At 37.8% G+C, this 115343-nt stretch carries 103 protein-coding genes and 3 other annotated features (2 of these 106 cut by a window edge); of the genes, 76 read left to right on the plus strand and 27 right to left on the minus strand.

From position 1 onward, the window contains the following. On the plus strand, window positions 1-859 hold the end of the coding sequence (gene acsA, locus ASU02_RS04265) for an acetate--CoA ligase (RefSeq protein WP_057761346.1). It extends 860 nt beyond the left edge of the window; only the last 859 of its 1719 coding nucleotides appear in the window; its start codon lies off the left edge, out of view; the stop codon is at window positions 857-859. A 71-nt stretch (window positions 860-930) separates the two neighbouring features. Here acsA and ASU02_RS04270 read toward each other — a convergent pair whose 3' ends face one another. Continuing rightward, a complete protein-coding gene (locus ASU02_RS04270; protein ID WP_057761348.1) occupies window positions 931-3858 on the minus strand; it encodes a transglycosylase domain-containing protein in 2928 nt (975 codons plus the stop codon). Between the two features lie 210 nt (window positions 3859-4068). Then, window positions 4069-4294: a binding site (T-box leader), on the plus strand. Between the two features lie 153 nt (window positions 4295-4447). Between ASU02_RS04270 and tyrS the strand changes: the two genes are divergently transcribed. Beyond that, a complete protein-coding gene (gene tyrS, locus ASU02_RS04275) occupies window positions 4448-5701 on the plus strand; it encodes a tyrosine--tRNA ligase (protein WP_057761350.1) in 1254 nt (417 codons plus the stop codon). Between the two features lie 368 nt (window positions 5702-6069). Here the strand turns inward: tyrS and rpsD are convergent, their stop codons facing one another. Then, the gene (gene rpsD, locus ASU02_RS04280) at window positions 6070-6672 is read right to left on the minus strand and encodes a 30S ribosomal protein S4 (protein ID WP_056686020.1); all 603 of its coding nucleotides are present in this window, start codon (window positions 6670-6672) and stop codon (window positions 6070-6072) included. Between the two features lie 335 nt (window positions 6673-7007). Between rpsD and ASU02_RS04285 the strand changes: the two genes are divergently transcribed. From ASU02_RS04285 to megL, 3 genes are all read left to right on the plus strand, one after another. Beyond that, window positions 7008-7613, plus strand: coding sequence for a hypothetical protein (locus ASU02_RS04285; RefSeq protein ID WP_057761352.1), 606 nt, complete (start codon window positions 7008-7010; stop codon window positions 7611-7613). A 114-nt stretch (window positions 7614-7727) separates the two neighbouring features. After that, window positions 7728-9584 (plus strand): sensor domain-containing diguanylate cyclase, encoded by a 1857-nt coding sequence (locus tag ASU02_RS04290; protein WP_057761359.1) that lies wholly within the window; start codon window positions 7728-7730, stop codon window positions 9582-9584. A gap of 397 nt (window positions 9585-9981) precedes the next feature. Next, window positions 9982-11169, plus strand: a complete 1188-nt coding sequence (gene megL, locus ASU02_RS04295; protein WP_057761361.1) for a methionine gamma-lyase — start codon at window positions 9982-9984, stop codon at window positions 11167-11169. Between the two features lie 137 nt (window positions 11170-11306). Here megL and ASU02_RS04300 read toward each other — a convergent pair whose 3' ends face one another. Beyond that, complete coding sequence (locus ASU02_RS04300; RefSeq protein WP_057761363.1) at window positions 11307-11786, minus strand: GAF domain-containing protein; 480 nt, start codon at window positions 11784-11786, stop codon at window positions 11307-11309. Between the two features lie 206 nt (window positions 11787-11992). Here ASU02_RS04300 and refZ point away from each other — a divergent pair, with 206 nt between their 5' ends. After that, window positions 11993-12625: a forespore capture DNA-binding protein RefZ gene (refZ, locus tag ASU02_RS04305; RefSeq protein WP_057761365.1), complete on the plus strand. Its 633-nt coding sequence runs from the start codon at window positions 11993-11995 to the stop codon at window positions 12623-12625. Between the two features lie 18 nt (window positions 12626-12643). Here the strand turns inward: refZ and hisJ are convergent, their stop codons facing one another. Then, window positions 12644-13450: a histidinol-phosphatase HisJ gene (gene hisJ / locus ASU02_RS04310; protein WP_057761368.1), complete on the minus strand. Its 807-nt coding sequence runs from the start codon at window positions 13448-13450 to the stop codon at window positions 12644-12646. A gap of 245 nt (window positions 13451-13695) precedes the next feature. On the opposite strand from hisJ, the gene ezrA reads away from it, so the two are divergent. Beyond that, window positions 13696-15384 carry a septation ring formation regulator EzrA gene (ezrA, locus tag ASU02_RS04315; RefSeq protein WP_057761371.1) on the plus strand — a complete coding sequence of 563 codons (1689 nt, stop codon included), beginning with the start codon at window positions 13696-13698 and terminating at the stop codon, window positions 15382-15384. Window positions 15385-15622: 238 nt separating this feature from the next. Here ezrA and brnQ (ASU02_RS04320) read toward each other — a convergent pair whose 3' ends face one another. Continuing rightward, entirely contained in the window at window positions 15623-16963 is a 1341-nt protein-coding gene (gene brnQ / locus ASU02_RS04320; RefSeq protein ID WP_057761373.1) for a branched-chain amino acid transport system II carrier protein, read from the minus strand. A 310-nt stretch (window positions 16964-17273) separates the two neighbouring features. Beyond that, window positions 17274-18611, minus strand: a complete 1338-nt coding sequence (brnQ, locus tag ASU02_RS04325) for a branched-chain amino acid transport system II carrier protein (protein WP_057761375.1) — start codon at window positions 18609-18611, stop codon at window positions 17274-17276. A 357-nt stretch (window positions 18612-18968) separates the two neighbouring features. Between brnQ (ASU02_RS04325) and ASU02_RS04330 the strand changes: the two genes are divergently transcribed. The 7 genes from ASU02_RS04330 (at window position 18969) to ASU02_RS04360 (ending at window position 27940) form a co-directional block, all read left to right on the plus strand. Beyond that, the gene (locus ASU02_RS04330) at window positions 18969-20111 is read left to right on the plus strand and encodes a cysteine desulfurase family protein (protein WP_057761377.1); all 1143 of its coding nucleotides are present in this window, start codon (window positions 18969-18971) and stop codon (window positions 20109-20111) included. 1 nt (window position 20112) lies between these two features. Continuing rightward, window positions 20113-21318 (plus strand): tRNA uracil 4-sulfurtransferase ThiI, encoded by a 1206-nt coding sequence (thiI, locus tag ASU02_RS04335; RefSeq protein ID WP_057761379.1) that lies wholly within the window; start codon window positions 20113-20115, stop codon window positions 21316-21318. A gap of 110 nt (window positions 21319-21428) precedes the next feature. Beyond that, complete coding sequence (locus ASU02_RS04340) at window positions 21429-21635, plus strand: alpha/beta-type small acid-soluble spore protein (RefSeq protein ID WP_057761381.1); 207 nt, start codon at window positions 21429-21431, stop codon at window positions 21633-21635. Window positions 21636-21964: 329 nt separating this feature from the next. Further along, a complete protein-coding gene (mbcS, locus tag ASU02_RS04345) occupies window positions 21965-23551 on the plus strand; it encodes an acyl-CoA synthetase MbcS (protein ID WP_057761383.1) in 1587 nt (528 codons plus the stop codon). 80 nt (window positions 23552-23631) lie between these two features. Then, window positions 23632-25257 carry an amidohydrolase gene (locus tag ASU02_RS04350; RefSeq protein ID WP_057761384.1) on the plus strand — a complete coding sequence of 542 codons (1626 nt, stop codon included), beginning with the start codon at window positions 23632-23634 and terminating at the stop codon, window positions 25255-25257. An 86-nt stretch (window positions 25258-25343) separates the two neighbouring features. After that, window positions 25344-26276, plus strand: coding sequence for an EamA family transporter RarD (rarD, locus tag ASU02_RS04355; RefSeq protein WP_057761387.1), 933 nt, complete (start codon window positions 25344-25346; stop codon window positions 26274-26276). A 50-nt stretch (window positions 26277-26326) separates the two neighbouring features. Continuing rightward, window positions 26327-27940, plus strand: coding sequence for a M20/M25/M40 family metallo-hydrolase (locus ASU02_RS04360; protein WP_057761389.1), 1614 nt, complete (start codon window positions 26327-26329; stop codon window positions 27938-27940). Between the two features lie 770 nt (window positions 27941-28710). On the opposite strand, the gene ASU02_RS04370 is transcribed toward ASU02_RS04360, so the two are convergent. Next, complete coding sequence (locus ASU02_RS04370; protein ID WP_057761393.1) at window positions 28711-29511, minus strand: NAD kinase; 801 nt, start codon at window positions 29509-29511, stop codon at window positions 28711-28713. A 155-nt stretch (window positions 29512-29666) separates the two neighbouring features. Here ASU02_RS04370 and sppA point away from each other — a divergent pair, with 155 nt between their 5' ends. The 9 genes from sppA (at window position 29667) to ASU02_RS04415 (ending at window position 37533) form a co-directional block, all read left to right on the plus strand. After that, on the plus strand, window positions 29667-30677 hold the full coding sequence (gene sppA / locus ASU02_RS04375; protein WP_057761395.1) for a signal peptide peptidase SppA: 1011 nt from the start codon (window positions 29667-29669) through the stop codon (window positions 30675-30677). Between the two features lie 11 nt (window positions 30678-30688). Continuing rightward, on the plus strand, window positions 30689-31258 hold the full coding sequence (locus ASU02_RS04380) for an RDD family protein (protein ID WP_057761398.1): 570 nt from the start codon (window positions 30689-30691) through the stop codon (window positions 31256-31258). A 66-nt stretch (window positions 31259-31324) separates the two neighbouring features. Continuing rightward, window positions 31325-32029 carry a DUF2953 domain-containing protein gene (locus tag ASU02_RS04385; protein ID WP_332307622.1) on the plus strand — a complete coding sequence of 235 codons (705 nt, stop codon included), beginning with the start codon at window positions 31325-31327 and terminating at the stop codon, window positions 32027-32029. A 17-nt stretch (window positions 32030-32046) separates the two neighbouring features. Further along, window positions 32047-32526, plus strand: coding sequence for a GerW family sporulation protein (gene ytfJ / locus ASU02_RS04390; RefSeq protein WP_057761401.1), 480 nt, complete (start codon window positions 32047-32049; stop codon window positions 32524-32526). A gap of 133 nt (window positions 32527-32659) precedes the next feature. Continuing rightward, complete coding sequence (gene tpx / locus ASU02_RS04395; RefSeq protein WP_057761403.1) at window positions 32660-33160, plus strand: thiol peroxidase; 501 nt, start codon at window positions 32660-32662, stop codon at window positions 33158-33160. A 240-nt stretch (window positions 33161-33400) separates the two neighbouring features. Further along, complete coding sequence (locus ASU02_RS04400; RefSeq protein WP_057761406.1) at window positions 33401-34387, plus strand: class I SAM-dependent methyltransferase; 987 nt, start codon at window positions 33401-33403, stop codon at window positions 34385-34387. A 378-nt stretch (window positions 34388-34765) separates the two neighbouring features. Then, a complete protein-coding gene (locus tag ASU02_RS04405) occupies window positions 34766-35953 on the plus strand; it encodes an acetate kinase (RefSeq protein WP_057761743.1) in 1188 nt (395 codons plus the stop codon). A gap of 228 nt (window positions 35954-36181) precedes the next feature. Continuing rightward, the gene (locus ASU02_RS04410) at window positions 36182-37024 is read left to right on the plus strand and encodes an EcsC family protein (protein ID WP_057761408.1); all 843 of its coding nucleotides are present in this window, start codon (window positions 36182-36184) and stop codon (window positions 37022-37024) included. Further along, window positions 37021-37533, plus strand: a complete 513-nt coding sequence (locus ASU02_RS04415; protein WP_057761410.1) for a MogA/MoaB family molybdenum cofactor biosynthesis protein — start codon at window positions 37021-37023, stop codon at window positions 37531-37533. The genes ASU02_RS04410 and ASU02_RS04415 overlap by 4 nt, the downstream gene beginning before the upstream one ends. 246 nt (window positions 37534-37779) lie before the next feature. Here the strand turns inward: ASU02_RS04415 and ASU02_RS04420 are convergent, their stop codons facing one another. Further along, complete coding sequence (locus ASU02_RS04420; protein WP_057761745.1) at window positions 37780-38094, minus strand: hypothetical protein; 315 nt, start codon at window positions 38092-38094, stop codon at window positions 37780-37782. Window positions 38095-38308: 214 nt separating this feature from the next. On the opposite strand from ASU02_RS04420, the gene ASU02_RS04425 reads away from it, so the two are divergent. From ASU02_RS04425 to ASU02_RS04435, 3 genes are all read left to right on the plus strand, one after another. Further along, entirely contained in the window at window positions 38309-39517 is a 1209-nt protein-coding gene (locus ASU02_RS04425) for an argininosuccinate synthase (protein WP_057761412.1), read from the plus strand. Further along, window positions 39514-40902, plus strand: a complete 1389-nt coding sequence (gene argH, locus ASU02_RS04430; RefSeq protein WP_057761414.1) for an argininosuccinate lyase — start codon at window positions 39514-39516, stop codon at window positions 40900-40902. The genes ASU02_RS04425 and argH overlap by 4 nt, the downstream gene beginning before the upstream one ends. 202 nt (window positions 40903-41104) lie before the next feature. Next, window positions 41105-41413, plus strand: a complete 309-nt coding sequence (locus tag ASU02_RS04435; protein ID WP_057761416.1) for a DUF2087 domain-containing protein — start codon at window positions 41105-41107, stop codon at window positions 41411-41413. Between the two features lie 97 nt (window positions 41414-41510). Here ASU02_RS04435 and ASU02_RS04440 read toward each other — a convergent pair whose 3' ends face one another. Then, window positions 41511-41960, minus strand: a complete 450-nt coding sequence (locus ASU02_RS04440; protein WP_057761418.1) for a universal stress protein — start codon at window positions 41958-41960, stop codon at window positions 41511-41513. A gap of 112 nt (window positions 41961-42072) precedes the next feature. Here ASU02_RS04440 and ASU02_RS26615 point away from each other — a divergent pair, with 112 nt between their 5' ends. After that, window positions 42073-42240, plus strand: coding sequence for a hypothetical protein (locus tag ASU02_RS26615; protein WP_165571525.1), 168 nt, complete (start codon window positions 42073-42075; stop codon window positions 42238-42240). Between the two features lie 47 nt (window positions 42241-42287). On the opposite strand, the gene ASU02_RS04445 is transcribed toward ASU02_RS26615, so the two are convergent. Further along, window positions 42288-43385: a M24 family metallopeptidase gene (locus tag ASU02_RS04445; protein ID WP_057761420.1), complete on the minus strand. Its 1098-nt coding sequence runs from the start codon at window positions 43383-43385 to the stop codon at window positions 42288-42290. A gap of 410 nt (window positions 43386-43795) precedes the next feature. On the opposite strand from ASU02_RS04445, the gene ASU02_RS04450 reads away from it, so the two are divergent. From ASU02_RS04450 to ASU02_RS04460, 3 genes are all read left to right on the plus strand, one after another. Next, window positions 43796-44476 carry a metal-dependent hydrolase gene (locus tag ASU02_RS04450; protein WP_057761423.1) on the plus strand — a complete coding sequence of 227 codons (681 nt, stop codon included), beginning with the start codon at window positions 43796-43798 and terminating at the stop codon, window positions 44474-44476. A gap of 98 nt (window positions 44477-44574) precedes the next feature. Beyond that, window positions 44575-44817, plus strand: coding sequence for a hypothetical protein (locus ASU02_RS04455; protein WP_057761425.1), 243 nt, complete (start codon window positions 44575-44577; stop codon window positions 44815-44817). A 103-nt stretch (window positions 44818-44920) separates the two neighbouring features. Continuing rightward, entirely contained in the window at window positions 44921-46237 is a 1317-nt protein-coding gene (locus ASU02_RS04460) for a CBS domain-containing protein (protein ID WP_057761427.1), read from the plus strand. Between the two features lie 72 nt (window positions 46238-46309). On the opposite strand, the gene ASU02_RS04465 is transcribed toward ASU02_RS04460, so the two are convergent. Beyond that, window positions 46310-46606 carry a YtpI family protein gene (locus ASU02_RS04465; RefSeq protein ID WP_057761429.1) on the minus strand — a complete coding sequence of 99 codons (297 nt, stop codon included), beginning with the start codon at window positions 46604-46606 and terminating at the stop codon, window positions 46310-46312. Window positions 46607-46752: 146 nt separating this feature from the next. Here ASU02_RS04465 and ASU02_RS04470 point away from each other — a divergent pair, with 146 nt between their 5' ends. Beyond that, a complete protein-coding gene (locus ASU02_RS04470; RefSeq protein WP_057761431.1) occupies window positions 46753-47688 on the plus strand; it encodes a DHH family phosphoesterase in 936 nt (311 codons plus the stop codon). Window positions 47689-47742: 54 nt separating this feature from the next. Here ASU02_RS04470 and ytrI read toward each other — a convergent pair whose 3' ends face one another. Both ytrI and ASU02_RS04480 read right to left on the minus strand, forming a co-directional pair. Continuing rightward, complete coding sequence (gene ytrI, locus ASU02_RS04475; protein WP_057761434.1) at window positions 47743-48243, minus strand: sporulation membrane protein YtrI; 501 nt, start codon at window positions 48241-48243, stop codon at window positions 47743-47745. Next, window positions 48240-48575 (minus strand): YtrH family sporulation protein, encoded by a 336-nt coding sequence (locus ASU02_RS04480; RefSeq protein WP_057761436.1) that lies wholly within the window; start codon window positions 48573-48575, stop codon window positions 48240-48242. The genes ytrI and ASU02_RS04480 overlap by 4 nt, the downstream gene beginning before the upstream one ends. 191 nt (window positions 48576-48766) lie before the next feature. Between ASU02_RS04480 and dnaE the strand changes: the two genes are divergently transcribed. The 8 genes from dnaE to ASU02_RS04520 all read left to right on the plus strand — a co-directional run bounded on the left by dnaE (window position 48767) and on the right by ASU02_RS04520 (window position 59669). Continuing rightward, complete coding sequence (gene dnaE, locus ASU02_RS04485; RefSeq protein WP_057761438.1) at window positions 48767-52129, plus strand: DNA polymerase III subunit alpha; 3363 nt, start codon at window positions 48767-48769, stop codon at window positions 52127-52129. Between the two features lie 160 nt (window positions 52130-52289). Continuing rightward, window positions 52290-53528 carry an NAD(P)-dependent malic enzyme gene (locus ASU02_RS04490; protein ID WP_057761440.1) on the plus strand — a complete coding sequence of 413 codons (1239 nt, stop codon included), beginning with the start codon at window positions 52290-52292 and terminating at the stop codon, window positions 53526-53528. 9 nt (window positions 53529-53537) lie between these two features. Continuing rightward, window positions 53538-54161 (plus strand): FadR/GntR family transcriptional regulator, encoded by a 624-nt coding sequence (locus tag ASU02_RS04495; RefSeq protein ID WP_082631695.1) that lies wholly within the window; start codon window positions 53538-53540, stop codon window positions 54159-54161. Window positions 54162-54376: 215 nt separating this feature from the next. Beyond that, window positions 54377-55186 carry an acetyl-CoA carboxylase, carboxyltransferase subunit beta gene (accD, locus tag ASU02_RS04500; RefSeq protein WP_057761750.1) on the plus strand — a complete coding sequence of 270 codons (810 nt, stop codon included), beginning with the start codon at window positions 54377-54379 and terminating at the stop codon, window positions 55184-55186. Continuing rightward, on the plus strand, window positions 55180-56157 hold the full coding sequence (accA, locus tag ASU02_RS04505; RefSeq protein ID WP_057761443.1) for an acetyl-CoA carboxylase carboxyl transferase subunit alpha: 978 nt from the start codon (window positions 55180-55182) through the stop codon (window positions 56155-56157). The genes accD and accA overlap by 7 nt, the downstream gene beginning before the upstream one ends. Before the next feature lie 310 nt (window positions 56158-56467). Further along, entirely contained in the window at window positions 56468-57427 is a 960-nt protein-coding gene (gene pfkA, locus ASU02_RS04510; RefSeq protein WP_057761445.1) for a 6-phosphofructokinase, read from the plus strand. A 78-nt stretch (window positions 57428-57505) separates the two neighbouring features. Next, window positions 57506-59266 (plus strand): pyruvate kinase, encoded by a 1761-nt coding sequence (gene pyk, locus ASU02_RS04515; protein WP_057761446.1) that lies wholly within the window; start codon window positions 57506-57508, stop codon window positions 59264-59266. 79 nt (window positions 59267-59345) lie between these two features. Beyond that, window positions 59346-59669 (plus strand): FxsA family protein, encoded by a 324-nt coding sequence (locus tag ASU02_RS04520; protein ID WP_198317403.1) that lies wholly within the window; start codon window positions 59346-59348, stop codon window positions 59667-59669. 256 nt (window positions 59670-59925) lie between these two features. On the opposite strand, the gene ytvI is transcribed toward ASU02_RS04520, so the two are convergent. Further along, entirely contained in the window at window positions 59926-61050 is a 1125-nt protein-coding gene (gene ytvI, locus ASU02_RS04525) for a sporulation integral membrane protein YtvI (protein ID WP_057761448.1), read from the minus strand. Between the two features lie 656 nt (window positions 61051-61706). Between ytvI and citZ the strand changes: the two genes are divergently transcribed. From citZ to ASU02_RS04645, 24 genes are all read left to right on the plus strand, one after another. Then, window positions 61707-62825, plus strand: coding sequence for a citrate synthase (gene citZ, locus ASU02_RS04530; RefSeq protein ID WP_057761449.1), 1119 nt, complete (start codon window positions 61707-61709; stop codon window positions 62823-62825). A gap of 327 nt (window positions 62826-63152) precedes the next feature. Further along, a complete protein-coding gene (gene icd / locus ASU02_RS04535) occupies window positions 63153-64421 on the plus strand; it encodes an NADP-dependent isocitrate dehydrogenase (RefSeq protein WP_057761451.1) in 1269 nt (422 codons plus the stop codon). A gap of 220 nt (window positions 64422-64641) precedes the next feature. Next, window positions 64642-65580, plus strand: coding sequence for a malate dehydrogenase (gene mdh, locus ASU02_RS04540; RefSeq protein WP_057761453.1), 939 nt, complete (start codon window positions 64642-64644; stop codon window positions 65578-65580). A gap of 183 nt (window positions 65581-65763) precedes the next feature. Then, complete coding sequence (locus ASU02_RS04545) at window positions 65764-66240, plus strand: MaoC/PaaZ C-terminal domain-containing protein (RefSeq protein WP_057761455.1); 477 nt, start codon at window positions 65764-65766, stop codon at window positions 66238-66240. Between the two features lie 174 nt (window positions 66241-66414). Beyond that, window positions 66415-67131, plus strand: coding sequence for a response regulator transcription factor (locus ASU02_RS04550; RefSeq protein WP_057761457.1), 717 nt, complete (start codon window positions 66415-66417; stop codon window positions 67129-67131). Further along, window positions 67128-68900, plus strand: a complete 1773-nt coding sequence (gene pnpS, locus ASU02_RS04555) for a two-component system histidine kinase PnpS (protein WP_057761459.1) — start codon at window positions 67128-67130, stop codon at window positions 68898-68900. The genes ASU02_RS04550 and pnpS overlap by 4 nt, the downstream gene beginning before the upstream one ends. Window positions 68901-69133: 233 nt before the next feature. Continuing rightward, entirely contained in the window at window positions 69134-70099 is a 966-nt protein-coding gene (gene hflK, locus ASU02_RS04560; RefSeq protein WP_057761461.1) for an FtsH protease activity modulator HflK, read from the plus strand. Then, window positions 70092-71027: a protease modulator HflC gene (hflC, locus tag ASU02_RS04565; RefSeq protein WP_057761463.1), complete on the plus strand. Its 936-nt coding sequence runs from the start codon at window positions 70092-70094 to the stop codon at window positions 71025-71027. Before hflK ends, hflC begins: the two co-directional genes overlap by 8 nt. A gap of 97 nt (window positions 71028-71124) precedes the next feature. Further along, window positions 71125-73755, plus strand: a complete 2631-nt coding sequence (polA, locus tag ASU02_RS04570) for a DNA polymerase I (protein WP_057761465.1) — start codon at window positions 71125-71127, stop codon at window positions 73753-73755. 291 nt (window positions 73756-74046) lie between these two features. Continuing rightward, entirely contained in the window at window positions 74047-74874 is an 828-nt protein-coding gene (gene mutM, locus ASU02_RS04575; protein ID WP_057761466.1) for a DNA-formamidopyrimidine glycosylase, read from the plus strand. Window positions 74875-75351: 477 nt separating this feature from the next. After that, window positions 75352-75987, plus strand: coding sequence for a sporulation membrane protein YtaF (gene ytaF / locus ASU02_RS04580; protein WP_057761468.1), 636 nt, complete (start codon window positions 75352-75354; stop codon window positions 75985-75987). Between the two features lie 22 nt (window positions 75988-76009). Further along, entirely contained in the window at window positions 76010-76609 is a 600-nt protein-coding gene (coaE, locus tag ASU02_RS04585) for a dephospho-CoA kinase (protein WP_057761469.1), read from the plus strand. A gap of 164 nt (window positions 76610-76773) precedes the next feature. After that, window positions 76774-77808, plus strand: a complete 1035-nt coding sequence (locus ASU02_RS04590; protein ID WP_057761471.1) for a glyceraldehyde-3-phosphate dehydrogenase — start codon at window positions 76774-76776, stop codon at window positions 77806-77808. Window positions 77809-78225: 417 nt separating this feature from the next. Then, a complete protein-coding gene (gene speD, locus ASU02_RS04595; RefSeq protein WP_053477268.1) occupies window positions 78226-78600 on the plus strand; it encodes an adenosylmethionine decarboxylase in 375 nt (124 codons plus the stop codon). Between the two features lie 288 nt (window positions 78601-78888). Further along, window positions 78889-79347: a transcriptional regulator NrdR gene (gene nrdR / locus ASU02_RS04600; protein WP_057761472.1), complete on the plus strand. Its 459-nt coding sequence runs from the start codon at window positions 78889-78891 to the stop codon at window positions 79345-79347. 75 nt (window positions 79348-79422) lie between these two features. Further along, the gene (locus tag ASU02_RS04605; protein ID WP_057761474.1) at window positions 79423-80844 is read left to right on the plus strand and encodes a replication initiation and membrane attachment family protein; all 1422 of its coding nucleotides are present in this window, start codon (window positions 79423-79425) and stop codon (window positions 80842-80844) included. Then, window positions 80844-81773, plus strand: coding sequence for a primosomal protein DnaI (gene dnaI / locus ASU02_RS04610; RefSeq protein ID WP_057761476.1), 930 nt, complete (start codon window positions 80844-80846; stop codon window positions 81771-81773). Before ASU02_RS04605 ends, dnaI begins: the two co-directional genes overlap by 1 nt. A gap of 388 nt (window positions 81774-82161) precedes the next feature. Further along, window positions 82162-83034, plus strand: coding sequence for a putative sporulation protein YtxC (ytxC, locus tag ASU02_RS04615; RefSeq protein WP_057761478.1), 873 nt, complete (start codon window positions 82162-82164; stop codon window positions 83032-83034). Window positions 83035-83524: 490 nt separating this feature from the next. Beyond that, window positions 83525-85456 carry a threonine--tRNA ligase gene (thrS, locus tag ASU02_RS04620; RefSeq protein WP_057761480.1) on the plus strand — a complete coding sequence of 644 codons (1932 nt, stop codon included), beginning with the start codon at window positions 83525-83527 and terminating at the stop codon, window positions 85454-85456. A 194-nt stretch (window positions 85457-85650) separates the two neighbouring features. After that, window positions 85651-85784 (plus strand) — a sequence feature (ribosomal protein L20 leader region). Between the two features lie 178 nt (window positions 85785-85962). Continuing rightward, on the plus strand, window positions 85963-86469 hold the full coding sequence (gene infC, locus ASU02_RS04625; protein WP_056685954.1) for a translation initiation factor IF-3: 507 nt from the start codon (window positions 85963-85965) through the stop codon (window positions 86467-86469). Window positions 86470-86484: 15 nt separating this feature from the next. Next, window positions 86485-86685 carry a 50S ribosomal protein L35 gene (rpmI, locus tag ASU02_RS04630; RefSeq protein ID WP_009333215.1) on the plus strand — a complete coding sequence of 67 codons (201 nt, stop codon included), beginning with the start codon at window positions 86485-86487 and terminating at the stop codon, window positions 86683-86685. A 26-nt stretch (window positions 86686-86711) separates the two neighbouring features. Continuing rightward, entirely contained in the window at window positions 86712-87071 is a 360-nt protein-coding gene (gene rplT, locus ASU02_RS04635; protein ID WP_053477261.1) for a 50S ribosomal protein L20, read from the plus strand. Between the two features lie 201 nt (window positions 87072-87272). Further along, window positions 87273-87545 carry a DUF1294 domain-containing protein gene (locus ASU02_RS04640; RefSeq protein ID WP_057761482.1) on the plus strand — a complete coding sequence of 91 codons (273 nt, stop codon included), beginning with the start codon at window positions 87273-87275 and terminating at the stop codon, window positions 87543-87545. Between the two features lie 63 nt (window positions 87546-87608). Beyond that, entirely contained in the window at window positions 87609-88178 is a 570-nt protein-coding gene (locus tag ASU02_RS04645; protein ID WP_057761484.1) for a TVP38/TMEM64 family protein, read from the plus strand. A gap of 34 nt (window positions 88179-88212) precedes the next feature. Here the strand turns inward: ASU02_RS04645 and ASU02_RS04650 are convergent, their stop codons facing one another. Continuing rightward, a complete protein-coding gene (locus ASU02_RS04650; RefSeq protein WP_057761486.1) occupies window positions 88213-88629 on the minus strand; it encodes a hypothetical protein in 417 nt (138 codons plus the stop codon). 139 nt (window positions 88630-88768) lie between these two features. Between ASU02_RS04650 and ASU02_RS04655 the strand changes: the two genes are divergently transcribed. Both ASU02_RS04655 and ASU02_RS04660 read left to right on the plus strand, forming a co-directional pair. Beyond that, on the plus strand, window positions 88769-89260 hold the full coding sequence (locus ASU02_RS04655) for a dUTP diphosphatase (RefSeq protein WP_057761489.1): 492 nt from the start codon (window positions 88769-88771) through the stop codon (window positions 89258-89260). Between the two features lie 161 nt (window positions 89261-89421). Beyond that, entirely contained in the window at window positions 89422-90258 is an 837-nt protein-coding gene (locus ASU02_RS04660; protein ID WP_198317404.1) for a CsxC family protein, read from the plus strand. A gap of 58 nt (window positions 90259-90316) precedes the next feature. Here the strand turns inward: ASU02_RS04660 and ASU02_RS04665 are convergent, their stop codons facing one another. From ASU02_RS04665 to ASU02_RS04675, 3 genes are all read right to left on the minus strand, one after another. Next, window positions 90317-91669: a hypothetical protein gene (locus ASU02_RS04665; protein WP_157684478.1), complete on the minus strand. Its 1353-nt coding sequence runs from the start codon at window positions 91667-91669 to the stop codon at window positions 90317-90319. A 71-nt stretch (window positions 91670-91740) separates the two neighbouring features. After that, window positions 91741-92496, minus strand: coding sequence for a CsxC family protein (locus ASU02_RS04670; RefSeq protein ID WP_057761492.1), 756 nt, complete (start codon window positions 92494-92496; stop codon window positions 91741-91743). Between the two features lie 140 nt (window positions 92497-92636). Next, complete coding sequence (locus tag ASU02_RS04675; RefSeq protein ID WP_057761494.1) at window positions 92637-93206, minus strand: CotY/CotZ family spore coat protein; 570 nt, start codon at window positions 93204-93206, stop codon at window positions 92637-92639. A 199-nt stretch (window positions 93207-93405) separates the two neighbouring features. Between ASU02_RS04675 and ASU02_RS04680 the strand changes: the two genes are divergently transcribed. Beyond that, window positions 93406-94491: a M42 family metallopeptidase gene (locus ASU02_RS04680; protein ID WP_057761497.1), complete on the plus strand. Its 1086-nt coding sequence runs from the start codon at window positions 93406-93408 to the stop codon at window positions 94489-94491. Between the two features lie 221 nt (window positions 94492-94712). Here the strand turns inward: ASU02_RS04680 and sspI are convergent, their stop codons facing one another. Then, on the minus strand, window positions 94713-94919 hold the full coding sequence (sspI, locus tag ASU02_RS04685) for a small acid-soluble spore protein SspI (protein WP_057761499.1): 207 nt from the start codon (window positions 94917-94919) through the stop codon (window positions 94713-94715). A 207-nt stretch (window positions 94920-95126) separates the two neighbouring features. On the opposite strand from sspI, the gene ASU02_RS04690 reads away from it, so the two are divergent. From ASU02_RS04690 to pheT, 3 genes are all read left to right on the plus strand, one after another. Further along, window positions 95127-95885 carry a TrmH family RNA methyltransferase gene (locus ASU02_RS04690; protein ID WP_057761501.1) on the plus strand — a complete coding sequence of 253 codons (759 nt, stop codon included), beginning with the start codon at window positions 95127-95129 and terminating at the stop codon, window positions 95883-95885. Between the two features lie 68 nt (window positions 95886-95953). Next, window positions 95954-96254: a binding site (T-box leader), on the plus strand. 55 nt (window positions 96255-96309) lie between these two features. Next, complete coding sequence (gene pheS, locus ASU02_RS04695) at window positions 96310-97347, plus strand: phenylalanine--tRNA ligase subunit alpha (RefSeq protein WP_057761503.1); 1038 nt, start codon at window positions 96310-96312, stop codon at window positions 97345-97347. Window positions 97348-97370: 23 nt separating this feature from the next. Beyond that, the gene (pheT, locus tag ASU02_RS04700; protein WP_057761506.1) at window positions 97371-99785 is read left to right on the plus strand and encodes a phenylalanine--tRNA ligase subunit beta; all 2415 of its coding nucleotides are present in this window, start codon (window positions 97371-97373) and stop codon (window positions 99783-99785) included. A gap of 45 nt (window positions 99786-99830) precedes the next feature. Here the strand turns inward: pheT and ASU02_RS04705 are convergent, their stop codons facing one another. The 7 genes from ASU02_RS04705 to ASU02_RS04735 form a co-directional block, all read right to left on the minus strand. Next, on the minus strand, window positions 99831-100022 hold the full coding sequence (locus tag ASU02_RS04705) for a twin-arginine translocase TatA/TatE family subunit (protein WP_057761507.1): 192 nt from the start codon (window positions 100020-100022) through the stop codon (window positions 99831-99833). Window positions 100023-100039: 17 nt separating this feature from the next. After that, window positions 100040-100951, minus strand: a complete 912-nt coding sequence (locus ASU02_RS04710) for a 4Fe-4S binding protein (RefSeq protein ID WP_057761509.1) — start codon at window positions 100949-100951, stop codon at window positions 100040-100042. A 55-nt stretch (window positions 100952-101006) separates the two neighbouring features. Further along, the gene (locus tag ASU02_RS04715) at window positions 101007-101855 is read right to left on the minus strand and encodes a dimethyl sulfoxide reductase anchor subunit family protein (protein ID WP_057761511.1); all 849 of its coding nucleotides are present in this window, start codon (window positions 101853-101855) and stop codon (window positions 101007-101009) included. Window positions 101856-101930: 75 nt separating this feature from the next. Further along, the gene (locus tag ASU02_RS04720) at window positions 101931-102464 is read right to left on the minus strand and encodes a DMSO/selenate family reductase complex B subunit (protein WP_057761513.1); all 534 of its coding nucleotides are present in this window, start codon (window positions 102462-102464) and stop codon (window positions 101931-101933) included. 20 nt (window positions 102465-102484) lie between these two features. Then, complete coding sequence (locus ASU02_RS04725; protein ID WP_057761515.1) at window positions 102485-105061, minus strand: molybdopterin-dependent oxidoreductase; 2577 nt, start codon at window positions 105059-105061, stop codon at window positions 102485-102487. A 15-nt stretch (window positions 105062-105076) separates the two neighbouring features. Then, the gene (locus ASU02_RS04730) at window positions 105077-105775 is read right to left on the minus strand and encodes a TorD/DmsD family molecular chaperone (protein ID WP_057761517.1); all 699 of its coding nucleotides are present in this window, start codon (window positions 105773-105775) and stop codon (window positions 105077-105079) included. A 21-nt stretch (window positions 105776-105796) separates the two neighbouring features. Then, on the minus strand, window positions 105797-107119 hold the full coding sequence (locus ASU02_RS04735) for a radical SAM protein (RefSeq protein WP_057761520.1): 1323 nt from the start codon (window positions 107117-107119) through the stop codon (window positions 105797-105799). A gap of 222 nt (window positions 107120-107341) precedes the next feature. Here ASU02_RS04735 and ASU02_RS04740 point away from each other — a divergent pair, with 222 nt between their 5' ends. Genes ASU02_RS04740 through ASU02_RS04750 form a run of 3 tightly spaced genes read left to right on the plus strand, consistent with a single transcriptional unit; the run spans window position 107342 to window position 111163 of the window. Continuing rightward, window positions 107342-108565, plus strand: a complete 1224-nt coding sequence (locus ASU02_RS04740; RefSeq protein ID WP_157684479.1) for a PucR family transcriptional regulator — start codon at window positions 107342-107344, stop codon at window positions 108563-108565. A gap of 29 nt (window positions 108566-108594) precedes the next feature. Then, window positions 108595-110619, plus strand: coding sequence for a molybdopterin-dependent oxidoreductase (locus ASU02_RS04745; RefSeq protein WP_057761523.1), 2025 nt, complete (start codon window positions 108595-108597; stop codon window positions 110617-110619). Then, window positions 110612-111163, plus strand: coding sequence for a 4Fe-4S dicluster domain-containing protein (locus ASU02_RS04750; protein WP_057761525.1), 552 nt, complete (start codon window positions 110612-110614; stop codon window positions 111161-111163). Before ASU02_RS04745 ends, ASU02_RS04750 begins: the two co-directional genes overlap by 8 nt. Before the next feature lie 124 nt (window positions 111164-111287). Here ASU02_RS04750 and rnhC read toward each other — a convergent pair whose 3' ends face one another. Continuing rightward, window positions 111288-112226: a ribonuclease HIII gene (gene rnhC, locus ASU02_RS04755; RefSeq protein WP_057761527.1), complete on the minus strand. Its 939-nt coding sequence runs from the start codon at window positions 112224-112226 to the stop codon at window positions 111288-111290. Between the two features lie 131 nt (window positions 112227-112357). Between rnhC and zapA the strand changes: the two genes are divergently transcribed. From zapA to ASU02_RS04775, 4 genes are all read left to right on the plus strand, one after another. Beyond that, a complete protein-coding gene (gene zapA / locus ASU02_RS04760) occupies window positions 112358-112618 on the plus strand; it encodes a cell division protein ZapA (RefSeq protein ID WP_057761751.1) in 261 nt (86 codons plus the stop codon). Window positions 112619-112625: 7 nt separating this feature from the next. After that, window positions 112626-113165, plus strand: a complete 540-nt coding sequence (locus tag ASU02_RS04765) for a CvpA family protein (protein WP_057761529.1) — start codon at window positions 112626-112628, stop codon at window positions 113163-113165. 430 nt (window positions 113166-113595) lie between these two features. Then, window positions 113596-115317 (plus strand): DNA polymerase/3'-5' exonuclease PolX, encoded by a 1722-nt coding sequence (polX, locus tag ASU02_RS04770; RefSeq protein WP_057761531.1) that lies wholly within the window; start codon window positions 113596-113598, stop codon window positions 115315-115317. Between the two features lie 23 nt (window positions 115318-115340). Further along, a protein-coding gene (locus tag ASU02_RS04775) for an endonuclease MutS2 (RefSeq protein WP_057761533.1) crosses the window boundary here: on the plus strand, window positions 115341-115343 show its 5' portion. 2352 nt of this gene lie beyond the right edge of the window; 3 of the gene's 2355 nt are visible here — the first part of the coding sequence; the start codon lies at window positions 115341-115343; the stop codon falls past the right edge of the window.

Below are 115343 nucleotides of genomic sequence, written 5' to 3' on the forward strand. Positions count from 1 at the left end.
ATGGTATAAAATGATTGAAGAATATGGCGTTTCTGTATGGTATAGTGCACCAACTGCATTTAGAATGCTAATGGGTGCTGGAGATGAGATTGTTAAGAGATTCGACCTGAGCACTCTTCGTCATGTTGTGAGTGTCGGGGAGCCACTGAACCCAGAGGTTATTAAATGGGGGATGAAGGTTTTCCAATTAAGAATTCATGATACATGGTGGATGACAGAAACGGGAGGGCTGTTAATCTGTAATTATCCTTGCTTGGAAGTTAAACCTGGGTCGATGGGGAAACCAATTCCTGGAGTAGCTGCTGCAATTGTGGATGATCAAGGAAATGTGCTGCCTCCATATCGCATGGGGAACTTAGCCATTAAAAAGGGCTGGCCAGCGATGATGCATACGATCTGGAATAATAAACAGAAGTATGAATCTTACTTCATGCCGGATGATTGGTATGTCTCTGGTGATTCTGCCTATATGGATGAAGCAGGCTATTTCTGGTTCCAGGGACGGGTAGATGACGTTATTATGACTTCAGGTGAGCGGGTTGGCCCATTTGAAGTAGAAAGCAAGCTGCTCGAGCATCCAGCTGTTGCAGAGGCCGGTGTTATCGGCAAGCCTGACCCTGTAAGAGGAGAAATTATAAAAGCATTTATTGCGCTGCTGGACGGTCATGAACCATCGGAGGAATTAATTGAGGATATTCGCCAATTTGTGAAAAAAGGACTTGCTGCACATGCTGCACCACGCGAAATTGAATTTCGTGATAAACTGCCAAAAACAAGAAGTGGAAAGATTATGCGCCGGGTATTAAAGGCATGGGAGCTAGATCTTCCGACTGGCGACCTATCGACAATGGAAGACTAATCAAAAGTAAATAAATGAAAAGAACCGCGACCAATATGGTGCGGTTCTTTTCATTTATTTATCTTTACCGATTACTCGTTACTCGGAGGAGGAGGTTCTGTGCCTTCCTCATGATCTCCATTTCCATCTCCATCACCATCACCAGGTGCAGTACCAGATCCATCAGAATTTTTATTCCCGCTTTCACCAGGAGGATCCTTTGGTTTTTCCTCTACTGGAGGTGTAGTTACATCTTGTTCTTTTTCTGGTGGTTTTCCAAGCTGGATGATATTGGATGGCGGAGATTCTTTTCCTGCAATATCTACTGCAGTTACATAATATTCGCCATTTGATGCACTAAATGATAACGGATGCCCAGCGGAAATACTGCTTACTTTCTTTGCTCCGCCCTCTGTCTTTTGGTAGACACGGTATCCGATTACATCTCCTTCAGGATGTTTGCTCCAGGTAATAAGGGAATCTTTTCCGCTGATGCTTGGTGCACCAGGATTTTTTCCATTTTCCGAAAGCTTTGATTCTGCAACAAGGAGATTTCCCCATCTGTCTAACTTAGGTATTAATTTTGTCGTATCCTTAATTGGAATTCCATATTTATCCTCAAAGTACTTTGGACTTAATAAAACGCCAGAGGATGTAAACTCTTCAGGAGTACTCGCCAATGCCATATAGCGATTTTCCCCAATTTGAACATATCTTCCATCTGCAAAGCTGTTATCAGAGCCGGAAGGAACAAATTTTGAGTTATACCAATCTGATTCAACAAGGCCTGCTTTTGAACAAGCCTCTGAAGGAAGAAGACCAGATGCTGCACAATAGGATCTGCGCACGATCCCGCCAGGCATTTTGAATTGTTCTTCAGGATCGACAATTCCTGGAGCTACATCGTAAGCTGCGTTCATTAAGTGTGCCCATAAATAGATGGTCCGCGGGCTATGATGAATTCCTTTGTAACGAAGCTCTAACGCTTTTGGTGTATCATATCCAGTCCAGACACCGAAGCTTACATTAGGGTTTACAGCTACGAACCAAGTATCCTTTAAATCCTGACCTGTTCCAGTCTTTCCAGCCCAATCTGAGCTGAACTTCAATCGGCTTTTTAACGAATTAGCCGTCCCGCTTTTTACAACATCTCTCATCATATCAATCGTTAACCAAGCGGTTTGAGGACTAAATACTTCTACTGGCTTTACCTCATGCTGATAAATGATATTTCCTGAATTATCAACGATCTTTTCAATAATATAACTATCAATGAACTTTCCGTTATTAGCAAATGTTCCGAAAGCGTTGACGTTTTCTTCAACAGTGACACCATTTGTGATCCCTCCAAGAGCGAGAGAAGGATTATGATAATCACTTTCAATCACTGATGAGAATCCCATTTTTTCTAAATATTGGGCTGGGCGCTGATCCATAATTGTTTTGTAGGTCAGCATGGCCGGCACATTATAAGACATCTTCAATGCATGGCGAGCAGATACTAATCCACTGTAACGCTTATCATAGTTTGTTGGATAAGGAACACCAGGCTTTGAAGGATTTAAGTATACTGGGACGTCAGGAATGACTGTTCCAGGTGCGACTGCACCAAGCTCCATCGCGGGAGCGTAAACTACTAAGGGTTTCATTGTTGAACCGTTTGGTCTTTCTGTATCTGTAGCATGGTTAAGCTGCTTTGCTTCATAATCTCTTCCGCCAACAAAAGAAAGGATTTTCCCAGTGCTGTTTTCAATTAGAACTGCACCAAGCTGAACAGGTTCAATTACTTCTTTGCTTTCTCCAGTTTCAGGATCTTTGATAATTTCTACTTTATCGCTGCCATAATATTGATAGCTATCCTTTGCAGCTTGCATGGCATCATATATTTCTTTATTTATCGTCGTATGAATTTGATAGCCGTTCTGCCTTAAATTTCGGTCAGCGAGAATTTTGTACTCATTTTTAAGCTCGCTATCCTCTTTTAAATCCACTTCATCATAGCCATCTTTTTCCGCTAAAATAAGTGACATTACTTCTGCTGCACGTTTTTCGATTTCCATTGTTAAATATGGATATTTTTCAACTGAACTTTCAACACGTGGGATGAAATCCTTCTTAATATCATAGGCAACTGCCTCATTATATTGTTTCTGATCTATTCTTCCATTATCAAACATTCTTTGCAGAACGGTTTTCATCCTTGTTAATCCTGGCTCCATCCCTTCGGGGGACTTTAGCTCTCCACCTTGTGTATAAGGGGTATAACCGAATGGGCTTTGAGGAAGACCTGCAATAAACGCAGCTTGTGGAAGATTTAATTCCTTTGCATTCACACCAAATAACCCTTTTGCTGCTGACTGAACACCAGCAATGTTTCTGCCAGAGGAGTTTCTTCCGAATGTTGAAACATTTAAGTAGGCTTCTAAAATTTCTTTCTTATCAAAGAATTTTTCAAGACGAAGAGCAAGCAATATTTCTTTTGCCTTTCGTTCAAAAGAAACTTCATTTGTCAGCAATTGGTTTTTAATTAACTGCTGTGTCAGTGTACTTCCGCCAGATTGGACGGATGAATTGGTTACTTCCTGGAAAATAGCACGCATAATCGCTTTAGGAACAACACCGTCATGCTCATAAAAATATTCATCTTCTGTTGCAATAACAGCATCTATGACGTGCTGGGAAACATCTTCTAGTTTGACTTCTTCACGCTCTAAATCGGTTCGAAGCTTACCGAGGTATACATTTTCAGAAAAATATAATTCGGATGTTTCTTCATAGTTATAAATATCCTTTTTCATGTTTTCATATGGCCGTATTTGCTCATCTTTCACTAGAGAAGCAAAATAGCCAGCACCAACGCCGCCAGCAAACGATCCCCCAAGAACGATTAAAATAATAAATAACAAGACAAGATTCCATGTTACTTGGAAGGTAATGCTTGCACCCTTTGTTGTTTTTTTATTTGTAAAAATAGAAAGCCATGATTTCAATTTATCCAAAAGGTTCCGGTTTTCTTTCATTCAATCATCCCCCTAAAATCACATACATTATAGCATAAACTGGCATACTATTATGACAAGGTTCGCTTTTTTTCAGAAATTCCCTTCTTTTTGTTTGTCGATTGAAATGTGTATTAAGTTTCAATATTTAAAGAAATATTTCATAATTTCACTTGTTGACATTTGTTTGCTATATATGATAAAAATGATGCTATATCCTAAAAAAATATTTTATAAGCATTGACGGGATCCCAAGTAGTGCTTCTATCTCTGTTTCAGAAAGCTGACGGCTGCTGCGAGTCAGTACATGTAGAAGGATGAATTACCTCCCTGAGCTTTCACTGTCAATTTGCATTGTAATAGTAGCAGTGAACGGTTATCCGTTATCGTGTAAGAGTGGAGGATTTATTTGTCCTCAATTTGGGTGGTACCGCGCAAATAAATATGCGTCCCTGCATTTATGCAGGGGCGTTTTTTTGTTTTTAGGAAAGCTCCTTTTTAAGGAAATTTTTGCTTTAGCAGACGATACTGTTTTGCAAAAAAATCAGCTTCTACCTATTATGTTTTAATTCACAGCAATGTTAGGAAAATATTAGAGGAGGTACATGACATGAATTTACTTGAAGATTTGCAGTGGAGAGGCATTGTCTACCAGCAAACAGATGCAGAAGGAATGAAAGAAACGCTTGAAAAGGAGAAAATTTCATTATATTGCGGAATGGATCCAACTGGTGATAGTATGCATATTGGCCACTTGCTGCCATTCCTTACATTAAGAAGATTTCAAAACCATGGCCATCGCCCAATTGTTCTTGTTGGCGGTGCAACAGGATTAATTGGTGACCCAAAAGCAACAGAAGAAAGAACTTTGCAAACGGTTGAAACTGTTCAGCATAATGTTGAATGTCTAACTAAACAGTTGAAAACAATCTTTGACTTTGACGGTGAAAATGGAGCGATCATGGTAAATAACTATGATTGGACATCAGAGATGAATATGATTACATTCCTAAGGGATTACGGGAAGCATATTGGAATTAATTATATGCTGGCAAAGGACACGATAGCGAGCCGTTTAGAAACGGGAATCTCTTTTACAGAATTTGCTTACACGATTATGCAAGGAATGGACTTCAAGCATCTATATGAGAATCATCAGTGTAAATTGCAAATTGGCGGCAGTGATCAATGGGGGAATATTACAACTGGATTAGAACTTATCCGTAAAATGGTTGGTGAGGGCTCGAAGGCATATGGAATGACAATCCCGCTGGTTACAAAAGCGGATGGAACGAAATTTGGCAAGACGGAAAGTGGGGCAGTTTGGCTGGATCCGGAGAAAACAACGCCATACGAATTCTACCAATTCTGGATCAACGCTGCTGATGCCGATGTAATTAAATACTTAAAATACTTCACATTCCTATCAAGAGAGGAAATTGAAGCACTTGAACGATCTGTTCAAGAAGAGGCACATCTCCGTAAAGCTCAAAAGGCACTTGCAGAGGAAATGACTCGTTTAATTCATGGGGAAGATGCATTAAATCAAGCGATTAAAATTTCTGAGGCACTTTTCAGCGGAGACATTAAAAATCTTACAGCAGCAGAAATTAAACAAGGCTTTAAAGATGTTCCGTCTTATGAACATACGACAGGCGATGTAAATATTGTTGATCTGCTCGTTGAAGCTAAAATTTCGCCTTCTAAACGCCAAGCGCGTGAAGATGTTGGAAATGGTGCTGTGTATGTAAATGGCGAGCGTGTTACAGAAGTAGAATATAATCTTTCTGAAAAGGATCGGATTGAGGGGCAATTTACTGTTATTCGACGCGGGAAGAAGAAATACTTCTTAATTAGATACTAATTAGAAAAGTCCTCCTTTTATGGAGGGCTTTTTTATTATTGAGGTTCTGTTAAAACTGAGTGTTGATTGCACTGTGTTAGAAATATAAACGGAAAATTTCCGCTTATATTTGGAAATAACGATATTTCCTTAAAAATAAAGGGAGTTTTTCCGTTTATAGTATCCAAATCGTTGGATTTTGACTTATTTAGAGCAGTTAATCGGAATATTTCCGCTTATATCTGCTTTTTAAGCTTCCTCTTTATATATTAGCCGGAAATTCTCCGTCTATGGATACTCATTCATTCACGAAAATCAACAATGAATAATAACAGTGCCAATAACAAAAAAAGAACCCACCGATAATGGCAGGTCCTTTAGAAAGTCTATTAACGAGAATAGAATTCTACGATTAGTGATTCGTTAATTTCAGCAGGAAGTTCAGAACGCTCAGGTAAGCGAGTGAAAGTTCCTTCTAATTTATCAGCATCGAAAGTTACGAAGTCAGGAACGAAGTTGTTAACTTCGATTGCTTCTTTAACGATGTCAAGGTTGCGAGACTTTTCACGAAGTGTAATAGTTTGACCAGGTGCTACACGGTATGATGGGATATCAACACGACGTCCATCAACCATAATGTGTCCGTGGTTAACAATTTGACGAGCTTGGCGGCGAGTACGAGCAAGACCTAAACGATAAACAACGTTGTCAAGACGTGATTCTAAAAGAATCATGAAGTTTTCACCGTGTTTACCAGCCATTTTGCCAGCTTTATCAAATAAGTTACGGAATTGGCGCTCATTTACACCATACATATGACGAAGCTTTTGCTTCTCTTGTAATTGTAAACCGTACTCAGATAATTTTTTACGTTGGTTTGGACCATGTTGTCCAGGAGCGTAAGGACGCTTTTCTAATTCTTTACCAGTACCACTTAGTGAAATACCAAGACGACGTGATAATTTCCAGCTTGGGCCAGTATAACGAGCCATGAATGACTCCTCCTTTAATGTTTTTATTTTGTAAAATAAAAACAGATGCACGCAACAATCATGTCCATTTTGTTTTCATGTACCTTCGCTCCAGCAGCAGGGAGTTACGCAGTACCCCATCCTCGGATAACCGATTGAGGAACAAAATGAGAGCATCAAGGCGCTCACATAGGCTGCAATATTTTACACAAAGAGTATTATATAATTATTTATGGATAAAAGTCAAGGTGAATTTCCTCATGTATAAAAGTGAATATCAAACTTTTTTACTATTCCCTTCTTTAAATATGATATAATAACAATAGATTTGAACTGATAATAAAGAGTGGATTTATATGAAAGAATCGTTGAAAGAAAAACGTATCCGGTTGGTATTAATCGGTTTTTTTATTTTTTTAGTTATTTGCGGGTTTTTATATCGCTTTGAAATAGGGGAAAATCAAGATCTAGTAAAAGATAAAGATCATTCACCTTTAGCTCTTGTTCTAAAGAAGAGTGAGGATATGAATGATAATCCAGTTATTGTCCTTTACGAATATCGAAACAGCAAACATATTTTAGCTGCCTATGAAATTGAAAGAACGAATAGGTATAAATTTAATACGCTGCATGTAATTGAATTAGAAGAGGCTCCTGAACAAATCTCGCCTGATAGAACTAATGAAGGAATCTGGGTTAAAGCAAATAAGAAATGGACGTATTATTCACAAAGTTTACATGAAGAAGAAAGAACGCCTAAATACAGAATAACTAATTCTTCTTCTGACTCTCCTTACAGTTTTGATGATAAAACAGCCATTTTAACTATAAATAGCGACCAATCTATTGTTTTAGAGAAAGGTGAGAAGCCAACAGGATTATTTTCTTTATCCTATGATGGATCAGTATGGCTTGTCGTTACAAAGAGAAATATAAAAATAGCTGCGATTGATCCGAAATAGACAAAAAACATGCGAGAAATTTCTGATAAATAAATATATAATGAATATGTAAGAATATGCAATTTAGTTTCGTAGAAATAGGGAATAGTTATTACTAATAGGTGATGATTAAAGATGGAACAGCTTGAACAAAAATTGATAATGAAATTAAAAAGTCATTTTTTAGATATCATGGATATAGAAAATGGCTTATTACATTTTGATGAAATTTTAAATTCCATGCTTCATTTGATTAAGGAGTTAACAGGAGCAGCGGATGTTACTTTTTTCAGCATGAATGAGTGGAACAAGCAATTGTTAATGGAAGCATCAACAATTATAGATAAAAAGCCATCTGTTATTCCACCTTCCTTATCTGATTTAAATTGCCAAAAAACAGTCATAAGACAGGTGCTTCCTGGATTTGAAGATTATAATCTCATTCTGCTATTAAAAATGAATCAGGGCTGTATTGCGCTAAAAGGTGATAAAGAAACATTCAGCCAATTTTCTGATGGAGTCCTTGAAATAATAAGTGAAGAGTGTACGCGATTTTTGAATACTGCACGATATTTTGTAAAAACAATTTTAGAAGAAAAAAGATATAAACAGCTGTATCGAGTAACAGAGAAATTCCATTCCTCCATGAATATGGATGACGTATTGGGAGAGATTATTTCCACGTTACAGGAAATGTACCCAACCTTTACTTATTATCTGCTCCTATCGCATGATAATAATAAGCTAGAAGATTTGCCGATTAAAGATTTAGAATATGATAGTGAAAACATTGCTGCCATGCAGGCATATGTAACAGGTGTCCCTCAATTTGAAGATTCCCTCCAAGAAAAAAGGTCGGTGCTGTATGCACCTCTAAAAGGAAAGCAGGGAGTATATGGAGTGCTGCAAGTGATTGCACCGAATACGATTGTCTTTCCGACAAATGAGATTGAGTTCATCACCTTATTAGCAAATACAGCAGGAACAGCACTCGAAAATGCGCAGCTTTACCAGCAGTCTAAGCGATTAATTAAGGATCTTCAGTTAATTAATGAAACCTCCCATCGGCTAAACTCTAATTTACGTTTAACTGAGACCATGGCATATATTACTGAACAGATTATTCAATCATTCAATGCGGAAGAAGTCGGATTTATATTGTTTTCGAAGAATGATAAAGAAGTAAAAGTATTGCAAGGAAGTACTGAATTTTTTCAGCAGACAGAAGCGAGACCTTATATTGATTTTATAAAAGGCAAAGTAGAAGTTGATGAAGAAGCTCTTTTTATAGGGGATTTCAATCTAGAAGGCGAAGGTATATCTGCATGCTACAAGTCAATTATGGCGGTCCCAATGACTCAGTCAGGCGTGCTGAAGGGGATAGCGCTAGTAATGCATCATTCATCATATCATTTCTCGTTTGAAACGTTTAAATTGCTGCAATCACTTGTACATCATTCTACACTTGCATTCACTAATTCAATACTAAGAGAAGAACTTGAAAAAATGGTTGTCACTGACCACTTAACAAAATTATATTCTCGAAGCTATTTAGATGATAAAATTCACCAATCCATGAATGAAGACCATGAAGGAACATTTATGATGATTGATATTGACAATTTCAAATTAATAAATGATACATTTGGCCATCAAGTGGGTGATGATGTAATTATTCAGGTTGCTGACCTCATCAATGCAAACATAAGAGGTTCTGATATCGGTGCAAGGTGGGGAGGCGAAGAGCTGGCAATTTATTTGCCTGGTGTATCTTTGACTGCTGGCCTAGTCATAGCAGAAAGGCTTGTAAAAAGAGTATCTGAACGAACGGAGCCACAAGTGACGATTTCATGTGGCGTTTCACATTGGAATAGAGGACGCCATGATTCGTATCCAACATTATTCAAGCGTGCAGATAAAGCGCTCTATATAGCAAAGCAAACTGGGAAAAACAAGGTTGTTGTTCAAGAATATGAAGAACGCAGTAAATAAGACTGGGTCAATCGCTCTAAAAGCGGTTGGCCTTTTTTATTGTATAAAAAAATAATTGGACGATGTGGTTACTGTGTAACGTTAAATCTATCCCCATAAGGCATGCTTGGGCAGATTTACAAGGCTTCTCTTATAAGCAGCAACTTTTTGGGGGGAGCAACTTATCCCAATGAGTCACCAGCTTGTCAAATTGATGCTCCGCAAATTGATCAGACCTTTCGAAAGGTAATGGACAACTTTTCCGAGAGGGTGGCTTGTGACTGATAGGGGGGATTTATATACTTGCTCATTTGTTCTAATAAATAACTTTCCGAATAGTTGAAATTATCATATGATAGATATGTAAATATTTTTTTATAAATAATTGAAAGCGTTTACAAAGAGGAGGATGGAAATCATGCCAGAAAGGAATCCTATAAAAATTGAAACAAAAGTTATTCATGAAGGATATAATTCGGAAAAATATAGTGGAAGCTTAGCACCGCCCATTTTTCAAACATCAACCTTTACATTCGAAACAGCAGAGCAAGGAGAAAGACGTTTTGCTGGAGATGAGGAAGGCTATATTTATTCTAGACTTGGTAATCCAACCGTGACCATGCTTGAGGAAAGAATGGCTTCTTTGGAAAATGGGGAAGCAGCTCTAGCGTTTAGTTCTGGGATGGCAGCTGCCTCAGCCATCCTGCTTGGATTAACGAAAACAGGCGATCATATTTTATGCTCCCAAGGGGTATATGGATGCACTTTTGGCCTATTAGAGCTTATGAATGAAAAATATAAAATTAGCCATGATTTTTCAGCTATGGAGTCAAGAGAACAATTACTACAAGCGATTCGTTCAGAAACTGTTTGCATTTATGTTGAAACCCCCATTAACCCTACAATGAGACTAGTAGATTTACAAATGATTGCGGAAGTTGGAAAAGAAAAAGGGATTCCGGTTGTAGTGGATAATACCTTCTGTTCCCCATACCTGCAAAACCCGATTACCCTTGGATGTGATGTTGTAATCCATAGTGCGACAAAATATATATGCGGCCATGGCGATGTGATCGCAGGCATTGCTGTTGGAAAAAATGAATTCATTAGGAAAATAGCATTGACGACACAGAAGGATATCGGTGGTGTCATTTCTCCGTTCGATGCCTGGCTTTTATTGCGTGGGCTAAAAACGCTGGCGGTAAGAATGGACCGCCATTGTGAAAATGCTGAAAAGTTAGCTGATTTTCTAATAAGCCATCCGAAGGTAGCCAACGTATTTTATCCTGGTGATAAACAAAATCCTGATTTTTCGATTGCACAAAAGCAAATGAGGAAACCTGGTGGCTTAATTTCCTTTACGTTAAACGGAAATAAAGCAACAGCACAAGCACTCATGGATGAACTTAAGCTTATCAAAATTGCTGTCAGTCTTGGAGATGCAGAAACATTAATTCAGCATCCTGCAACGATGACACATGCAGTAGTACCGAAAGAATCCAGAGAAATAATGGGAATTGATGATACGCTGCTCAGATTATCCGTTGGATTGGAGTCTTGGGAGGATATTCGCAACGATCTGGAGCAAGCATTAACTAAGATCTAATCAGAGAGGGGAGCATTGATTAAAAATCATTGCCTCTTTTGGCTAATCAGATATATATCCATACATTCTAAATGCATAAGAAAAAGGCATTTGCCAAAAGAAGTGGCGAATGCCTTAGTTTTACTGGAGAAAGGAATCTATAAAAACTTTATTAAAACATCAACAAACTCTTCTAATTTCTGCTGATCAAGCTCGTCGAAACGGTTTTTTTCTGGTGAATCAATATCTAACACGCCGATCAACTGGCCATCTTTCATAAGTGGAATAACAATCTCTGATTGTGATGCAGCATCACAAGCGATGTGTCCTGGGAATAGATTTACATCCTCCACACGAACCGTTTCGGTTAATTTGGCTGAAGTTCCGCAAACTCCCCTGCCAATAGGTATTCTAACGCAAGCTGGAAGTCCTTGAAAGGGACCTAGTACAAGTTCCTTATCCTCGAGCAGATAAAAGCCCACCCAATTGATCCGGTCTAAAAATAGGTTTAAAAGGGCAGATGCATTACTTAAATTTGCAATTCGATTCGATTCGCCTTCTAGTAGTGCGGCAAGCTGTTTGATGACTAGATTGTAATTTTCCTCACGGGTTCCTTTATAAACTTCGACATTGAACATGAATAAATCACCTAATTTCCAAAAATATTAATTAGATTATAGCAAAACTAGAAGAAATAAGTGAAACTTTGTCGAGAACTATATAAAGGAAATGGCTATTTTAACAAGAATGTCTATATAATAACAAAAATTGTTGATCAAACCTGCGATAAAATGGCTACTTAATTATTATCAAAGCCCTGACAAAATTTGAAAGTGGTGGTTATATGAAAGGGAATGCCAAGGAAGCAATCGTTCGTGCATCAATTCATTTGTTTAATGTGAACGGTTATCATGGAACGTCTATTAGGGATATTGCCAAAAAAGCAAAGGTAAATCCAGCTAATATTGCCTACTATTTTGATAGCAAACACGGTTTGCTCGAGCATTGTTTCACTATCTTTTTTGAAAGATACGTAACGGAGATCGAAAACGGATATGGATTCCTTGAACAAGGAGCAGCCATTTCTTTAAAAAAAATAGTGGAGAACATAATGATTTATCAGTTTGAAAATATTCATTTAACGAGATTAATTTTGCGTGAAATATCACTGGATTCGCAAATTGTACGCGAGATTATGTCCACCTATTTAATGAAAGAAAGATTCTATATTAATAAAGTGATTGAGCGAGGAATGAAGGCAAAGGAGTTTCGCCATACTATGCCTGACTATATTACTTTGCAGCTGAAAGGTCTTTTGAATATGCCCTTTTTAAATACACATTATGTGAATGAGGTGCTTCATGTCCGTCCCAATGAAAGGTATTTTGCTGAGAAATATATAATAGAGGTCTATAAATGGATTGATGGTGTACTGTGTCAAAGTGAATACGAACAGGCCTATTTAGCTGTGAATTAAATGTGGAAAAGGAATCCGCTACTGGTTCCCCTTCCACAATGGCATCCTGCTTAGGCCTTGTCCCAGATCCTTCATTTGATGTGCATCAGAACCGTATACGAGAGGGATATTCAGTTTTATTGCTTTTTCAGCCACCCAGTCAGGTGGATATGCCTCTTTACATAGGGGCTTGGAGAAGCCAGCACCATTATAGTCAATTTCATAGCCTTTAAACTTGATAGCATTTAATATTTCTATTAATTCATTCTTAAAAGCTGTTTGTACAGGATATTTTTTTTGGAATTTTTTCACTAATGTTATATGCCCGATTCTCTTAGGTTTATATGGACCTAAATCACAATAAATAGAATGGAGCAATGTTTTAAAGTAAGCGTGATACACTTCCTCAATGCTCCCGTATTCAGTGACCATTTGGCCAAAAAGTTTGGGTGAATAGTCAATGCAATCGTATTTGTTCCTAAATTTTAAAAAATGTACAGAGAGGATGGAATCATCCAGGTATTTACCGTATCGGTCAAGAAATTGTTTAATCTCCAATTCGAAGCCTTCGATAAAATCAACCTCCAGCCCCGTATTAATTTTTATTTTTCCGCTGTAAATAGCTTTAACCTTGTAAATCTTGTCAAAATAATCTTCCAACTGCTCAATATCCATAGAGCTGTCCTGTTCAGGAGTAGGATCAATAAATCCTTCTGGCAATGGGGCATGCTCAGTAAAAGAAATCTCTTGAAAACCTAATGACAAAGCTTTTTCTACATATGCCTCTAATGCATCCTTTGTGCCATGTGGACAAAATGGTGTATGGATATGTCCATCTTTTATCATAGATCGTTCCACCTGCCTTAAATAAGTTGATAAAAACGAAGTGAAATATTTGAAAATTTGTACAATAAAAGGATAAAATGTTTAAGTGAATATGCTTTTTCACAATAATTTAGATAAAAAAATGAAATAAATAGTCAAAAAATGTCGTTTACATGGTATCATAAAAACATTGAACTGAACATGATAATAAATATTTACATAGATCATCATATATTGGCTCGGAACAGAACAGGGGGCTTTAAAAAGTGGAATGGATTATTGGCGTTATCGTCATTCTTATCGGCTTATTTTTAACAGGATTTATATTAAAGAAAAAATACTTTAAAGAAATTGATCGGCTTGAAGCATGGAAGATGGATATTGTGAATCGCCCTGTTCTCGAAGAAATGTCAAAGGTAAAGCAATTGAATATGACAGGTCAGACAGAGGAGCTATTTGAGCGCTGGCGAACTGAATGGGATGATATTGTTACAGCACAATTGCCAAATGTAGAAGAGTATTTATTTGATGCAGAAGAATTTATCGACAAATATCGTTTTAATAAAGCAAAGCAAGTACAGAGAGAAATTGATAAGTATTTAACAGAAATTGAAGAGAATATAAAGAAATTATTAAATGAATTAAATGATCTCGTAGGCAGTGAGGAGAAAAATAGAACGGAAATTGAAGAACTAAAAGACATCTATCGTGAGAATAAAAAAACACTGCTTGCCCACCGTCATACATATGGAAAAGCAGCAGATATGCTTGAAAAGCAATTAGATGACTCATTTGCAAAGTTTCAGGACTTTAATGAAAAAACAGAGAGCGGTAACTATTTAGAGGCAAGAGAAATCGTTTTAACCATTCAAGCAGAATTAGATCAAGTAAAAGAGAAAATGGAAGTCATACCGGGTTTTATGGTTGAATGCTTCTCGAAAATTCCGGCACAATTAAAAGAATTAAAAGATGGGTATAAAGACATGCTGGAGCAAGGATTTATTCTTGATCATATTCAGTTAGAGAAAGAAACAGAAAGATTAGAAGACGCTATCAAGGACTATGCAATATTAATTGAACAGACAGAAATTACTGATGTCCAAAAAGGAATCAGTGAAGTGAAGGATAGCATTGATTTATTATACGATCTTCTTGAAGAGGAAGTACATTCAAGGCACTTTATTGACAAACAAGATGAAGTAACTAGAAATATGCTGTTTACAAACAGGGAAATTAATAAACAATTGAAGAATGAGATTGAGATCATTCGTCAAAGCTATCATGTATCAGATAAGGATATTGAAGTTCAAACGCAGCTCGAAAAAAGAGTAACACAGCTTTTTAAAAGGTTCGAAGTACTTGAACATAAAATTGTCAGTCAAAATACTGCACATTCTATCCTTAAAGCAGAACTTGATGATATTAGAAGTCAGCTTGAGGCAGTTGAGGATGAACATGCTTCATTCGCTGAGAAGCTCCAGATGCTTAGGAAAGATGAAATGAGTGCCCGTGAAAAAGTTAAGGAACTCAGAAAGAATATTGCTGAAACGGTAAGGCTTGTTTCAAAAAGCAATGTTCCAGGCTTGCCACAGGACTATCAATACTTAATGCAAGATGCAAAGGAAAGTATAGAAAATGTAATTGCCAAGCTTGAGGAACAGCCGCTAAATATCCAAACAATTCAGCAGTATTTAGAAGTAGCTATGTTAACCGTAGACAAAGTAGTTAACACAACAGAAGAAATGATTGAAACGATCATTCTTGTAGAAAAGGTCATTCAATATGGGAATAGATATCGAAGCAGATATCCTTCTGTAGAAAAAGGACTGCTTGAAGCGGAAAGCTTATTTAGAGGGTATGATTACAGGGCTGCCTTAGAGCAAGCTGCAACTTCAATAGAAGAAATTGATCCAGGAGCAATAAAAAGGATTGAAGAATTAATAAGTGAAGAATAAGAAAAGGTCCGCCAAAACTATATTGGCGGACCTTTTCTTATTGTTTATCATTATTCAAAAGGCTTAGTTAAGATAGGTTGCAAGACTCCGGCAAGAGCTATTCCACAGTCATCTCCGCAAAAAGTGAGCGGCATAGAGCAAAGCTAGCTTCTGAAGCCATGTTTGAATAGATAACAAAGTCTAGGAAAACAGACAATTAAAAAAGGAATTGGCGCTAACCAATTCCTTAAGTTTACTCTTAGTTGCTTGTTGGTACAGTTTTCTTTGATTCTCCAGCTGCAAGAGCGATACAATAGCCGACGATTGCACCAACGATTGCTGGAACTAACCAGCCGATGCCTTGACTAAAGAATGGAAGAACACTTAATACATCTGTAACTGCAGAGATATTCAATCCAGCAGCATTTAAACCATCGACAAGGCCGATTAGACCTGTTGGAATTAAAGCGCAAATATAAACTAATGAATAACCATTAAATAAATTATGAGCAAATGATAATAAGATTAAAACAATTGCTAATGGATAGATAAATACTAATACTGGAACGGAGAAACTAATTAGTTGTGTTAAACCTGCATTTGCGATAACTGCACTGAATAGTGAGAAAATAAGAACAAATGACTTGTATGAAACTTTGGGCATTAGCTTATTAAAATATTGCGCACATGATGAGATTAATCCAATCGCTGTTGTCAAACAAGCAAATAGTATAGCTAATCCAAGAACAATTGCTCCAAATGATCCGAACAAGTGGTTTGCTGCAGCGGATAGAAGTGAGCCTCCATTTTCATGTAAACCAATTGCATCTGGGCTTGTAGAACCGATGTAAGCTAAAGATAAATAAACAAGTCCAAGACCAGCTACTGCAATTAAAGCAGCTTTTATACATAGCTTTGATATTGATTTTTTACTTGTTACGCCTAATCCTTTAATTGAAGCAATAACCATTCCACCGAATACAAGAGAAGCGATGGCATCCATTGTTAAATACCCTTCAATAAATCCTTTGAAAAATGGACCATCTGCATAAGGACCAACTGGTGCTTTAGGTTCACCCATTGGCGTAATAAAGCTTTTAATCACGAATAATGCAAGAACTGCTAATAATGCGGGTGTCAATAGCTTACCAATTGTATCAACAAGCTTCGTTGGATTCATAGAAAGCCAAGCACAGATACCAAAATATACAATAGAAAATATTAAAAGTCCTAATCCATTTGGTGCTGATCCTTCAGATAAAAATGGAGATATACCGATTTCAAAAGCAACTGTACCTGTACGTGGAATTGCGAAAAGCGGTCCGATTACTAGAAATAAAACAACTGTAAAGATAACAGCATACACAGGGTGTACTCTATTGGCTAATGTTTCTAAGTCACCAACCTTTGCAATAGCAATTACTCCTAGCAATGGCAAGCCAACACCAGTGATTAGGAATCCAAAAATGGCAGTCCAGACACTTGTTCCGGCATCCTGACCTAGAAATGGAGGGAATATCATGTTCCCTGCACCAAAAAACATTGCGAATAACATAAGTCCAATTGCTATGATTTGCTTTAATGATAAATTTGTATTCATTGTTATTCCTCCTGTTGCGTTTACATAATTTTATGAAAATTTAGAACAAAATAATAATAGAATTATACTTAATAATATAATTAAGGGAATAATTCGAGAGATACTTTAATATTCATTGCTTTTCCTCCTAGGTTAATAATGACGAAATGTTATGACAATTTAAAATGAAAATTATTTAAGAATACTAAATTTATTATGATTATATATTAAGGCGAAGATTCTGTAAATTGTAATTATAAAAAAATATTCTTCCTTTTTTTATGAAATAGGAGCAATCAAGCTAATTGCTCCTATTTTATGGAATGAACAATTAATTAGTAGGTATAGTCTTTGCTGATTTACCAGTCGCAAGTGCGATAAAATAACCGATTAAAGCACCGATTATAGCTGGGACAACCCATCCGATTCCCTGATTAAATAAAGGCAAGAAGCCTAATGCATCAGTTAAAGCAGAAATGTTTAAGCCAGCAGCTTTTAATCCGTCAATAATACTAATTATCCCTGTTGGAATTAATGCAACAATGTAAACCAATGAATAACCTTTGAAAAAGTTATGAAAGAATGATAATACGATTAAAACAATTGCTAATGGATAAATAATAACTAGAACAGGCACAGAAAAGGCAATTAGCTGTGTCAATCCAATATTAGCAATGATCATACTAAAGATTGAGAAAATTAAAACGATAGTTTTATAAGAAAAACGCGGCATAAGCTTATTAAAATAAGTTGCACATGCTGAAACGAGACCGATTGACGTTGTTAAACAAGCAAAAACGATAGCTAGTGCAAGAATTATTGAACCGAATGATCCGAATAAATGATCAGCAGCTTTAGAAAGCAGTGCGCCACCATTTTCTTGAATTCCTATAGCATCTGGTGCAGTTGAACCGATATATGCTAGTGAAAGGTAAACAAGTGCAAGGCCTGCAGCGGCGATTAAACCAGCTTGTACACAAATCTTCGTAATTGATTTCTTATTTGAAACCCCTAAACCTTGTATTGAAGTAATAACAATAATACCGAATACAAGGGCAGCGATTGTATCCATTGTTGAATACCCTTCAATAAACCCTTTAAAGAAAGCACCATCAGCATAAGGACCAACAGGAGCTTGAGGCTCACCTAATGGAGTAATCAGTGCCTTAATCACGATTAATGCCAAGATAATCAGTAGTGCTGGTGTCAATATTTTTCCAATCGTATCAACTAATTTTGTTGGATTCATTGCAAGCCAAGCTGTGATAGCAAAGAAAACAATCGAAAATATAATTAGAGGCCATGGACTATTGACAGCACTTTCAGATAAAAATGGAATCACACCAATTTCATATGAAACGGTTCCAGTTCTTGGAATCGCAAATAATGGACCGATAACCAAATACATGATTACTGTAAAGATAACTCCGTAAACTGGATGAACTCTGCTAGCCATTGTTTGTACATCACCCACTCTTGCAATGGCGATGATGGCTAATAACGGCAGCCCCACTCCAGTGATTAAAAATCCAATAATTGCAGTCCACACATGTGTACCTGCGTCTTGTCCAAGAAATGGAGGGAAAATCATATTTCCTGCTCCGAAAAATAGTGCAAATAACATGAGCCCAACGGCCATGATTTGCTTTGTTGATAAATTTGAATTCATACTTCATCCCCCTGAATCAGTACCCTAAATATTTTGAACATTTTACATAGTAACACAGTTGTTAAAAAAATTGTCGAATATTATCAAAGTCTTAATTTTAAATATATTGAGATAATAATACTAGGCAATTTTCCTTACTTATTCTAGTATAATTATTCCCGAAAATAAAGGTTTTATTGAATTTTTATTTAATACTAATTTCTTTGTTAATTCTGTAAATGGGTAAAATTATATAATAAAAAATCCTTTTCTTAGTTCAATTTTATTTAGTATTTGAGAAATTTAAAAATGTAATTACTGAAATATTTGTGGTATGATTTAAAGTTGGCAATACGTTTTGGATGGAAGGAGAAAACAATGATCTACTTGGATAATAGTGCAACAACCAAACCATATCGAGAAGTATTGGAGTCATTTAACAAAGTATCAACAGAATATTTCGGAAATCCCTCATCCTTACATGGTCTTGGAGGAAATGCAGAAAAGCTCCTTTCGCAGGCAAGGGAACAAATCGCTAAGCTTTTAAAGGTTCAAACAAAAGAAATTCTCTTCACTTCAGGTGGGACTGAGAGTAATAATATAGCAATTAAAGGAACAGCCCTAATGTATAGGGGGAGAGGCCGTCATATTATAACGACAGAAATCGAACATCCTTCTGTTAAAGAATCGATGGAACAGCTAAGAGATTTAGGATTTCAAATTACTTATATTCCAGTAGACAGCGATGGGACGGTAAGTGTAACCGATATTGAAAAGGCAATCTCAGAGGAAACCATTTTAGTCTCTGTTATGCATGTGAATAATGAAACAGGATCCATTCAGCCAATTAAAGAGATTGGTCAATTGATAAAGAAATATTCCAAGATCTTATTTCATGTGGATTATGTTCAAGGGATTGGAAAGGTCCCTCTTCATTTCCATGACTGTCAAATCGATTTATGTACAATTTCCGGTCATAAATTTCATGGATTGAAAGGGACGGGCGCACTTTTTATTCGTCAGGGTGTAAAGATTTCTCCTTTATTTTCTGGTGGAGGACAAGAGTGGCGGCAAAGAAGCGGGACTGAAAATGTAGCAGGGATTGTTGCAATGGCAAAAGCGTTAAGATTAACATTGCAAAGACAGGAAAATAGTGTAGCTGAAATGAGGAAAATAAAAGATTGTATTCGGATAGGATTGGAGAAAATAGACGGGATTAAGATTCATACACCTGTTCTTCATTGCGCACCACATATTATCAATTTTTCTATACATGATTTTAAAGCAGAAGTGTTCGTTCATGCACTAGAAGAAAAGGGGATTTATGTTTCAACAACCAGTGCATGTTCTTCTAAAATTAAAAAGCCGAGCAGTACACTGCTAGCAATGGGTGTTCCTGAAGAGGAGGCACTTAGTTCCATTCGGGTTAGCCTATCCTATGAGAATACGATGGAAGAAGCAACCCAGTTTATTGAATCGGTAAATGAAGCTGTTACTAGGCTAAGAAAGGTTATGAATTAATATGAATTATGATCGTATTCTTATTCGTTATGGAGAACTATCGACAAAAGGAAAAAATAGAAAAGTATTTATCCATAAATTAAAACGGAATATTAAACGAGTTTTACGAAACTTTGAAAAGATTAACATTGAAGCGGACAGAGAGAGAATGTTTATTCTTTTAAATGGAGAAGACGGACTTGAAATTATTGAGCTGCTGAAGAATGTCTTTGGTATTCAATCATTTAGTCCGGCAATTAAAACGGATAAAGAGCTTGAAAATATGAAAAATGCTGCTCTCGATTTGTTTAAAAAGATCCATCAGGCAGGAGAAACATTCAAAATTACGACAAAAAGATCAGATAAAACCTATTATTTAGATACGAATGAAATCAATCAAATATTTGGCGCTCATTTGTTGAAAAATATCCCTGAATTAAAGGTAGATGTGAAAAAACCAGATATCAATCTTCAAATCGAAATTAGAGAAAAAGCAGTTTACTTCTCATGTGAAAATATTCCTGGTGCTGGCGGACTCCCGGTAGGCTCAAGCGGAAAAGGCATGCTTATGCTATCCGGTGGAATTGATAGCCCAGTTGCAGGATTTCTATCTATGAAAAGAGGAGTAGAAATTGAAGCAGTACATTTTTATAGCCCGCCTTTTACAAGTGATCGTTCTAAACAGAAGGTAATCGACTTAACAGAAAAGCTGGCAAATATAAGCGGGTCTGTGAAGCTTCATATTATTCCTTTTACTGAAATTCAACAGCTTATCGCCAAGCAAGTACCTGAAAATTATTCGATGACAACAACAAGAAGGTTAATGCTTCGGATCACAGATGAAATTAGAAGAAAAAATGATGGATTAGCAATTATTACTGGTGAAAGTCTTGGACAAGTTGCCAGCCAAACACTTGAAAGCATGTATGCAATTAATGATGTAACAAATACACCGATTTTAAGGCCGTTAATTACAATGGATAAATCAGAAATCATTGACATTTCCAGAGCTATTGATACCTTCGAGATTTCCAATCTCCCATACGAAGATTGCTGTACGGTATTTGTTCCAGCATCACCAAAAACAAAACCAAAAAAAGAAAAGGTTCAATACTTTGAGAGTTATATTGAGTTCGAGCCGCTCATCAGCAAAGCTGTTGAAAATACAGAAACAATAGCAATTACCCCAAAGGCTGCTGAGCAAGACGAGTTTGGAGATTTATTTTAATAAAGTTTCTACTGGCTCGCTCTGGTTTTTCAAGCATTAATTACCAGTAAATATTTGAATATGGCCATGTGATTTTACACATTCTATACTCACAAGGAGGTGAACATCACATGGCAAACAACAACAGCAACTCAAATCAACTTTTAGTTCCTGGTGTACAACAAGCTTTAGATCAAATGAAATACGAAATTGCTTCTGAGTTTGGTGTTAACTTAGGTGCAGAAACTACTTCTCGTGCTAACGGTTCAGTTGGTGGAGAAATTACGAAGCGTTTAGTTCAAACAGCTCAACAACAATTAGCTGGCTTTGGACGATAATTTAAAAAAATAAATAATATGGCTACAAGGAGCAGGATTCATTTCCTGCTCCTTATTTACGTTGTCTAGCCTTATTGCCTACCCCAAACGTACGGGACGTTCTAGTGTCGAAGATGCAATAGGACAAGGAGATAAGCGTTGAGGAAAACTCCGATGAGTAACCCTCGCAGGAACCATTTGCATTTTGATTGTTCCGAAGGCGATGATGAATTTCTATATTATACGAAAATAAATAATTTTAAATTTTTAAATAATTTAGTATAATAATTTTTAATGATCAATCATCTTTGTATAGACATCCGTTCGACTTACTTTTAGGGGGAGATATGATGAAACGTGAAGATCTATTGGCACCGGAAAAGTATAATCTAGTTGCTGAAATGGAGCGTTATGCAGAAGATACAGGCAGGTTGGCAATCAGATGGGAAGATGAACAGGGAGAGAAAAAAGAGGTTACATATCGTGAATTATTAAAAAATGCAAATAAAATTAGCAATGTTTTTGCGAAATATGGTTTAGAAAAAGGGGATGTTGTTCTTGTTATCATCCCGAGGTTAATTGAAGCCTACCAAGTATATATTGCTGCTTTGAAGGCAGGACTTGTTGTGATTCCGAGTTCTGAGATGCTTCGCTCAAAAGACCTTCAATATCGCATTAATCATGGTGATGTAAAAGGAATTATCAGTTACTATCCATTTGTAGATCAATTTTCACAAATAAAAGAAGCTCAAGAATTACCGAAGTTTGTTATTGGCGGCCAATTGGAGAATTGGATTGATTTAACTAGTGAAATGGCTAATGCCGCTGACGAGTTTCCGATTGCAGATACAAATCAAGATGATATGGCGTTTCTTTCCTATACGTCAGGTACAACCGGAAACCCAAAAGGAGTTGTACATACGCATGGATGGGCATTTGCGCATCTTCGAACAGCCGCTCCAAATTGGTTATGCATTGAAGAAGGAGATACAGTTTGGGCAACGGCTGGCCCGGGCTGGCAGAAATGGATATGGAGTCCGTTCCTTTCTGTCCTTGGTTCGGGTGCAACTGGGTTCGTGTATAATGGCAAATTTGAGCCTGAGAAATATTTACAGCTTCTAGGGAAATACAATGTGAATGTTCTGTGCTGTACACCGACAGAGTACCGCATTATGGCTAAGGCAGATAATCTTCATGAATATAAACTGCCTAATCTACGCAGTGCAGTATCTGCAGGTGAGCCGCTAAATCGTAAGGTTATTGATATTTTCAAGAAGAATTTCAATGTCGATGTTCGAGACGGATATGGACAAACGGAAAATACATTGCTCGTTGGTGTGACAAAAGGAATGGCGCTCAAACCTGGTTCTATGGGCATGCCGACTCCAGGTAATCGTGTAGAAATTATTAATGAAGATGGAAAGCCATGCGGTGTAAATGAAGTAGGTGATATTGCCGTACATATTGAAACACCGGCTTTATTCAAAAACTACTACAAAGATCCTGAAAGAACAGCGATGCAATTCCGCGGGGATTATTACGTAACCGGTGACAAAGCAAAAATGGATGAGGAGGGCTACTTCTGGTTTGAAGGCCGAGGAGACGATATTATCATTAGCTCAGGCTATACGATTGGCCCGTTTGAAGTGGAAGATGCTCTAGTTAAACATCCTTCTGTTAAGGAATGTGCAGTTGTTGCGAGCCCTGATGAAGTGAGGGGCTATATTGTTAAGGCCTTTATTGTATTGCGTGAAGGGGTAGATGAAAAAGATCCTAATCTAATTAAGAATTTGCAGGATCATGTCAAGGAGCTTACAGCACCATATAAATACCCGCGTAAAATTGAGTTTTTACCTGAGCTCCCTAAGACAACATCAGGTAAAATCCGTCGGATAGAGCTTCGAAAAAAAGAAATGGAAACAGCTGCTCAAAAATAAGGAAGGCTCAAGGATGCAGGCGTGTAATCGCCTGCATTTTTGATATAGTAAAAGGAAGACTAAAAGGAGGCATTTTTCTAATGGGTACTTTATGGTATGGGGGCACTATTTATACAATGCAGGAAGAAGATCATCAAGTGGAGGCAGTTTTTACACAAGCAGACAAAATTATTGAACTTGGATCGATTCAATCACTCGAGGAAAAGTATGGACAAGAAATTGATAACAGGATGGATTTACAAGGTCGAACAATGCTGCCGGGGTTTACTGATAGTCACATGCATTTAATCGGGCATGGAGAAAGATTAATTCGATTGGATCTATCAAACTGTACTTCGAAGGAATCGGTTTTTGAAGCCATACAACAATATGCAGAAAATCTGGAGGAGGATGAATGGCTTATAGGCGAAGGCTGGAATGAAAATTTATGGGCGGAATCGAATCCTATCATATCAGCAGAGTTAGATGCACTTGTGCCTGATCATCCCGTTATATTAAAGCGGGTTTGCCGCCATGCTCTTGTCGCTAATTCACTTGCATTAAAGGCAGCTTCTATTGATGAAAACACAGAAAACCCTGCTGGTGGAGTCATTGAAAGGGATGAATTTGGCAAGCCAAATGGATTGTTAAAGGATCAAGCACAGGAATTGGTATTTGACGTGCTTCCTGAGGTTTCTGAAGCCTATTTAAAAAAATCCCTTCGTGCAGCAATTAAAGATGCATATAAACTGGGGCTAACTGGTACACATACGGAAGATTTAAATTATTATGGAGGCTATGAAAAGACTTTCCAGGCTTTCAAGCAAGTGATTGAGAAGGAGGAACAGCTTTTCCGTGCACATCTCCTAGTCCATCATGAAGTCGTTGATGAGATGAAAAAAGCTGGGCAGCACTTTTTAAGCGGAAATGAGTGGATCGAATTCGGAGCAATGAAAATTTTCTCAGATGGGGCATTAGGAGGCAGGACTGCATTACTTAGTCACCCATATGCTGATGATCCTTCCACATCAGGAATAGCGATTTTTTCTCAGCAGCAATTGGATGACCTGGTAAAAAAGGCAAGGGATTATAAGCTGCCAGTTGCTATCCATGCAATTGGAGACTTGGCGTTCGAAATGGCCCTGAACGCAATCGGAAAGTATCCTTTAACGGGGGGAGGAAGAGACCGGCTCATCCATGCTCAGATTCTGAGAAAAGAACTAATTGACCGGTCGAAGAACTTACCGCTTATTCTTGACATTCAGCCAAGATTTCTTGCTTCGGATTTTCCTTGGGTTATCGATCGTGTTGGAGAAGCGCATATGAATTATTGTTATGCTTGGAAAACATTGCTTAATGAAGGGCTGCCTTGTGCGGGAGGATCAGATGCACCGATCGAGCCTTTAAATCCATTCTTGGGTATTCATGCTGCAGTGACAAGGACGAATATCAATGATCCTGAGAGAACGGTCTATAATCAGCATGAAGCTTTAACGACTTTTGAAGCGGTTTGTTTGTTTACAAAAGGAAGTGCATATGCTGCCAGTCATGAAAATGATCGAGGAATGATCAAGGAAGGCTTTTTAGCTGACTTCACTATATTAGAGGAAGATATTTTTAAAATAGATCCGGATAAAATTGCCGATATAGTTGTAGCTCAAACGATAATCGGCGGATCTATTATGTACGATTCACAAACGAAAGAGAGCCATTCTCCTATTTGGTAATTAGAAAAAATAAACATTGTCAGCATCTTACAACACAGCCTATAATATAAATATTTCGATAATAGAAAGAATTGAGGCTCGTGAAGATGAAAAACAATGAAATGCAAATGGGGATTATTTATGCTGGCTTTTCGTACTTTTTATGGGGATTATTGCCGATTTATTGGAAACTCGTACAGCATGTGAGTGCAGATGAAATTTTGGCTAATCGAATTTTTTGGTCCTTTTTCTTTATGTTAGCCGTGCTGCTGTTTACGAGGAAATGGGGGGCATTTATCCAAACGCTCATTCATTTTCGCTCCAATAAAAAACAATTAGCGGCTCTTGTTGTTGCCTCCCTTTTTGTCAGCTGTAATTGGTTTATTTACATATGGGCGGTTAACTCAGGCCATTTGATTGAAGCAAGCCTCGGCTATTATATTAACCCGTTAGTCAGCGTAATTCTTGGGATGATTGTTTTTAGAGAAAAACTGTCATTAACTCAGTATGCATCATTTGGAATGGCTTTAATCGGTGTATTAATATTAACAATTTCTTACGGACAGTTTCCCTGGATATCCATTTTTCTTGCCCTATCATTTGGGTTATATGGTTTAGTGAAAAAAATGGTAAAAGTTGATTCTGCAATTGGTTTAACATTAGAAACACTAGTTGTTGCACCTTTTGCCCTTATTTACATGATTATTCTATTTGTGAATGGCTCCCATTCATTTTTAGCTGTTTCAGCCGGAACAGATTTATTATTGGTAGGGGCTGGGGCAGCAACAGCCGTGCCGCTTCTCTATTTTTCAAAAGGTGCGCAAAAAATCCCTATGTCAACGCTGGGATTTTTACAATTTATCGCTCCAACATTGACATTAATTCTAGGGGTCTTTATTTATCATGAACATTTCTCTAGCATTCACTTAATCTCGTTTTTATTTATCTGGACTGCTATTTCCATTTATTCTCTAACAAAAACGAAGTTATTTACCCAGCTTGAAGCGAAATGGAAGAAAGGGAAAAGTGTTGGCATATAAAATGAATTTCTTTTTAAAAAGAAAGCGAATAAGAAGGAGTCCTTGCAGCGATGGAAAACTTGAAGATGCAATCAGCTGACCAATTACTTAATTTATTAAATGATCTTGTTTCTATTGGCAGTATTTCTTTATCAGAAGCAGAAATACAATTCCCATTAAGGGTTGAGCATCATTTAAAGCAAATCCCTTTTTTCTCGACTCACCCTTCCTATATTACGAACCATTTAACAACGGATGGCAGATCGTTTTTAACTGCATTATATAAACATGAAGAAGCGGTAAAAACAGTAGTGATGATCAGCCATTTTGATGTTGTCAATGTTGAAGATTATGGAGAGTTGAAACATCTGGCGTTTCAGCCTCTTGAGTTGACTGAGGAGCTTTTTAACCGGGCTGAAGAACTGCCGGAGGACGCAAGAGCAGATTTGGAAAGTAAGGAATGGCTATTCGGACGTGGAACGATGGATATGAAATGTGGTCTTGTTCAGCATATGTCCTTACTGGAAAAAGCGTCAATGGAACAATGGAAGCTAAATTTATTATTATTGACGGTTCCTGATGAAGAGGTTAACTCAGTTGGAATGAGAGAAGCGGTCCCGAAGCTGCTGCAGCTTGCAGAAGAGCATAAGCTAAACTACTCCCTATTCTTAAACTCTGAGCCTATGTTTGCCTTAGAACCCAATGATAAAAATCATTATTTTTATACCGGAACAATCGGGAAAATTATGCCTGCAGCTTTTTGTTTTGGAAAGGAAACACATGTAGGTGAACCTCTTTCAGGTTTAAATGCTGCTTGGATGACATCAGTGCTCACACAAGAAATCGAATGGAATGAGAATCTATGTGAAACTGTTAATGGACAGATGAGCCCTCCACCAACTTTATTATGGCAGAGGGATTTAAAAAAGGACTATACAACACAAATTCCACACCGGTCTGTCAGCCTATACAATCTTTTATTAATGAAAAGAAATGCTGCTGATGTGATGGAGGCGATGAGGGGAATTGCAGAGACGGCTGCAAAGAAGATGGAGAAATTCATGCTAGAAAAGTATCAAACCTTTCAGCTTGATTCCAGTCATCTGCCAAAAATTCGGGTAGTATTATTTGAAGAATTAAGAGAGTATGCTTGCAACAAAATGGGTGATGAGTTTATTACTCTCCTAGAGCAGTCGGTAGTCACGCAAACAATAGGTGATAGCCGAGAACAGTCCATTCAAGTCGTTGATCAATTAGCGATGCTTTGCCAAGAACTTGGACCAATGATCATTTTGTTTTATGCACCACCTTATTATCCGGCAATAAATACAGTTGATCATCCGATCATACAACAGCTTTCTGATTCAATCATTCATTATTCTAATGAGGAGTTTGGTTTTGAATTATCTCCGGTTGATTACTTTAATGGAATCTGTGATCTGAGCTATGCTGGACTTCAAGGAGAACTTTCTAATATGCATCGTTTTGACTCGAATTTACCTGGAGGCAAGGAGCTTTATTCCATTCCCTTTCAGGACATGTCAAAGTTGACTGCACCTGTCATTAACGTTGGCCCAATCGGCAGGGATGCTCATAAAAAAACTGAACGGCTGCATATGCCATTTGCATTTGAACAACTTCCGAAATTATTAACACATCTATTGTTAACGCATAGGGATCAATGAATAAAGTAAATGCATAGAGTTCAGCTTGAATATCGAAATGTAAAAAGCAGAAAAATTCGAATGAATTTTTCTGTTTTTAGTGGATGAAGGACAAAGGGTGTCTAGATAACGTGAGGAAAGTCTTTTATGAAGTAATAAGCTTGGTTGGAAGAGGGGGCTTCATTTTAAGGTATGAAAGCCCAAACTCGATCGGAAAACAGAAAAAATGTCCTTCATCGAATGGATGAAAGCCCAAACTCGATCGGAAAACGGGAAAAACGACCTCCATCGAATGGATGAAGGACCAAACTTGATTGGAAAACGGAATAAGGTCCTTCATAGAATGGTTGAAAGCCCAAACTCGATCGGTAAAAGGAAAAAAGGTCCTTCATTGAAGGGATGAAAGCCCAAACTCGATCGGAAAACGGAGAAAAGGTCCTTCATCGAATGGATGAAAGCCCAAACCCGATCGGAAAACTGAAAAAAGTCCTTCATCGAATGGATGAAAGCCCAAACTCAATCGGAAAACGAAAAAAAAGGTCCTTCATCAAAGGGATGAAAACCCAAACTCGATCAGAAAACGGAAAAAGGTTCTTCATCAAAGGAATGAAGACCCAAACCTGATCGGAAAACGAAAAAAGGTCCTTCATCGAAGGGATGAAGGACCAAAACTCGATAAGAAAGCAGGAGTAAGGCCTTCATTAGATTCATAAAATATAGTTGCTTGAATAAAAGTTAAGCAGTGCTCAAAATTGTTTGGCTTGTTTGGGAATTTCAAGCTGCTTGCATTCTTATAAAAACGTCCGCTTCACTTTTTCCCAGAAAGAGTTGTCTTTTAATTTTACAGTCTTGATTTTCTTCTCGCTAAGTTTTATTTCAATTTTCTTCACATGCTGAATGCTTAGTGCCTCATTATCCATCCCCATCGTTGGATGATCATTTCCATCCTGTACGACTTCTAATGTAAGCTTTCGCTCGCCGCTGAGAATAAAGGAGGAACCAAGTGTTCGATAGCGGTTATTATTTAATGAAGCCATTTCGTTTACTTGCAGGCAGGGAAGCAGCGGATCAACAACAGAGCCTCTCAGCGATTTATTGTATGCAGTGCTTCCTGTTGGTGTAGCTACAACCATGCCATCTCCTCGGAATGTTTCAAAATGTAGGTCGTCAATATATACATCTAGTAAAAAGGTTTTGATAATCGCAGATCGGATACTGAATTCATTTAAGCAATGAAAGGATGTTTGGCCGTCAACGGTAATCTCGATGGTCGGATAGCGGCGGACTTCAATTTGCTCCTCTGTCATCGCTTCGATCATTTTTGGCTGATCATCTAAATGGAAATCGCAGTAAAGGCTAAGACTCCCAGTTGTAGAAATCCCTGCATATAAACAATCATCCCGAAATCCTGTTTTCCTGACTGCTTGCAAGAATGCCCCATCCCCGCCGATGCTGACAATAATGTTTGCCTTTTTATAATCGGAAACAAGATTGAAATCATATTTTTCAGCAAGCTCATAAAGAGGTTTGACCTTTTCTAGCATTTCTGCATCCTTCTTATGATAAAAAAATAAATTTCGACGAACAGACATAGTGATTCCTCCAGACGATGGGCAGTGCACGTAAGTTTTACCCATATTATTAATTTTTTGGTATGATAATGGTTGTCGAAATCAGTTTACACGTTTTTGAAACATTTTAAAAGTTTATCCCGTAAAGACTATTGGACATGAAGGAGGATGATTAAATGAATGGAAAACGATGGGCTGCATTAGCCATTGCGGCAGCATTATTTGTATTCTCGGTTATTACAAATATTGCCACGGGGATGATGTTCAGTGATGCAGAAAGTACGATAACGGAATTATTTGCCAGCACGGATGCCGCTTTTATGGAAGAAGTAGTGGAAGAGGGCAGTGAATTGAAAAAGATTGCTGTACTCGAAGTGAATGGAACGATCCAGGACACTGGTGAAGCGACATCTTTTTTTGCATCGGGAGGCTACAACCATAAAGGGTTTATGGACAGGTTAGAGCAAGTAAAAGAAGATGATACGGTAAAGGCAGTTATCATTCAAGTAAACACGCCAGGAGGCGGAGTTGTTGAAAGTGCCCAAATTCATGACAAAATAAAAGAAATTCAAGAGGAAACAAAAAAGCCAATATACATTTCAATGGGTTCGATGGCTGCTTCTGGCGGCTATTATATTTCGGCGCCAGCGGATAAAATCTTTGCTAGCCCGGAAACGTTAACAGGCTCACTCGGTGTGATTATGCAAGGAGTCAATTACGCAGGTCTTGCAGAAAAATATGGGGTTGATTTCGTTACAATTAAAAGCGGACCTTACAAAGATATTATGAGTCCTTCAAGAGAAATGACAGAAGAGGAAAAACAAATTCTTCAATCGATGATTAATAATTCATATGAAGGATTTGTGAAGGTCATTTCTGAAGGCCGTAATATACCAGCAGCAAAAGTGAAAGAGATTGCTGATGGAAGAATTTATGATGGCCGTCAGGCACTTGAACTAAATTTAATTGACGGGTTTGGCTATGTAGAAGATGTGATTGATGTCTTAAAGAAGGATCATAAATTAAAAGGAGCAAAGGTAGTTAAGTATACGGACAACCTTGGCTTTGGCTCTTTATTTAGTATGGGAGCGCAAAAAATAATGGGGCAAGATATCGAAATGGCAGGCTTGATGAAGATGCTATCACAGCCTAATTCTCCAAGACTGATGTATCTATATGCGGAATAGGAGGTGAAGAGATGACTTCAAATGAAATGAATGAAAGGGATCATAAAAATAGTGAGATGATAATCAATGATCAAACTATTGAAAAGGGAGATCCCGTTTTAATAAAAGACACCTCTTCTAACCCACAGCTCTCTAAAGATAATGGCCATTTGATTGGCAATCATATTCCAGTTAGGTTTGCCGGCTTCTGGATGCGCTTTTGGGCATATCTGCTTGATTTAATTGTAATCGGCAGTATTGAGCGATTGATTATCAATCCAGTATTCAGACTGCTTGATATTTCATTAAATGAGTTTAGCATCTTTGCACCGATCTCGATTGTGACAGCGGTTATCTTCTATGCGTATTTTGTGTTAATGACGCGATTCTTTAACCAAACCTTAGGGAAAATGGTATTCGGCATTAAGGTTGTTGATTTAGAAGGGAATTATTTGTCCTGGAAAACTATTCTATTTAGAGAATGGATTGGACGATTCATATCAGCGACGCTTGTCATCGGCTATGTGATCGTTGCATTTTTGCCAAAGAAACAAGGATTACATGATTTGTTTTCAGATACTACGGTTGTTCATGAAAAATAGCAATAAACCTGCCTTCAGGCAGGTTTATTTTTTTTATATTCGTACATACTATTAGGCTGAAAGGGTGTGAAGTTATTGAAATGGCTGCTCATCACCTTAATCGTTCTTATTCTATTAATTATTAGTGTAATTTTAACGAAAGTAAAAATTCTCCTTTATTACTATCACAATAATGACAATGATCATTTAAAAATTGAGTTTAAAGCATGGTTTGGATTAATCAAGTATAAAAAGGAAATTCCTCTTATTAAAATTGATGATAATTCTCCAACCATCGTGACAAAGGAAAAGAAAACTTTAGGACCTCTAGAGGGTACGGAGAAGAAAGATACAAAACAGTATTCAGCTACAGACCTGATGAATAGTATTCAAGATACGAAAGAGCTTCTTACACATGTTGTCTCCCTTCATCGGATTGTAAAAAACTTTTTAAATAAAATTTCTATTAAGGAATTCTCTTGGCATACGATGGTCGGAATCGGCGATGCTGCTTATACAGGTATGCTTACAGGAGCTTTTTGGGCGTTAAAAGGAAGTGTAATTGGATTGATTAGCCACTATATGAAATTAAAAGCGGCGCCTACTATGTCAATCACTCCTCAATTTCAATTTGCTGTTTCACATACGGTAATTTCATGTATTTTTCAATTTCGAATCGGACATGCTATGGGAGCAGGTATCAAATTAATTAAATATTGGAAGGGCGGAATGGCATCATTTAAAACAAAGCCTTTATCCGCCTTATCTAATGATAAAACTAAAACAGTATAGAAGGGGAGGCTTTCCTTATGTCTGACCATCCAATTCAAGGGTTAATGACGACTGCTATGGAAAATCTGAAGGAAATGATTGATGTAAATACGATCATTGGTGATCCTGTCGAAACACCAGATGGCAGCGTGATCCTAACGGTTTCAAAAGTAGGTTTTGGGTTTGCTGCTGGTGGAAGTGAATTTAAACTTGATAGCCAATCAGGAAGCGGCGGGCAAGGACAATCAAGCGGACATCCATTTGGCGGAGGGAGTGGCGGCGGTGTTTCTATCACTCCAATTGCATTCCTCATTGTTAATTCCAAAGAAGTAAAAATGGTGCATCTGGATGAAAGTACACATTTATATGAGAAAATTCTTGATTTAGCTCCACAGGCAGTAGATAAAATTCAGCAGATGTTTAATAGTAAAAATAGCAATAACAATAATCAAGACAGTCATCAATCTCAAGGCAATAAACAAGATTATGATGGGGCTAAGCATGATTTAGATATATAATGCAAAGGGTTAACTTTCCAAGGAAGGAAAGTTAACTTTTTTCTTGGTTTTTTAAATCTTAATCTTTGCAAAAAGGATTCTGAAAAGATATGATTTACAATGTACATATTGAAGTTTAAGGAGGATGAGTGTAGTGGCATCAATTACATTTAAAGGAAACCCAGTTACGTTATTAGGAAATGAAGCAAAGGTTGGGGAGAAGGCTCCAGATTTTAAAGTTCTTGCAAATGATATGTCTGAAGTAACTTTAGCAGATTCAAAAGGGCAAGTTCGATTACTTAGTGTTGTTCCTTCCATTGATACAGGTGTTTGCGATGCGCAGACTCGTCGATTCAATGAAGAAGCTTCTAAATTAGGAAATGTTAAAATCCTTACAGTAAGTGTGGATTTGCCATTTGCACAAAAACGCTGGTGTGCTGCAGCAGGAATTGAAAATGTTCAAACGGTTTCAGATCACCGCGATCTATCTTTTGGTGAAGCATATGGAGTTGCTATTCAAGAGCTTCGTCTTCTGGCACGTGCAGTTTTTGTTGTTGATTCAAATGATACAATCACATATGCAGAATATGTGAGCGAAGCAACAGATCATCCAAACTATGAAGCAGCAATTGAAGCAGCAAAACAAGCGAAGTAATTAAGCAAGCCCCGGGTCAATATCCGGGGCGTTTTTTCTTGTAGGTAAGAATGCATTAGATTATCACAAGAAGTTCCTTGATGTGGTTGGAAATTTTAAGGATTATGTTAGAATGCGCCACTATCCTCGCTTTTTCAAGGCTTGCCAATCAGTTAGTTTTCGATATATATGGAGAAAAACTTGAGATATCAATCATTCCATTTTAAAATAGGACGAAGAATATGAACGGGAGGATTTTGTATGAGTGTAGCACCGGTAGAAGAATTATTTACCGTTTTTAATGAAACGGCGATGATCATTCAAGAAGAGTTAGCATGTACATATTTAGAAGCTTTAGCTGAAACAGGAGAGAATATTTTCCAGGGGAGTATCCTGCAAAAAGATGAACTAAGTGAGTTGACGATTAAAAGATTAACAAAAAGTTATGACTCGATTCATTTAAATCGTTTTTCAAATGAAGAAATTAGAAAGTCGTTCCAGCTAGCAATCCTTAAGGGCATGAAGGAGATTGTCCAGCCCAATCATCAAATGACTCCTGATGCCGTCGGTATGCTTCTTGGTTATTTAGTTGGTAAATTTGTTCAAGATCAGTCTTTCCGACTGCTTGATCCTGCGGTTGGAACGGGGAACTTATTAACAACAGTTATTAATCAGCAGCAATCAAAGGCAGTAGAGGCGATAGGGCTTGATATTGATGATATTTTAATTAAGCTTAGCTATGTAAATGCAAATTTGCAGCAGCACCCAATCCAATTTTTTAATCAGGATAGCCTTGAACCATTATTCATAGAAGAAGCTGATGTAGTTGTGAGTGATTTGCCTGTGGGTTATTATCCCAATGATCTAAGGGCAGCTGATTATGAAATGAAGGCGGAAAAAGGGCATACATATGCACATCATTTGTTCATTGAGCAGAGCATGAGGCATGTGAAAGCTGGCGGCTATTTATTTTTTATTGTTCCTAATGGGATTTTTGAGAGCGAGCAGGCTCCGAAGCTTCATGAATACTTAAAGAATTACGGAATCATTCAAGGCTTACTGCAGCTTCCGCTTAGTTTATTCAAAAATAAAAATGCCGCAAAAAGCATTTTTATTATCCAAAAAAAGGGAGAGGGAGTTAAGCCGCCAAAGCAGGTGCTCCTAGTTAATCTGCCTAGCTTATCGAAAACCGCTGAAGTAGAAAAAATTCTAAGTAAAATTGATGGATGGTATAAAGAAAATAAATAAATATTCGAGAAGCCGATTGCTATTTCGGCTTCTTTTTTATATAGGAGAAGAAAGTATATTATCGTTAGAGTCATGCTTGTTCCAGTGCGATCTCCCTATAAAACTTTATGTCTATTCCCTGTCAAAAGCCTATATCGAATCACTCTGCTTCCCGTGTTCCCTTTATCGAAAGGAAGAACCCCTCCAGTTTGTACGGCCTTTTCTTTATTCAGAAATATTTTATTTTAATTTAAAAGCGAAAACATTTTCAGCTCAATCTTGAAAAGTTCGGCTGACAATGTTTAAATGAGGAATTGAGAGATATTAATGATGTCCGTTGTACAAAATAAGATTGTACTGTTTTTTGTGATGTTGTTATGTAAAAGGAGCGGTAGAATGATGGCAAAAATTATTGCAATTAACGCCGGCAGTTCCTCATTAAAGTTTCAATTATTTGAAATGCCAAGTGAGGAAGTGATTACGAAAGGTTTAATTGAACGGATAGGTTTGAACGATTCAATTTTTAATATAGTAGCGAATGGGGACAAAATAAAAGAAACATTAGATATTCCTAATCATGAAGTGGCAGTTAAACTTTTACTGGAAAAACTAACAGGGTTAGGAATTATTCAATCACTTGACGAGATAGAAGGAATTGGCCATCGTGTTGTACATGGCGGGGAAGAGTTTACTGATTCAGTCCTTATTACTAATGAAGTTTTAGCAAAGATTGAAGTATTATCTGAGCTTGCCCCACTTCATAATCCAGCAAATATTACTGGAATTAAAGCTTTTCAGCAAGTGCTGCCTGATGTACCAGCAATTGCCGTATTTGATACTGCGTTTCATCAAACGATGCCTGCAAGCTCATTTCTTTATAGTTTGCCATATGAATACTATAAGAAATACGGAATTCGTAAATATGGTTTCCATGGCACATCCCATAAATATGTGTCCCAGCGTGCGGCAGAAATGCTTGGTCGTCCATTGGAACAATTGCGCTTAATTTCCTGCCACCTTGGAAATGGTGCAAGTATTGCAGCGATTGAAGGGGGAAAATCAATCGATACATCCATGGGTTTTACCCCGCTTGCAGGTGTGACAATGGGAACACGTTCAGGGAATATTGACCCTGCGTTAATTCCATTTATTATGGAAAAAACGAACCAAACAGCGGATGAAGTATTGGATGTTCTCAATAAAAAGAGCGGAATGCTTGCAGTATCTGGGTTCTCCAGTGATTTACGCGATATTGAGGTTCAAGCATCTGAAGGAAATGAACGGGCAAAATTAGCGCTCGAAGTGTTCGCAGGGAGAATTCATAAATACATCGGCTCTTACGCTGCTAAAATGTACGGAGTAGACGCTATTATCTTCACAGCAGGGATAGGAGAAAATAGTGATGTCATTCGTGCGCGAGTGCTTCAAGGTCTTGAATTCATGGGTGTATATTTTGATCCTTCTCTTAATAAAGTGCGCGGGGAAGAAGCATTTATTAATTTTCCGCATTCACCTGTTAAAGTCATGATCATTCCTACGGATGAAGAAGTCATGATTGCCAGGGATGTTGTGAGGTTGTCCAAATAATTTGTTGCCACAGCTTAAATAAGCTGTGGTATTTTTGTAGTTGAATTTTGTTTAACATGTCCAATATATTGGCATGTTAAACAAAATAGGACTTTGTCAATTTAATCGGTGTTTTATTTAAACATATTGGATATAGAAAATATAACATTAGACATTTCTTCGTAAAGAATTCACCTTTTCAATTATGCTATACTTTAGCAAAAGAGGTAGGAAATGGAGGAATTCCTTATGGCATTGTCCGAGCGGGATAAACGGGTTTTAACTGAAATTCAAGAATGGGAAATGAAATTATATAGCTATGAGCCTAATGATTTTGAATGGACGTATGAAAAATACTTGGAAAAATCGTTTTCATTGCTGCCGGAAAATATTCAGGAGCAGTTCTTCTCTACTCTTGATAACTGGCTATTTCACCTTCATGCACTCATTCAAGGATCGAATATGCAACAAGATGCTAAGGAACGGATATTAACAGCTGGTCGAGTGTTTAATCCAGAGCTGATATCGATTGAAGACCTGAATCATTTGCGAATTGATCAGCTTCAATACATCGCAGATCAGCAAATCGCCCGTCATCGGCTTTATTCCTTTGCACAGGGAGGAATAGCTGGAACGGGCAGTTCGCTCATGCTTGGGGCAGATATTCCAGCGATTGCTGTAATTAATCTAAGGGTAGTCCAGCTAATAGCAATGACCTATGGAATAGAAGTGAATACGCCCTATGAAATGATGACCTCCCTTAAGGTTTTCCATGCATCTACCTTGCCGGCACGCATGCAAGGCAAGGCATGGGAGGAACTAATGCGAGAGCTTCAAAATCAAGAGGAATATTACTTTTATGAAGGCAAGGAAGAACTTGCAGATGTGACTTGGATCGAGCAGCCTGCCAAACAATTATTAAAAGGATTGGCAATTTTTATCTTTCGCAAAAAAACAATTCAGGGCATTCCATTCATCAGTATGGCAATAGGTGCGAGTGCAAATTACCAGCTGACAAGAAGGGTATCAGAATTTGCCCACAAATATTATCAATACAGATATTTACATAAGAAGGAAGGGAAGAGTTTATGAGTTCACAAGAACATAAAATGGAAGCGCCTAAACAGGTTGCCTGTAAAGTGATTACGGTAAGTGATACAAGAGATAAGGTTACAGATAAAAGCGGGAAGCTTATGATTGATTTATTAGAAGAGGCCGGCCATCAAGTACACAGTTATTGTATTGTTAAAGATGAAGCGGAAGAGCTCCGTACCGAAGTTTTGAAAGGGTGTAATGATCCAGAAATAGATATTGTACTTACAAATGGCGGAACGGGTATTGCTTTAAGAGATATTACAATTGAAACGGTAAAGGCATTATTTGATAAGGAAATTACCGGGTTTGGCGAGCTTTTCCGAATGCTTAGCTATCAAGAGGATATTGGCTCAGCTGCGATTTTATCGCGTGCCGTTGCAGGGACCATTAAAGATAAAGCGGTTTTTTCAACTCCTGGCTCATCAGGTGCGGTGAAGCTAGCGATGAACAAGCTGATTTTGCCTGAACTTGGCCATGTGGTCAGAGAGCTGAAAAAGGATTTGTAAGCCTGTCTATTATCCCTATAATAATAAGGGAAAAGGGATGAAATGATAAGGATAAATATGATCCCTGATTTTACGGATTTTGGAAAAGACGGTCACAAAAAAGTAAATACGATCCCTGATTATACAGGTTTTGGGAAAAGCGGTCGCTATAAAGTGATTACAGGCCCAATCATGCAAACTTTGGATAAACTGGTTACAAAACGGCCTAAAAAAATCCTTTCTATAGTTAGAAAGGATTTTTTATTTCTACATATGGACCTTCTCAGAGATATCCTGATGAGTACGGTACCATAGCCAAAGGTCATTAATAATGGAGGCAAGTTCAGCAATTTCGCTGTTTAACTCACACGATTTAATAAAATTTTCTTCATTTGAAAGCAGTGCTTGTTTTGAATTGATATGGTCTTCTAATTCTGCAATTCGGTCAGGAATTCTGCCTCTGATTTTCTCCCAGTGAAATAAAACGGTTTGCTGTGTCTCCTTAGAATAATCATCCCAGTCCTGATGAAAACACGGGATAGGAATACCTAGTCGTTCATTATATAAAAAATAATCCACGATTAACATCCTCCAGCAATAAGTTGTTTCTATTCTACTATACTATGAATTTTCCTTCCACGTATTGTTAGTCTAAATAAAACAGAATAAATAAATAATTATACATTTTGATGAATAACTATTGATTTATATTTGAAATATGGTATCTTATAACATATAAATGAATAAAAACAAACAACGATGAATAATTATTCGTACCTAGAGGAGGAAAATTTTTATGTCAAATCCAAAAGTTGTACTAGCCTATTCAGGCGGTTTAGATACCTCAGTAGCTATAAAATGGTTGGGAGATCAAGGATATTCAGTGGTAGCCTGCTGTTTAGATGTGGGGGAAGGAAAGGATCTTAATTTTATTCAAGAAAAAGCGTTAACGGTTGGTGCTGTTCAATCATATGTAATTGATGCTAAGGATGAGTTTGCGAGTGAATATGCATTAATGGCACTGCAGGCACATGCATTATATGAAAATAAGTATCCATTAATCTCTGCATTATCAAGACCGCTAATTGCAAAAAAGCTTGTTGAAGTTGCTGAAAAAGAAGGAGCAGTTGCAGTAGCGCATGGCTGTACAGGAAAAGGTAATGACCAAGTGCGCTTTGAAGTGGCTATTCAAGCGTTAAATCCAGACCTCGAAGTATTAGCGCCTGTCCGAGAGTGGAGCTGGTCTCGTGAAGAAGAAATTGAATATGCAAAGCAAAAGAATATACCTATTCCTATTAATCTAGATTCTCCATTTTCGATTGATCAAAATTTATGGGGAAGAAGCAATGAGTGCGGTATTTTAGAGGATCCATGGGCTTCGCCGCCAGAGGAAGCCTATGAGCTTACAGCAAGCTTGGAGAATGCACCGAATACGCCAGATATCGTAGAAATTGGCTTTGAAAAAGGAGTTCCTGTTAGCTTAGATGGGAAAAACTACCCGTTAGCACAGCTTATTTTAGAATTAAATACATTAGCTGGAAAGCATGGTGTTGGCCGTGTGGACCACGTTGAAAATCGATTAGTAGGGATTAAGTCACGTGAAGTATATGAATGTCCGGGAGCGATGACTTTAATTAAAGCACATAAGGAATTAGAGGATTTAACTTTAGTAAAAGAAGTCGCACATTTCAAACCAGTGATTGAGAAGAAAATCGCTGAACTTATCTATGAAGGACTTTGGTTTTCTCCACTGCAAAATGCTTTGGCTGCCTTCCTTCAAGAGACTCAAACATATGTTACTGGAACAGTAAGAGTAAAACTATTTAAAGGTCATGCCATTATTGAAGGAAGAAAATCTCCGTATTCTTTATATGATGAAAAGCTTGCCACTTATACATCAGACGATGAATTTGATCATAATGCTGCTGTTGGATTCATTAAGCTTTGGGGACTGCCAACAAAGGTGCAAAGCATTGTTCAAAAGAATAAGAAGGTGACAGTGTGAAAAAACTATGGGGCGGCAGATTTACAAAGTCAGCAGAAGAATGGGTCGATGAATTTGGCGCCTCCATTTCGTTTGACCAAGAATTAGTCATGGAAGATATTGAAGGAAGCCTTGCACATGTATCGATGCTAGCTGCATGTGGAATTATTTCTGATGAAGAGGCAAGCACGATTAAGGATGGACTGAAGCAGCTTAAGAAGAAGGCAGAAAATGATGAGCTATCTTATTCCGTTAAATTGGAGGATATTCATTTAAATCTCGAAAGCTATTTAACTGAACTGGTTGGTCCAGTTGGCGGGAAGCTGCATACAGCCAGAAGCAGAAATGACCAAGTGGCAACAGATATGCATCTATACTTGCGGAAGCAGGTTAAAGTGATTATTGAACTAATTCAGGAAATGCAGGAAGCTCTAATTGATCAAGCAGAAATGAATATTGAGACGGTCATGCCTGGCTATACGCATCTTCAGAGAGCACAGCCTATTTCATTTGCTCATCACCTTATGGCCTATTTTTGGATGCTTGAAAGAGATAAAGAACGTTTCAGCGAAAGTATAAAGCGAATTAATCTCTCTCCATTAGGTGCTGGAGCACTAGCAGGAACGACATTCCCGATTGATCGATATGTAACTGCTGATTTGCTTGGATTTGAGGGCATATATGAAAACAGCCTTGATGCTGTTTCTGATCGGGATTTCATTCTCGAATTTTTATCGAATTCCTCTACGTTGATGATGCATCTGTCAAGATTAAGTGAGGAATTTATCCTCTGGTCCAGCCAGGAGTTTAAGTTTATTGAACTCGATGACAGTTTTGCAACAGGAAGCAGCATCATGCCGCAAAAGAAAAACCCGGATATGGCAGAGCTAATCCGCGGGAAAACTGGCAGGGTTTATGGAAATTTGATGGGGCTTTTAACGGTGTTAAAGGGATTGCCATTAGCCTATAATAAGGACATGCAAGAGGATAAAGAAGGCATGTTTGATACGGTGAAAACCGTAACAGGTTCACTTAAAATCTTTGCTGGTATGATTCACACTATGAAGGTGAACAAGAATCATATGGAAAAAGCAACGAGAACAGATTTCTCCAATGCGACTGAGCTTGCGGATTACCTTTCAGATAAAGGCATACCGTTCAGAGAAGCTCATGAAATTGTCGGGAAGCTTGTGCTGACATGTGTCCAGCAAGGCTGTTATCTTGGTGACTTACCATTAGCAGAATATCAAAAGGCGAATTCACTTTTTGAAGAGGATATTTATGTGGTGTTAGACCCAGTCACTGCTGTGAAGAGAAGAAATAGTGCTGGTGGAACTGGATTTAAACAAGTTGCCATTGCGCTTGAGAAAGCAAAAGCTTTGGTAAATAACAAACTAAAAATTTAATAGAAAGTCGATAAAATGAGCTGGTCCAGTTGGATCAGCTTATTTTGATTGGAGAAATGGAAAAATTCTGATTATAGAACTTTATATATGATAAAATGAAATGGCAGCTGACTATTGACAGGCTGTTTGCAATCATACTTCATTCCGAGTTGCATTGAAAGTTTTTTTGAGATTCAACAGGAGATTCAGGGAGGGTGCTGTCGTGTACATAAAAAAGTTTACATTTACTGCAGAGGAAAGGAAAAAGACGATTGAAGCCTTTTTCAAGGATGGGATACTTAGAGAATTGCCGAGCAAAGAAAAGAAAAAGATCATTATCTTTTTAGAATTAATTAAGAAGTTTGAAGGTGGGGTCACTTACTCAGAAAAAGAAGTCAATGAACGGTTATCGCTCATCTTTGCTGACTTTGCTATTTTAAGAAGATATTTAGTTGATTATCAATTACTGGAGAGAAGTAAGGATTGCAGAGACTATTGGGTAAACGAGTATGTAGCAGATCAAATAAAATGATGCATGGATAAACGTACCCATGCATCATTTTTTATTTAATTATCACAATCGGGGGCCGTCCAGTTCAAGCGCAGCTAACCAAGATGCTTTTGATTTTCTAATCTTCTTTATTTGTTCGAACAACTAATACATCACAAGGAGCATAGCGGGTAATATTTTCAGATACACTACCAATTAGGAATCGTTCAACTGCATTCATTCCAGTGGCACCACAAATAATTAGGTCCACTTCATGCTTTTTTGCAATATCCTTTGGAATTTTAATTTTCGGAGAACCGTAATCAATGATGAATTCTACATGTGTAACACCAGATTCTTCCGCTTCGATTTTGTATTTTTCCATTAATTCTTTTGCGAACATATTGGCTCTTTCAGCAATGGTGCGGTCATATGCCTCTACGGTTGCAAATGTGCGAGTATCAATAATATGAGCAAGCAAAATATGTGCATCATTTCTTTTTGCGACTTCAATAGCCTTCTTAAAAGCCCATTCTGCCTCTGTTGAACCATCCACAGCCACTAAAATATTCTTATATTTCATTCCCATATCAATCTCCTCCTTACCTTTATTATACAGTAAGAAAAAGGGTATATCTGTAGCGAAAAATCGAACAATAAAAAAGGCAGTTCAATTTAAAAATTAAAGGAGTGAGTATCCTATGAACAAGCGGGAACCTAACAGCCAATCCAATTTATTCTTCGATGAGGAAGGCACAAATGCAGTTAGCGAGCAAATTATGGATGTTTACAATAGTGGTGTAATAGACCAATCAAATGCTAATTTTGATTTAGATGCAGGACAAGAAGAATCAGAAGGAAACGTTTAAATTCCTAATTGTGAAAAAGGCTGTCATATGTATGACAGCCTTTTTTATTAACGTATAATTTGCAGTTCTTTAGGGAACTTAGTTAAAATTTCTACCCCATCTTTTGTTACCGCTAAATCATCCTCAATTCGAACGCCTGCAACTTTAGGAACATAAATCCCTGGTTCGATTGTAAATACCATTCCTTCTTCAAGTAAAAGCGAGTTTGTTTCTGTTAAGGATGGATACTCGTGAACACTTATACCTAAGCCATGTCCAAGACGGTGCGGAAAGTATTCGCCATACCCTGCTTCAGCAATAATGTTTCTAGCGGTCAGATCCACTTCTGAACAAGCAATCCCTGGCTTACTTGCCTCAACCGCAGCAAGCTGTGCTTTTAAAACTGTATCATAGATTTCTTTTTGCTTGTCGTTAATGTCTCCGAAAGCAACTGTTCTAGTAATATCAGAGCAATAGCCGTTCCAAACGACACCTAAATCAAATAGAACGAGATCACCTTTTTGAATCTTCGTCATTCCTGGTGTACCATGCGGAGAAGCCCCGTTCGCACCGGTTAATACCATAGTAGAGAACGACATTTCATTCACGCCTTTTTTCTTTAAGGCAAATTCAATGGCTGCCAGCACATCAAGCTCCGTCTTGCCTTCCTTGATTTCTGCGCATCCTGTTTCAATGGCAAAATCAGCTAAAGCGCATGCCTCACGGATGATTTCAAGTTCTTTCTCATCCTTTACCATTCGCAGCTTTCTTAGTTTTTCTTCAGCAGAAACAAATGTTGCTCCACTGAAAAGACTAGAAATCGCTTCGTATCGTTCAACATTCATATGTTCTTTTTCAATCGCTACTTTAGAGACCTTTGATACCCTGCTTTGGATAGCCTTTTGTATAAACTCCCAAGGGTTTTCAATATCGCTATAACCGATAATTTCATTATCCCAGCCAGCATTTTTAGCATCTGGCTTTTCCATCGCTGGGCATACAAGAAATGGCTCTTCCTCTTGAAAAATGGCTAAGCCCAGGAGCCTTTCATGAGGATCACTCAAAAATCCGCTAAAATAAAATACATTTTCAGGTGCTGTAACAAAGCAAACCTGTACATCGTTTTCTTTCATCCAACTAGAGAGCTTCTTCAATCGTGTATTCATGTATGTAACCTCCTATATGTTATATAAAAGGCAGTTTTCGTATGCATTGTTGCTAACTAACATATAATTGGCAGAGGTTAAATTTTCAATCATGCTGCTCGTTTCACGGGTGCTGCGGTAAGCAAGAGCACAAGTTCAAGAAGGGTCTTACTTGTCCGGCTGCTCCCGATGGAAGTCTCGCAACTTCCTCTGCAATCAACTAGTTTATTTTGCCAGCAGTGTTTAATTCATACAGTTGGTTAAAACAACAATTTTATTAGAAAAAAGCCCTATAAAAAGAGTAGCAACTAACGATTAAAAAGTAAACTTTTAGAACTGTTTGTTAAAGGGAATGAATGTAGAAGGCAGGAGAAAAGGAATGATTCGTTGAAGTAAACTACTGTAATAGAAGAATGGAAAGGGGAATACAAATGAAGGTATCCTATCATGGACATTCCGTCGTAAAAGTTGAATCAAATGGAAAAACGATTTTATTTGATCCGTTTATTAATGGGAATGATTTAACAGACTTAAAGGTGGACGAAGTAAAACCAGATGTCATTATCGTTACACATGGACACGGCGATCATCTCGGCGATACGGTTGAATTGGCTAAGAAAAATAATTCATTAGTTATTGCTAACTTTGAGCTTGCAGCTTATTTAAGCTGGCAAGGGCTGAATACACATGGCATGAGTATTGGCGGGGCGTATAATTTTGATTTTGGTAAGGTTAAGCTGACACCTGCTTTTCATGGGACAGGTCTGGTGACGGAAAATAATGAAATAATTTACCTTGGTATGCCTGCTGGTGTCCTTCTAACCATTGATGGGAAAACAATTTATCATGCAGGGGATACCGGATTATTTTCAGATATGAAACTGATTGGTGATCGCCATCCGATAGATCTTGCCTTCCTTCCGATTGGCGATAATTTCACTATGGGTCCAGAAGATGCCGCATATGCTGCTAAGATTTTAGGGGCCAAAAAGGTCGTCCCTATTCACTTCAATACCTTCCCGCCAATAAAACAGGATCCAAATCAATTTGTGCAAATGCTGGATGAAGGCGTTGGTCAAGTATTGAATGCAGGAGAAACAATTGAATTATAAGGGAAAAGCACAGCTAGATAAGAGCTGTGCTTTTTTCAATACATGAATTTGGCCTGTCCGCATACATATTAGAGAAGAAGTTATAAGGAGGATTGTTAATGAATAAAAATCGATATTTGCTTTGCTTATTAGTTTGTGGCCTTCTCCTTTATTATGCTGCACCTAGGCTTGATGTTTTCAATGAGGGATTGGCGGGAGTATTCGCAATTTCCTGGCTGGCATTTGCACTCATTGTGATTGCTGGAAATTTGACCGCTTTGCTATATTCACCTAAGAATACAGCTGCAAATATAAAAACAAGAGGGAAAATGAAGGAGAATAAAAGGGCACGTTCCTTCTAGTGGTAAATAAATATTATTCATGACATTTTCACAACGAATTGTATTTAAGGCGTTTTTAACCTTATAATGAAAATATAGGAATTATATAAAAAGGGTGAACGTCTTGGCTACAAAGCATGAACAAATTTTACAATATATTGATGAATTGCCTGTAGGGGAGAAAATATCAGTTAGGCAGATCGCCAAGGCACTGACAGTAAGTGAAGGAACGGCGTACAGAGCCATAAAAGAGGCCGAAAATAAGGGCTATGTCAGCACGATCGAACGTGTGGGAACGATTCGAATTGAACGGAAAAAGAAAGAGAATATTGAAAAACTGACATTTGCAGAGGTTGTAAATATTGTAGATGGTCAAGTACTAGGCGGAAGAGATGGCTTGCATAAAACGCTAAATAAGTTTGTCATCGGTGCGATGAAACTCGAGGCGATGATGAGATATACAGATGCTGGAAGTCTTTTGATTGTTGGCAATCGTACACAGGTGCACGAATTTGCCCTAAAAGCTGGCGCTGCAGTTCTCATAACTGGTGGCTTTGATACAGATGATAGTGTCAAGAAATTGGCAGATGAACTACAACTTCCAATTATTTCTAGCAGCTATGATACATTTACGGTAGCAACGATGATCAATCGAGCAATCTATGATCAACTAATCAAAAAAGAGATTGTTCTAGTAGAAGATATCCTGACACCTGTAGAAGAAACGATTTGTGTGAAAACGACTGATAAAATCTATGATTGGCTAAAATATAACCGAGAAACACAGCATAGCAGATTTCCGGTTATTGATAAAAATTCCAAAGTTGTTGGCATGGTCACCTCAAAGGATATTATGGGACATGATCCAAGTACTCCGATTGATAAAATCATGACAAAAAATCCAATGACAGTGGGAAGAAAGACGAGCGTAGCTTCATCCTCTCATATGATGGTTTGGGAAGGAATCGAGGTGCTCCCGGTTGTTGATGATTCCAATAGGATTGAAGGAATTATTAGCAGACAGGATGTACTCAAAGCTCTTCAAATGATCCAGCGCCAGCCTCAAGTTGGTGAGACCATTGATGACATTGTAACGAATCAGCTTGTACTTACAAGCGGGAAGACAAAAGGGGAAGATATATACGGTTGTGATGTGACACCGCAAATGACCAATCATTTGGGAACCATCTCTTACGGTGTATTTACTACGATTGTCTCTGAGGCAGCTAGCAGGGTGTTAAGAAATTATAAAAAAGGGGATTTAGTCGTAGAGAATATGACTATCTATTTCCTTAAGCCTGTTCAAATAGAAAGCACTCTAGCCATTTATCCGAAAGTCCTTGAAGTCGGAAGAAAATTCGGTAAGGTAGATGTTGAAGTGTTCAATGAGGGCATTCTAGTTGGGAAAGCAATGATGATGTGTCAGCTGATAGAGAGATAATTAAATCAATAGTGCGCGATGCAAAAAAAGTAAAAGACGTTCCTATTTGGAGCGTCTTTAGCAATAAAAAGATTATGCTTCTTGTGCTTCCTTTGCAGCAAGTGGCAGATAATATTTATAGGCTTTTAAACCAGCATATATGCTGAAACCACCTATCAGGATAAAAATACCAGCAACAATATAAGTTACCGTGTTTCCGTTTAAGAATAACTGGTTCACACCGAATAGAGCAACAAAAAGACCAAGAGCGATACTTGATTTAGCTGATATCCACTTTCTTTCTGCTGGTCTCTTACTGCGGACATATTTCACTTTATACACCAAATAAAAAGCAAGTGAGATAACGATCAATATAACTAGAACAGGCATTTTATTACCTCCAGGATTCGACAATCTCCTACTATTTTAACGGGAAACAGGAGAAAATGCTATCTTTAGCTTCCTGTTTCTTTTCTTTTTTTGACAGTAATGTTTAAAATTAAATTATCTTATGAATATAAATAAAGGAGCAGAAAATGAAGGAGAAAATTTTAGAGATTATTAAACAATATGAAACAATTATTATCCATCGGCACGTACGACCTGATCCAGACGCATATGGTTCACAGGGGGGACTAGCCGAAATTCTCAAAGCATCCTTTCCAGAAAAGAATATTTATACAGTTGGTAAAGAGGAAGAGACACTAAACTTTTTGCGCAGACTCGATGAAATTTCGGATGAAACATATAATGGTGCTTTAGTGATTGTTTGTGATACGGCAAATGCTGAACGAATTTGCGATTCCCGCTATCAACTTGGGGACAAGCTAATTAAAATTGATCATCATCCAAATGTTGATGCGTATGGCGATATGATGTGGGTGGATACAGATGCAAGTTCTGTCAGCGAGATGATCTATGAATTTTACCTTGCGGGAAAAGAGAATGGGTTAAAAATGTCTGATGAGGCAGCAAGGTTATTGTTTGCCGGCATTGTAGGGGATACTGGACGTTTTCTATTTCCAAGTACATCGAAAAAAACTTTTGCATATGCAGGAGAATTAATTCATTTTAATTTCTCAAGACCGGAGCTATTTGATAAGATGTATGAGCTGTCTCCGAATGTCGTTAAATTAAATGGCTATGTCCTTCAAAACTTTGAAATGAAACAAAATGGCGCAGCTGCCATGGTATTAAGGAAGGAATTACTGGAGGAGTTTCAAGCAAAGGCTTCTGAAGCTTCCCTTCTTGTCGGAACATTAGGCAATATCGCCGGGATAAAAGCTTGGGTATTCTTTATTGAAGAAGAGGACCAAATTCGTGTCAGACTACGTTCAAAAGGTCCGATTATAAATGATATCGCAAGAAATTATAATGGTGGAGGCCATCCGCTAGCTGCAGGAGCATCCATTTATTCATGGGATGACATGGATGCAGTTATTAAAGAACTTGAGGAAATTTGTAAGAACTAGAAGCTGCCCGGTTGATCGCCGGGCCTATTATATAGTCCATCCTATTCAACTTAATTAATCTAGCATAATATCTAATTGAATAAACAAAGTTGTATAGATTACCATCTTCTTCACTTCAAGTTTGTATCGCTTTTCATTTACCTTTATTGTTTTATTTTCAATGATTCTTTCTATTAGTTCTCTGCTTTTATATACGGTATCAATGTCTTTTGCCTTCATGTTTAAAATATCCTCTTTAATTTGTTCTTCTATTTCAAACATACTAAAGGAGTCTAGTTTATATTTCTCACTGTTCCCTATTTTTACTTTAATATCTTGTATCGTTAATAATTCTCGATTCTTTTTATTAAGTGCTTTAAATTCTTCCTGCCAGATTTCTTTTTCCTTTTTTAATTCGGCAATCTCATCTTCCTGATTCTTTATTTCTTTACTGTATTTTTCTTGCCACTCGCCAAAAATGTACAAGAATACAAACCAGCTAATCATCCCGCCGATGGCAATACCTGCTAAAAAACGCTGCCAGACAGGATGTCGGTAATGGGGGGGGATTCTCATGAAATATGCTCCTGTGTCAGCCAGTTAATTAGCAAAGCACCTGTTTGCGCACCGCCAAACGCAGATAAAATAAGCAGAAACTGTTTGAAAATATCCTTTGTTTCTCCTTGCAGTACCCCTTTTTCAAAGCTGTACAACGTATCAAAAGTACCCCCAATCGCAGCGATAATTGCCCAAATTCGTATGATATTTGAGATTCGATAAGCTTCTGTCAATGGGGGCTTCCCGGTAAGAAAAGCGGAAAGACTTCCAATAATGGAACCGCCAATTAGCACACCGAGTGCAATAAAATAACTATCAAATAATGTCGCGAAAAAAGGCTGGACCTTCATAACATCCTTCCTTACTGAAGATTTATTGATTAGGCAGATAAACCGATTACTTCATCATATGGACAAACCATTCATAATATGTTTTTTTGTTTGGGTCTTTTTATATTCGGTGAAAAAAGGAGAACGTATTTTCTTTTTTTAGGGATGCGTCTTATAATAGAACAAGTAGAAGAAATAAGGGTGTGAGAGATGTGTCATTTATTCACCTTCATGTATATAGTGCATATAGCTTGCTGACAAGTACGGCCACGGTTGAGCAGCTAGTAGCGGATGCGAAACGAAAAGGGTTCGGCTCACTTGCATTAACCGATCGAAACGTAATGTACGGGACCGTTGCTTTTTATAAAGAATGTTTAAAGCAATCGATCAAACCAATTTTGGGATTGACGGTTGATGTGATTAGTGAACAATCCGCAGAAATGTCATTTCCAATTGTTCTCCTAGCAAGAAATCAAGCTGGGTTTCAAAATCTATTAAAAATAACAAGTGTTGTGCAAACGAAATCTCCTGAAGGGATTCCAATGAAATGGCTGAAAGCATATTCTGCTGGTTTAATAGCTATCAGTCCAGGAATGGAAGGAGAAGTTGAATATTATTTAGTTCAAGATGAATATGAAAAGGCGAAAAATGCAGCAGCCATGTATCTGCAAATTTTCGAGAAGAATCAATTTTATCTTTCGATTCAGAAACATAACATAGATTCTGAGCAGAAAATCCTTACGCATATTGTAACGATCGCTCATGAAATGAATATACAGCTAGCTGCTTCTAATCATGTTTGCTATTTATGTAAGGAAGACGCCTTTGCACAGGAATGCTTATTAGCTATCAAAAATGGTGTAAAGCTGCAGGATGATGATTGGGAAAGGCTAAAGAGTGATGAATATTATTTGAAAGACTCTCAAGAAATGGTTGAGTTATTAGCTGAATACCCAGATGCACTGGAAAATACAATCAAAATTGCAGAGCAATGTAACGTCATGCTTGAGCTTCACCAGCAAAAGCTGCCAAAGTATCCGGTTGAAAAGGATCAAACGGCAGATCAGCTTCTTGAAGAAGTGTGCTGGGAAGGGTTTAAGGAAAGATACCCTCTTGCCACAGAAGAGCATTATGAACGGTTAAAATATGAACTTAAGATTATTAAAAAGATGAGGTTTAGTGATTATTTCTTAATTGTCTGGGACTTCATGAGGTTTTCAAAGAAGAACGGAATTTTAACAGGACCTGGGCGGGGCTCTGCAGCTGGATCGATGGTTGCGTTTGTTTTGCATATTACAGACGTAGACCCTATAGAATATCAGCTTTTATTCGAAAGATTCCTGAATCCTGAACGGATCTCTATGCCTGATATAGATATTGATTTTCCAGACCATCGTAGAGACGAAGTAATAAAATATGTTTCCGAGAAGTATGGGGAGCTTCACGTCGCACAGATCATTACGTTTGGTACACTGGCAGCTAAAGCTGCCCTTCGTGATGTGGGCAGAGCTTTCGGGCTAAATTCTAAGGAGCTTGATAGTTTATCAAGAAGAATCCCTTCTAAGACAGGTATCTCTTTAAAAGACGCCTATAAAGAGTCAAACTCGTTAAGAATGTTTATCGAAGAATCGAATCTAAATCAAAGGCTATTTGAAACAGCACTTAAGCTTGAAGGATTGCCGCGGCATACTTCGACACATGCTGCTGGCGTTGTCATTAGTGAAAAACCGCTGGTAAGTATGATTCCAATTCAACGCGGCCATGAAAATGTATATTTGACACAATATTCAATGGAACATCTTGAAGATGTTGGCTTGTTAAAAATGGATTTTCTTGGTCTGCGTAATTTAACATTAATTGAAAATATCTTAATGTCTATTAAAAAAAAGACAGGCAAGAAGCTCGACTTGAATTCCATTCCGCTTCATGATAAGGCTACCTTTGATTTATTAAGCTGTGCGGAAACAACAGGTATTTTTCAGCTCGAATCAGAAGGGATGAGGAAGGTATTAAAAAACCTACGTCCCAACAGTTTTGAAGATATTGTAGCTGTAAATGCTTTATATCGGCCAGGACCGATGGAGAACATTCCTCTTTTCATTGAGAGAAAGCATGGGAAGAAAAAAGTTGAATATCCTCATCCAGATCTTATTCCTATTCTTGAAAATACGTATGGTGTCATTGTCTATCAGGAGCAAATCATGCAGATAGCTGCTAGAATGGCAGGCTTTACTCTTGGAGAGGCTGATTTGCTGCGGCGTGCAGTTAGTAAGAAACAAAAGGAAGTACTTGATCGGGAACGGGGACATTTCGTTGATGGTGCTTTGAAAAAGGGATACAACGAGAAAATAGCAAATGAAATATATGATTTAATTGTCCGTTTTGCAAACTATGGCTTCAACCGAAGCCATGCTGTTGCGTATAGCTTAATTTCCTATCAGTTAGCTTACTTGAAAGCGCATTATCCGCTCTATTTTATGGCTGCTCTTCTAACATCAGCAATCGGAAATGAGGGGAAAGTCTCTCAGTATATTAGAGAACTGAAACAAATGAATCTTAAGGTTTTGTCTCCTTCTGTAAATAGCAGCGGTTATTCCTTTTTAGTAGAAAAAGACGCCATTAGATATAGCCTGGCTGCGATCAAAGGGATTGGAGCAGCGGTCCTGAAAGAGATTTTTCATTCAAGGAAAAATAAAAGATTTCATGATCTGTTTGACTTTTGCATTCGAGTTTCATCCAAAGCTGCTAATCGAAATATTATAGAAGCACTAATCCATTCAGGAAGCTTTGATGAATTTGGGGAAGATCGCGCTGTGCTGCTTGCAACGGTAGATGCTGCAATCGATCATGCCCAATTGATGAAAACAGATGATGAGCATTTTGATTTTCTTTCTGAAGCTGACTTTTTTCCAAAGCCAAAATATACGAAGGTTGACCCAATCCCAGCGAAGGAAAAACTTGCTTTCGAAAAAGAGGTTCTAGGATTTTTTCTATCCAATCATCCTGTTTCTATTTATACGGAGGAATTGTCCGTTTTAAGTGCGGTCCCTCTATTTGAATTGCAGCCTTCCAATAAAAGAGGAAAGGCAGTTGTCTATTTAACAGAGGTGAAGAAAATTCGTACGAAAAAAGGGGTACCGATGGCGTTTTTATCAATTAGTGATGAAACGGATGAGATGGAAGCCGTGGTATTTCCAGACATGTTTAAACGCTTCTCCCATTTAATAAAGCAGGGAAATCTCCTTTTTATCGAAGGGAAGATCGAAGCAAGAGATGGGAAACGTCAATTTATTATTCAATCGATGGATGAAGTCCAAGCAGCAATTGAAAAGGAAGAAAATAAAGCGCCGACTTTGTATTTGAAAATAACCAAAGAGCATGAAAATGCAGAATTACTTTATGGATTAAAAAGTTTATTTAGACAAAATGATGGAAAAAGTCAAGTTGTGATATTTTATGAAAGCTCGAATAAAACCCTTCGATTAGGTGAAGAGGATCTAGTTAATCCGTCTGCAAGTTTTATTGAAAAGCTAAAGGAAATACTAGGAGAAAATAATGTCATCCTCAAACGCTAGTACTTTACAACATCAACATTTATGGTATATTTGTTAAGAAACGACTGGTCTGACCACTGTGACAGAAATGAAAAATAAGCAGGGCAGAATTGAAAGAGAAAGCTGAATTTTATAGTTTAGTGCATTTATCCATGCTGTTAATATAAGGAGTGAAAATTAGATGACTTTGCGTGAAGAAGCACTTCATATGCATAGAATGAACAAGGGGAAGCTAGAATCGAAGTCTAAGGTAGAAGTGAAAAATGCTGCAGATTTAAGCTTAGCTTATTCCCCAGGTGTTGCCGAGCCTTGTAAGGAGATCTATGATAAGCCGGAAACGGTATACGAGTATACAATGAAGGGGAATATGGTTGCTGTTGTTTCAGACGGCACTGCGGTGCTGGGTTTAGGTAACATCGGCCCTGAAGCAGCACTTCCAGTAATGGAAGGAAAGGCGGTTCTTTTTAAAAGCTTTGCTGGAGTCGATGCATTTCCAATCTGCTTGAATACAACAGATGTTGATAAAATCGTCGAAACGGTTAAATTGCTTGAACCAACTTTTGGTGGAGTCAATCTTGAAGATATTGCAGCACCAAGATGTTTTGAAATCGAAGAACGCCTAAAAAAGGAAGCAAATATTCCAGTTTTTCATGATGATCAGCACGGAACGGCAATTGTAACAGTTGCTGGTCTAGTAAATGCATTAAAGATAGTCGGAAAGAAAATGAATGAAATTCGTGTAGTTGCTAATGGTGCAGGAGCTGCAGGAATCGCAATTATTAAGCTTCTATACACATATGGGGTACGTGATATTATCATGTGTGATCGAAAAGGGGCTATTTACGAAGGTCGTCCTGAAGGAATGAACGACATTAAAAATGAAGTAGCAAAATACACAAACCGGGATAATACAAAAGGAAGTCTTGCAGATGCCATTAAAGGTGCAGATGTATTTATCGGTGTTTCAGCTGCAGGCTCATTGACTGCGGAAATGGTACAAACAATGAATCAAGATCCGATTATTTTCGCAATGGCTAATCCAACACCTGAAATCATGCCAGAAGAAGCGAAATCGGCTGGAGCCTCTGTCATCGGTACAGGGAGATCTGATTTTCCTAACCAAGTGAATAATGTCCTTGCATTCCCAGGAATTTTCCGTGGTGCTTTAGATGTTAGAGCGACACATATTAATGAAAAGATGAAAATTGCTGCTGTCGAGGCAATTGCAAGCTTAGTAAGTGATGAGGAATTACATGCTGATTATGTTATTCCTGCTCCATTTGATCCAAGAGTGGCGCCCGAAGTTGCAGCAGCAGTAGCAAAAGCAGCGATGGAAACAGGCGTTGCACGTATTAAAGTGGATCCAGATGAAATTAAAGAAAAAACAAGAAAACTATCTGTTATTGGGAAAAGTGAGTGATCCATTAACGTGAGTCAGTCTCGAAAAGACACAAAGATTTATGTTGAAATTGTAAATGAGCTCAGGCTTATGATTGAAAGAAAGAACTTAAAGCCTGGTGATAAATTACCTTCTGAACGTGAACTGTCTGAGCGCCTAAATGTTGGGCGCTCATCCGTTCGTGAAGCACTTAGGGCTCTTGAACTTCTTGGTCTCATTGAGACGAGAAGAGGGGAAGGAACATATATCCGTGATTATGGAGGACATAAGCTCGTTCAGTTATTAAGTACCTTTATTCTTCAGGATGAGAATGCGAAAAGAGATATTATTGAAACTAAATATTTAATTGAGTTAGACTGCTTATGGCTGAATCTTCAAAAGTGTTCAGATGGTCAGCTTCAAGATTTTAAAAGCTGGGCGGAGGAAGCTCAATACACAGATGATGAATTTTTTTTAAAGGTCGTTCGCTTAACCGAAAATCACTTATTCCTTAGAATGTGGATTATTTTAAAAGATTATTATAATTCCTTGCATCTGGATCAAATGGTTACTTCAAAAGAGGATTATGTGCAATTAGCCGACATGCTAATAACTAGGGATGAATCGAAGGTTAGAAACGCATATAAATTATTAAGAAAATTGTCGAAGAATTAACGACAATTTTTTGCACATTTTGTAACGATTTTATTTTATATTGAATAGGATAGACGAGCCACTCTTGATTTGAGCCATGTAATTTCAGGGGTATTATTTTTTAAAAAGGTGGTCTGACCACTTTAAAATATGAACGAACGTTACAGGGAGGTTTCACTTTGCTAAAAGTTTTTACAAAATCCAAAAAGAAGAAATATGCCACAATCCCTTCGGAAATGGCAAAGCATGATGTTCCCGAAGGAATTATGACAAAATGTCCTAATTGTAAAAAAATCATGTATACAAAAGAACTTGTCAAAAATTTAAAGGTATGTTTTCATTGCCAATACCATCATTCAATGAACTCAAAAGAGCGTTTAGCTAGCTTCCTTGATGAAAATAGTTTTGAAGAATTGAATGCTGGTATGATCTCAGAAAATCCACTCAACTTTCCGGGTTATCTTGAAAAGCTTGAAAAGGACAGAAAGAAAACGGAAATTAATGAGGCTGTTGTAACAGGACAAGGCACAGTTGATGGTCATCCGATCGTTGTTGCAGTAATGGATTCAACATTCCGAATGGGAAGCATGGGCTCTGTTGTAGGAGAAAAAATCACACTGGCCATTGAAAAGGCAGATGAGTTATCTGTTCCTTTTATCATTTTTACTGCCTCTGGCGGAGCGAGAATGCAAGAAGGAGTCCTTAGTCTTATGCAAATGGCTAAGACAAGTGTAGCGTTAAAAAGATTTAGTGATAATGGTGGATTGATAATCTCCATTATGACTCATCCAACTACTGGAGGCGTATCTGCAAGCTTCGCTTCTCTTGGTGACTATAATTTAGCTGAGCCGGGCGCTTTAATTGGCTTTGCAGGCAGAAGAATTATCGAGCAAACGATTCGAGAAGAATTACCTGAGGATTTCCAGACTTCTGAGTTTCTGATGAAGCATGGACAATTAGATGCAGTGATTTCAAGAATTGAGTTGAAAGAAAAGATTGCTACTATATTATCTATACATCAACAAGGCGGTGACATCGGATGGTAGGGGAGCTTGAATTTGAAAAACCAGTGATTGAACTAAGAAAAAAAATAGCCGAGCTAAAGGATTTTACGATGAATGCAGATGTCGATCTATCATCTGAAATAGAGAAGCTGGAAGCTCGATTAGAAAAATTAGAATCAGATATTTATGACCATATGAAGCCATGGGATCGGGTACAAATTGCTCGTCATCCTGGACGCCCAACTACATTAGAATATATTTCCCTGCTTTTTACTGATTTCTTTGAATGTCATGGGGACCGAACATATGGCGATGATGAGGCGATCGTTGGAGGAATTGCAAAATATAGAGGATTGCCTGTCACTGTAATTGGTCATCAAAGAGGAAAAGATACGAAAGAAAATATCCGTAGAAACTTTGGTATGCCGCATCCTGAAGGGTACCGTAAAGCACTTAGATTAATGAAACAGGCAGATAAATTTAGAAGGCCGATCATTTGCTTTATCGATACGAAGGGGGCTTACCCTGGAAAAGCAGCAGAGGAGCGCGGACAAAGTGAAGCAATTGCGCGCAATCTATTTGAAATGGCCAGTTTAAAAGTACCTGTTATCTGTATTGTAATTGGAGAAGGAGGAAGCGGCGGAGCATTAGCTTTAGGTGTTGGAAATCACATTCATATGCTGGAAAACTCCACATACTCAGTCATTTCTCCTGAGGGTGCTGCCGCGATTTTATGGAAGGATGCTGGACAAGCAAAGAAGGCTGCTGAAAGTATGAAAATTACTGCACCTGACTTGAAGGAATTAGGAATAGTTGATGAAATTATTCCAGAAGTAAAAGGTGGAGCACATAAAGATGTAAAGGCACAGGCAGAAGAAATGGATGCCATTTTGCATAAATCACTTAAGGAGCTTCGAGGCTTGAGTGAGGAACAGTTAGTATCACATCGATATGATAAATACAAATCAATTGGTGAACACTCCATGATAAAAGAGTTTATCGGTGTAAATTAAAAGCGTGCTAGAAGCATGCTTTTCTTTTGTGTTAAAGAGTTAGAATTGTTTGTAATTTTTGTTTTAATCACTGTTCACTATACCTTTTTTATAGATTGCCTTCATTAAGTTGTGATAGCTGTTTCTTCATGGTATTTTAATAGGTAGAAGAAAAATATACCTATTCGCTAATGAATGGCAAGCTTGTTCTGCAGAAAAAAATAATACTGCTTGTTTTGCTTATAATAAGACGGTATAAATGATTAAATGAATAGGGTTGAACTGTGAAGGGCCTACATAGTAATTGGGAAATTTTTTCGAGGTGATCCATTTGAAAAGAATTGGCGTACTGACAAGTGGGGGAGATTCTCCCGGTATGAACGCAGCTGTCCGGGCAGTTGTTCGGAAGGCAATCTATCATAATGTAGAAATTTATGGAATATTTGGCGGATATGCTGGCTTAATCAGCGGAAATATTAAAAAGCTTGAGCTTGGTTCAGTTGGAGACATCATTCATCGAGGCGGTACGATTCTTTACTCAGCAAGATGCGAGGAATTTAGAACGAAGGAAGGCCAGCAAAAAGGGATTGAGCAATTAAAAAAGCATGGAATTGAAGGTCTTGTTGTCATCGGCGGAGATGGTTCATACCGAGGGGCAAAAGCATTGACTGAACAGGGGTTTCCTTGTTCAGGTGTGCCTGGAACAATAGATAATGATATTGAAGGTACACAGTTTACTATTGGGTTTGATACAGCATTAAATACTGTTATTGACGCGATCGATAAGATTCGTGATACGGCAACCTCTCACGAACGAACATTTATCATTGAAGTGATGGGAAGAAATGCAGGAGATTTAGCACTTTGGTCAGGTCTAGCAGGAGGGGCGGAAACAATTTTGATTCCAGAAGAGAATTATAATATGGATGAAATCGCTTCTCGATTAATGAAGGGGCATGAACGCGGCAAGAAACATAGTATCATAATCGTTGCTGAAGGTGTATCAAGCGGCATGGAATTTGCGAAAGAGCTAGAGGAAGCAACTAATTTTGATACAAGAGTTTCTGTTCTAGGCCATATGCAGCGCGGCGGTTCTCCTACAGCTTTTGACCGTGTCCTGGCAAGTCGACTTGGTGCACGGGCGGTAGAGCTTTTGCTGGAAGGAAAAGGCGGACGTGCAGTTGGGATTGTAAATAATCAGGTTGTTGATCATGATATTATTGATATTCTCGATAAAGATCATGTAATCGATATGGATTTATATAAATTATCAAAAGAGCTATCTATATAATTTAATTAATAAAGTTAAAAAACTATTTTGTCTTAAGATAACAGATGTTTTTTCGCTTTTCATTGAGGAGGAGTAAGGATGCGTAAAACAAAGATTGTTTGTACGATTGGACCAGCAAGTGAGAGTGTAGAAAAATTAGTTCAACTTATTGAAGCCGGAATGAATGTTGCCCGTTTGAATTTTTCACACGGCAATTTTGAAGAACACGGCATGCGAATTCAAAATATTCGGGAAGCAGCAAGAAGAACAGGAAAAACAATTGCGATTCTTTTGGATACAAAAGGACCAGAAATTCGCACGCATAATATGAAGAATGATGCAATTGAATTAGTTGCTGGAAACGAGATCATTGTATCTATGAATGAAGTAGAAGGTACAACAGAGAAATTTTCTGTTACATATCCTGGTTTAATTGACGATATTCATACGGGTTCAAAAATTTTACTGGATGATGGTTTAATCGGTCTTGAAGTGATGAAGGTTGACCAGGAAGCGAAAGAAATCTATACGAAAATATTAAATACCGGTACTTTAAAAAATAAAAAGGGTGTTAACGTACCAGGTGTTTCTGTCAATTTGCCTGGAATCACTGAGAAAGATGCGAAAGACATTCTTTTTGGAATTGAACAAGAAATTGATTTTATTGCAGCTTCTTTTGTCCGAAGAGCTTCAGATGTTTTAGAAATTAGGCAGTTATTAGAAGAAAATAATGCTGCACATATTAATATCATACCCAAAATTGAAAATCAGGAAGGCGTCGATAAAATCGAAGAAATTCTTGAAATTTCAGATGGTTTGATGGTTGCTAGGGGCGATTTGGGAGTTGAAATTCCTGCGGAAGAAGTACCATTAGTTCAAAAGGAATTAATCAAAAAATGTAATGCTCAAGGAAAACCTGTCATTACTGCCACTCAAATGCTCGATTCCATGCAGCGAAATCCTCGTCCGACACGTGCGGAAGCAAGTGATGTTGCAAATGCTATATTTGATGGAACAGATGCGATTATGCTTTCTGGTGAGACAGCTGCTGGAACATACCCAGTTGAGGCTGTTCAAACGATGCATAATATTGCTTCACGGGCTGAAACGGCATTGGCTCATAAAGAAATTTTATCTAATCGTAGTAAAGATAACGAACATAATATAACAGATGCTATTGGCCAATCGGTAGCACATACGGCATTAAATTTAGATGTAGATGCGATTATTACTCCGACTGAAAGTGGTCATACAGCAAGAATGATCTCTAAATATCGACCAAAGGCGCCAATTGTTGCTGTTACATCTAATGATTTTGTATCACGTCGCCTTGCATTAGCTTGGGGCGTTTACCCATGTATCGGTAAAAAGGCTGTGACTACAGATGATATGCTTGATACAGCTGTGGAAGAAAGCTTAAATAGCGGAATTGTTTCTTCAGGTGATTTAGTTGTTATAACAGCAGGTGTACCGGTTGGTGAAGCAGGAACGACGAATCTTATGAAAATTCATGTAGTAGGCGATATACTTGCTAAAGCACAAGGAATTGGTCGTAAATCTGCGTTTGGCAGGGTCGTTATCGCTCGAAATGCTGCAGAAGCTTTGGAAAAAGTAACGGAAGGATCCATATTAGTTACAATTGGATCGGATCGTGATATGGTGCCTGCGATTGAAAAATGCAGTGCATTAATCACTGAAGAAGGCGGGCTTACAAGCCATGCTGCCGTCGTTGGTCTAAGTGTAGGGATTCCAGTAATTGTTGGTGTTGAAAATGCCACAGCCCTGCTGAAGGACGGACAGGAAATTACTGTTGACTCTAATCGTGGTGTTATTTACAATGGCCATGCAAGTGTTCTATAAGTGACAAGAGCTGATATTATATACACAATTGAATTTCTGCTATAATAGGGAGTAATCCCATTATAAAAGAGGTGGCATCATGCGCTACTTACTCTTACTACTTATCATTGTACCTGCAGCAGAAATCAGTGTTTTGCTGCTATCAGGCAATTTGATTGGTTTTTGGCCAACGTTAGGGGTCATTCTTTTTACAGGAGTTCTAGGTGCCTATCTTGCAAAAAAGCAAGGGCTAGAGACGATAAAAAAAGTGCAGGACCAGCTTCGGTATGGGCAAATGCCAGGTGAAGCAATTTTAGAAGGCATTTGTATTTTAGCAGGCGGCATTCTCTTGCTTACCCCAGGATTTATTACCGATATTACTGGCTTATTGCTGCTGGCTCCACCAACCCAATCCTTTTTTTAAAAGCTGATTTTAAAAGGTTTTAGAAGGTGGATGGATAGAAATACGGTTACGATCATTCGATAATGTAATAAAAAAAGGTCACTCCTGCAGGAGTGACCTTTTTTATGGTTTGGCGAATATAGTTGGTGCGACTGCAAATATATTTCATTTTTGTCCAATATCATGCAATCGGCGGCGAATATATAATTTTTTTGTCCAAAATAACTGAAGCAACGGCGAATATTGCATTGGTTTGAGTTATTTCATATTTTTCTATTTAGGCTTTGTTTTCATTTTTTCCTATAATATATGCCCATATATCACGGAATACATTTGCCCGATGGAGGGTAGTTAAAATAACAAGGGTAACGGGTCCGACAATTAAACCAAGAAAGCCAATGAGCTTAAATCCGACAAACAAAGCAACCAGTGTAGCCAGCGGGTCCATTCCGATATTAGATGAAAGTATTTTTGGCTCCATTACTTGACGCTGAACAAGTACAATTAAATACAGCACTCCTAATCCGATAGCCATGCTCATTTCTCCTGCTATCGCTTCATAAATGATCCATGGAACGAAAATTAACCCCGTACCTAAATATGGAATGACATCAACAATTCCCGTAATTAAAGCAATCGTAATTGCATAATCTACACGAAGGAAAAGTAATCCGATTAGAATAATGACTGTCGTAATTGAAATTAATGTAGCTTGAGCCTTAACAAATCCAAATAGTGCCTTTTTTAAATCGGTAAATACTGTTTTGCCGCTTACTCGTGCACGGCTAGGAATAAGCTTGCTGCCGATTTGTGAAAGACGATACCAATCCTTACTAATGAAAAATGTCCCAAGCAAAGAGAAAATCAGCACTGTTGCAGCATTAGGAAACCAGGAAATAATATTAGGGATTTTCCCGAAAAAGTTTTGAATGAAAGCACCGACAGTTGTGCCGATATGACTGCCAACATTTTTAATATTTTCTACGATAGTATCCTGCTGTCCCATATCTAAATTTTTGAATAAGCTAGTAAGCTGATTATAAAGAGGAATGATTTGTGCAGCAAAGAATTCCTCAATATAATTAATCAACGTATCTAAATGCTTTGGAACTACATTTGAAAGATAGTCTGCACCAGAAACAATCTCTGCAATCAGTAAAGTAATCAGGCCAGCAAAGACTCCAATGATGATAACTATGCTAACAAGTACAGCTAATGAGCGCGGCATTCGTCCCTTTTTTTCAAGGAAGTTTACAAGTGGGTTAATTAGAAAGGCGATGGCGAATCCGATAATAAAGGGATAGGTTACTTTAGACAAATAAAAACAGCCTAAGAGAAGAAGCACAACGAAGCCGAGAACGAAAAGAAATCTCAATGTCCTATGTAAATATACAGGATTCAAAAAAATACCTCCTATTTTTTTTAGGAATGTTAATTATCTTTCATCATACACCATTCCACTACGAGTTATAAATGCAAAAGGATTCAAATATGGTCTATATAAAAAGAAAATACTGTAAACCTATCAACTGAATGAGAAAAGGTTAAAAAGCAAATATATTTCTAATATTTATAAAGTTATGTTAGAATAGCTTCATAGGAGAAAGGTTTTTTAAAAAAGTCTCGACATTATCCAATGCTTAGCAAGGGAATGATAAATAACTTTTCTTGAAAAATAATAATTTTTTCACATTTTCGCCACTTTTCATTCACAAAAGTCAGATAATTGTTTATAATAGGACTTAAATGTACAACCATTTTCACAGGGCTCTATGAAAATTATCTTTCATCCTATTATTCTAGTATTTTTCTTATGATTTGTGAAAAAATGTAAGCATTTTCTTTTTTAATGTGTTGAGCAATCGCTCATTAGTTGATGATTTTGTATCTCTTAAGGATTGGTCTGTATGTTGGCGTTGTAAGCCGCATGTAAAAGGCTAAAATTACGCCTGTAAATATCAGAATATTTTTTCAAAGGTTAAATGATGGGATTTAACTTCAAAAGTTATTACAGACAAAGGGTATGGGGAAATTTATTATGTAAAGGAGAGATTCAGTATGACAGCAACACGCGGACTCGAAGGGGTAGTGGCTACTACATCATCTATCAGCTCTATCATTGATGATACTTTAACTTATGTTGGTTACAATATTGATGATTTAGCTGAAAATGCAAGTTTTGAAGAAGTAATTTATCTTTTATGGCATAGGAAGCTTCCTACTCAATCCGAGTTGGAGGAATTGAAAAACCAATTAGCTGAAAATGCAGGGTTACCTAAGGAAGTGTTAGAGCATTTCAAAATGTATCCAATCGATAAAGTACATCCGATGGCTGCTCTTCGTTCAGCTGTTTCTCTTTTAGGTTTGTATGATGAAGAAGCGGATATAATGAATACAGAGGCTAATTATAAAAAGGCAATTCGCCTGCAAGCAAAAATGCCTTCAATTGTAGCAGCATTTGCTCGAGTTAGAAAAGGTTTAGAGCCAATTGCTCCAAGAAAAGACCTTGGTTTTGCAGCGAATTTCTTATATATGTTATCTGGCAAAGAACCAGAGCCAATTGCAGTTGAAGCAATTGATAAAGCTTTAGTTCTGCATGCTGATCATGAATTAAATGCTTCTACTTTTACTGCACGTGTATGTGTCGCGACTTTATCAGATGTATATTCTGGAATCACAGCTGCCATTGGTGCACTAAAGGGGCCATTACATGGGGGAGCCAATGAAGCAGTTATGAAAATGCTGACTGATATTGGCACACTCGAAAATGTAGATTTATATATTCGTGAAAAACTAGAAAAGAAAGAAAAAATCATGGGCTTTGGACATCGGGTATACCGTCAAGGTGATCCTCGTGCAAAGCACTTAAGAGACATGTCTAAGAAGCTTACAGAACTTACTGGTGAACCACATTGGTATCAAATGTCTACTCAAATCGAAGAAATTGTAACAGGCGAGAAGAATCTGCCGCCAAATGTTGATTTCTATTCTGCATCTGTTTACCACAGCTTAGGAATTGATCATGACTTATTCACACCAATTTTTGCTGTAAGCCGTGTATCTGGCTGGCTGGCTCATATTCTTGAGCAATATGAAAATAATCGTTTAATCCGCCCTCGTGCTGATTACACAGGTCCAGGAATGCAAGAATATGTTCCTGTAGGCCTAAGAGGATAAGGAGAAAAGCGCAGGCGACTGTTTAGCCCCGACAAGCAAAAGACAGTCTGGCTGGGAGGCTGTTCTTTAACCTTCTAGCCAGACTGGCTTATGACCTCGAGGGGCTAGGAGCCGGAGCTAGCCAAGCAGAAAAGTGCAGGCGACTGAAAGAAGTTAAAACAGCGTTTACTTTTATATCAAAAGTTGCTGTAATAAAGAAAGAAGAAGGAGGGTTAGGGGCATGTGCCTACTAACCTTTGATTCTGATATATGCAAGGCAGTTATATACATATAAAAGCCAAAGGCTTAGAAACTGCCGCTGCTTTTTAAAAATGGAGGGAATAAACAATGCAAGGTGAAAAAATCACGGTTAGCAATGGAGTATTAAACGTACCTAACAATCCAATCGTTCCATTTATTGAAGGAGACGGAACAGGTCCTGATATCTGGGCATCTGCTTCAAGAGTATTAGATGCTGCTGTTGAAAAGGCATATAAAGGTGAACGCAAAATTGTCTGGAAGGAAGTATTAGCAGGGGAAAAAGCATTCAACCAAACTGGCGAATGGCTTCCATCTGAAACATTAGATGTGATTAATGAATATTTGATCGCGATCAAAGGTCCATTAACAACTCCAATTGGAGGCGGAATCCGTTCGTTAAACGTTGCTCTTCGTCAAGAGTTGGATTTATTTGTTTGCTTGCGCCCAGTTCGCTGGTTTGAAGGTGTTCCTTCACCAGTTAAGCGTCCTCAGGACACAGACATGGTTATTTTCCGTGAAAATACTGAGGATATTTATGCAGGAATTGAGTATGCAAAAGGTTCAGATGAAGTAAAGAAATTAATTGCTTTCCTTCAAGATGAAATGGGTGTGAATAAAATCCGTTTTCCTGAAACGTCAGGAATTGGAATTAAGCCAGTTTCAGAAGAAGGCACAAGCCGTTTAGTTCGTGCAGCAATCGAATATGCAATTAAAGAAGGCCGTAAATCGCTAACTTTAGTGCATAAAGGAAATATCATGAAATTCACTGAAGGTGCCTTTAAAAACTGGGGCTATGAGCTTGCTGAAAGAGAATATGGAGATAAAGTATTCACTTGGGCGCAGTATGACAGAATTAAAGATGAACAAGGTGCTGAAGCTGCAAACAAAGCTCAAGCAGATGCTGAAGCGGCTGGAAAAATCATCGTTAAAGATGCCATTGCGGATATTTTCTTACAGCAGATTCTTACTCGTCCTAAAGAATTTGATGTTGTTGCAACAATGAACCTAAACGGGGATTATATTTCTGATGCACTTGCTGCACAGGTAGGCGGAATCGGTATTGCTCCAGGGGCAAATATCAATTATGAAACAGGTCATGCAATTTTTGAAGCGACACATGGAACGGCTCCAAAATATGCAGGGTTGGATAAAGTAAATCCTTCATCTGTCATCCTTTCTGGTGTATTAATGCTTGAGCATTTAGGCTGGAATGAAGCGGCAGATATGATTGTGAAATCAATGGAAAAATCAATTGCTTCTAAAGTTGTAACATATGACTTTGCACGTCTAATGGATGGGGCAACAGAAGTAAAATGCTCTGAATTCGGTGATGAATTAATTAAGAATATGGAGTAATGAAATGCGGAAGCGCCTCAGCCTCGACAAGCATAAGACAAAGCACGCAGGAAATCCTGATTTCTGGAGTGATTTGGCTTATGGCTTGAGAGGCTAGGCGCTGGAGCTAGACAGTTGTCCACTCAAAAATGGTATACTTTATATATGTGTTTTAGGAGGCTGTTCTTGAATAAGAACAGCCCTCCTTGCATACATTAAAATTTTTAAGGAGGAACGAGTCATGTCATTGAAACGTAAAAAGATTTCCGTTATTGGTGGAGGATTTACTGGTGCAACTACTGCATTCCTGCTTGCACAAAAGGAACTAGGAGATGTTGTATTAGTAGATATTCCACAAATGGAGAACCCAACAAAGGGAAAAGCTTTAGATATGCTTGAAGCAAGCCCTGTTCAAGGATTTGATGCGAATATTACGGGTACTTCCAGCTATGAAGATACAGCTGATTCTGATATCGTTGTTGTAACAGCTGGAATTGCGCGTAAGCCTGGCATGAGCCGTGATGACTTAGTGCAAACAAACCAAAAGATTATGAAGAGTGTTGCCCAAGAAATTGCAAAGCATTCTCCTAATTGTTTCATTGTAGTTTTAACAAATCCTGTTGATGCAATGACATATACAATCTTTAAAGAGTCTGGCTTTCCTAAAAATCGTGTCATCGGTCAATCTGGTGTTCTTGATACGGCTCGTTTCCGAACATTTATTGCTCAAGAATTAAATCTGTCAGTAAAAGATATTACAGGCTTTGTTCTTGGCGGTCATGGCGATGATATGGTTCCTTTAGTACGCTATTCCTATGCTGGTGGTATTCCTCTTGAGACGTTACTATCAAAAGAACGTCTTGAAGCGATTGTTGAACGCACACGTAAAGGCGGCGGGGAAATTGTTAACTTACTAGGCAATGGCAGTGCTTATTATGCACCAGCTGCCTCGTTAGTTGAAATGTGTGAAGCCATCCTTAAAGATCAGCGCCGAGTTCTTCCATCCATTGCATATCTTGAAGGAGAATATGGATATGATGGCATTTATTTAGGTGTTCCGACGATCCTTGGGGCAAATGGCATTGAAAAAGTAATAGAACTTGAATTAACAGCAGATGAAAAAGCTGCATTAGATAAATCAGCTGAGGCAGTACGAAATGTGATGGCGGTTCTAGCATAATTTTTGTAAGATAGTAAGATAAATAAAAAAATTCGGGAAATTCCCGAATTTTTTTATTTAATTTCTTTTTTGGCTAATATAATAGTGATATAATAGAATAAATAGACTGATAATTTTAATAATTATTAGCTATTTTTTTAAGTATCATTGAAATCGTTTACATAACTTTGGAGGTGCAGAAAAATGTTACTTGGGAAAAAGAGAAAATTAGGTAGAAAGATTGAAGAAATCTCTGTTGGGGAGAAATTAACTTTAACTGAAAAAATAGAAGATAAGGATTTATTATTATATTTAGGTCTGACGAATGACGCAAATCCACTTTATATTCAACATGACTATGCCTCTCAGACGCCTTATAAAAAGCCAATTGTTCCAAGTATTATGTTGAATGGGATTATTAATTCTGCTATATCGAAATATCTGCCGGGACCTGGAAGCCATATTTTAAAGCAAGAAATCGAATTTCTAAAACCTGTTTACCACTATGGAACAGTACAGTTTCTATTTGAGGTAACTGAGGTTAGCAATAGCAGTCATACGATTCAAATTGAAGTAATCGGGACTAACGAGGAAGAGGAAACGGTGATCAAAGGGAAATTGCTTGTATGCCCTCCTCATCGCCTTAATAAAATGGAAGGCGAAGCACTTGATAATTTTTAACTTAATCGTTTTAAGAAGGGATATGCCATCGCATGTCTCTTTTTTTATATAATGTTTAGTGTTTCCCTTGTTACAAATAGATCCACAGTTTATATTAGTAGGTAAGATACATGATTTGGGTAATTTTTCAACTTGGATGAGGTAATAGGGGAATATATCAACTTGGAGGCAAATATGGAGAAGAGAATTCTTGTTGTTGATGATGAACAATCAATCCTAACATTATTGGAGTATAATCTGCAGCAGGCAGGCTTCAAAGTAATTACAGCGATGGATGGGGAGGCGGGAATTAACCAAGCGTTATCCCATTTACCGGATTTAATTGTACTTGACCTTATGCTTCCAAAACTTGATGGGATTGAGGTATGCAAACAGCTGCGTCAACAGAAGGTGTTCATACCTATATTAATGTTAACTGCAAAAGATGATGAGTTTGATAAAGTGCTTGGTCTAGAGTTAGGTGCAGATGATTATATGACGAAGCCGTTTAGCCCAAGAGAAGTAGTTGCAAGGGTTAAAGCTATTTTGCGGAGAACACAAATACATATGGATCCACCTGTCGTAACAGAGGAAGAATCGGACCATGTTCGTATTGCTGGTTTAAAAATTATTCCGGATCATTATGAAGCATATATAGAAAATGAACTATTAGAATTAACTCCAAAGGAATTTGAGCTTCTTTTATATTTAGCAAAAAATAAGGGGCGTGTCCTTACCAGGGATCAGCTTCTTAGTGCAGTCTGGAATTATGACTTTGCAGGGGATACTCGAATTGTAGACGTCCATATAAGTCACTTAAGAGAAAAGATTGAGCAAAATACGAAAAAGCCTGTTTATATAAAAACCATTCGCGGATTAGGCTATAAGCTGGAGGAGCCGAAAGGAGAATGATAAAATTTCGAACCAGGCTTCTTTTCGCACTAATCACATTAATATTTGCAGTTCTCATTGGTTTAGGGGTACTACTGGGACAGCTATATAAAAGTTATTATTTGAATGCCTTCGATGAGCGGCTAAAAAAAGAGACTCGGATGATCTCGAGTTATGTTGAAGAAGCAGGTGGCATTCTTGCACTGAAAAGTGAGTCCATTGATACATTTAGCAAAGTGTTAAATGCCCGTGTAACGATTGTTGATATTTCTGGTACCATTATTTATGATAGTAAACCATTAAAGAATACTAGCAGCAATAACGATCATCATTCAGTTATAAAGAGCATGATTGAGAAGGATTCTGCCGGGCATCATTTAATTGAGGTAAATGACGGGTATGACCTCCATTATTACTGGAGACCGATTGTAAAATCAGGAGCAGATGAAGGTTTTGTGCTGCTAAGTACAAAAATGACAGAAATTAATGAGGCCTATCGACAAATTTGGTGGATATTAATAATTAGTTTAGGGTTTGCATTCATAGTTATTCTTCTATTAGGAACAAGAATTATGAATCGTTATACAAAGCCAATTGAAGCTGCAACAAAGACGGCTATTGAACTAGCAAAAGGAAACTACCGTGCCCGTACGTATGAAGATCAGATTGATGAGACTGGGATGCTTAGTGCTTCCATCAATATTCTTGCAAGGAATCTTCAAGAAATGCGTAAATCACAGGAAATGCATCAGGATCGCCTTGCAGCTTTGATTGAAAATATGGGAAGTGGCTTAATATTAATTGATAAAAAAGGATATATCAGTTTAATTAATCGTTCTTACAAAGAACTGTTTCGTGTTCATGATTTCGAATATATGAATAAACTTTATTATGAAGTGATTCAGCAACAGGAGATTACTTCTATAATCGAAGAGCTTTTTATGACTGAGCAAAAAGTAAGGAAACAGATTTTTATTCCACTTAGTCATGGAAGACAGCATTTTGAAATATACGGAGTTCCAATCATTGGAACAAATGATGTTTGGAAAGGGATTTTACTTGTATTTCATGATATATCAGATTTGAAAAAACTAGAACAAGTAAGGAAAGACTTCGTAGCAAATGTTTCTCATGAATTGAAAACACCCATTACTTCAATAAAAGGGTTTTCTGAGACACTTTTAGACGGAGCAATGGAGGATAAACAGGCTCTTGAAGCTTTTTTGAAAATTATTTTACAGGAAAGCGATCGCTTGCAATCTCTTATACAGGATTTATTAGATCTATCAAAAATGGAACAGCTCGGTTTTCACCTTTCTATTCAGCAGCATAATATAAGAACAACTCTAGAGGAAGTAATTGCGATTTTGCATAAGAAGGCAGATGAAAAAGAGATAAAGCTTCAGTTTGAGGCAGATAAAGAATCCATTTTAATAGAAGGGGATGCAGATCGTCTGAAACAAGTTTTTTTAAATCTTGTTTCTAATGCCATTTCCTATACACCAGAAGGAGGTCATGTTTTCCTTCGATTAAGTGAATCCGCATCCAGCATATTTGTTGAAGTGAAGGATACAGGTATAGGGATGGAGCAGAGCGAAGTTCCAAGGATTTTTGAAAGATTTTATCGTGTGGACAAAGCACGGAGCCGTAATTCTGGGGGAACAGGTCTGGGACTTGCAATTGTTAAACATATTGTTGAGGCTCATAAAGGGACTATCATTGTCACTAGCCAAGTAGGAAAAGGAACGACATTTTTAATTGAGCTTAACAAGCGATTGGATGATGAATGATCGATAGCAAGCATTGGTTATAAATTTACATGATTTTTACAACCTCTTTATAATCTCTTAATATCTGCTTGTTACAATGATAATTGAAAAACCCCTTCATCCAAGGAGTTAGAAAAAGGAGAAAGCAACCCCTGCTTTCTCCTTTTTCATATTTGTTTTTGTCATATATTTGAAACCTTTCTATGATGAAATCGTATTAAAAGTTAACGAAATGTATAGAAGGGGGAAAGTAAATGGTTAGTCTTAAGAGGATATATACATTAACCGGACTAGTATTTCTTATCATTATATTAGGTATTACTGCATTTACGACATGGTATACAGTAGATGAGTCTGATCAAGCGGTTATTTTGACCTTTGGAAAAGTTGAGGAAGGAATTACAGAGCCAGGCCTTCATTTTAAACTGCCCTGGCCGATTCAAAGTGTAGAAAAGCTTTCAAAGGAAACCTTTAGTCTTCAATTTGGTTATGAAGATAAGGATGGGAAGTCTAAGGATTTTCCCGAAGAAACGAAGATGATTACTGGAGACGAAAATATTGTCATGGCCGATCTTGTTGTTCAATGGAAGATTACCAATCCAGAAAAATATTTATATAATTCATCCAATCCGAAAGAGATTCTTCATGATGCTACATCTGCTTCTTTAAGAAGTATCATTGGAAACTCCAAAATTGATGATGCTTTAACATCAGGTAAAGCAAAAATTGAAGCAGATGTTAGGGAGCTGCTGACATCTTTAATAGAAAAATATGATATCGGCATTTCGGTATTAGCGGTTAAGCTTCAAGATGTAGAGCTTCCTAATGATGAAGTACGAAAGGCATTTACAGATGTAACAGACGCAAGAGAAACAGCGAATACAAAGTTGAATGAAGCTCAAAAGTATAAAAATCAAAAAATGAATGAGGCAAATGGTGAAAAAGATGCGCTTATTTCAAGAGCAGAAGGAGAGAAGGCTGCTCGTTTAGAAAGAGCGCGTGGGGATGTAGCTGTATTTAATAAGCTTTACAATGAATATAAGAACAATCCAGATATTACGAGAGAGCGCTTAGTTATTGAAACACTTGAGCAAGTACTTCCAAATGCAGAAATTTATATTATGAATGATGACGGAAATACAATGAAATACTTCCCGATTCGTCCTTTAGAAAAAGAGGAGTCTAAGCCAAAAGCAGAAGGAAGTGAAAATAATGAGTGATCAAAATGTTGTGAATATGAATGAGCGCGGTGGAAATAATCTACAATGGAGAAAGTATATCAAGCTTGGTATGTTCTTCGTCATTCTTTTTGTCCTGCTTGGCATCCTTATAAGCAATCTTATCATTGTTAAGGAAGGGGAATATAAGGTAATCAGGCAGTTTGGTGAGGTAGTGAGAATTGAAAGCGAACCAGGATTAACATATAAAATTCCGTTTATCCAAAGTGTCTCTACTCTTCCTAAATATCAATTGACCTATGATGTATCTGAAGCTGAGATTAATACGAAGGATAAAAAGCGGATTATCATTGATAACTATGCCGTTTGGCGAATAGAAGATCCAAAAAAAATGATCGCTAACGCCAGAACGCTAGAAAGTGCGGAGTCGAGAATGGAAGAATTCATTTACTCTGTTACACGAACAGAACTGGGGCAGCTAGATTACGATGAAATCATTAATGATGAAAAGTCTTCCAGAGGCTCATTGAATGACCGCATTACGGAAAAAGTGAATGAGCTGCTTGATAATGATAATTACGGAATTATTGTTACAGATGTAAGAATGAAACGTACGGATTTGCCAGCAGAGAATGAACAGTCCGTTTATACGAGAATGATCTCCGAACGTCAATCGAAAGCCCAAGAATATCTTTCTAAAGGGGATGCCGATAAAAATGTTATTATCGCAAAAACCGATAAAGAAGTAAAAGAAATATTGTCAAAAGCCCAGGCAGATGCAGAGGAAATTCGAGCAGATGGAGAAGGTGGAGCTGCGAAAATATATAATGAAGCTTTCTCGAAAGATCCTAGCTTCTATTCCTTGTATCGTACATTAGAATCCTATAAAAAGACAATTAATGGGGAAACAGTTATTGTCTTGCCATCTGATTCGCCATATGCTCACTTTTTAATGGGAAATACAAACTAAATCATATATAAACCGTTATTTTTCATTCTTTATCTACTCATGATAAAATGGAGGAAAATAACGGTTTTTTGCTTTAGGCAACGGAAGGAGAATTTTTTTGAAAAAGAAACTTGTTTTAATCGACGGCAACAGCATTGCATACCGTGCTTTTTTTGCTTTGCCTCTTCTGAACAATGATAAAGGGATTCATACGAACGCAGTGTATGGCTTTACAATGATGCTGAATCGAATTCTTGAGGATGAAAAGCCAACCCATCTATTGGTTGCCTTTGATGCAGGGAAGACAACATTTCGTCACAAGACATTTAGTGAATATAAAGGTGGGAGGCAAAAGACACCACCTGAGCTATCTGAACAGTTTCCTTTTATTCGCGAGCTGTTAGATGCTTATGGAATCTCACGCTATGAATTAGAAAATTATGAAGCAGACGATATTATCGGCACGCTCTCTCTTCATGCAGAAAAAGATGACTTTGAAGTGAAAATTATTTCTGGTGATAAAGATTTAACGCAATTAAGCTCGGAAAAAACAACGGTTTCAATCACTCGTAAAGGGATTACAGAAATCGAAGATTATACCCCGGCCTATATACAAGAAAAGTATGGGTTTACACCCGATCGAATTATTGATATGAAAGGATTAATGGGGGATGCTTCAGATAATATCCCAGGTGTGCCAGGCGTTGGTGAAAAGACGGCAATAAAATTGCTTAAGGAATTTGGATCACTTGAGACAATTTTATCTTCTGTTGATAAAGTTGGTGGAAATAAGTTGAAGGAAAAGCTGGAGGAATTTAATGATCAGGCGTTAATGAGTAAGGAATTAGCGACGATTACGAGGGAAGCGCCTATAGAAATCGAGTTAAGTGAAGTGGAATACGAAGGGTATGAAAGAGACAAGGTAGTCAGCATTTATAAAGAGCTTGGCTTTAATTCATTATTGGACAAACTAGGCGAGGAAACAGGATCTGAAGAAGTAGAACTTGAAGAAATTGAATTTGAAGTGATCAATGAGATAACAGAAGATATTTTTTCAGATGAGAATGCTTTTTATATTGAAGTACTAGAGGATAATTACCATTATGCAGATATTATCGGCTTCTCAATCGCTAATGATAAAGGAACATTTTTTATTTCCACAGACAAAGCATTGGCTTCACAAGTATTTAAACAATGGGCAGAGGATGCAAGCAAAGAAAAAATTGTCTATGATGCGAAAAGGTCTGAGGTTTCGCTTCGCCATCACGGCATTCATCTAGCAGGAGTGAAGTTTGATTTGCTGATTGCTTCCTATCTAATTAACCCATCAGCAACAATAGAGGATGTGGCATCGGTTGCAAAAAGCCATGGCTATGAATCCATTCAATCGGATGAAGCTTTCTATGGAAAAGGAGCCAAACGAAGCGTACCAGAAGAAGGCGTGTTAGCTGCACACCTTGCAAGAAAAGCTTCTGCATTAAAAGCTTTAAAAGATCAGCTTGATAAGGAGCTGAAGGATAATCAGCAGGCAGAGCTATTCTATGAATTAGAAATGCCTTTATCATTAATTCTTGCAGATATGGAATCATGCGGGGTAAAAATGGATCTTGAACGATTAAAGGCCATGGGAGAAGAGATTCATTCAAAATTAGTAGGAATTGAGAGCCGAATACATGAATTAGCAGGAGAAAAGTTTAATATCAACTCACCGAAACAGCTTGGGGTTATTCTTTTCGAAAAGTTAGGGCTTCCTGTTTATAAAAAAACAAAAACAGGTTATTCAACCTCAGCAGATGTTCTTGAGAAACTTGAGACAAAGCATGAAATCGTTAGAGAAATCCTCGATTATCGTCAGCTTGGAAAGCTTCAGTCCACATACATCGAGGGCTTGCTGAAAATTGTCAATAAAGACAATGAAAAAGTTCATACAAGATTTAATCAGGCTTTAACACAAACAGGAAGACTAAGTTCAACAGACCCAAATCTTCAGAATATCCCTATTCGTCTAGAAGAAGGAAGAAAAATAAGACAGGCATTTATTCCTTCTGAAAAAGACTGGGTGATCTTTGCAGCTGATTATTCTCAAATTGAGCTTCGTGTACTAGCTCATATTGCGAAGGATGATAAGCTGATCGAGGCCTTTAATCATGATATGGACATCCATACAAAAACAGCGATGGAAGTGTTTCATGTTAGTGAAGATCATGTTACTTCCAATATGCGCCGTCATGCAAAAGCAGTTAACTTTGGGATCGTATACGGAATTAGTGATTATGGGTTATCTCAAAGTCTTGGAATTACCCGAAAAGAAGCAGGTCAATTTATTGAACGTTATTTAGAAAGTTACCCCGGAGTCAAAACGTACATGGAAGATATTGTTGCCGATGCAAAGCAAAAAGGATTTGTCTCAACCCTCCTTCACCGCAGAAGATATCTTCCTGAAATCACAAGCAGAAATTTTAATTTGCGCAGCTTTGCAGAACGAACAGCAATGAATACGCCAATTCAAGGAAGCGCAGCAGACATCATAAAAAAAGCAATGATAGATATGGCTGATCGTTTAAAAAGAGAAAAGTTAAAAACACGTTTGCTCTTACAAGTACATGATGAATTGATCTTTGAAGCACCGAAGGATGAAATTGAGGTATTGAAAAAAATCGTTCCAGAAGTGATGGAAAACGCAGTGGAGCTTGAGGTTCCTCTCAAGGTTGATTATGCCTATGGACCAACATGGTTTGATGCTAAGTAAAGGGAGAAATGAAAGGCTCTTTACAAAAGTTGTTTTTTTGACCTAGTTATGTGAATAAACACTGTTGGCAATAAATTTGTTGACTGTAGCGGAAGGTGCGAGACTCCTGCTGAAAGGAGTGGACAGGTGTGAACCCCACTGGTGTTTTAACTCCGAGGATGCTCACCTCCCACCCCGCGGGTAACTGCGCATCCTGTAGCGGAGTCAACCTCTGCCAACTATATTTATTTAGAAATAGTGTTTGTGATAAATGACAAATGAAATGAATGATCGTACAGGAAGTGATAAAGCATGCCTGAATTACCAGAGGTAGAGACCGTCCGCAGAACATTAATGGAATTAGTGAGTCATAAAGAAATTAAATATATTTCGGTTTTTTGGCCCAAAATTATTAAACATCCAGAAGAAGCAGCTCAATTCCAGGATGCATTAGTTGGACAAACTATATTGGATGTTGGAAGAAGAGGGAAATTTTTAATCCTCTATACAGATGACTATGCCCTTGTTTCTCATTTGAGAATGGAAGGAAAGTACGGTGTATTCAAAAAAACAGAGCCCGTAGATAAACATACCCATGTGATCTTCCATTTTGCTGATGGAACCGAATTGCGTTATAAGGATGTACGGAAGTTTGGGACCATGCATCTTTACAAGAGAGGACAGGAGTTTAATACACTGCCTCTATCACAATTAGGACCTGAGCCATTTTCTACAGACTTTACGATTGAAGCATTCGCTTCTAAGCTATCGAAAACAAAAAGAAATATAAAGGCTGTTTTGCTTGATCAAAAGGTAGTTGTAGGACTTGGGAATATATATGTGGATGAAGCGTTATTTCGCTCGGGAATTCATCCAGAAAGAGCTGCTGATGATTTATCCAATGATGAGATTGTCAGACTTCATAAGGAAATCTCAAATACTTTATCAGAAGCAGTACAAAAAGGAGGAAGTACGATTCGATCGTACGTAAACTCTCAAGGGCAAATTGGCATGTTTCAGCTTGAGCTTTTCGTTTATGGAAGAAAAGGTGAAGAATGCAGGGTTTGCGGGAGCACACTTGAGAGAATTGTATCAGGTGGACGTGGTACGGTCTTTTGTCCAAAATGCCAAGTAAAATAAGTAATAAATGTGGGCTGCAGTGCCTATTTCCTAACAAACTTCAGGTCCCCACCTTGAGATAAGTCGACATCAATTCGCTCACGCATATTGTGTCTCCTTTATCGAAAGAACTGGCCCTTCCAGTTTGTACGGCGATGAACAAGGCGCCTCCGCTTTTCATGATGTCTAGCTGCGGCTTCTTGCCCCTCGAGGTCATAAGCCAAGCTGGCTAGAAGGTTTAAGAACAACCTTCCATCCAGCTTGTCTTATGCTTGTCGGGGGTGATCAAGGCGCCTCCGCATTTCGTGATGTCTAGCTACAGCGCCTACCCCCTCGAGGTCACAAGCCAAGCTGGCAAGAAGGTTAAAGAACAACCTTCCAGCCAGCTCGTCTTGTGCTTGTCGGGGGTGATCAAGGCGCCTCCGCATTTCGTGTTAACAAAGGATAGGCTTCTTCCATATACTATCTTAGCGATTGTCAGGGAGGAGTCCTATTCATATGATGCACTCGATCACACTTTTGTTATTAGCGTTTGCTGTAAGTCTTGATAGCTTTAGTGTTGGATTAACTTATGGCATTAGAAAAATGCATATTCCATTTAAATCAATTGGCATAATCGCCTGTTGTTCTGCCGTTGCATTAATGATTGCAATGATGATTGGCCGTGTTTCAGCTCAATTTTTATCGCCTGCATTTGCGGAAAGCTTAGGAGGGATCATTCTTATTGGTCTCGGAGCATGGGTTTTATATCAATTTTTCCGTACTGAAAAGGCAAAGGATGTTCTTCCGCATGAGAAGACGATTATCAATTTTGAAATAAAATCACTAGGGTTAGTGATTAATATTTTGCAAAAGCCAATGTCTGCAGATTTTGACAGATCAGGGACTATTACTGGAATAGAAGCATTAATGCTCGGAGTTGCTTTATCACTTGATGCTTTTGGTGCGGGAGTTGGTGCAGCCATGCTTGGCTATTCTCCTTATTATTTAGCATTAACTGTAGCAATCATGAGTTCATTATTTGTTTTTATGGGGATGAAAATCGGAACATTATTTTCTAAAAGCAGTTGGGTACAAAAATGTTCGTTCATTCCTGGTGTACTTTTAATTCTGCTGGGAATTTGGAAAATTTAAAGGATTTAGGGTGAATTAACGAATGTCTATTGTTGTCGGCTTAACAGGTGGAATTGCAAGCGGGAAGAGTACCGTTTCTTCCATCCTAATCAAAAAAGGAATAACAGTTATTGATGCAGATATTGAAGCTCGGTTAGCCGTTGAAAATGGCGAGGAAGCTTATTATGAAATTGTCCGCCACTTTGGTGACGAAGTGCTGCTTACGGATGGTTCAATCGATCGGGGAAAGTTGGGTTCGATTATATTTCATAATCAAGAAAAACGTCTTATGCTCAATAATATTGTACATCCAGCTGTGCGGAAAAGAATGATCGAGAAAAAAGAAATGGCCATTAATAATGGGGAAAGGTTAATTATTATGGACATTCCATTGCTCTTCGAGAGTAAACTTACATTTCTTGTGGATAAGACATTATTAGTGTATGTAGATGAAACGATTCAATTAGATCGACTAATGGAGCGTAATCAGCTTTCGAAAGAGGATGCAATTGCGAGAATCCGCTCGCAAATGCCATTAAAGGAAAAAATTCACTTAGCAGATGCTGTGATTAATAATAATGGAACAATTGAAGAAACAAAGAAGCAGTTAGGAGACATTCTAAAAAAATGGAATGCGATTTAAAAGAGCCGGAGGGCTCTTTTTTGTATACATATTTTTCGTAAATTAACAGAATAATAAAACATTTAATTTCCACATTTTAATTATCGCAAATGTCCACCAATATGTTATACTAATTACAACAACAAACATTAAAAGTATAACATTAATGTGGAAGGGGCCGTAATATGAAGGCAAATATTGCAATTAATGGTTTTGGGAGAATTGGACGAATGGTATTTAGAAAGGCCATTCTTGACGACAAACTTAATGTGGTTGCCATCAATGCAAGCTATCCTGCAGAGACTTTGGCACACTTAATAAAATATGATACAAATCATGGGCAATTTGAAGGGGAAGTTATTGCTGAAGAGGGAGCTATTATTGTAAACGGAAAGAGAGTTCAATTATTGAGCAACCGTAATCCAGAAGAACTACCTTGGCAGCAATTAAATATTGATATTGTTATTGAAGCAACAGGGAAATTTAATTCACGAGATAAAGCTGCTCTTCATTTAGAAGCTGGTGCAAAGAAAGTAATCCTAACGGCACCAGGAAAGAATGAAGATGTAACAATTGTTATGGGGGTAAATGAAAGCGCATTAAACATTAATGAGCATGATATTATCTCTAATGCTTCTTGTACAACAAACTGCTTAGCACCTGTTGCGAAGGTTCTTGATGAACAATTCGGAATTGAAAATGGATTAATGACAACTGTTCATGCGTATACAAATGATCAGAAGAATATTGATAATCCGCATAAGGATTTACGCCGTGCACGTGCATGCGGCCAGTCAATCATTCCAACATCAACAGGCGCAGCTAAGGCATTGTCACTAGTACTTCCGCATCTTAAAGGAAAGCTGCATGGAATGGCTTTACGAGTACCAACACCAAACGTTTCACTTGTTGATTTAGTTGTAGATCTTAAATCGGATGTAACGATTGATCAGATCAACGAGGCATTTGAAGCCGCGTCTGAAGGTTCTTTAAAGGGTGTATTAGATATCACTGATGAGCCATTAGTATCTATCGATTTTAATACAAATGAACACTCAGCTATTATCGACGGATTATCAACAATGGTAATTGGTTCCAACAAAGTGAAAGTCTTAGCATGGTATGATAACGAATGGGGCTATTCTTGCCGTGTTGTTGACTTAACAAAATATGTGGCTAAGGAATTATACAATTCTTCAATAGTGAAAGTTGGAAACTAAATAATTGCAAATGTTTGAGGCTTGCCGGGTTACTGGCAGGCCTATTTTAAATTGGGAGAACTTACAGCAGATGAACGGACAGGTTTGCTATGTTTCTGAGTGTAATTGTTTCAATTCCCAATCAACAGGGGAAACCACCTCTGAAGAGCGTTTCACTTTATTATATCTGAATAGTCCCCGTTGTTTAGGAAAGGGTATAAAGGATGAAGTGCGAAGATCCCTTAATAAATTTTTTAAAAGCACATATTGCAAAAAGAAATCAAACAAAGTATACTAGTCCTCGTGAACTTCTTAAATTTTGGTTATAATGGCTACTTAAAGGGTTAGGACCTCTCTGGACTAACTTTCCCCCGTGGTAGTTGTGAACCATTGGAAACTTAGAAATTCATTATTATTGTTAAAGGGGGAAATTTGAATATGGAAACAATGGGTCGTCATGTAATCTCAGAATTATGGGGATGCGATTTTGAAAAGTTAAATGATATGGATTTTATTGAAAGAACTTTTGTAGGTGCAGCATTAAAGTCTGGTGCTGAAATTCGCGAGGTTGCCTTTCATAAATTTGCACCACAAGGTGTTAGCGGAGTGGTTATTATTTCCGAATCACATTTAACGATTCATAGCTTCCCAGAACATGGATATGCAAGCATTGATGTATATACATGTGGTGATCTTGATCCTAGTATTGCTGCAAACTTTATTGCAGAGGCTTTAGGAGCCGAGACATGTGAGAATATTGAGATTCCTCGTGGTATGGGTCCTGTTCAAGTTAAGCAATCTAACATTCTATAATGAATATTGAGATGTGAAACTCAAGAGGTGTATTTTATACACCTCTTTTTATTTTGTCTAGATTATCGCAGATTAACGGGCAGTAAGACCCTTAACGAAAAGGAAGTCGAGGAAACACAAGTGAAGGATCAACTGCCCGTAAATGCCCGATTGGTTCAACTAACCATCAGTTGGGAATGAAAGAAAACCCCTACTGATGGAAGTTTCACTTATATTGTTGGGATTTTTCATAAAAAATAGTACAATAAGAGTATCATATATGAACGATTAGGATTCGGAGCTGATAATATGAAATGCCCTTCATGTCAAAGTAACAATACCCGTGTTCTCGATTCCCGTCCCGTCGATGATTACCGATCTATCAGGCGCAGAAGGGAATGCGAAAGTTGCGGGTACCGATTCACAACCTTTGAGAAGGTGGAGGAAATTCCGCTTGTTGTAGTCAAAAAAGAGGGGACAAGAGAAGAGTTTAGCCGTGATAAGATATTACGGGGATTAATTAAAGCTTGTGAAAAAAGACCAGTTGCTCTGAAGGAATTAGAGGAAATTACTTCTAGCGTTGAAAAGGAATTACGTAGCAATGGGGTTTCAGAAATTAAGAGTGATGCCGTTGGTGAAATGGTTATGGACAGGTTAGCCAATATTGATGACGTAGCATATGTAAGATTTGCCTCTGTTTATAGACAATTTAAGGATATTAATGTATTTATTGAAGAGCTGAAGGAATTGATAAAGAAAGAAAAGTAATCTTACTTGAGCTAAAAGAATTTCTTTAGCTCTTTTTTTACTTTGATTGGATGAAATAATGAAAGGTTGATGATGATGGCTCAGCATTGGCAAGAAATGCTCCCTGTAGACAGATATACGGTTGCAGCTAATGGGTTATTGCATGAATATGACCGGAAAGTGCTAACCTTTTTGTATCAGCCTCTAATTGGGTCAACCTGCTTTAGTTTGTATATGACATTGTGGGCAGAGCTTGCAGAAAATCGATTATGGTCCAGCTCGAATACCCATCATAGTTTAATGAACTTTATGGACATGAATCTGGAAAGGATTTATCAGGCACGTGTAAAGCTAGAAGGAATTGGTCTGCTGAAAGTATATGAACGAAAAGATGATGAATCCCGTTCATTTATTTATGAACTTATCCCCCCTTTAACGCCTGAGGAATTCTTTTTAGATGGAATGCTTAATATTTATTTGTATAGAAAAGTGGGCAAAAATCAATATTCAAGATTGAAACGTTTTTTTTCTGAGGAAAATATCTATTCAAAGAAAGAGTATCAAGACGTAACAAAATCCTTTCAGGATGTATACATGTCAGGATATCAGGAGACAATCTCCCTTACTGCAGATACAGAACAAGCGATGCTTCCACCTGATGGACAGCATTTTATCGGAAGAAATGAACCGGAGAGTATTCAAGTTAGCCAAACGCTATTTAATTTCGATCTTCTAGCTGCTGGTTTGAATGAATCTCTCGTCCCGAAGAAGGCATTAACGAATAGAGTAAGAAATGCGATAAGTAATCTTGCCTTTTTATATGGGATCGATCCAATACAAATGAAAAATATTGTCATTAGTGCGCTGATGGAAAATAATGAAATCAATATTGAAGAGCTTAGAAAATCTGCAAGAGATTGGTATCAGCTGCAAAATTATGATCAGCTGCCATCTCTTGTTGATCGAACACAGCCCATTCTGCATCAAACACAAAAGAAAGAGCCTGAAACGAAGGAGGAAGAATTACTGCGTTATTTAGAGATGACTTCCCCAAGGCAACTTTTAAAAGATATATCAGGCGGCGCAGAGCCTTCAAAGTCAGACCTGCAAATTATTGAAGATGTGATGTTTCAGCAAAAGCTGCTGCCAGGAGTCGTTAATGTTCTAATTCAATATGTTATGCTAAAGTCAGATATGAAATTAACCAAAGCATATGTAGAAAAAATTGCGAGCCATTGGGCAAGAAAGAAAATTACAACAGCAAAAGAAGCTTTTGTTTTAGCGAAAAATGAACATAAACAATATACAGAGTGGGCTGACGGGAAGAAAACGCCAAAGGCATCAAAATCCTCTGGGAAAAAGAAGCCCATTCGTACTGAAATGCTGCCGGATTGGTTTGATGATCAAGAGAAGCCAAGACCTGCTGGCAAGAAGAAAGATGATGAAGAACTGGAATTGAAAAAAAGGGAACTGGAAGAAACGTTAAAGAAATTGCGTTCAGGGGAGGGAACTGATTAATGGAAAAAATTAATGATACATTAAAACGTCTTGCTGGAAAGGGCGACTTTCAAAAAAGGTATGAAATGCAGCGAAGAGAGACATTGAATAACCCTGATGTGCAAGCTTTCTTAAAAAGCCATGAGGATGAAATAACTGCTGATATGATAAATAAAAGCTTAATAAAGCTATATGAATATACACAGCAAAGCAAGGAATGCAATCAATGTTCGAGCCTTGATAACTGTATAAATATGATGAAGGGCTATCACCCAAAGCTTGTCATCCAAAGGGGAAGCATTGACCTTCATTATGATAAATGTCTGCGTAAAGTAATGGATGATGAAAAGCGTAAAAATGAAAAACTAATACAAAGCTTATATGTCCCAAGCGATATACTCCATGCTTCTTTTGACGCTATTTATAAGGATGATGACAGGATTGACGCTGTCCAGAAAGCGGCATCTTTTCTTATGAGCTACAAACCTGACTCGAAACAAAAAGGGTTCTACTTCTATGGGAAGTTTGGGGTTGGAAAATCGTATTTATTGGGTGCTATTGCGAATGAACTTGCAAACAAAAAAGTATCTTCGATGATCGTCTATGTCCCTGAATTCTTACGGGAAATGAAAGGCTCAATTGCGGATTCTTCATTAAATGACAAAATTGCTGCCATTAAAAAGGTTCCTGTTTTGATGTTTGATGATATTGGGGCGGAGACGATGTCAAGCTGGACTAGAGATGAGGTCCTCGGTCCCATTCTTCAATTTAGAATGCTAGAAAGCTTGCCGACATTCTTTACATCAAACTTCGATTTTCACGAGCTGGAGCACCATTTATCATACAGTCAGCGTGGCGAAGAGGAAAAGATGAAAGCAAGACGGATCATGGAACGAATTAAGTACCTAGCGGAACCCGTTTTAGTAGAAGGTCCTAATCGAAGGGTGTAACAAAAATATTATTATTTAGCTGTCAGATAATCTGACAGCTTTTTTAGGCCCTTTTTAAGGGTGTTGCTTTTGAATATTATGTGAGAATGAAAATAGTCGACAAAAAGTTTAGTTGACTGAAGCGTAAGGTGCGAGACTCCTGCGGAAGGAGTGGGACAGATGAGATCCTGCAGGAGATTGAGCTCCGAGGATGCTCACCGCCCACCCCGCGGGTCGCTGTGCATCCTTGTGCGAAAGAAAATTTCTACTCGATAAACATTAATTAGTAGCAGTGTTTGCAGAAAAGATCCATATTTAAAAACCTTAAGACTTTTATGTGGATACTTCTATTTTGTCCAAGTCCCCCATATACATTTAAAACAGAGACTTTAACAAAGGGGGGATTTGGTTGATCGAAATCATTTTCCAAAAGAATGAAGATGCAAAGGATTTTTACCAATATCTACAGCTTTATCTTGCATCTTCTGCATTTTCTAATAATATTCTTCATTTTGAAGATCAACATATAGTAAAAATGAAAATTGAGTCAAACGGCGAGAAGTATGGAGAAATTGTTAAGGAAGCGTTTTACCAATTTATTATAAAAAGTAAACAGGATCATTGGTTTCGCAGAATTTTGGCTGAGCAATATTATTATGAAGATGAAGAAGAACAGCAGCAAATACTTGAGATTATCCACTCCATCCTTGAAGGAAGCAGAAAGGACCTTGCAGTGTTTGTTAGTGAATTAAATGTTGAAAACAATTTGAAGACAGCCATCAGCCAAATTTTTCAAGAAAATATTGCCTTTTCTTTTGATTCTTTTGTGAAATTTAGAATGCGCCCGCTAATGGACCAAATGGCGAAATTTGTGGAGATCTCGATTGATGAATATAAGATGGAGCAGGAATACCAGATGTTTATTCAAACATTAAGGGACTTTCTGTCAAACAGGGAAGCAAAGCTTAACCAAATTCATTTACTCATGGATGATGGGATTCACTTTTTTGATGATCAATTTTATGAAATCAAGCGTTCAGATCTTTTAAGAATGATTGACCGTAAGCTATTATTTAACCATCCGGTATATGTAGACTCTGTTACAATCGCTCCTTTGCTATCCATCGCGCCAACTTCCATTTATTTATATGCAGAGGATAGGGAGCAGCCGCTTGTCAGGACGATTCATAATATTTTTGAGGAAAGGCTAATTTTTGTTCCAATTGAAAAGTTTTATGAATGTAAGAGGCAGTTTTCTTTTATTGCAGATGAAAAAATATAATGTGAGCCCTTGCTTTTCCGAAAATAACAAACTATAATACAGTACATATTAAGATTATCAGTAATTGTAATGATGAGGACAAGGGCATTCAAAAAACGGTTTATAGAGAGGGAAGGCATGGCTGAAACCTTCCTAACACGATTGAGATGCTTACCGCCTTTGAACTTCAACTTTGAATTTTTGACTGAATATATTGCGGATAGTTTCAGCTAACCTTGTTTTTTTGATGAAGGTGAAGCAAGAAGCCCGAGAGGATCGGTGCGTATAATTATACGTAAGGATTCGAGGGAGTGCGGCTGAATAAGAGATTTGCCGTTTATTTCGTCAAAATAGTATGGGTTGACGGTACAAGCCGTTATCTTGCTACAAGTCATTTTTCCGTATGTATCGCTAAATGAGAAGTAGGGTGGAACCACGTGTGTATACTAACTCGTCCCTTTTTTTAGGGACGGGTTTTTTTATTTTTTTATGGAAAATGGAGGAATAAAAAATGTCAGAAGTTGTAAAAGTATCGTTTCCAGATGGAGCAGTGAAGGAGTTTCCAAAAGGAACGACAACAGAAGAGATTGCTGCATCGATCAGTCCAGGACTGAAGAAAAAATCAATTGCAGGAAAATTTAATGGGCAAATGTATGATCTTCGCCGTCCAATCGAGGAAGATGGAGCAATTGAAATTATTACACAAGATAGTGAGGAAGCTTTAGAAATTCTGCGTCACAGCTCAGCTCACTTAATGGCTCAGGCGATTAAGCGTTTATATAAAAACGTCAAGCTAGGGGTCGGTCCAGTAATTGAAGGCGGATTTTACTATGATATCGATCTTGAAGAATCGATTACACCAGAAGATCTGCCGCTGATTGAAAAAGAAATGAAGAAAATTATTAATGAAAATATTGAGATTGTCCGTAAAGAAGTGAGCCGAGATGAAGCGGTTCAGCTTTTCAAGGAAATCGATGATGAATACAAGCTGGAGCTAATCGAAGCGATTCCTGCTGATGAAACGGTTACACTTTATGAGCAAGGCGAGTTCGTTGATCTTTGCCGCGGTGTTCATGTTCCATCTACCGGCAAACTGAAGGAATTTAAACTGTTGAGCATTGCGGGTGCATACTGGCGCGGAAACAGCGATAATAAAATGCTTCAGCGTATTTATGGAACAGCTTTCTTCAATAAGGAAGGATTAGCAGAGCATTTACGTTTGCTTGAAGAAGCGAAAGAACGTGACCATCGTAAAATTGGGAAAGAATTAAGCCTGTTTACAAACTCTCAATTAGTTGGCCAAGGGCTGCCATTATGGCTTCCAAAAGGAGCGACGATCCGTCGCATTGTAGAAAGATATATTGTTGATAAAGAAGAACGTCTTGGCTATAGCCATGTGTATACACCAGTCCTAGGAAGTGTTGAATTATACAAAACTTCAGGTCACTGGGGGCACTATCAGGAAGATATGTTCCCTGTAATGGATATGGATAATGAACAGCTTGTTCTTCGTCCGATGAATTGTCCGCACCATATGATGGTATACAAAAATAGCATTCACAGCTATCGTGAGCTTCCGATTCGTATTGCAGAGCTTGGCACAATGCACCGTTATGAAATGTCAGGTGCATTATCAGGGCTTCAGCGTGTGCGTGGAATGACTTTAAATGATGCACATATCTTTGTTCGTCCTGATCAAATTAAGGATGAATTTAAGCGTGTCGTTCATTTAATTCTTGATGTGTATAAAGACTTTGATTTAACTAAGTATTCTTTCCGTCTCTCTTACCGTGATCCAGCAGATACAGAGAAGTATTATGATGATAATGAGATGTGGGAAAAAGCACAATCGATGTTAAAAGAAGCGATGGATGAATTAGGACTGGATTATTATGAAGCAGAAGGAGAAGCTGCATTCTATGGTCCGAAATTAGACGTCCAAGTAAAAACGGCTTTAGGAAAAGAAGAAACTTTATCAACAGTACAGCTTGATTTCCTACAACCGGAGCGCTTCGATTTAACATATGTTGGTGAGGATGGAAAGCAGCATCGTCCGGTTGTTATCCACCGCGGCGTCGTTTCAACAATGGAACGCTTCGTTGCCTTCTTAATTGAAGAATACAAAGGCGCATTCCCTACTTGGCTTGCTCCAGTACAAGTACAGGTAATTCCTGTTTCTCCAGACATTCATTTCGACTATGCGAAACAGGTTCAGGAGCAATTACAGGCGGAAGGCTTCCGTGTAGAGCTTGATAACCGCAATGAGAAAATCGGTTACAAAATCCGTGAAGCACAAATGCAGAAAATCCCATATATGCTTGTAGTTGGTGACAATGAAGTAGCAGAAAAAGCAGTCAATGTCCGCAAATATGGGGAACAGAATTCTGAAACAGTTTCATTTGAAAACTTTATTTCAGGATTAAAAACAGAAGTAAGACATTAATAAAAAGAGAGGCATATGCCTCTCTTTTGTTCATGAAAAATGTTATTCCACATATTAGTACCTTTTTAAATCGTAAAAACTACTTGCATGATTTCCTTTCTGTTGTTATAATTCAATTCGTTGTTATAAAAATTATACGTTTGACATGATATACAACTTTGTGATATAGTATCTAAGGTAATTGAATACAGTTTGAGGAAAAGAAGAAGCACCCGCTTCTCACCTGATTGACGCTTATGTCAGCTGTTAGCAGGTTTTACGTGAACATTTTTTAAGTTTAAATTTGTCCGTAAAGTGTGGGTGTTATCATCCACACTTTTTTTATTTGCTTAAACAAATCTGCTCCATCTGAGCCAGAATGAAATGTATTACTTGCGACTTTAGTTTTGGTCTAGTGCAGCTGGCAGCTTCTTATAAAATCAAGAAGTATGCGCTTTACGTGTCATTCTTGACCCAAACATTGTGTTCGCATTAAACCTTGGAGGTGTCTAACTATTAGCAAAGATATGTTGTTAAACGAGGGCATTCGCGCCCGCGAAATTCGTCTCATTGATCAGAATGGCGAGCAATTAGGTATTAAAACAAAAACCGAAGCACTTGAAATTGCGGCTCGTGTAAATCTGGATCTTGTTCTAGTTGCACCGAATGCAAAGCCTCCTGTAGGCCGTATCATGGACTACGGTAAGTTCAAATTCGAGCAGCAGAAGAAAGAGAAAGAAGCTCGTAAAAATCAAAAGATCATTAGTATTAAAGAAGTTCGTCTGAGTCCAACAATTGAGGAACATGATTTTAATACAAAACTTCGCAATGCGATTAAATTCCTTGAAAAAGGCGATAAAGTAAAAGCATCAATCCGTTTCAAAGGACGTGCGATTACTCATAAGGAAATTGGCCAGCGCGTTTTAATCCGATTTGCACAAGCGTGTAATGAAGTTGGGGTTGTGGAATCACATCCAAAAATGGACGGCCGAAGCATGTTTATGGTCTTAGCACCTAAAAACAATGACAAGTAAGAGGAGGAATTCCAAATGCCAAAAATGAAAACTCACCGCGGCGCTGCTAAGCGTTTCAAAAGAACAGGATCTGGTAAACTTAAGCGTTCACACGCTTACAGAAGCCATATGTTCGCTAACAAATCACAAAAACAAAAGCGTAAGCTTCGCAAAGGAACTCTTGTTTCTTCAGGCGATTACAAACGCATCCGTAACTTACTAGTAAATCTTAAGTAATATCTCGAAATTAGGAGGGAAATCATATGCCACGTGTAAAAGGCGGTACTGTTACTCGCAAACGTCGTAAAAAAGTTCTTAAATTAGCTAAAGGTTATTATGGTTCAAAACATACATTATATAAAGTTGCTAACCAACAAGTAATGAAATCTTTAATGTATGCATACCGCGATCGTCGTCAGAAAAAGCGCGACTTCCGCAAACTATGGGTTACTCGTATTAACGCAGCAGCTCGTATGAACGGTCTTTCTTACAGCCGTTTAATGCATGGTTTAAAGCTTGCTGGCATCGAAGTAAACCGCAAAATGCTTGCTGAATTAGCAATCGCTGACGAAAAAGCATTTGCTGAATTAGCATCAGTTGCTAAGCAAAATTTAAATAAATAATCTTGCTAGATATGCGAAAGCGGCTTGATTAGCTCCGACAAGCATAAGGCAGGCCTGCAGGAAGGTTGTTAGCTAACCTTCTTGCAGGTTTGGCTTATGACCTCGAGGGGCTAGGACGCTTGCGCTAGGCATAAAAAAAGCCATTCTCTTTTTAGGAGGATGGTTTTTTGTCTATTGTAGAGATGCGAAAGGAGAGTAGAAATGATTAATTTACTGATGATTTATTTCTTAATTATTAATTTCTTTGGCTTTTACATAATGAAGGCAGATAAAGAAAAAGCCAGGAAGCACGAGTATCGAATTAGTGAAAAAACATTATGGCTTGTTGCACTCGTTTTAGGAGCAATAGGAATGACACTCGGAATGAATGCTTTTCGGCACAAAACCAAACATATTCAGTTTAAATTTGGATTGCCTTTACTTGCTTTGGCTGATATCGCACTATGCCTGTACCTATTTAATCTTTTGTCATAACCAGCTTGGCTTTTCAATAAGCTGTAAGAGACTAGTGGAAACTGGATACTGAGGTGAGTGAAGGTGGATGATCAACTGACAATGCTGTTTGTGATGGTTGAAACAGCTGGTATATTAGCGCCAATTGCCTTTATTTTATTTCATATTCTGCGGCAGTTTTTATTTATTCCTGTTCCTCTCGTTTGCTTAACCGGCGGAATATTGTTCGGGAGCTTCTTTGGCAGTGTTTTTTCAATGATTGGTTTAATGCTTAGCAGTATGATCTTTTACATGTTGATTAATAAAATGCCGAAAACGCATAAAAAACTAAGCAAATTAAAAAAACGCTGGTTTGGAGAATACCGGAATTTAACTGTAGGCCAAGTAGCTGTTTTACGATTAATTCCATTTATTCATTATCATCTATTAAACTTTTGCCTAATTGAAAGAAATAAAAGCTTTCAAGATTACATGAAGCATTCGTGGATAACGAACTTGCCATTAGCGATTTTTTATACTGTATTTGGTGAGTTTATTAGCAGATTTACTCCTTCTATGATTTTATTAATCCTGTTCTCGTTAGCCATTCTTGTATTTATTTTAAGGGAAAAAGTAACGATCATTAAGTGGAAAGAATTTTTTAAAACGGTATAAGAAAAACGTTCGGAAAGAAATAACCGAACGTTTTTTAGATGAGGTCACCAAACGGTGTGGTTGAGGAATGGCCCTTTTCCATAAATTCCTTAATTGGACTTTTCCAATCGACTCTTGCATTTGGGTATTGCTCAGTAATCTTTCTTTCAATGAAATGGAAATCCTCCCGCACCATGCCTTTTAGAGCGGATGTACTGCGAGGCCAAACAAAGATGGAAATGACCTCAAAGGCATTATCAGTCGTGCCTAAATATTTTTCTCCTTCAAATAATACACCTTTATAAGTAATTAAAAAGTTTTTACGGACATTGTTTTGATCATCCAAAAAATAATAGCGCTTTTGCTCATGGGCAAGTTCAAGCTTGCGCTTCGGATTTAGTAAATATCTTACAGTTGTATATATTAGAAAGATAATAAGAGCAAATAAAAGAAAGCGTAACAGCCACATCATAACAAGCCCTCCAATGCATTTTCCTTTACATACGGATAGACAACAAAAAAGTTTCATCTTTTTTTTTATTTGTTATAATTTTTATATCCTCATAAATAAATATGTAAACGGATAGGTTGAAAAATTAGGACGGTGACTCATGAATTATCAAAAGTTAATTGAAATGCAAAAGGGTCTTGATCAGCATATCGAAAGCCAGCATCAATTGGAGAACGAAGATTTGTTTGATCTTAAAATACTTGCCTTGTTAGTTGAGTTAGGTGAATTGGCAAATGAAACAAGATGTTTTAAATTTTGGAGTTTAAAGCCCTCTTCTCCTAAGAAAACAATCTTAGAAGAATTTGTAGACGGAGTTCATTTTATTCTTTCTCTTGGAATAGAGTGTGGTTTTGAAAAGGGAATGGACTATAGCGGGGAGACGGAAAGCGAAGAATCAATCACAGATCAGTTTTTGCTTGTTTATGAGATAGTAAGCCAATTCAAAGAAAGCAAAAGCTTAAATGATTATCAGAAACTGTTCCAGGCATATATTCACTTAGGGGAGCTATTAGGCTTTCATGCAGAAGATATTGAAAAGGCATATATTGATAAAAATGAAGTAAATTATCAAAGGCAAAAGGAAGGATATTAGGATATTTTTCCTCATAGGCAGTCATGGTGAATCTAGAAATTTATGAAAAATTTTATAAAAAAAATATAAGTTAAGGTTACTTGTCCACTCCAATTGAATTTATTGACATAAGTTATAGAGAAACAAAAAGCAAAATCAATATTCAATAAGGAGTGGAATGAATGAGAAAAGTCAATAATGGATGCTGTGGACAAGGTGTGAAACTAGGTAGTAATCATGAGGTATGTCCACCGCTGCCTGCATGTCAAGAGGCTAAATCAAAGACATTATTTTGTGAAGCCGACCAGTTTGCAGTTGCAGACACAATAGAAGAAACGGTTGTTCTTGCAGATGTATTAATTCAAACATTATCAGAAGCAGATGTACACCTTCCTGTTCCCGCAAGAGATATCAAGCAAATTCGAAAAAATGTAAGATTAACACAATGCAAGGCTCTTCCAGTTGTTGGCAACCCGCTTTTAGTTAAGCTATTTGTGGAAGGTTTTGTTCACAAAAATATTCAATTTGTCGATAGCTGCAGCGGATTCGTAAGGGACTTTAATGTAAATGTTCCATTTAAGTGCTTTCAACAAGTAGAATTGGCTAACCCTGTTGCCTTTCCTTTCGGTGAATTTAGCGTGAAAAGTAATGTTCTTGAAAGAAGACAGCTTGCTAAGGATGGAATGGGAGCAGATCGCTGCAATTTTGGTTCATTAACATTTGAAGTGAATACTGAGCCGATTAATTGCAAATTGCTTGCATCTGCTGTGAATCAATGGGATATTTTACACAATTTTGATCAATTTGGCCGCTTCAATAAAATTACAGAAAAGATGGAAGTAATTCTAATTATTAAATTGACTCAAAAACAACAAATTGTAGCCGGTGGACCAACTCCTGGAACTGCTGGGGCTATTTGTGAACAGGCAGTGACTGATGTAGAGACTATGGAAACAATTCAAAATGAAGCAACACCACTAAATGTTTGGGAAAAGTTTAAAAATATTACAGGTCAATAATGATCAATGAATGAAGTGAAAGGGGTGCTGTAATTGAATGCACCCCTTTCACTTATTTTTAAAGAAAAGGTTTTATGGAATGAACATCCATATACTGTTTCTGTAAAAGATCAATTGATAGTTGGATGCTGCCTTTAATATGAAGATAGGATGTTTTTTTCTCTGAGCTAAGCTCCTTATGCCAAGTAATGCTTGTGTTGCGCAGATCAAACTCTATGTCATCAGCAAAAACTTGTTCACATGTTTGATGGGTGCTAATTTCATTTTCGAGAGGACATGAAAACAAAAATTCACTTTGATTCCTATTAGGCAAAATTGGCTGAGAACTCCACTGAATGTTTACAATTTTTTTCCATGAGATAGGAATCTTAAGGACACAAATATCGCGAGAAGGATCATCCTCTATATATTCGATATTAGCCATTAATGTTCCAGTCAATAGTAAAGTATCTGAAGGTAAAAGGATATGATAATTTAAAGATGGACTAGACCATTCAATTTTTGTTACATTGGCGGTTGGCTTCAATAAATCGAAGGAATCCCAAATATCAATATTTATGTCGACTTTAGCAAGCAAAACTGGGAACTTCACTATTTTTTTTTGTGTGTTTATTGTTGTAGTATTCTTGAACTCTGTAAAATGGCTAGATTCATTTGTGTCATCACTAATGATGGAAGACTCCTCTAATGATAGGTATGGTCTATCCTGTACAAAAGAACGTTCCTTTTCTTCTAATATAGAAAATTGCTCCTTTACAGTATGAACTTCCCTTAGCATGGAGGAAATCCTTTCGAGAATAGTCGGAGATTTTCTTTGTTCTGATAGAGATTCCAACACCTGGGCAAGGTTTGAAGATGATTCATCGAGGATGATAAATTCCTCATCTGGACCCGCTTCATCTAGTAAAGAATAAAAAGGGGACTCTTCTTTAATATTAGAAGAGTCATTATTTTGTATGGAAGAGGATTCATCCTGTTTTTCAAAGATTAATTCGTTGACAGGTTCCTCATAGCTGTCATCCGTATATTCCTGGATCGATGCATCATCCGTTATTCGATCAGAATTCTCCTGTTGTATTAGATCGTCATTCCTTCTGGAAGTCTTTCTAAATGTCGAACGTGTCTCTCTGATCATTGGTGAAGTTGGAGTCAGCAAATAAGTTTTCTTCTCCTTCATTTGTATGGGGGCATCATTGAATTCCTCACTGCTTTCCTCTTCTTCGTTCAATAAATCCTCTTGTTCGTATTCAAAATCGGCTTTTGCTTGCTCCGATTCATTTCTATTGATGACCGGAGGAGGATAGATTAAAGGAGTAGAGGTGATTTGCTGATTCGTTTTACTATAGATTGAACCAAATGAATGAACATTTGATTTACGATGAGTACCGATATTCTTTATTTTTTTCATCACTTCTGGAAGGTGCTGCCTGTAAAAGCATCCTCTCCAATGCCCTCCTCCCTTTTTTTCTGCCGTGAATTCCTCTAATAATCACAATCATGCTTATCTTCATGTGCTTTAGAGTGAAAAATTTGTACTTGTTGTTTTTGCAGTACTTTAATAATGAGATCAACAACCATTTTTTCTTCCATTTTTGTAAAAGTTCCTTCCCCTAGGTGATATGGGAGAGGGCATCGATCTATCGCTTCGTCCCATTCAATAATATTGCTCGAGATTAATTCACAGTATGGAAGTTCATTATAAAATTGAGTACTTTCTTGATGAAACTGTGAAAGATCAGTTGTTTGCAGTTCTTTATTTTTTTGGCAACCATTTGGCAGGTGTTTAGATACGAGAAAGTCAAATTCATTGCGCATGTTCACAAGTGGTATGTCAGGCTTTGCTAAAAAGTCTTTTATTTCTGTTACACTTTGAAAAGGAATATCAACAGTGAGTGAAAGTAAATTTGATGAAATGCTCTTTTTTCTGTAATCTATATTATTTTTGCATGGGCTTGCATACTGAATATTTTTACGGACAAATCCCTTTACAAATAATTTTTTTGTGGGTAATAGAAGTCTGCATTGCGTTAATTTTATACTCTTTTTAATATCTTTAATTTCTAATACGGGTGCTGGAAACTTTATTAAGGCATCTAAATGTATTTGTACATCAACCTCAGCTAATACCACCGGTACTTTAGTAAGTATTAAAGGGTGATCATGACAGTGGCAATCATCATCATCATTATTGTTATTAAAGAGTAAATGATAGTCATTCATGTTATTTTCATCAGACATTTGGGCTCCTCCTCCATTCATACTAATGCATCCTATGCAGGAAATTAGTCTATGTTTCGGTTAATGCCCATTGGATTTTTGGAATTAATAAAAGTAAAAAAGCCCAATATAAATATTGGGCTTGGCTTAAATCTACAAATCTATAAACATACTGCTGGCAAGCATGTGATCGCACATAAACATGAGAGGTCAACATTAATAAATATTCCGGTTTTAACTAAGTCATCTACCTTTTTGCCGTCGATTTGATTACATGGCGTTTTTGGTTCATTATTTTCACATTTTTGATCAGATTTAATGATTAATAATTCAAGCGTTACACACTTATCATCAAGATCTATAATTTTGAAAATAAATGAAGAAATACAAACAAATTTTTTCTGTTTTGAATGGGATGAAACAGTTGTTACTCCAGAAGCTTTAAAAGGCTTGCAATTGCCACAATAAAGAATAAAAGGGATCGTGTTTTTCTTTCGTTTTCTTTCTTTCTCATATCCTTTATATGAATGTTTACAATGATCGTCATCGCAGGCTTTTCTCTGTGCTAAGAGTATCTCATGTAATATTTCTTCCACACAGGTTTCCTTGTCTTTATGATGATCTTTACATGGCTTTTTACTATGCTCTTTGTGGTCGTCTTCATCTTGATCCCAAAGATATTCATAGCATTCTCTCTCGTGTGAACATTTGCACTTTTTACATATATCCATACCTTTCACCCCTTAATAAAATATTCATGATTAGCATACGGCTACACATGTCAAAATGACTGAGTTCTTGTCCAAAATGAGTAGATAATTTTAGATAGTTATTTTAAAAGACAAGCTCATAATATTAATTGAATCTTTGCACAGTAAGCCTTCGGTTTTGTATAATGGGAAAGAATACATATTAAGGGAGGCGAAACAAATGACGAAATTAGATGCAACGTTAACAATGCTAAAGGATTTAACTGATGCAAAAGGGATTCCAGGCAATGAGCGTGAGCCGCGTGAAGTCATGAAGAAATACATAAGCCAATATGCAGATGAGGTAACAACTGATGGACTTGGCAGTTTAATTGCCAAAAAAACAGGAAAAGAAGATGGTCCAAAGATTATGGTAGCGGGTCACTTAGATGAAGTGGGCTTCATGATCACGAATATTGACGACAAAGGATTTCTTCGCTTCCAGACAGTAGGTGGCTGGTGGTCACAAGTAATGTTGGCACAGCGTGTAACTATTGTAACTAGCAAGGGCGAGGTAACAGGTGTCATTGGTTCAAAGCCACCGCATATTCTTTCTCCAGAAGCACGCAAAAAGCCGGTAGATATTAAAGATATGTTCATAGATATCGGAGCATCTAGCCGTGAAGAAGCAGTTGGATGGGGAGTAAAGCCAGGAGATATGGTTGTTCCTTATTTCGAGTTTACCGTTATGAATAACGAAAAAATGCTTCTAGCAAAAGCTTGGGATAACCGCATCGGCTGTGCGATTGCCATTGATGTGTTAAAAGAGCTGAAAGATGTGGATCACCCAAATGTTGTTTATGGAGTGGGAACCGTTCAGGAAGAAGTAGGTCTTCGAGGTGCACGTACATCTGCACAAAAAATTCAGCCGGACATTGCTTTCGGAGTTGATGTAGGGATTGCAGGGGATACACCTGGAGTTACTGAAAAAGAAGCCCTCAGTAAAATGGGGAAAGGCCCGCAAATTATCCTTTATGATGCATCCATGGTTTCTCACAAAGGATTGCGTGATCTTGTAACTGATACGGCAGATGAATTGAATATTCCATATCAATTTGATTCAGTTCCTGGGGGCGGGACAGATTCCGGTGCGATCCATTTGACGCATAACGGAGTACCTGCTCTCTCGATTACCATAGCAACTCGCTATATCCACTCACACGCAGCCATGCTTCATCGTGATGATTATGAGAACGCAGTTAAACTAATCGCTGAAGTAATCAAACGACTTGATAGAGAAACGGTTGATAAGATTACATTTAACTAAAACAAAAAAATACTCCGATGAATTCGGGGTGTTTTTTTGTTTTTTTTGGACGGGTGTGATCGGGTTTTTTAGGTCGGATAAGCTAACCATCGAAATTGCATGACTAGTCCAATCCACTTTGAAATACTCAAAATTAGAAAAGGCACGATAATCATTGTGATTTCGTACCCTCTCTCTATATGACCTACTGTTTTGCGTACTTAAGGATACCCTGCATCCTTTTATTTTAATCCGCTTTCCAATGTTTGCAGCATCTCTTGTTTATCCTGTTCTGAAGAGTTGTTCCAAATAACCTCAAATAAAACACCTAATCCAGGAAGCATTTTCTCTTCCCCGTTTTGAATGGCATCGACAATTGTTTCCTTTAGTTCGTCTTGTGAATTACCTGTAACATTGTGTATGATCGCATTGCGGAGGTTCAAGTTCATCTATTCATACTCCTTTCAAATAGTCATTTCAATAATATGGTTTTCTATTTTGGGATTTATTATGTAAGATAGAAGAAGAAAAATGGAGACGGCTGTTTAGCTCCTACAAGCATTAGATGAGCTGGATGGAAGGTTATTCTTTAACTTTTTAGCCATATTGGATAGGAGCCGCAGCTAGACAAAGAAAAATGTAAAGGAGGAAGAGTGTTGAAGCATATTCACTCGGCAAAAAATCCTCAAATAAAACAATGGAAAAAGTTATTAACGAAGAAGGAACGGGATAAAACCGGTACATTTTTAGTTGAAGGCTTTCACCTTGTAGAAGAAGCGCTTTTAGGGGATCAAATTATCGAAATTATTATTAGTGAAAATAAAGATCTTCCCCCAAGCTGGGATTATGGTTCGATTTCTGTAACAGTTGTAACCGAGGAAATTATTCTGCAGCTTTCTGATACGGAAGCTCCGCAAGGGATTGTAGCGATCTGTCGTCAGCAGGAAATAAATGCTGAAACGATTAATGGAAAAAAACTATTATTAATTGATGCCGTTCAGGATCCGGGCAACTTAGGTACAATGATTAGAACCGCTGATGCTGCGGGGATCGATGCTGTTATTGTTGGAGAGGGGAGTGTAGATATTTACAATCCGAAAGTGCTTCGTTCTGCACAAGGAAGTCATTTTCATCTGCCAGTAATCAGAGACAATCTTTTTGAATGGGTAAAGAAGTTGAATGAAGCAGCAATCCCGATCTATGGTACAGCTTTGGAACATGCGAAAGAATACACGGATATACATCAAAGCGAAAAGTTTGCTTTAATCGTCGGCAATGAAGGAAGCGGTGTGAATAAAGAACTATTGGCTGCAACTACAGCTAATCTTTACATTCCGATTTTTGGAAAAAGCGAATCGTTAAATGTCGCAGTTGCAACTGGAATTCTGCTTTATTATTTACGAAATAAAAAATAGGCATGTTTTTGCCGGAAACTGTTTGAAAGTATGCGTAGAATATACTATAATAAACAGCAAATTATATTTATAAAACAATGACGGAGAAAAGTAGCTTGCGAAAGAACTTTTCAGGGAGAGAATGCCTAGACTGAAAGCATTCTTAAGGGATTGCAAGGGAACATTCACCTCCAGAGTTGACATCGGGACCATTGGAAACGGATGAGAGCTATATTTCTAGTTCATTAAAGCTGATAGAGCCGCTACCGAATTCCATTGTAAAGATGTACCGGCTTGTCGCCGTTATCTGAATGAAGCGAATACATAAGCTGTTTTTTTGCTTTTGTGTTAAAAAGGGTGGTACCGCGAATCCAAAACCTCGTCCCTTTATTGGGAGAGGTTTTTTATTTTGCCAAAAAAACAGAAATTTGAAGGAGGAAGTAAGATGCAAGAACGTTTAAAAGAATTGCAAACGGAAGCGTTAGAAAAAATTAGCCAGACATCGGATTTAAAAGAATTGAATGACATTCGTGTCTCCTACTTAGGAAAAAAGGGGCCAATTACGGAAGTACTTAAAGGCATGGGGAAATTATCTGCCGAAGAACGTCCAAAAATGGGTGCTCTCGCAAATGAAGTAAGGGATGCCATTGCAGCCGGAATTGAAGAAAAACAGAAGCATTTAGAAGAAGCCGCTGTACACGAGAAGCTAGCAGCTGAAAAAATAGATGTCACACTGCCAGGTCGTCCGGTTAAAACCGGGAATCATCACCCGCTAACACGCATTATTGAGGAAATTGAAGATTTATTCATCGGAATGGGCTATACCGTAGCTGAAGGACCGGAAGTGGAAAAGGATTATTATAACTTTGAAGCACTTAATTTACCAAAGGACCATCCAGCTCGTGATATGCAAGATTCTTTCTATATAACTGAAGAAACACTACTTCGTACACAAACTTCTCCAGTACAGGCAAGAACGATGGAGAAGCATGATGGAAAAGGTCCTGTGAAAATTATTTGTCCAGGAAAGGTATTCCGTCGTGATAATGATGATGCCACACATTCACATCAATTTATGCAAATTGAAGGTCTTGTTGTTGGCGAAAATATACGCATGACTGATTTAAAAGGAACATTAGAAGTGTTTGCGAAGAAATTATTTGGTGAAGATAGAGAAATTCGGATGCGTCCTAGCTTCTTCCCATTCACAGAGCCTTCGGTAGAAGTAGATGTGTCATGCTTTAAGTGTGGAGGGAAAGGCTGTAATATTTGCAAGAAAACAGGGTGGATAGAAATATTAGGGTCGGGAATGGTTCATCCGAATGTACTTGAAATGTCTGGATTTGATTCGAAGAAATACTCAGGCTTTGCCTTTGGTATGGGGGTTGAACGAATCGCTATGCTGAAATATGGCGTAGAAGATATCCGCCATTTCTATACAAATGATGTTCGTTTCTTAAATAATTTCCAAGTCCATGAATAAGACAATATTGAGGAGGATGTAATATGTACGTTTCATATAAATGGCTGCAGGAATACGTTGATTTATCCGGCGTATCTCCTGAAGAATTAGCAGAAAAAATTACGAAGAGCGGAATTGAAGTGGAAGGCGTAGAGACGCTGAATGAAGGAATCAGCGGTGTGGTCGTTGGCTATGTTCAAGAAAGAGAACAGCATCCGAATGCAGATAAATTAAATAAATGTTTAGTTGATATTGGCGCAGAGGAACCTGTACAAATTATCTGTGGAGCAGCAAACGTCGATAAAGGACAGAAAGTAGCAGTTGCCACTGTTGGAGCCGTATTACCTGGTAATTTTAAAATCAAAAAAGCAAAGCTGCGTGGAGAAGAATCACATGGGATGATTTGTTCACTGCAGGAATTAGGCTTTGAAAGCAAGCTTGTTGCAAAGGAATTTGCAGAAGGGATATATAATTTCCCTCAAGATACTGAGGTTGGTCTTGATGCATTGGAGCAATTACACCGCGATGACCAAGTATTAGAGCTTGGTTTAACACCAAACCGTGCAGACTGTCTAAGTATGCTTGGAGTCGCTTATGAAGTAGCAGCCATTTTAGGAAAAGAAGTGAAGTTTCCTGTTTCAGAAGTTGAAACCTCTTCAGAAAAAGCAGCCGATTATATTCAAGTGACTGTCGATGCGAAAGAGGATAATCCTTTATATGTAGCAAAAGTGATTAAAAATGTGAAAATTGGTCCTTCTCCATTATGGATGCAGGCAAGATTAACAGCAGCTGGCATTCGCCCGCATAATAATGTTGTTGATATTACAAACTACATCCTGCTTGAATATGGGCAGCCGCTTCATGCTTTTGACTATGATCGTCTTGATTCAAAAGAAATCCTTGTGCGAAGAGCGAAGGATGGAGAGGAAATCATCACGCTTGATGATGCGAAGCGCAAGTTAACTACGGATCATTTAGTTATTACAAATGGGGAAAATCCAATTGCCCTTGCAGGAGTAATGGGTGGGGCAAATTCTGAGGTTCAAGCAGATACAACGAATGTCCTTTTAGAATCTGCTTATTTCATCGGTGGACCTGTTCGAAAGGCATCAAGGGACCACGGATTAAGAAGTGAAGCAAGCGCACGCTATGAAAAGGGTGTAGATCCGAATCGAGTAAGAGCGGCAGCAGAAAGAGCGGCACAGCTTCTTGCTGAATATGCAGATGGAGAAGTGCTGGAAGGTTCTGTTGAAGCCGATTCATTATCAGTTGAGCCAGCTGTTGTTTCCGTTACTTTAGAAAAAATTAACCGTGTGCTTGGCACTGACTTAAATATGAAAGATGTAGAGGATATATTCTCTCGTCTTCAATTTGAAACAGCTACTGACAATGGAACGATCATTGTTACGGTACCGACACGTCGTGGAGATATTACGATTGAAGAAGACTTAATTGAAGAAGTGGGCCGATTATTTGGCTATAATAATTTAGCATCCACACTTCCAATCGGATCAGCAACACCAGGCCATCTTACTCCATACCAAAACAAACGAAGAATGGTTCGTCATTACCTAGAGGGTGCTGGACTTTATCAAGCAGTAACTTACTCTTTAACAAATGAATCAAAGGCAGCACAATACGCACTTGAGAAACGTGAGCCTGTTCGATTAGCGATGCCAATGAGTGAAGATCGCAGCGTCCTGCGTTTAAGCATCATTCCACAGCTTCTTGAAGTATTAAAGTATAATACTGCCCGTCAGAATGATAGTCTTGCGGTTTATGAAACAGGCGCAGTATTTTTGGCAAATGGCTCGGATGAATTACCAGAAGAACGGGAGCATCTTGCAGGTGCAGTAACTGGTTTATGGCATAGCCACCTATGGCAAGGGGAAAAGAAGCCAGTTGATTTCTTTGTTGTCAAAGGAATCCTTGAAGGTTTATTTGAAAAGCTTGGCATTTCTAGTGCGGTAGAATTCCGTCAGTCAGAAAAAGAAGGAATGCATCCTGGAAGAACAGCAGAAATCTATTTATCAGGGACATCTGTCGGCTTTATCGGTCAAACACATCCAACAGTAGAAAAAGAATATGATTTAAAAGAAACATATGCTTTCGAATTATCATTAAAGGCAATTTTAGAAGCGGACGTTCCACCATTGCAATATGTAGCGATCCCGCGTTTCCCATCAATTACACGTGATATTGCACTTGTTGTTGATAAGGAAAAAGCTGCTGGTGAACTGGAATCTATTATTAAAGAAGCAGGCGGTGCCTTACTGAAGGAAGTCCAAGTGTTTGACTTGTATGAAGGAGAAAGAATGGAGCCGGGCAAGAAATCAATTGCCTTCTCATTAAAATATTTTGATCCTGACCGCACGTTAACAGATGAAGAGGTTGTAAAGGCACATGATATAGTATTAAATGCAGTGAAAGAGAAAGCTGGAGCTGTGTTAAGAGGATAAGAATGAGGGGATGCTGTACAGCATCCCCTTTTTATATCGATTTCTTTAAGTCTCTTTTATTTCCTTTTCTACATCTTTTTCATTATTGTCATCCATTAGCCCCTTTGTTGAGCTTTTGAACTCTTTTAATGATTGTCCCATAGCACGTCCAATTTCTGGGAGCTTTTTAGGGCCGAAAATAATGAGTGCAAGAACAAGAACAATGATTAAACCGGGTATACCGATATTTGATAGCATGAGTCACACATCCTTATTTATTTTAGAAATGTGCCAAAGGATTCCCTCTTTTTACACATTACACATTTGTCATTATTAATAGACAATGTTTTATATTTGCTTTTACAAGCAGTACATTTCTTTGTATAAAGTGAATGAGAAATTCTTACTGCTGGCTGAATTTTCTCTTCAACTGTAATCGCCTTTTCAGGACAGATATCTTGGCATAGCATGCATCCTGAGCAGCGTTGGGCTGATATTGTAAAAGCTGTTTCAGTTATTAGCAAACAATTCTTTTTACAAAGTATTTGACAGGCTTTGCAAGTAGTACATTTGTTAGTATCTAGCGATATAATTGTAAATTGATCATTCGGGTAAAAGATAGATAGATCTAATTCCCTGTGGTTAAAGCGCCATTTTGCAGGAGCTATTTGCTTCATTGTTGATTGAGCCTCTTTTTTCCATATGGAGAAAACTTCTCTTCGCGTAAATTTTTCTTCTCCAATTTCTCTTTTTTTTCTCTGAATGGAAAAGGGAGGTTCATTAAGCTCCTTCAATCGGTCGTTCGTTTTCGAAACAGCCTGTTTCCAGTCGGTATTCATTACTTCTTGTTCATAAATAAGTGTTTTTACGCCCTTTTTATATAAAACGAGCATCTCTCTAATAGAAGGGGGATGTTCATTGGTCACAATAAGCTGATTTTGATGAATCATTCTTTTTGGAAGAAAGCCTTCAATCGCCTGAGCTGGACATTCAGCGATACAGTCCCCGCATTCTAAACATTTTTGGGTACTAATAATCGGTTTGCCGCTTACTAGGGTAACAGCAGCTTCCGTACAGCTCTCGATACATTTACTGCAAGTGGAGTGAGGGCTATGATGTCGGGAACATGAGTCTAAAACGCGAAATTCATAATCGAGACTCTCAATCCACCTGTTTAATAATCCCATCAAAGCCACTCCCTCTCAAATTATTTATTTTTGAAATCTCCTATTTGTTAATAACTTATGAACCTAGTACGTAAAATACATATCTGCTTAATCCTTCAGCGAAGCTAATGACGATTAATGCCGCAAACGCCATAGCAATAGATGTTTTCTTAACAGCTGACAGGGCCATATAGCCTAATAAAATTAATCCGAGAATTTCAATTCCCCATCTTAACGCAATGGTTCCCTGATACGCTTCAAGAGAGGAATGTGCAGCAGAAGTCGCAATCATATTGACATCTGTTAGTGATGCAGGGAATAATGCAACACCTATTAGCTGAATGGCGATACCGAATAGAGCAAAATAAAATGATAATTGAACAATCTTTTTTGCTGTGTCGTCCATATTTTTGGCACGTAATGCAGGTACAGTAAAGCTAGCTACAAGAACTGCCCCTATTATAAAGGCTGTTCCATAAAAGGAAGTGAAGGTGTTAATTGAATTCCATCCGCTTATTAATGAATTGGAATAGATCATTGCCATGCAGAAAATATCAACAAATCCAATAATGACCGTAGCGATCATCAGTAGTGGGTTGACTTTTTTCTGAACAATCGAAAGTCCAGCTGTTATACAAGCGCTGCCAATGAATGCGCCTGTTACAAGAATTTCACGGCTCATCCAAGATGTGCCAATGTTTCTGATTGTGTTCAAGGCATTGCCCGGTGTTCCTAAATGTGCAAAAGATGCAATTAGACCCACTAATGATAATGCTGCAATAATGATAAGTGGTATCTTCAATATGGCAAAGGAGTCCTCCTTACCAGCTTTGCTAATTTCACGCTGAAACAGCCATAGCATCAACATTCCGCCAATTGCTGTTTGAACACAAATTGTAAAGATTAATAATGCCCACTCATGCATGGGATTTCCCTCCTCTTTAATTGAATTACTTTATTCGAGTAAACGGGGCAAGCCCACGTGTTAAGCTATGTTTAATTACGAATGAATGACAATATTTGGTTTCGTAATCGATGCACTTGGCATCCCTTTCATTTCATTAACTGTTCCGTATTTAGCCCGCAGCTCGTCAATCGGACCAAATTCAATCGCACGCATTATACAAGAACTAACACATACAGGGTCTTCTCCTTTTTCACGTAAATCGATACAAGTATCACATTTCGTCATTTTTCCAAGCTCTTCTGAATATTGTGGAGCACCGTAAGGACAATTCCACTCACAGTAGCGACATCCTACACATTTATTATGGTCGACTAAGACAACGCCATCTTCAGGACGCTTGAACATTGCACCAGTAGGGCAGCCTTGCATGCACCCAGGTTCATCACAATGATTGCAAGAAAGTGAAACATGATAAATCGATGGCTTAGGATAGCTCCCTTCTTGAAAGTCATATACTCTCCGGAAGTTTCTTCCGACTTCTAAATCATTTTTATCTTTACAGGCTACCGTACATGTTTTGCAGCCCACACATTCAGCTACATTTATATAAAAGCCCATTTGAGCCATAATTTATGACCTCCTTTTAATTAAAATTTGATGATCCGTTGTTCCCATTTCACATCTTCTTCAAGTGGTTCACCTTTCCATTTTTCAAAATTGACACGAGCTGTATTGAAACCAGAGGATCCTAGTCCTTTTGGAATATGAGGGACGAATAAATTATCAGCTCCGCCTCGATCAATCCCGGTCTTTTCATCAATATCCACCCAAGCTCCATGCGGAAGCCCAATGACACCAGGCATAATGGTTTCGACTACTGCTGCAGGCCGTAAAGACTTCGCATATTCATTTGATAAAAGAACGGTATCTCCATCCTTAATTCCTTTTTCGTCCGCATCTTTTCTACTAATGTAAACAGGGTTAGGCCATGCCTCACGCAGCTGTGGCACATTATCTAACGTACTATGTGAGCGTCTTAAATAATGTGGATTGATCATTTGGTACGGATATTTTCCTTTTTTCCTTGATTCCCAATCTTCAAAAGTCGCTTCATAGCCGTGTACTTTTACCTCATATTTTGGAATAGGGGCTATTTCGGAATATGCAGTTTTAGATAATTCATTTATAGCTTTACAATAGATTTCAAATTTTCCACTTTCACTTGATACTGGATTTGCTTCGGGATCGTCGATAAAATCTTTATACGCGATAAAGCCGAAATTATCGCCTGCCTTTCTTGGCACTTGGTAGATTCCTGTATCAACAAACTCTTTAAGTGTGATGCGGCCTTTTTGTGGTGTTCCTTCAACACCCCATTCCTTTATATCTTGGGCTGTAATGGTGCATAATGGTTCATAGTCAACCCCGTTTTCTTTCATCACCATACTGCCTGCAAGTTGATTAAAGTATTGCTGTTCTGCAGTAATTGGGAATACTTCTTTCGGATCCTTTCCTAACTTCTTTAACAGAGCTTCTGCAATCTCTTGGTCTGTTTTTGATTCATACAATGGCTCGATGATTTTTGACCAATTGATGAGGATCTCACGGTTCCCTCCTTTCACGGCTCCAGCTGTTTCCCATTGGGTAGCAACAGGTAATACAATATCGGAATACTTGGCATTTGTTGTTAAGGCATACGCATTTGTAACAACAAATTCAACTTTGTGATGTGCTTTAATTCCTTTCGCAATATTGCTTCGAGTTTGTAGGTGATTCTCATAGTTATGGTAAATAAATTGGATGTTTACATTTCTTTCTTTTTCATATCTTTGCAGGAATTTCCCATTTAATACGGCATCCCACATTTCATTTTCATTAATTAGATTGTCAATAGGGTTCGTTATGGAAGGGAGGCCTTTCCCGCCAGCGGTTAAAAGGAATGGCCCCATATTTCCTGCATATTCCCAGCAGCTGACACCAGTCATTTTTCCAGAACCGCCCATTTGCCCGGTCATCATTCCCAAAGCTGAGAATGCTTGAACCCAGCCTTCCCCATTTGCAATCCGAGCAGGTGCCCAAGCTGTTAATAAAGCTACTCTTTCTGTTCCGCCAATTTCACGGGCAAGTTCACGGATTTTAGTTGGTTCTACGCCACAAATTTCAGATGCCCATTCGGGTGTCTTCGGCTGATTATCATAGGTTCCTAAAATATAGTCTTTTAAATTATCTTTTGGATCTGCCCCTTCTGGCATATGAGCTTCATCAAATCCAATTGTGTATTTGTCTAAGAAATCCCATTTAACTAACGGATTTGCAGCAGGATCATCTTCATCAAGCAATGTATACATGATTCCGAAAGCTAATGCATCATCTGTTCCTGGTCTAACGGGAATCCAATCAGCATCAAATACATGGGCAGAATCAGTATAGATCGGGTCAATTGTGATGAAACGTGCCCCTGCCTTTTTGGCTTGTAAATAATTGTAGGTTACACTTCCCATTGTGCTCCAGGCTGGATTAGCCCCCCAAAGGACGATTAATTGGGAATTTCTTAAATCGATACGATCATTGATTCCATTAACTATTAGGCCTTCTCCGATCCCCATGTTTTCCCATATCCATCTCCAAGCTCCCCATGAAGAGCTGCCATAGCATGCACTAAAACCACCAATTGCGGACATTGCATTTCTAATATTTGCGTCACCGCCAGTTACCATGATTGATTCATTACCATACTTTCCTATGATTCTCTTTGTTTCAGTTGCGACGATATCAAGTGCCTCATCCCAAGAAAGTCGAACCCACTGATCTCTTCCGCGAAGCTCTTTTTTGCCTCCGCCGGGTTTCCAATTTTTTCTTCTCATTGGATATTTTAAACGGTCTGCATTAAAGACTTGATGACGCTGGGATCTTCCTCTTAAACAGCCTCGCTGTTGAGGGAAATCTGGACTATCTTTATGTGTATCATCCGTCTTTTGCCGAATAACTACTCCGTCTTTGATTAGCACTTTATTAAGACAGCGGCTGCCGCAGTTATGCCAACATGCAGCTGTTTTCCAGATGCCTTCACCATCCGTTTCTGCTATCCCGATATTATTCTCCGCTTTTGCAACTAACCCACGGCTAACTGGGATCGCTGTTGTTACTGCAATTGCGGAGGTCCAACCGATAAATGCTCTTCTAGACATTTTAAATTCATTGATTTTACTCATGATATCAAGCATTCTACTTGCCCCCTCTTATAAATTGTCTATAGTCATAAGTTCTTGAAGAACCTCTGAATCTATCAGTAAATAATGATGTAATACTTGTGCTAGTCCAATGAAAAATGAAGTATTTGCTTCTTTCATGACTAATCGACTGAATTCAGGTACGAATTTAAGCAGATGGTCATCGATAAATCTTTGTTGATCCCGAAGTAATTGCCTTAAGCCTCTGCTTTCATTTTGTTCAGCCATTTTTATACAACGTTCATTGAGGTGATAAATAAAATCAAGCTCAAGTCCGATATGATCATCCGCTTCAATATTAAAATCACTGACAATAATGCCGTATTTATCATAATAGCCTCGCACATTCATTGTTGTTCCTTGAAATAAAAGCCGATCCTTCCTCACATAAGAAGATTCCCAAGGAGGTGTTGTCAATTCAAAAGGTCCGACAAACAATCTTGTATAATCCCAATGCAAGTCATCATAATGATGTTCAATAGTAAGGACATCATGAGTGGCCAGGTATGACTTTATCTTGTTCAATCCTTCTTGGATCTCTCCTGAATCCTCTCTAAATGGAAATAAATCGATCATGTTTTTCTGAATAAATGGTTTCAAATATTCTTTGGATGGCTCCTCAACGAAAAACCTTCTTAAAATGTCGTAGGCAAAACGTCTTGCATGAAAAATATTATTTATCTCTGATAGAGCTCCTCTTTCTTCCATTGTTATCCCTCCTAAAAGCACTTAGCTTACATCTCCTAATTGAAATAAAGTGGGTGTTGTCCAATCAATACTGACCTCGCGGATGATGCTTTCTTTATTATCGAATTCGATGATGCATGAAACGATTGCAATTTCAATGTTGATACCCGCTAATCGTTTGATGGCATCAATAGGAAACTGAATGAAGTCGTATTGTTGATTGAATTCAAATATTATTTTGTTTTTTTCGAGCAGGGAGATTACTTTTCGCTTGTCCTTCCCAAAAACTTTAGCTGTTTTAAAGAAATAATCTTGATTTGAAAAGGAATACGTTTTATCCACCACTTGATTATGGTTTTGTTGATAGATTTGACCCGTGAATTTATTTTCAAGGGAACAGTAATGAACACCGAGCTTTAATTTTTGTTCAATCGCAAACTCTGTTAGCGCAAGACATAGTTCCTCACTCATGGCTATTGCTAATCCCCCGGCATACCAGTAGTTATAATACATTTCGTAAGGTGGGTTTTTCAGTTTGAATCCTCGATCGATAAAAGGCTTAGGGTCTTTAAGCGGGAAGCAGAATTCTAGTAAATTGATTCCGAAAATATCCAATTTATCTAATTCGATGAGCAGCTCTTTCATATCATCTAATGTTCCTGGAATGACAGGCATTTCAACTAAGACATTAGGAATATATCGTTTTGCTAATTCGATTTTTCCTAAAATATGCTTTCTTTTCTTGGGGGAGTCCTCCATCTTGATGCTAAAGCGAATTTCATTTAAGTCAGCATCTCTTAATTGCTGCAGGAGCTCTTCAGTTAAAAGATCCCCAGCTGTATATAATCTTGTATAGCTTTCAGGTAGCTTTTCTTTAGCAAATTGGAAAAATTGGATTGTTTCATCTTTAAATAAAAGGGGTTCTCCCCCTGTTAATGCGATGTGCTTTAATTTATATCCTGCATCGATTAATTCTGCTAATTCATTTCGAGCATCTCTCTTGTTTTCTAAAAAGTGCATATAATTATCTTGATTTTCATTGAAACAAAAATAGCAATTACGGTGGCACTTCATTGAAACAAAGGTAGTATAGCTGTCTGTACCTGTTTGACATGCTTCACACGCACTTGATATTCGATTAATATAGATGCTTTTATTATTATTTCGGAAATGTGCTTGTTTCTCTTTTAATCTAGTAAGTGCTCTTTCTCTTTCATTGGCCAATTGTGCCTGTTCAAGTTCTAAACCGAAGGCCTCAATAGCTGACAGAGTATCACTTTCTATATTCGTGAATAATTGAGCATATCGTAAGAAAGATTGGTTTCTTATTAAATAAATGCTGTCTTTTGTAATTTTCTTTATCATTTTCTCACTCCTTTTGTGAAAATAATCACAATTAATCCTTGCTTTTATTATAGAAAATCGTTCATTCATAAGATATATAACCGATGCACAAAGATACCTCTCTATTTTTGTACGGTTGGACAATGAGTTTTTTACGGTCCTGTGACATCCATTGTTCCCGATGATACCTTCATATATGATGAGGATGAGCGACCCAGGAAAGAACAGAAAGGAATGGATTTAGTGGAAAATACTTTCTTTGTCCCGGATTACTTACATGATTTGCTTGTCGCTTCAGAAAAAGGATTGAAGGGGATTTGTGTAGAGTTAGCGAGTCTTTTGTCGTTCCCTGTAATCTTAACGGATCCTTTATTTAACCAGTTGGCCACAGCAAAGCTCGTGCATGAAGTGGAAATTAATTATGTGGATAATCAATATAGAGAAATAACTGGGGATAAACCAGCAATCGTCAGTTGTCAATTAACATCTGATGGTGTCCAAAAAAAGGGAATTTGTTCTGCAATCATATTGGATGGTAGATTAAGAGGCTATTTATTTGTTCAGATTGACGAAGTATCTGATGAGACAATCACACGAATTCATTCGATTATTGCTTATGCATCTTCACTATGCTCACTCGAATTACGAAAAAGGCTAGAATTGAAACAGGAGCGGCAGCAGTTTAAGGAAGCCTTTATTTATGACTTGCTCTACGGAAATATGAAGCAAAAAGATGAGATAATTTCCTATGGGAATATATGGGGATGGGATTTTACCCAATCACATACAATTATAGTTTTTTCATTAGTAGACTTTGATTATTATTCAGAGGATCAGAAACATATTGATTCCCTGTTTTTCCTAATTGAAAGAGTACTGATTGAAAGCAATCTAAAACCAATAGCAATGAAAAAGCGTGGAGAAGTCATTGTTATTTATCAGATGCTCGGTGAAGAAATAGACAAAAACCAGAATGTGATTAAAGAGTTTATTCAGCGGGTAATGACCCAGGCTAAGATGATGAATATGAATACTCGAATTGCAACAGGGATTGGCAGGGAAAGTACAAATCCTGAGGAGCTTTATAAGAGCTACCAAGAGGCAAAGGTTGCATACGAAGTGGGCTTATTATTGAATATTCATACCCCATTTTTCAATGGGTTAGGACTTGAACGAATTCTATATAAACACGATTTACAGGATGTTAAAGAATATTATGATCACACATTAGGTAATTTGGAGAAATTTGATCAGGATCATGGAGGCGAGCTAATGCATACGCTTGAATTCTATGCGGCCAATCACTATGACGTAACAAAGACGGCTGATGCGTTGTTTCTTCATCGGAATACATTGCGGTATCGCTTAAAAAAGATCGAAGAAATTTTAGATAAGAAGCTAGATGATATGAATGTCAGATTAAATATCACTGCCGCCTTTAAGATTAAACAGCTTAGGAAAATTTAACCTTAGAAAAAGTGCAGGTGCTAAATCTAATGGAAATTTACAGACATGCTTGTCCACGTAATTGTTTCTCTACATGCGGAATGCTTTCGTATATTGAGGACGGAAAACTAATGAAGATTTCTGGTGATGCGAAGCATGGCTATAATCAGGGGCGATTGTGTGCGAAGGGGTATGCCTATACCCAATATGTATATAATCCTTATCGATTGAAACATCCAATCAGACAGACGCCAAGAGGCTCAGGGAATTGGAAAAGAATATCATGGGAAGAAGCATACGATACCATTGCTGATAAAATATTAGAGTTAAATGAACGATACGGTTCCAATCTTGCTTCCGGCTATAATAAATTTTCAGGTAATATCGGTTTGCTTCATTATGCAGTGGAAGGGATGTTTAATAGTATAGGTCCGCATACGAAGCCGATAGGAAATCCATGTTTAATAACTGGTGAGCGAGCCATGAGAAAGTCTTTTGGTCAAATGAACAGTATAATGCCAGAAAAAATGGCTGAAATGAATGCAGTTGTTATTTGGGGAGCAAACCCAGCTGTTACAAATGTCCATCAAATGAAGTTTATTTTACAGGCACGGCAAAAAGGGGCAAAACTAATTGTCATTGATCCTATTTTTACGAGAACTGCAGCAACAGCTGATATCTATATTCAAATCAATCCAGGGACAGATGGATGGCTTGCGCTTGGAGTTGCCAAGCTTCTTATTGAATCAGAGTCGTATAATCAAGAATTCGTCCATAATCAAACAGTGAACTGGGAAGAATTTCACCAATATGTGAATGAACAAGTCGATTTACATGAAGTTTGCAGTAAAACAGGAATATCATTTGATGTTATATGTGAACTTGTGAGCATATATTCAATACCTAAACCTTGTGCGACCTGGATTGGCTTTGGGACTCAACGAAATGAGAATGGGGGACAAAATATTAGTGCAATCAACACATTAGCCTTGTTGGGCTGTCATTCTGGGAAGGGAAACAGAAGCGTTTACTATTCACATAATGGGATTGATGACTTTCCAGTTAATCTCCTGAACCACGCAGGACCAGAACATCCAACCGTTCAATATTCTAGAGAAATTAATATTAATAATTTTGCGGAAAATGCTAGTAAACTAGTAGATCCTCCATTGAAGTTCTTATGGATCGCCTTGCGTAATCCCCTATCACAAGACCAGGATTTTCAGGCATGGGAATCATTAATGAAGGAACTTGAATTAATTGTCACTGTTGATTTATTTATGACGAAATCTGCGGAGTTGTCTGATATCGTCCTGCCAGCTGCAAGTCATTTTGAAGAAATGGATTTAAATGTTAGTTATTGGCACCACTGGTTATCTGTAAATGAAAAAGCAATTCCTCCATACTATGAGGCGAAAAGTGATTTGCAAATAGCAAGGGAATTAATGAAAAAACTGAATGACCGTTCTCCGGGCTTCTCCAATTTCCCATCCGAACGCAAACCGATTGATTGGATTAGAGAGGAATTAACACCGTCAGTAAAGAAACTTTATTCGATAGAGAGCATTGATGACTTACTAGAATGTCCTCGGTTACGGACAGAGGAAGTGACTAAATCATCTTCAAGTTCATTCAAGTTTCGTCTTTTTTCCCAAGGGAATAAGGGTACTTTCACAAATTCTTTTAATAGGGGAAAGTCAGATGTTGAAGAATCTTATCCATTTCAACTGCTAACCCCGCAATCTTTACTGAAGATTCATTCACAATATGAGGCGCTGCCTTGGCTTAATCAAGGGGCAGAGCAAGATGTTGTTGAACTTTCAGAATATGCAGCAGAAAAAAATGGGATTCTGGAAGGGGATAAGGTTGAATTATTCAATCAATATGGAAAAATAGCAGCCATTGCTAGAATAAGCCGATTTCTCCCTCAAAAAGTGGTCTTAGTGAATCAAGCGGGGAAGAATCCGATTAATCGCTTAATCGTTCAAAAGCCACAGAAAAACAAAGGGAAATCCAGTATGAATTTTTATGACAGCAGTGTAAATATCCGGAAATGGTGTGAGAATGATGGTTAAACAAATGGGATTCGTATTCAATGTGGATCTTTGTTTCGGCTGTATGGCTTGTGAAATTGCCTGTAGAAATGAAAATCAGACAGATAGTACAGTGAGGTGGCGAAAGGTTTCTAGACTTACAGATGATAGTTTTTTGTCTGTTTCCTGTAATCATTGCAACAGTCCAGAATGTTTTCGGGTTTGTCCAGAGAATGCCTTTACAAAACGAGGGGATGGAATTGTGCAAATTAATTCTGATCTTTGTATAGGCTGTGGTTTATGTATTGAAGCCTGTCCATACGGGGCACCCCAGTATGATCCATTAACGCAGAAGGCAAGTAAATGCCAAATGTGTTACCCACGACAAGATAAGGGTCTGCCTCCTGCATGTGTTGAATCCTGTTCGACAGAAGCGTTAACATTTGTTGATTTAAATATATTTTGTGATAAGAAAATGGTGGGTACAATTCCAGGTTTCCCGGATACCCGATTAACAAATCCTTCGATTGCTTTTTATCCTGCAATAGAAAGAAATAGATATTTCTTAAAATCGTCTAATAAATGAAAATGCGAGCTTCCAGTTGCTTTTTCATTTATTCTTTGTAGGATGATGCTTATAATCGTATGGCTATATCTGCATTTGCAAAGAATTCAGTAGGATTTTACTTCTAATTTTCATGGCTGCCTTTTCAATTGTACTTTTTCCTATATATGTTCATTGCCTTCTCCGTATTTGCAAAATGCAGCTTAACAAATGCAGGTAAAGCGTCCATTCCTTTTTCATGAATTAGCCTGGCAGCAGCCTCATCCACTTTCGAACCAGCACCTTTTGTCAGTGTAAACCCAGCTTCCTTGCTTAAATTTTCAAAGTGCCTTACAAAAGCGTATCTTGCTAAAATGGAGGCGGCAGCAACTGCAAGATGAACACTTTCTGCCTTTGTGCTGAAAAAGACATTGTTCCTTTGGATGATTTTTTCATTTTTGAGATACTGATAGTAGATTTCCTTTTTAGCAAATTGGTCAATTAAAATCGCATCGGGCTGTTCGGGTTCAATCTTTCTAAGGACATGGCCGATTGCTTGGTTATGAAGCAGTGCCTTCATTTTTCCTTGTGACATGCCAGATTTCTGCAGTTTATTGTATTTTTCATTATGTAATGTTAGCAGGCTATGTGGAACGATAGTTTTAATTTGTTTAGCAATGTTTATAATTTGATTATCTTTCAAGTTTTTCGAATCTTGTACGCCAAGCTCTTTTAATAATGGAATCTGTTCTTTTTTTACAAATGCAGCAACAACTGTAATTGGGCCAAAGAAATCACCCGTCCCCACCTCATCTGAGCCAACAACTGAAAGGGTTTCGAATTGATCTGGTAAATAAGTATTGCTGGTGCTTTTCTTTTTTTCAGGGCTTGCTGCTGCAATCGAATTTCCCCATTTGGCTGCTTCGACTTCGCCTCCACCGCCTTGAAACAATACCTTGCCTGATTTATAAGCTGTGATTGAACAAGTTGGTGTTTTCGCCGCAAATATACTTCCGGGAGGCAGTTTATCAATAAGATAGGATTGATAGTATACTTTCATTTCATTGATTTCATTCATTTTTTTTACTAGAACAGTATTTCCCATAGCTTTCTCCTTTTGTATTCAAATGTAAATAACAGACAGATTCTATTAAGTTATGACAAGCTTCTACTTCCCACGTTTTTATGTTCATGTTATGATATTGTGTAGGATTCTTAAGAATGGGGGCATAAATGTTGTCAGATGTACAAAAAAACCGTACAAGTGTTGATATATATGGAACGCAGTATATCATTATAGGTACTGAAAGCCCCGGTCATATTCGCCTCGTAGCTTCGAAGGTTGATGAGAAAATGCGTGAAATCAACTCGAAGAATCCTTCACTCGACAGCAGTAAACTCGCCGTATTAACAGCAGTCAATATAGTTAATGATTATCTTAAGGCGAAGGACCGTATAGAACAGCTTGAAGATGAATTAAAAAGAGTAAAGGACTGAATAAGTCATGCTGGATCTCGCAATCATTATTATTTTAGTTTTTGGTTTTTTTATCGGTTTGAAAAGGGGGTTTATCCTTCAAGTCATCCATTTAATAGGTTTCATCCTTGCATTCATCGTCGCAAATATGTATTATGAGAAGCTTGCGCCGAAGCTGACACTATGGATTCCTTATCCAAGCTTTGGTGATCAATCTGCCTTTCAAATGTTATTTGATCAAGTCAATCTTGAAGACGCCTACTATCGTGCCATTGCCTATGTTGCAATTTTCATAGCTGTGAAAATTGTTCTCCAGATTATTGGCAGTATGCTTGATTTTGTAACAAATCTGCCAGTCCTTAAACAATTAAATGTTTGGGCAGGAGGTATTTTAGGATTTGTAGAAGTATATCTTATCATGTTTATTTTATTATACATAGCTGCGCTCGTACCAGTAGAAATCATACAAACCCATTTAAATGATTCATTTATGGCTAAAGGAATCATTAAGCATACACCAATACTTTCACAGCAAATTAAAGAGATGTGGATCGAATATATAGGTTGAATAACTTCTCTGAAATAGAGAAGTTTTCTTTTTATAAGATAAGAATGTATAACTTTGGAGTTAGGGAATTGTCTAGCTACGGCGGCTAGGGGCTCGAGGTCATAAGCCAACTCGTCAAGAAGGCTAAAGAGCACAGCCTTCCAGCCGATTCGTCTTATGCTTGTCGCCCCTGGGCAAGCCGCCTCCGCATTTCGGATTGTCTAGCGCAAGCGTCCTATCACCTATTAAACTTTGGGTCTCCTCCCTGCGATAAGTCAAGCACGAACGCGCTATCGCTCTTCGTGTTTCCTTTATCGAAAGGAAGAGCCCCTCCATTTTGTACGGCGATAACCAAGGCTTTTCTAATTGGCTATTCTCATGAAAGTATGACAACCTATTATAGAGAAAACAATATTTACAAAAGAGTTCATCAATAAGGCAGGTGTTCCCTATGGATATTAATAAAAAAGATGTCATTCGGCTACTGGAAACAATCGCTGTGTACATGGAGCTAAAAGGTGAAAATACGTTTAAAACAGCCGCTTTTCGAAAAGCTGCTGCCGCACTTGAAGCAAATGATGAAAGCTTAAATGAAATTGAAGATTTTACGAAGCTGCCTGGGATCGGTAAGGGTACATCCGCAGTGATTATTGAGTATATCAATGAAGGGAAATCTACTGTTCTGAAAGAATTAAAGGAAGCGGTTCCAAAGGGGCTGATTCCGCTCTTGCAGCTTCAGGGATTAGGCGGAAAGAAAATCGCAAAGTTAAATAAAGAACTAGGCATTGAGAATGCCGCAGAATTGGAGGAAGCATGCCTTAAAGGCCAGGTGCAAGCACTTGCTGGGTTTGGAAAGAAATCAGAAGAAAAGATTCTTGCTGCCCTTCAGAATGCCGGAACAAGGCCAGAAAGACTTCCAATTGCTTATATGCTGCCAATTGCTGATGCGATTGAGGAGCAGCTAAAATACATTAACGAAATCGAGAAGTTTTCTCGGGCGGGCAGTTTACGAAGAGTGAGAGAAACAGTAAAGGATTTAGATTTCATTATTGCAACAGAAAATCCAGCAGCGGTAAGAAACAAGCTGTTAAAGCTTGCAAACATAAAAGAAACAATCGCAGCGGGTGATACAAAGGTTTCTGTTATTTTTGAATACAGTTATGATATTTCTGTAGACTTTCGATTAGTTAAGCTTCATGAATTTATCACAACCCTTCATCATTTTACAGGATCTAAAGAGCATAATGTGCGTATGAGGCAGCTTGCGAAGGAACGCGGTGAAAAAATTAGTGAATATGGTGTAGAGAACATTGAAACTGGAGAAATATTAACTTTTTCGTCAGAAGAAGCATTTTATCGGCATTTTGGACTTCCTCTCATTCCTCCAGAGGTCAGGGAGGATGGAAAAGAAGTTGATGAGTATTCTGACGCGTATGGTATAATTTCTCTTGCTGATATCAAGGGAGATTTGCATATGCACTCAACCTGGAGTGATGGGGCAGCATCGATTGAGGAAATGGTGAAAGCCTGTATCAAAAAAGGCTATAAATATATGGCAATTACGGATCATTCCCAATATTTAAAGGTTGCGAATGGACTCACCCCAGAAAAATTAAGACAGCAAAAAGAAGAAATAAGACGTTTGAATGAACAGTATGAAGAGATTACCATATTATCAGGTGTAGAAATGGATATATTGCCTGATGGGTCGCTTGATTATGATGATGAATTACTTGCTGAGATGGATCTAGTCATTGCATCCATCCACTCTGCATTTTCACAATCAAAGGAAAAAATAATGGAACGATTAAAAAATGCGATGAGGAATCCTCATGTTGATATCATTGCCCATCCAACAGGCCGGAAGATTGGCATTAGAGATGGATATGAAGTGGATATCGAAATGCTTATAGAACTGGCAAAAGATACGGATACGGTACTTGAACTTAATGCAAATCCCAATCGTTTAGACCTCGCACCGGAGTCTATTCAAAAGGCTCAGGATGCTGGAGTGAAAATTGTTATTAACACAGATGCACATAAAATGGAAACATTAAACCATATGGGCATTGGGGTTTCCACTGCAAAAAAAGGGTGGATAAAGAAAAGCTCTGTTCTTAATGCCATGGATACGGAAGAATTATTGTCATTTTTGTCGAAAAAGCAAAAGTGAATGGAATAGGAGGTAGAATCCTCATG

This window comes from Cytobacillus praedii, from assembly GCF_001439605.1.
Classification (GTDB): Bacteria; Bacillota; Bacilli; order Bacillales; family Cytobacillaceae; genus Cytobacillus; species Cytobacillus praedii.

Coding starts and splice junctions, on each gene's coding strand:
- thiI (WP_057761379.1), top strand. CDS start 20,113: ATGAATTATGATCGTATTCTTATTCGTTATGGAGAACTATCGACAAAA.
- ASU02_RS04675 (WP_057761494.1), bottom strand. CDS start 93,206: ATGGATATATGTAAAAAGTGCAAATGTTCACACGAGAGAGAATGCTAT.
- ytaF (WP_057761468.1), top strand. CDS start 75,352: ATGATGCACTCGATCACACTTTTGTTATTAGCGTTTGCTGTAAGTCTT.
- speD (WP_053477268.1), top strand. CDS start 78,226: ATGGAAACAATGGGTCGTCATGTAATCTCAGAATTATGGGGATGCGAT.
- ytfJ (WP_057761401.1), top strand. CDS start 32,047: ATGTCTGACCATCCAATTCAAGGGTTAATGACGACTGCTATGGAAAAT.
- ASU02_RS04380 (WP_057761398.1), top strand. CDS start 30,689: ATGACTTCAAATGAAATGAATGAAAGGGATCATAAAAATAGTGAGATG.
- ASU02_RS04650 (WP_057761486.1), bottom strand. CDS start 88,629: ATGATGTGGCTGTTACGCTTTCTTTTATTTGCTCTTATTATCTTTCTA.
- polX (WP_057761531.1), top strand. CDS start 113,596: ATGGATATTAATAAAAAAGATGTCATTCGGCTACTGGAAACAATCGCT.
- brnQ (WP_057761375.1), bottom strand. CDS start 18,611: ATGAATTCAAATTTATCAACAAAGCAAATCATGGCCGTTGGGCTCATG.
- rplT (WP_053477261.1), top strand. CDS start 86,712: ATGCCACGTGTAAAAGGCGGTACTGTTACTCGCAAACGTCGTAAAAAA.
- hflC (WP_057761463.1), top strand. CDS start 70,092: ATGAGTGATCAAAATGTTGTGAATATGAATGAGCGCGGTGGAAATAAT.
- ASU02_RS04705 (WP_057761507.1), bottom strand. CDS start 100,022: ATGCTATCAAATATCGGTATACCCGGTTTAATCATTGTTCTTGTTCTT.
- sspI (WP_057761499.1), bottom strand. CDS start 94,919: ATGAACTTGAACCTCCGCAATGCGATCATACACAATGTTACAGGTAAT.
- ASU02_RS04640 (WP_057761482.1), top strand. CDS start 87,273: ATGATTAATTTACTGATGATTTATTTCTTAATTATTAATTTCTTTGGC.
- ASU02_RS04290 (WP_057761359.1), top strand. CDS start 7,728: ATGGAACAGCTTGAACAAAAATTGATAATGAAATTAAAAAGTCATTTT.
- mdh (WP_057761453.1), top strand. CDS start 64,642: ATGTCATTGAAACGTAAAAAGATTTCCGTTATTGGTGGAGGATTTACT.
- ASU02_RS04455 (WP_057761425.1), top strand. CDS start 44,575: ATGAATAAAAATCGATATTTGCTTTGCTTATTAGTTTGTGGCCTTCTC.
- ASU02_RS04360 (WP_057761389.1), top strand. CDS start 26,327: ATGGAAAACTTGAAGATGCAATCAGCTGACCAATTACTTAATTTATTA.
- pheT (WP_057761506.1), top strand. CDS start 97,371: ATGTACGTTTCATATAAATGGCTGCAGGAATACGTTGATTTATCCGGC.
- ASU02_RS04550 (WP_057761457.1), top strand. CDS start 66,415: ATGGAGAAGAGAATTCTTGTTGTTGATGATGAACAATCAATCCTAACA.
- ASU02_RS04745 (WP_057761523.1), top strand. CDS start 108,595: ATGGAAATTTACAGACATGCTTGTCCACGTAATTGTTTCTCTACATGC.
- brnQ (WP_057761373.1), bottom strand. CDS start 16,963: ATGAATACAAATTTATCATTAAAGCAAATCATAGCAATTGGACTTATG.
- pnpS (WP_057761459.1), top strand. CDS start 67,128: ATGATAAAATTTCGAACCAGGCTTCTTTTCGCACTAATCACATTAATA.
- rpsD (WP_056686020.1), bottom strand. CDS start 6,672: ATGGCTCGTTATACTGGCCCAAGCTGGAAATTATCACGTCGTCTTGGT.
- nrdR (WP_057761472.1), top strand. CDS start 78,889: ATGAAATGCCCTTCATGTCAAAGTAACAATACCCGTGTTCTCGATTCC.
- ASU02_RS04715 (WP_057761511.1), bottom strand. CDS start 101,855: ATGCATGAGTGGGCATTATTAATCTTTACAATTTGTGTTCAAACAGCA.
- ASU02_RS04285 (WP_057761352.1), top strand. CDS start 7,008: ATGAAAGAATCGTTGAAAGAAAAACGTATCCGGTTGGTATTAATCGGT.
- ASU02_RS04330 (WP_057761377.1), top strand. CDS start 18,969: ATGATCTACTTGGATAATAGTGCAACAACCAAACCATATCGAGAAGTA.
- ASU02_RS04470 (WP_057761431.1), top strand. CDS start 46,753: ATGAAGGAGAAAATTTTAGAGATTATTAAACAATATGAAACAATTATT.
- refZ (WP_057761365.1), top strand. CDS start 11,993: ATGAAAGGGAATGCCAAGGAAGCAATCGTTCGTGCATCAATTCATTTG.
- icd (WP_057761451.1), top strand. CDS start 63,153: ATGCAAGGTGAAAAAATCACGGTTAGCAATGGAGTATTAAACGTACCT.
- ASU02_RS04350 (WP_057761384.1), top strand. CDS start 23,632: ATGGGTACTTTATGGTATGGGGGCACTATTTATACAATGCAGGAAGAA.
- ASU02_RS04400 (WP_057761406.1), top strand. CDS start 33,401: ATGAGTGTAGCACCGGTAGAAGAATTATTTACCGTTTTTAATGAAACG.
- dnaI (WP_057761476.1), top strand. CDS start 80,844: ATGGAAAAAATTAATGATACATTAAAACGTCTTGCTGGAAAGGGCGAC.
- ASU02_RS04300 (WP_057761363.1), bottom strand. CDS start 11,786: ATGTTCAATGTCGAAGTTTATAAAGGAACCCGTGAGGAAAATTACAAT.
- megL (WP_057761361.1), top strand. CDS start 9,982: ATGCCAGAAAGGAATCCTATAAAAATTGAAACAAAAGTTATTCATGAA.
- ASU02_RS04445 (WP_057761420.1), bottom strand. CDS start 43,385: ATGAATACACGATTGAAGAAGCTCTCTAGTTGGATGAAAGAAAACGAT.
- ASU02_RS04425 (WP_057761412.1), top strand. CDS start 38,309: ATGTCAAATCCAAAAGTTGTACTAGCCTATTCAGGCGGTTTAGATACC.
- pyk (WP_057761446.1), top strand. CDS start 57,506: ATGCGTAAAACAAAGATTGTTTGTACGATTGGACCAGCAAGTGAGAGT.
- ASU02_RS04750 (WP_057761525.1), top strand. CDS start 110,612: ATGGTTAAACAAATGGGATTCGTATTCAATGTGGATCTTTGTTTCGGC.
- ASU02_RS04720 (WP_057761513.1), bottom strand. CDS start 102,464: ATGGCTCAAATGGGCTTTTATATAAATGTAGCTGAATGTGTGGGCTGC.
- ytrI (WP_057761434.1), bottom strand. CDS start 48,243: ATGAGAATCCCCCCCCATTACCGACATCCTGTCTGGCAGCGTTTTTTA.
- ASU02_RS04590 (WP_057761471.1), top strand. CDS start 76,774: ATGAAGGCAAATATTGCAATTAATGGTTTTGGGAGAATTGGACGAATG.
- ASU02_RS04520 (WP_198317403.1), top strand. CDS start 59,346: ATGCGCTACTTACTCTTACTACTTATCATTGTACCTGCAGCAGAAATC.
- mbcS (WP_057761383.1), top strand. CDS start 21,965: ATGAAACGTGAAGATCTATTGGCACCGGAAAAGTATAATCTAGTTGCT.
- tyrS (WP_057761350.1), top strand. CDS start 4,448: ATGAATTTACTTGAAGATTTGCAGTGGAGAGGCATTGTCTACCAGCAA.
- infC (WP_056685954.1), top strand. CDS start 85,963: ATGTTGTTAAACGAGGGCATTCGCGCCCGCGAAATTCGTCTCATTGAT.
- ASU02_RS04680 (WP_057761497.1), top strand. CDS start 93,406: ATGACGAAATTAGATGCAACGTTAACAATGCTAAAGGATTTAACTGAT.
- rarD (WP_057761387.1), top strand. CDS start 25,344: ATGAAAAACAATGAAATGCAAATGGGGATTATTTATGCTGGCTTTTCG.
- ASU02_RS04480 (WP_057761436.1), bottom strand. CDS start 48,575: ATGAAGGTCCAGCCTTTTTTCGCGACATTATTTGATAGTTATTTTATT.
- ASU02_RS04270 (WP_057761348.1), bottom strand. CDS start 3,858: ATGAAAGAAAACCGGAACCTTTTGGATAAATTGAAATCATGGCTTTCT.
- ASU02_RS04545 (WP_057761455.1), top strand. CDS start 65,764: ATGTTACTTGGGAAAAAGAGAAAATTAGGTAGAAAGATTGAAGAAATC.
- mutM (WP_057761466.1), top strand. CDS start 74,047: ATGCCTGAATTACCAGAGGTAGAGACCGTCCGCAGAACATTAATGGAA.
- ASU02_RS04410 (WP_057761408.1), top strand. CDS start 36,182: ATGGCATTGTCCGAGCGGGATAAACGGGTTTTAACTGAAATTCAAGAA.
- ASU02_RS04670 (WP_057761492.1), bottom strand. CDS start 92,496: ATGTCTGATGAAAATAACATGAATGACTATCATTTACTCTTTAATAAC.
- ASU02_RS04465 (WP_057761429.1), bottom strand. CDS start 46,606: ATGCCTGTTCTAGTTATATTGATCGTTATCTCACTTGCTTTTTATTTG.
- ASU02_RS04765 (WP_057761529.1), top strand. CDS start 112,626: ATGCTGGATCTCGCAATCATTATTATTTTAGTTTTTGGTTTTTTTATC.
- ASU02_RS04735 (WP_057761520.1), bottom strand. CDS start 107,119: ATGATAAAGAAAATTACAAAAGACAGCATTTATTTAATAAGAAACCAA.
- ASU02_RS04605 (WP_057761474.1), top strand. CDS start 79,423: ATGGCTCAGCATTGGCAAGAAATGCTCCCTGTAGACAGATATACGGTT.
- thrS (WP_057761480.1), top strand. CDS start 83,525: ATGTCAGAAGTTGTAAAAGTATCGTTTCCAGATGGAGCAGTGAAGGAG.
- ASU02_RS04660 (WP_198317404.1), top strand. CDS start 89,422: ATGAGAAAAGTCAATAATGGATGCTGTGGACAAGGTGTGAAACTAGGT.
- sppA (WP_057761395.1), top strand. CDS start 29,667: ATGAATGGAAAACGATGGGCTGCATTAGCCATTGCGGCAGCATTATTT.
- ASU02_RS04730 (WP_057761517.1), bottom strand. CDS start 105,775: ATGGAAGAAAGAGGAGCTCTATCAGAGATAAATAATATTTTTCATGCA.
- citZ (WP_057761449.1), top strand. CDS start 61,707: ATGACAGCAACACGCGGACTCGAAGGGGTAGTGGCTACTACATCATCT.
- coaE (WP_057761469.1), top strand. CDS start 76,010: ATGTCTATTGTTGTCGGCTTAACAGGTGGAATTGCAAGCGGGAAGAGT.
- hisJ (WP_057761368.1), bottom strand. CDS start 13,450: ATGATAAAAGATGGACATATCCATACACCATTTTGTCCACATGGCACA.
- ASU02_RS04490 (WP_057761440.1), top strand. CDS start 52,290: ATGACTTTGCGTGAAGAAGCACTTCATATGCATAGAATGAACAAGGGG.
- ASU02_RS04725 (WP_057761515.1), bottom strand. CDS start 105,061: ATGCTTGATATCATGAGTAAAATCAATGAATTTAAAATGTCTAGAAGA.
- rnhC (WP_057761527.1), bottom strand. CDS start 112,226: ATGGGAAATACTGTTCTAGTAAAAAAAATGAATGAAATCAATGAAATG.
- ASU02_RS04450 (WP_057761423.1), top strand. CDS start 43,796: ATGAAGGTATCCTATCATGGACATTCCGTCGTAAAAGTTGAATCAAAT.
- pheS (WP_057761503.1), top strand. CDS start 96,310: ATGCAAGAACGTTTAAAAGAATTGCAAACGGAAGCGTTAGAAAAAATT.
- accD (WP_057761750.1), top strand. CDS start 54,377: ATGGCAAAGCATGATGTTCCCGAAGGAATTATGACAAAATGTCCTAAT.
- ASU02_RS04655 (WP_057761489.1), top strand. CDS start 88,769: ATGAATTATCAAAAGTTAATTGAAATGCAAAAGGGTCTTGATCAGCAT.
- ASU02_RS04710 (WP_057761509.1), bottom strand. CDS start 100,951: ATGGGATTATTAAACAGGTGGATTGAGAGTCTCGATTATGAATTTCGC.
- accA (WP_057761443.1), top strand. CDS start 55,180: ATGGTAGGGGAGCTTGAATTTGAAAAACCAGTGATTGAACTAAGAAAA.
- ASU02_RS04340 (WP_057761381.1), top strand. CDS start 21,429: ATGGCAAACAACAACAGCAACTCAAATCAACTTTTAGTTCCTGGTGTA.
- rpmI (WP_009333215.1), top strand. CDS start 86,485: ATGCCAAAAATGAAAACTCACCGCGGCGCTGCTAAGCGTTTCAAAAGA.
- ASU02_RS04440 (WP_057761418.1), bottom strand. CDS start 41,960: ATGGGAATGAAATATAAGAATATTTTAGTGGCTGTGGATGGTTCAACA.
- ASU02_RS04405 (WP_057761743.1), top strand. CDS start 34,766: ATGGCAAAAATTATTGCAATTAACGCCGGCAGTTCCTCATTAAAGTTT.
- ASU02_RS04370 (WP_057761393.1), bottom strand. CDS start 29,511: ATGTCTGTTCGTCGAAATTTATTTTTTTATCATAAGAAGGATGCAGAA.
- ASU02_RS04415 (WP_057761410.1), top strand. CDS start 37,021: ATGAGTTCACAAGAACATAAAATGGAAGCGCCTAAACAGGTTGCCTGT.
- hflK (WP_057761461.1), top strand. CDS start 69,134: ATGGTTAGTCTTAAGAGGATATATACATTAACCGGACTAGTATTTCTT.
- ASU02_RS26615 (WP_165571525.1), top strand. CDS start 42,073: ATGAACAAGCGGGAACCTAACAGCCAATCCAATTTATTCTTCGATGAG.